This is a genomic window from Streptomyces sp. NPDC091292, assembly GCF_044757265.1.
Taxonomy (GTDB): domain Bacteria; phylum Actinomycetota; class Actinomycetes; order Streptomycetales; family Streptomycetaceae; genus Streptomyces.
The window spans coordinates 1-111,433 of sequence record NZ_JBIVUQ010000005.1; the positions used below are offsets into that span (position 1 = coordinate 1).

Annotated in this window: 106 protein-coding genes and 3 pseudogenes (1 of these 109 cut by a window edge); 56 read left to right on the forward strand and 53 right to left on the reverse strand. The window is 71.7% G+C overall.

Annotated features, from left to right (window positions below):
• The first annotated feature begins 81 nt into the window (after window positions 1–81).
• Window positions 82–744, forward strand: a complete 663-nt coding sequence (locus ACIQNU_RS16390; RefSeq protein ID WP_401366430.1) for an SDR family NAD(P)-dependent oxidoreductase — start codon at window positions 82–84, stop codon at window positions 742–744.
• 27 nt (window positions 745–771) lie between these two features.
• Window positions 772–1,884, forward strand: coding sequence for a DNA glycosylase AlkZ-like family protein (locus ACIQNU_RS16395; RefSeq protein ID WP_401366432.1), 1,113 nt, complete (start codon window positions 772–774; stop codon window positions 1,882–1,884).
• A gap of 16 nt (window positions 1,885–1,900) precedes the next feature.
• Here ACIQNU_RS16395 and ACIQNU_RS16400 read toward each other — a convergent pair whose 3' ends face one another.
• On the reverse strand, window positions 1,901–2,257 hold the full coding sequence (locus ACIQNU_RS16400) for a hypothetical protein (protein ID WP_401366434.1): 357 nt from the start codon (window positions 2,255–2,257) through the stop codon (window positions 1,901–1,903).
• Window positions 2,258–2,388: 131 nt separating this feature from the next.
• Between ACIQNU_RS16400 and ACIQNU_RS16405 the strand changes: the two genes are divergently transcribed.
• Window positions 2,389–2,871 carry a nucleoside deaminase gene (locus ACIQNU_RS16405; RefSeq protein WP_401367102.1) on the forward strand — a complete coding sequence of 161 codons (483 nt, stop codon included), beginning with the start codon at window positions 2,389–2,391 and terminating at the stop codon, window positions 2,869–2,871.
• 52 nt (window positions 2,872–2,923) lie between these two features.
• On the opposite strand, the gene ACIQNU_RS16410 is transcribed toward ACIQNU_RS16405, so the two are convergent.
• From ACIQNU_RS16410 to ACIQNU_RS16420, 3 genes are all read right to left on the reverse strand, one after another.
• A complete protein-coding gene (locus tag ACIQNU_RS16410; RefSeq protein WP_401366436.1) occupies window positions 2,924–4,063 on the reverse strand; it encodes a site-2 protease family protein in 1,140 nt (379 codons plus the stop codon).
• Window positions 4,064–4,202: 139 nt separating this feature from the next.
• Complete coding sequence (rpmF, locus tag ACIQNU_RS16415; RefSeq protein ID WP_401367103.1) at window positions 4,203–4,373, reverse strand: 50S ribosomal protein L32; 171 nt, start codon at window positions 4,371–4,373, stop codon at window positions 4,203–4,205.
• Between the two features lie 80 nt (window positions 4,374–4,453).
• The gene (locus ACIQNU_RS16420) at window positions 4,454–5,023 is read right to left on the reverse strand and encodes a class I SAM-dependent methyltransferase (protein ID WP_401366438.1); all 570 of its coding nucleotides are present in this window, start codon (window positions 5,021–5,023) and stop codon (window positions 4,454–4,456) included.
• 132 nt (window positions 5,024–5,155) lie between these two features.
• Here ACIQNU_RS16420 and ACIQNU_RS16425 point away from each other — a divergent pair, with 132 nt between their 5' ends.
• Together ACIQNU_RS16425 and ACIQNU_RS16430 are read left to right on the forward strand one after the other, a co-directional pair.
• Window positions 5,156–6,520 carry a sensor histidine kinase gene (locus ACIQNU_RS16425; protein WP_401366439.1) on the forward strand — a complete coding sequence of 455 codons (1,365 nt, stop codon included), beginning with the start codon at window positions 5,156–5,158 and terminating at the stop codon, window positions 6,518–6,520.
• Window positions 6,517–7,239, forward strand: coding sequence for a response regulator (locus ACIQNU_RS16430; protein WP_401366441.1), 723 nt, complete (start codon window positions 6,517–6,519; stop codon window positions 7,237–7,239). Before ACIQNU_RS16425 ends, ACIQNU_RS16430 begins: the two co-directional genes overlap by 4 nt.
• Window positions 7,240–7,249: 10 nt before the next feature.
• On the opposite strand, the gene ACIQNU_RS16435 is transcribed toward ACIQNU_RS16430, so the two are convergent.
• The 3 genes from ACIQNU_RS16435 to ACIQNU_RS16445 form a co-directional block, all read right to left on the reverse strand.
• Entirely contained in the window at window positions 7,250–9,574 is a 2,325-nt protein-coding gene (locus ACIQNU_RS16435) for an MMPL family transporter (protein ID WP_401366442.1), read from the reverse strand.
• 185 nt (window positions 9,575–9,759) lie between these two features.
• Window positions 9,760–10,353, reverse strand: coding sequence for a hypothetical protein (locus ACIQNU_RS16440; protein ID WP_401366444.1), 594 nt, complete (start codon window positions 10,351–10,353; stop codon window positions 9,760–9,762).
• Window positions 10,354–10,408: 55 nt separating this feature from the next.
• Entirely contained in the window at window positions 10,409–11,224 is an 816-nt protein-coding gene (locus ACIQNU_RS16445) for an SAM-dependent methyltransferase (protein WP_401366446.1), read from the reverse strand.
• A 333-nt stretch (window positions 11,225–11,557) separates the two neighbouring features.
• Between ACIQNU_RS16445 and ACIQNU_RS16450 the strand changes: the two genes are divergently transcribed.
• Window positions 11,558–12,838 (forward strand): MFS transporter, encoded by a 1,281-nt coding sequence (locus ACIQNU_RS16450; protein WP_401366447.1) that lies wholly within the window; start codon window positions 11,558–11,560, stop codon window positions 12,836–12,838.
• Between the two features lie 106 nt (window positions 12,839–12,944).
• Window positions 12,945–13,289: a hypothetical protein gene (locus tag ACIQNU_RS16455; RefSeq protein ID WP_401366449.1), complete on the forward strand. Its 345-nt coding sequence runs from the start codon at window positions 12,945–12,947 to the stop codon at window positions 13,287–13,289.
• Between the two features lie 102 nt (window positions 13,290–13,391).
• Here ACIQNU_RS16455 and ACIQNU_RS16460 read toward each other — a convergent pair whose 3' ends face one another.
• Both ACIQNU_RS16460 and ACIQNU_RS16465 read right to left on the reverse strand, forming a co-directional pair.
• Window positions 13,392–14,327 (reverse strand): M56 family metallopeptidase, encoded by a 936-nt coding sequence (locus ACIQNU_RS16460; RefSeq protein WP_401366451.1) that lies wholly within the window; start codon window positions 14,325–14,327, stop codon window positions 13,392–13,394.
• 3 nt (window positions 14,328–14,330) lie between these two features.
• The gene (locus tag ACIQNU_RS16465) at window positions 14,331–14,711 is read right to left on the reverse strand and encodes a BlaI/MecI/CopY family transcriptional regulator (RefSeq protein WP_401367105.1); all 381 of its coding nucleotides are present in this window, start codon (window positions 14,709–14,711) and stop codon (window positions 14,331–14,333) included.
• 291 nt (window positions 14,712–15,002) lie between these two features.
• Here ACIQNU_RS16465 and ACIQNU_RS16470 point away from each other — a divergent pair, with 291 nt between their 5' ends.
• From ACIQNU_RS16470 to ACIQNU_RS16485, 4 genes are all read left to right on the forward strand, one after another.
• Complete coding sequence (locus ACIQNU_RS16470; protein ID WP_401366453.1) at window positions 15,003–15,578, forward strand: TerD family protein; 576 nt, start codon at window positions 15,003–15,005, stop codon at window positions 15,576–15,578.
• 144 nt (window positions 15,579–15,722) lie between these two features.
• Entirely contained in the window at window positions 15,723–16,307 is a 585-nt protein-coding gene (locus ACIQNU_RS16475; protein WP_401366455.1) for a TerD family protein, read from the forward strand.
• Window positions 16,308–16,441: 134 nt separating this feature from the next.
• Entirely contained in the window at window positions 16,442–17,809 is a 1,368-nt protein-coding gene (locus ACIQNU_RS16480) for a hemolysin family protein (RefSeq protein WP_401366457.1), read from the forward strand.
• Window positions 17,806–18,843, forward strand: a complete 1,038-nt coding sequence (locus ACIQNU_RS16485; RefSeq protein WP_401366459.1) for a hemolysin family protein — start codon at window positions 17,806–17,808, stop codon at window positions 18,841–18,843. The genes ACIQNU_RS16480 and ACIQNU_RS16485 overlap by 4 nt, the downstream gene beginning before the upstream one ends.
• Window positions 18,844–18,912: 69 nt before the next feature.
• Here ACIQNU_RS16485 and ACIQNU_RS16490 read toward each other — a convergent pair whose 3' ends face one another.
• Together ACIQNU_RS16490 and ACIQNU_RS16495 are read right to left on the reverse strand one after the other, a co-directional pair.
• Entirely contained in the window at window positions 18,913–19,155 is a 243-nt protein-coding gene (locus tag ACIQNU_RS16490) for a twin-arginine translocase TatA/TatE family subunit (protein ID WP_401366461.1), read from the reverse strand.
• 143 nt (window positions 19,156–19,298) lie between these two features.
• Entirely contained in the window at window positions 19,299–19,775 is a 477-nt protein-coding gene (locus tag ACIQNU_RS16495) for an SRPBCC domain-containing protein (RefSeq protein WP_401366463.1), read from the reverse strand.
• A gap of 57 nt (window positions 19,776–19,832) precedes the next feature.
• On the opposite strand from ACIQNU_RS16495, the gene ACIQNU_RS16500 reads away from it, so the two are divergent.
• Window positions 19,833–20,351, forward strand: a complete 519-nt coding sequence (locus ACIQNU_RS16500) for an HAD domain-containing protein (RefSeq protein ID WP_401366465.1) — start codon at window positions 19,833–19,835, stop codon at window positions 20,349–20,351.
• A gap of 25 nt (window positions 20,352–20,376) precedes the next feature.
• On the opposite strand, the gene ACIQNU_RS16505 is transcribed toward ACIQNU_RS16500, so the two are convergent.
• The gene (locus ACIQNU_RS16505; protein WP_401366467.1) at window positions 20,377–21,402 is read right to left on the reverse strand and encodes a LacI family DNA-binding transcriptional regulator; all 1,026 of its coding nucleotides are present in this window, start codon (window positions 21,400–21,402) and stop codon (window positions 20,377–20,379) included.
• 181 nt (window positions 21,403–21,583) lie between these two features.
• Here ACIQNU_RS16505 and ACIQNU_RS16510 point away from each other — a divergent pair, with 181 nt between their 5' ends.
• Both ACIQNU_RS16510 and ACIQNU_RS16515 read left to right on the forward strand, forming a co-directional pair.
• Complete coding sequence (locus tag ACIQNU_RS16510; RefSeq protein ID WP_401366469.1) at window positions 21,584–22,366, forward strand: TIM barrel protein; 783 nt, start codon at window positions 21,584–21,586, stop codon at window positions 22,364–22,366.
• A gap of 83 nt (window positions 22,367–22,449) precedes the next feature.
• Window positions 22,450–23,508, forward strand: a complete 1,059-nt coding sequence (locus tag ACIQNU_RS16515; protein ID WP_401366471.1) for a Gfo/Idh/MocA family oxidoreductase — start codon at window positions 22,450–22,452, stop codon at window positions 23,506–23,508.
• On the opposite strand, the gene ACIQNU_RS16520 is transcribed toward ACIQNU_RS16515, so the two are convergent.
• From ACIQNU_RS16520 to iolC, 5 genes are all read right to left on the reverse strand, one after another.
• Window positions 23,505–24,308 (reverse strand): GntR family transcriptional regulator, encoded by an 804-nt coding sequence (locus ACIQNU_RS16520; protein WP_401366473.1) that lies wholly within the window; start codon window positions 24,306–24,308, stop codon window positions 23,505–23,507. The genes ACIQNU_RS16515 and ACIQNU_RS16520 overlap by 4 nt on opposite strands.
• A gap of 78 nt (window positions 24,309–24,386) precedes the next feature.
• Window positions 24,387–26,261, reverse strand: a complete 1,875-nt coding sequence (gene iolD, locus ACIQNU_RS16525; RefSeq protein WP_401366475.1) for a 3D-(3,5/4)-trihydroxycyclohexane-1,2-dione acylhydrolase (decyclizing) — start codon at window positions 26,259–26,261, stop codon at window positions 24,387–24,389.
• A gap of 7 nt (window positions 26,262–26,268) precedes the next feature.
• Entirely contained in the window at window positions 26,269–27,153 is an 885-nt protein-coding gene (gene iolB / locus ACIQNU_RS16530; protein WP_401366477.1) for a 5-deoxy-glucuronate isomerase, read from the reverse strand.
• 97 nt (window positions 27,154–27,250) lie between these two features.
• Window positions 27,251–28,129, reverse strand: a complete 879-nt coding sequence (locus tag ACIQNU_RS16535) for a deoxyribose-phosphate aldolase (RefSeq protein ID WP_401366479.1) — start codon at window positions 28,127–28,129, stop codon at window positions 27,251–27,253.
• An 81-nt stretch (window positions 28,130–28,210) separates the two neighbouring features.
• Window positions 28,211–29,167 carry a 5-dehydro-2-deoxygluconokinase gene (gene iolC / locus ACIQNU_RS16540; RefSeq protein ID WP_401366481.1) on the reverse strand — a complete coding sequence of 319 codons (957 nt, stop codon included), beginning with the start codon at window positions 29,165–29,167 and terminating at the stop codon, window positions 28,211–28,213.
• Window positions 29,168–29,470: 303 nt separating this feature from the next.
• Between iolC and ACIQNU_RS16545 the strand changes: the two genes are divergently transcribed.
• Genes ACIQNU_RS16545 through ACIQNU_RS16565 form a run of 5 tightly spaced genes read left to right on the forward strand, consistent with a single transcriptional unit; the run spans window position 29,471 to window position 34,465 of the window.
• Window positions 29,471–30,493, forward strand: a complete 1,023-nt coding sequence (locus ACIQNU_RS16545; RefSeq protein WP_401366483.1) for a sugar ABC transporter substrate-binding protein — start codon at window positions 29,471–29,473, stop codon at window positions 30,491–30,493.
• A 5-nt stretch (window positions 30,494–30,498) separates the two neighbouring features.
• Window positions 30,499–31,572 (forward strand): ABC transporter permease, encoded by a 1,074-nt coding sequence (locus ACIQNU_RS16550; RefSeq protein WP_401366484.1) that lies wholly within the window; start codon window positions 30,499–30,501, stop codon window positions 31,570–31,572.
• A gap of 9 nt (window positions 31,573–31,581) precedes the next feature.
• Window positions 31,582–32,517 (forward strand): ATP-binding cassette domain-containing protein, encoded by a 936-nt coding sequence (locus ACIQNU_RS16555; protein WP_401366486.1) that lies wholly within the window; start codon window positions 31,582–31,584, stop codon window positions 32,515–32,517.
• Window positions 32,517–33,419, forward strand: coding sequence for a sugar phosphate isomerase/epimerase family protein (locus ACIQNU_RS16560; RefSeq protein ID WP_401366488.1), 903 nt, complete (start codon window positions 32,517–32,519; stop codon window positions 33,417–33,419). Before ACIQNU_RS16555 ends, ACIQNU_RS16560 begins: the two co-directional genes overlap by 1 nt.
• Before the next feature lie 26 nt (window positions 33,420–33,445).
• Complete coding sequence (locus ACIQNU_RS16565; protein WP_401366490.1) at window positions 33,446–34,465, forward strand: Gfo/Idh/MocA family protein; 1,020 nt, start codon at window positions 33,446–33,448, stop codon at window positions 34,463–34,465.
• 88 nt (window positions 34,466–34,553) lie between these two features.
• On the opposite strand, the gene ACIQNU_RS16570 is transcribed toward ACIQNU_RS16565, so the two are convergent.
• The 3 genes from ACIQNU_RS16570 to ACIQNU_RS16580 form a co-directional block, all read right to left on the reverse strand.
• Window positions 34,554–35,558, reverse strand: a complete 1,005-nt coding sequence (locus ACIQNU_RS16570) for a Gfo/Idh/MocA family oxidoreductase (protein WP_401366491.1) — start codon at window positions 35,556–35,558, stop codon at window positions 34,554–34,556.
• Window positions 35,559–35,637: 79 nt separating this feature from the next.
• Window positions 35,638–36,414 (reverse strand): SDR family oxidoreductase, encoded by a 777-nt coding sequence (locus ACIQNU_RS16575; RefSeq protein ID WP_401367106.1) that lies wholly within the window; start codon window positions 36,412–36,414, stop codon window positions 35,638–35,640.
• A 71-nt stretch (window positions 36,415–36,485) separates the two neighbouring features.
• A complete protein-coding gene (locus tag ACIQNU_RS16580) occupies window positions 36,486–37,664 on the reverse strand; it encodes a phytanoyl-CoA dioxygenase family protein (protein WP_401366493.1) in 1,179 nt (392 codons plus the stop codon).
• 109 nt (window positions 37,665–37,773) lie between these two features.
• Here ACIQNU_RS16580 and ACIQNU_RS16585 point away from each other — a divergent pair, with 109 nt between their 5' ends.
• On the forward strand, window positions 37,774–38,808 hold the full coding sequence (locus ACIQNU_RS16585) for a LacI family DNA-binding transcriptional regulator (RefSeq protein WP_401366495.1): 1,035 nt from the start codon (window positions 37,774–37,776) through the stop codon (window positions 38,806–38,808).
• 34 nt (window positions 38,809–38,842) lie between these two features.
• On the opposite strand, the gene ACIQNU_RS16590 is transcribed toward ACIQNU_RS16585, so the two are convergent.
• Window positions 38,843–40,057, reverse strand: coding sequence for a Gfo/Idh/MocA family protein (locus ACIQNU_RS16590; RefSeq protein WP_401366497.1), 1,215 nt, complete (start codon window positions 40,055–40,057; stop codon window positions 38,843–38,845).
• A gap of 167 nt (window positions 40,058–40,224) precedes the next feature.
• Here ACIQNU_RS16590 and ACIQNU_RS16595 point away from each other — a divergent pair, with 167 nt between their 5' ends.
• Complete coding sequence (locus ACIQNU_RS16595; RefSeq protein WP_401366499.1) at window positions 40,225–41,256, forward strand: LacI family DNA-binding transcriptional regulator; 1,032 nt, start codon at window positions 40,225–40,227, stop codon at window positions 41,254–41,256.
• Between the two features lie 48 nt (window positions 41,257–41,304).
• On the opposite strand, the gene ACIQNU_RS16600 is transcribed toward ACIQNU_RS16595, so the two are convergent.
• From ACIQNU_RS16600 to ACIQNU_RS16610, 3 genes are all read right to left on the reverse strand, one after another.
• Entirely contained in the window at window positions 41,305–42,162 is an 858-nt protein-coding gene (locus ACIQNU_RS16600) for a sugar phosphate isomerase/epimerase family protein (protein WP_401366501.1), read from the reverse strand.
• A 121-nt stretch (window positions 42,163–42,283) separates the two neighbouring features.
• Window positions 42,284–42,625 (reverse strand): hypothetical protein, encoded by a 342-nt coding sequence (locus ACIQNU_RS16605; protein WP_401366503.1) that lies wholly within the window; start codon window positions 42,623–42,625, stop codon window positions 42,284–42,286.
• Window positions 42,589–43,470, reverse strand: coding sequence for a Gfo/Idh/MocA family protein (locus ACIQNU_RS16610; RefSeq protein WP_401366505.1), 882 nt, complete (start codon window positions 43,468–43,470; stop codon window positions 42,589–42,591). Before ACIQNU_RS16610 ends, ACIQNU_RS16605 begins: the two co-directional genes overlap by 37 nt.
• A 242-nt stretch (window positions 43,471–43,712) precedes the next feature.
• Between ACIQNU_RS16610 and ACIQNU_RS16615 the strand changes: the two genes are divergently transcribed.
• Window positions 43,713–44,714 carry a LacI family DNA-binding transcriptional regulator gene (locus ACIQNU_RS16615; protein ID WP_401367107.1) on the forward strand — a complete coding sequence of 334 codons (1,002 nt, stop codon included), beginning with the start codon at window positions 43,713–43,715 and terminating at the stop codon, window positions 44,712–44,714.
• Between the two features lie 42 nt (window positions 44,715–44,756).
• On the opposite strand, the gene ACIQNU_RS16620 is transcribed toward ACIQNU_RS16615, so the two are convergent.
• The 3 genes from ACIQNU_RS16620 to ACIQNU_RS16630 all read right to left on the reverse strand — a co-directional run bounded on the left by ACIQNU_RS16620 (window position 44,757) and on the right by ACIQNU_RS16630 (window position 48,615).
• Window positions 44,757–46,025: an FAD-binding protein gene (locus ACIQNU_RS16620; protein ID WP_401366507.1), complete on the reverse strand. Its 1,269-nt coding sequence runs from the start codon at window positions 46,023–46,025 to the stop codon at window positions 44,757–44,759.
• Window positions 46,026–46,103: 78 nt separating this feature from the next.
• Window positions 46,104–47,540, reverse strand: a complete 1,437-nt coding sequence (locus tag ACIQNU_RS16625; protein ID WP_401366509.1) for a sulfatase-like hydrolase/transferase — start codon at window positions 47,538–47,540, stop codon at window positions 46,104–46,106.
• Window positions 47,541–47,730: 190 nt separating this feature from the next.
• A complete protein-coding gene (locus ACIQNU_RS16630; RefSeq protein WP_401366511.1) occupies window positions 47,731–48,615 on the reverse strand; it encodes an amidohydrolase family protein in 885 nt (294 codons plus the stop codon).
• Between the two features lie 323 nt (window positions 48,616–48,938).
• Here ACIQNU_RS16630 and ACIQNU_RS16635 point away from each other — a divergent pair, with 323 nt between their 5' ends.
• The 5 genes and pseudogenes from ACIQNU_RS16635 (at window position 48,939) to ACIQNU_RS16655 (ending at window position 52,272) form a co-directional block, all read left to right on the forward strand.
• Window positions 48,939–49,871 (forward strand): PaaX family transcriptional regulator C-terminal domain-containing protein, encoded by a 933-nt coding sequence (locus tag ACIQNU_RS16635; protein WP_401366512.1) that lies wholly within the window; start codon window positions 48,939–48,941, stop codon window positions 49,869–49,871.
• Between the two features lie 89 nt (window positions 49,872–49,960).
• On the forward strand, window positions 49,961–51,322 hold the full coding sequence (locus tag ACIQNU_RS16640; protein ID WP_401366514.1) for a hypothetical protein: 1,362 nt from the start codon (window positions 49,961–49,963) through the stop codon (window positions 51,320–51,322).
• 74 nt (window positions 51,323–51,396) lie between these two features.
• A pseudogene (locus ACIQNU_RS16645) lies at window positions 51,397–51,576 on the forward strand (oxidoreductase); the annotation flags it as partial.
• 20 nt (window positions 51,577–51,596) lie between these two features.
• Window positions 51,597–51,761 (forward strand): oxidoreductase, encoded by a 165-nt coding sequence (locus tag ACIQNU_RS16650; protein ID WP_401367133.1) that lies wholly within the window; start codon window positions 51,597–51,599, stop codon window positions 51,759–51,761.
• A gap of 184 nt (window positions 51,762–51,945) precedes the next feature.
• Complete coding sequence (locus ACIQNU_RS16655) at window positions 51,946–52,272, forward strand: plasmid stabilization protein (protein WP_401366516.1); 327 nt, start codon at window positions 51,946–51,948, stop codon at window positions 52,270–52,272.
• A gap of 46 nt (window positions 52,273–52,318) precedes the next feature.
• Here the strand turns inward: ACIQNU_RS16655 and ACIQNU_RS16660 are convergent, their stop codons facing one another.
• On the reverse strand, window positions 52,319–53,218 hold the full coding sequence (locus ACIQNU_RS16660) for a hypothetical protein (protein WP_401366518.1): 900 nt from the start codon (window positions 53,216–53,218) through the stop codon (window positions 52,319–52,321).
• A 155-nt stretch (window positions 53,219–53,373) separates the two neighbouring features.
• On the opposite strand from ACIQNU_RS16660, the gene ACIQNU_RS16665 reads away from it, so the two are divergent.
• Window positions 53,374–53,589 carry a hypothetical protein gene (locus ACIQNU_RS16665; RefSeq protein WP_401366520.1) on the forward strand — a complete coding sequence of 72 codons (216 nt, stop codon included), beginning with the start codon at window positions 53,374–53,376 and terminating at the stop codon, window positions 53,587–53,589.
• Window positions 53,590–53,651: 62 nt separating this feature from the next.
• On the opposite strand, the gene ACIQNU_RS16670 is transcribed toward ACIQNU_RS16665, so the two are convergent.
• The 5 genes from ACIQNU_RS16670 to ACIQNU_RS16690 form a co-directional block, all read right to left on the reverse strand.
• The gene (locus ACIQNU_RS16670; protein ID WP_401366521.1) at window positions 53,652–54,113 is read right to left on the reverse strand and encodes a pyridoxamine 5'-phosphate oxidase family protein; all 462 of its coding nucleotides are present in this window, start codon (window positions 54,111–54,113) and stop codon (window positions 53,652–53,654) included.
• 116 nt (window positions 54,114–54,229) lie between these two features.
• A complete protein-coding gene (locus ACIQNU_RS16675) occupies window positions 54,230–55,306 on the reverse strand; it encodes a TRM11 family SAM-dependent methyltransferase (RefSeq protein WP_401366523.1) in 1,077 nt (358 codons plus the stop codon).
• Between the two features lie 215 nt (window positions 55,307–55,521).
• Entirely contained in the window at window positions 55,522–55,716 is a 195-nt protein-coding gene (locus ACIQNU_RS16680) for a ferredoxin (protein WP_401367109.1), read from the reverse strand.
• A gap of 28 nt (window positions 55,717–55,744) precedes the next feature.
• Window positions 55,745–56,932, reverse strand: coding sequence for a cytochrome P450 (locus tag ACIQNU_RS16685; RefSeq protein ID WP_401366524.1), 1,188 nt, complete (start codon window positions 56,930–56,932; stop codon window positions 55,745–55,747).
• Window positions 56,933–57,185: 253 nt separating this feature from the next.
• The gene (locus ACIQNU_RS16690) at window positions 57,186–57,665 is read right to left on the reverse strand and encodes a hypothetical protein (protein WP_401366526.1); all 480 of its coding nucleotides are present in this window, start codon (window positions 57,663–57,665) and stop codon (window positions 57,186–57,188) included.
• Window positions 57,666–57,949: 284 nt separating this feature from the next.
• Between ACIQNU_RS16690 and ACIQNU_RS16695 the strand changes: the two genes are divergently transcribed.
• The 4 genes from ACIQNU_RS16695 (at window position 57,950) to ACIQNU_RS16710 (ending at window position 65,443) form a co-directional block, all read left to right on the forward strand.
• Entirely contained in the window at window positions 57,950–58,645 is a 696-nt protein-coding gene (locus tag ACIQNU_RS16695; RefSeq protein WP_401366527.1) for an alpha/beta fold hydrolase, read from the forward strand.
• 117 nt (window positions 58,646–58,762) lie between these two features.
• Window positions 58,763–59,611 (forward strand): alpha/beta fold hydrolase, encoded by an 849-nt coding sequence (locus tag ACIQNU_RS16700; protein ID WP_401366529.1) that lies wholly within the window; start codon window positions 58,763–58,765, stop codon window positions 59,609–59,611.
• Between the two features lie 128 nt (window positions 59,612–59,739).
• Window positions 59,740–62,556: an AAA family ATPase gene (locus ACIQNU_RS16705; protein ID WP_401366531.1), complete on the forward strand. Its 2,817-nt coding sequence runs from the start codon at window positions 59,740–59,742 to the stop codon at window positions 62,554–62,556.
• A gap of 112 nt (window positions 62,557–62,668) precedes the next feature.
• Window positions 62,669–65,443, forward strand: a complete 2,775-nt coding sequence (locus tag ACIQNU_RS16710) for an AAA family ATPase (protein ID WP_401366533.1) — start codon at window positions 62,669–62,671, stop codon at window positions 65,441–65,443.
• Between the two features lie 28 nt (window positions 65,444–65,471).
• Here ACIQNU_RS16710 and ACIQNU_RS16715 read toward each other — a convergent pair whose 3' ends face one another.
• The 4 genes and pseudogenes from ACIQNU_RS16715 to ACIQNU_RS16730 form a co-directional block, all read right to left on the reverse strand.
• Window positions 65,472–65,996: an SMI1/KNR4 family protein gene (locus ACIQNU_RS16715; RefSeq protein WP_401366535.1), complete on the reverse strand. Its 525-nt coding sequence runs from the start codon at window positions 65,994–65,996 to the stop codon at window positions 65,472–65,474.
• 519 nt (window positions 65,997–66,515) lie between these two features.
• Complete coding sequence (locus ACIQNU_RS16720; protein ID WP_401366536.1) at window positions 66,516–67,808, reverse strand: alpha-L-rhamnosidase C-terminal domain-containing protein; 1,293 nt, start codon at window positions 67,806–67,808, stop codon at window positions 66,516–66,518.
• Window positions 67,777–69,414: pseudogene (locus tag ACIQNU_RS16725) on the reverse strand (alpha-L-rhamnosidase N-terminal domain-containing protein); the annotation flags it as partial. The pseudogene ACIQNU_RS16725 and the gene ACIQNU_RS16720, both read right to left, overlap by 32 nt.
• Before the next feature lie 308 nt (window positions 69,415–69,722).
• Entirely contained in the window at window positions 69,723–70,283 is a 561-nt protein-coding gene (locus ACIQNU_RS16730; protein ID WP_401366538.1) for an NAD(P)H-dependent oxidoreductase, read from the reverse strand.
• Window positions 70,284–70,399: 116 nt separating this feature from the next.
• Here ACIQNU_RS16730 and ACIQNU_RS16735 point away from each other — a divergent pair, with 116 nt between their 5' ends.
• Window positions 70,400–71,083 (forward strand): TetR/AcrR family transcriptional regulator, encoded by a 684-nt coding sequence (locus tag ACIQNU_RS16735; RefSeq protein ID WP_401366540.1) that lies wholly within the window; start codon window positions 70,400–70,402, stop codon window positions 71,081–71,083.
• Between the two features lie 26 nt (window positions 71,084–71,109).
• On the opposite strand, the gene ACIQNU_RS16740 is transcribed toward ACIQNU_RS16735, so the two are convergent.
• From ACIQNU_RS16740 to ACIQNU_RS16755, 4 genes are all read right to left on the reverse strand, one after another.
• A complete protein-coding gene (locus tag ACIQNU_RS16740; RefSeq protein WP_401366541.1) occupies window positions 71,110–72,648 on the reverse strand; it encodes an alpha/beta hydrolase in 1,539 nt (512 codons plus the stop codon).
• 172 nt (window positions 72,649–72,820) lie between these two features.
• A complete protein-coding gene (locus ACIQNU_RS16745; RefSeq protein ID WP_401366543.1) occupies window positions 72,821–73,645 on the reverse strand; it encodes an SAM-dependent methyltransferase in 825 nt (274 codons plus the stop codon).
• 82 nt (window positions 73,646–73,727) lie between these two features.
• Window positions 73,728–73,982, reverse strand: a complete 255-nt coding sequence (locus ACIQNU_RS16750; RefSeq protein ID WP_401366544.1) for a DUF397 domain-containing protein — start codon at window positions 73,980–73,982, stop codon at window positions 73,728–73,730.
• Window positions 73,979–74,851 (reverse strand): helix-turn-helix domain-containing protein, encoded by an 873-nt coding sequence (locus tag ACIQNU_RS16755; protein ID WP_401366546.1) that lies wholly within the window; start codon window positions 74,849–74,851, stop codon window positions 73,979–73,981. Before ACIQNU_RS16755 ends, ACIQNU_RS16750 begins: the two co-directional genes overlap by 4 nt.
• A 434-nt stretch (window positions 74,852–75,285) precedes the next feature.
• Between ACIQNU_RS16755 and ACIQNU_RS16760 the strand changes: the two genes are divergently transcribed.
• Together ACIQNU_RS16760 and ACIQNU_RS16765 are read left to right on the forward strand one after the other, a co-directional pair.
• On the forward strand, window positions 75,286–75,741 hold the full coding sequence (locus ACIQNU_RS16760) for an ATP-binding protein (protein ID WP_401366548.1): 456 nt from the start codon (window positions 75,286–75,288) through the stop codon (window positions 75,739–75,741).
• Window positions 75,738–76,202 (forward strand): hypothetical protein, encoded by a 465-nt coding sequence (locus ACIQNU_RS16765; protein ID WP_401366550.1) that lies wholly within the window; start codon window positions 75,738–75,740, stop codon window positions 76,200–76,202. Before ACIQNU_RS16760 ends, ACIQNU_RS16765 begins: the two co-directional genes overlap by 4 nt.
• A gap of 3 nt (window positions 76,203–76,205) precedes the next feature.
• Here the strand turns inward: ACIQNU_RS16765 and ACIQNU_RS16770 are convergent, their stop codons facing one another.
• Window positions 76,206–77,546, reverse strand: coding sequence for a hypothetical protein (locus ACIQNU_RS16770; RefSeq protein ID WP_401366551.1), 1,341 nt, complete (start codon window positions 77,544–77,546; stop codon window positions 76,206–76,208).
• Between the two features lie 93 nt (window positions 77,547–77,639).
• Here ACIQNU_RS16770 and ACIQNU_RS16775 point away from each other — a divergent pair, with 93 nt between their 5' ends.
• The 11 genes and pseudogenes from ACIQNU_RS16775 (at window position 77,640) to ACIQNU_RS16825 (ending at window position 90,416) form a co-directional block, all read left to right on the forward strand.
• Window positions 77,640–78,617: an ABC transporter substrate-binding protein gene (locus tag ACIQNU_RS16775; protein ID WP_401366553.1), complete on the forward strand. Its 978-nt coding sequence runs from the start codon at window positions 77,640–77,642 to the stop codon at window positions 78,615–78,617.
• Window positions 78,614–79,606, forward strand: coding sequence for a FecCD family ABC transporter permease (locus tag ACIQNU_RS16780; RefSeq protein WP_401366555.1), 993 nt, complete (start codon window positions 78,614–78,616; stop codon window positions 79,604–79,606). Before ACIQNU_RS16775 ends, ACIQNU_RS16780 begins: the two co-directional genes overlap by 4 nt.
• On the forward strand, window positions 79,603–80,691 hold the full coding sequence (locus ACIQNU_RS16785) for a FecCD family ABC transporter permease (RefSeq protein ID WP_401366557.1): 1,089 nt from the start codon (window positions 79,603–79,605) through the stop codon (window positions 80,689–80,691). The genes ACIQNU_RS16780 and ACIQNU_RS16785 overlap by 4 nt, the downstream gene beginning before the upstream one ends.
• A 25-nt stretch (window positions 80,692–80,716) precedes the next feature.
• A pseudogene (locus ACIQNU_RS16790) lies at window positions 80,717–81,533 on the forward strand (ABC transporter ATP-binding protein).
• Window positions 81,534–81,597: 64 nt separating this feature from the next.
• Complete coding sequence (amiA, locus tag ACIQNU_RS16795) at window positions 81,598–81,735, forward strand: streptamidine family RiPP (RefSeq protein WP_401366559.1); 138 nt, start codon at window positions 81,598–81,600, stop codon at window positions 81,733–81,735.
• 93 nt (window positions 81,736–81,828) lie between these two features.
• On the forward strand, window positions 81,829–82,716 hold the full coding sequence (locus ACIQNU_RS16800) for a hypothetical protein (protein ID WP_401366561.1): 888 nt from the start codon (window positions 81,829–81,831) through the stop codon (window positions 82,714–82,716).
• Entirely contained in the window at window positions 82,713–84,296 is a 1,584-nt protein-coding gene (locus ACIQNU_RS16805; protein WP_401366563.1) for a CocE/NonD family hydrolase, read from the forward strand. The genes ACIQNU_RS16800 and ACIQNU_RS16805 overlap by 4 nt, the downstream gene beginning before the upstream one ends.
• On the forward strand, window positions 84,293–85,663 hold the full coding sequence (locus ACIQNU_RS16810) for a YcaO-like family protein (protein WP_401366565.1): 1,371 nt from the start codon (window positions 84,293–84,295) through the stop codon (window positions 85,661–85,663). Before ACIQNU_RS16805 ends, ACIQNU_RS16810 begins: the two co-directional genes overlap by 4 nt.
• 12 nt (window positions 85,664–85,675) lie before the next feature.
• Window positions 85,676–86,944, forward strand: coding sequence for a hypothetical protein (locus tag ACIQNU_RS16815; protein WP_401366567.1), 1,269 nt, complete (start codon window positions 85,676–85,678; stop codon window positions 86,942–86,944).
• Window positions 86,941–88,662 carry an ABC transporter ATP-binding protein/permease gene (locus ACIQNU_RS16820; protein WP_401366569.1) on the forward strand — a complete coding sequence of 574 codons (1,722 nt, stop codon included), beginning with the start codon at window positions 86,941–86,943 and terminating at the stop codon, window positions 88,660–88,662. The genes ACIQNU_RS16815 and ACIQNU_RS16820 overlap by 4 nt, the downstream gene beginning before the upstream one ends.
• Entirely contained in the window at window positions 88,659–90,416 is a 1,758-nt protein-coding gene (locus ACIQNU_RS16825) for an ABC transporter ATP-binding protein (RefSeq protein ID WP_401366571.1), read from the forward strand. The genes ACIQNU_RS16820 and ACIQNU_RS16825 overlap by 4 nt, the downstream gene beginning before the upstream one ends.
• 13 nt (window positions 90,417–90,429) lie before the next feature.
• Here the strand turns inward: ACIQNU_RS16825 and ACIQNU_RS16830 are convergent, their stop codons facing one another.
• Window positions 90,430–91,770, reverse strand: a complete 1,341-nt coding sequence (locus ACIQNU_RS16830) for a M64 family metallopeptidase (RefSeq protein ID WP_401366573.1) — start codon at window positions 91,768–91,770, stop codon at window positions 90,430–90,432.
• A 312-nt stretch (window positions 91,771–92,082) separates the two neighbouring features.
• Between ACIQNU_RS16830 and ACIQNU_RS16835 the strand changes: the two genes are divergently transcribed.
• The 3 genes from ACIQNU_RS16835 to ACIQNU_RS16845 all read left to right on the forward strand — a co-directional run bounded on the left by ACIQNU_RS16835 (window position 92,083) and on the right by ACIQNU_RS16845 (window position 94,974).
• A complete protein-coding gene (locus tag ACIQNU_RS16835; RefSeq protein WP_401366575.1) occupies window positions 92,083–93,555 on the forward strand; it encodes a helix-turn-helix domain-containing protein in 1,473 nt (490 codons plus the stop codon).
• Window positions 93,556–93,683: 128 nt separating this feature from the next.
• On the forward strand, window positions 93,684–94,643 hold the full coding sequence (locus ACIQNU_RS16840) for an ion transporter (RefSeq protein WP_401366577.1): 960 nt from the start codon (window positions 93,684–93,686) through the stop codon (window positions 94,641–94,643).
• Window positions 94,644–94,749: 106 nt separating this feature from the next.
• Window positions 94,750–94,974 carry a hypothetical protein gene (locus ACIQNU_RS16845; RefSeq protein WP_401366579.1) on the forward strand — a complete coding sequence of 75 codons (225 nt, stop codon included), beginning with the start codon at window positions 94,750–94,752 and terminating at the stop codon, window positions 94,972–94,974.
• Here the strand turns inward: ACIQNU_RS16845 and ACIQNU_RS16850 are convergent.
• The gene (locus ACIQNU_RS16850; RefSeq protein WP_401366581.1) at window positions 94,964–96,196 is read right to left on the reverse strand and encodes an MFS transporter; all 1,233 of its coding nucleotides are present in this window, start codon (window positions 96,194–96,196) and stop codon (window positions 94,964–94,966) included. The genes ACIQNU_RS16845 and ACIQNU_RS16850 overlap by 11 nt on opposite strands.
• A 179-nt stretch (window positions 96,197–96,375) precedes the next feature.
• Between ACIQNU_RS16850 and ACIQNU_RS16855 the strand changes: the two genes are divergently transcribed.
• Both ACIQNU_RS16855 and ACIQNU_RS16860 read left to right on the forward strand, forming a co-directional pair.
• Window positions 96,376–97,308 carry a LysR family transcriptional regulator gene (locus ACIQNU_RS16855; RefSeq protein ID WP_401366583.1) on the forward strand — a complete coding sequence of 311 codons (933 nt, stop codon included), beginning with the start codon at window positions 96,376–96,378 and terminating at the stop codon, window positions 97,306–97,308.
• Between the two features lie 101 nt (window positions 97,309–97,409).
• Window positions 97,410–97,766, forward strand: a complete 357-nt coding sequence (locus ACIQNU_RS16860) for a hypothetical protein (protein WP_401366585.1) — start codon at window positions 97,410–97,412, stop codon at window positions 97,764–97,766.
• 52 nt (window positions 97,767–97,818) lie between these two features.
• Here ACIQNU_RS16860 and ACIQNU_RS16865 read toward each other — a convergent pair whose 3' ends face one another.
• From ACIQNU_RS16865 to ACIQNU_RS16885, 5 genes are all read right to left on the reverse strand, one after another.
• Entirely contained in the window at window positions 97,819–99,093 is a 1,275-nt protein-coding gene (locus ACIQNU_RS16865; protein WP_401366587.1) for a sulfite oxidase, read from the reverse strand.
• 321 nt (window positions 99,094–99,414) lie between these two features.
• Window positions 99,415–101,865: a tetratricopeptide repeat protein gene (locus ACIQNU_RS16870; protein ID WP_401366588.1), complete on the reverse strand. Its 2,451-nt coding sequence runs from the start codon at window positions 101,863–101,865 to the stop codon at window positions 99,415–99,417.
• Window positions 101,866–101,945: 80 nt separating this feature from the next.
• Window positions 101,946–102,386 (reverse strand): hypothetical protein, encoded by a 441-nt coding sequence (locus ACIQNU_RS16875; RefSeq protein WP_401366590.1) that lies wholly within the window; start codon window positions 102,384–102,386, stop codon window positions 101,946–101,948.
• A gap of 191 nt (window positions 102,387–102,577) precedes the next feature.
• Window positions 102,578–104,842, reverse strand: a complete 2,265-nt coding sequence (locus tag ACIQNU_RS16880) for a heavy metal translocating P-type ATPase (RefSeq protein WP_401366591.1) — start codon at window positions 104,840–104,842, stop codon at window positions 102,578–102,580.
• 108 nt (window positions 104,843–104,950) lie between these two features.
• Window positions 104,951–105,235 carry a heavy-metal-associated domain-containing protein gene (locus ACIQNU_RS16885; protein WP_401366593.1) on the reverse strand — a complete coding sequence of 95 codons (285 nt, stop codon included), beginning with the start codon at window positions 105,233–105,235 and terminating at the stop codon, window positions 104,951–104,953.
• 208 nt (window positions 105,236–105,443) lie between these two features.
• Between ACIQNU_RS16885 and ACIQNU_RS16890 the strand changes: the two genes are divergently transcribed.
• The 3 genes from ACIQNU_RS16890 to ACIQNU_RS16900 are packed head-to-tail and all read left to right on the forward strand — an operon-like array spanning window position 105,444 to window position 107,401.
• Window positions 105,444–106,427 (forward strand): hypothetical protein, encoded by a 984-nt coding sequence (locus ACIQNU_RS16890; RefSeq protein WP_401366595.1) that lies wholly within the window; start codon window positions 105,444–105,446, stop codon window positions 106,425–106,427.
• Window positions 106,428–106,468: 41 nt separating this feature from the next.
• The gene (locus ACIQNU_RS16895; protein WP_401366597.1) at window positions 106,469–106,906 is read left to right on the forward strand and encodes a GNAT family N-acetyltransferase; all 438 of its coding nucleotides are present in this window, start codon (window positions 106,469–106,471) and stop codon (window positions 106,904–106,906) included.
• Window positions 106,907–106,915: 9 nt separating this feature from the next.
• A complete protein-coding gene (locus ACIQNU_RS16900) occupies window positions 106,916–107,401 on the forward strand; it encodes a hypothetical protein (RefSeq protein ID WP_401366599.1) in 486 nt (161 codons plus the stop codon).
• 14 nt (window positions 107,402–107,415) lie between these two features.
• Here ACIQNU_RS16900 and ACIQNU_RS16905 read toward each other — a convergent pair whose 3' ends face one another.
• From ACIQNU_RS16905 to ACIQNU_RS16915, 3 genes are all read right to left on the reverse strand, one after another.
• Window positions 107,416–108,441, reverse strand: coding sequence for an NlpC/P60 family protein (locus ACIQNU_RS16905; RefSeq protein WP_401366601.1), 1,026 nt, complete (start codon window positions 108,439–108,441; stop codon window positions 107,416–107,418).
• Window positions 108,442–108,593: 152 nt separating this feature from the next.
• Window positions 108,594–109,502, reverse strand: a complete 909-nt coding sequence (locus tag ACIQNU_RS16910) for a M56 family metallopeptidase (RefSeq protein WP_401366602.1) — start codon at window positions 109,500–109,502, stop codon at window positions 108,594–108,596.
• On the reverse strand, window positions 109,499–109,867 hold the full coding sequence (locus tag ACIQNU_RS16915; RefSeq protein WP_401366604.1) for a BlaI/MecI/CopY family transcriptional regulator: 369 nt from the start codon (window positions 109,865–109,867) through the stop codon (window positions 109,499–109,501). Before ACIQNU_RS16915 ends, ACIQNU_RS16910 begins: the two co-directional genes overlap by 4 nt.
• 144 nt (window positions 109,868–110,011) lie before the next feature.
• On the opposite strand from ACIQNU_RS16915, the gene ACIQNU_RS16920 reads away from it, so the two are divergent.
• Both ACIQNU_RS16920 and ACIQNU_RS16925 read left to right on the forward strand, forming a co-directional pair.
• Entirely contained in the window at window positions 110,012–110,482 is a 471-nt protein-coding gene (locus ACIQNU_RS16920) for a DUF6153 family protein (RefSeq protein ID WP_401366606.1), read from the forward strand.
• A 114-nt stretch (window positions 110,483–110,596) separates the two neighbouring features.
• Window positions 110,597–111,238 carry a DUF305 domain-containing protein gene (locus ACIQNU_RS16925; RefSeq protein ID WP_401366608.1) on the forward strand — a complete coding sequence of 214 codons (642 nt, stop codon included), beginning with the start codon at window positions 110,597–110,599 and terminating at the stop codon, window positions 111,236–111,238.
• Window positions 111,239–111,357: 119 nt separating this feature from the next.
• Here the strand turns inward: ACIQNU_RS16925 and ACIQNU_RS16930 are convergent, their stop codons facing one another.
• A protein-coding gene (locus ACIQNU_RS16930) for an SAM-dependent methyltransferase (protein ID WP_401366610.1) crosses the window boundary here: on the reverse strand, window positions 111,358–111,433 show its end. 737 nt of this gene lie beyond the right edge of the window; 76 of the gene's 813 nt are visible here — the last part of the coding sequence; its start codon lies beyond the right edge, outside the window; it ends in the stop codon at window positions 111,358–111,360.

The following is a 111,433-nucleotide window of genomic DNA, read 5'->3' on the forward strand; positions in this document are numbered from 1 at the left end:
CCGCCGCGATCTGGCACAACCACAAGACCGGCCAGCCGGTCACACGATCCTTGATCGCCTACGACCACTGATCACATAGGAATGACTCGTCTAGTGCAGGACCTCACCGCACCGGACGCGGCCCGCCGCATCGCCGACGCGCTCATCGAACGCCGCATATCCGTGGGTGTGTTGGTGAACAACGCCGGATTCGGCACCTGCGGCCGGTTCGAGGAGATCGACGCACGGCGCGAACACGACCAGCTGATGGTCAATGTCGTCGCCTTGGTCGACCTCACCCACGCCCTGCTGCCCGGCATGCTCGCCCAGGGCTCCGGAGCCGTCCTCAACGTCGGTTCCACGGCGGGCTATCAGCCCGGCCCGTACTTCGCCGCCTACAGCGCGGCGAAGACGTTCGTCCTGAACTTCTCGCTCGCCCTCCACCAGGAGTACCGGGGCCGGGGCATCCGCGTCACGGCCGTCTGCCCGGGGCCGGTCGAGACCGCGTTCTTCGAAACCCTGGGCACCCGCAGGGCGGCCATCGGCTCCTTCACCACCCCCGAGCGGGTGGTACGCGCCGCCCTGCGCGCCCTCGCCGCCGGCCGCGCGTACGTCACCCCGGGCCTCGGCAACGCACTGAGCGCCCAGCTGACACCGCGCCGCCCCCGCACCCTGGTCGCCGCCATTGCCAAGCGCGTGACACGCGGCGTCCTCGTACCGGACACCGACCACGCCGCCCCGGCACCGGAGCGCACCGCCGCCTGACACACCCCGATCACCTAACCTCCTGCCATGACCCCGCACGAACTGTCCCGTACCGACGCGCGCCGCATCGCCATACGCGCGCAGCTCCTGGACGGCGCGCGGCCGGCCGGACTGGCCGACGCGGTACGCCGGCTCACGCTGCTCCAGATCGACCCGACCGCCGCCGTCGCCCCCAACGCCGACCTGGTGGCATGGAGCCGGCTCGGCTCGTCGTACGCGCCGTCCGATCTGACGGCCGCGCTGGAGAACCGGACGCTGCTTGAGCTGCGGGCGATGATCCGGCCCGGCGAGGACATCGGGCTGTACCGCGCCGAGATGGCCCAGTGGGCCGGGGACGGGCCGCTGGGCGCGTGGCGGGAGCAGCGCCGCGCCTGGGTGCGGGCCAACGACGCGTGCCGCCTGGACATCCTCGACCGTCTCGGCACCTCGGGCCCGCTGCCGTCCCGCGAGCTTCCCGACACCTGCGAGGTGCCGTGGAAGTCGACCGGCTGGACCAACAACCGCAACGTCACGCAGCTCCTCGAAATGATGGTGCTGCGAGGCGAGGTGGCCGTCGCGGGGCGCCGTGGCGGCGACCGGATGTGGGACCTGGCGGAGCGCGTCTACCCCGAGGTGCCGGTGGTCCCGCTCGACGAGGCGCCGCGCCTGCGCGACGAGCGACGGCTACGGGCCCTCGGTATCGCCCGCGCACGGGGTACGGAACTGCCCGTCGAACCCGCCGACGTCGGCGAAGCCGGTGAGCCGGCCGTGGTCGAGGGCGTCAAGGGCACTTGGCGCGTGGACCCCGCCCAACTGGCACGGCTGGCAGAGCCGTTCACCGGGCGGGCGGCACTGCTCTCCCCCTTCGACCGGCTCGTCCACGACCGTAAACGCACCAGCGAGCTGTTCGCGTTCGACTACCAACTGGAGATGTACAAGCCCGCCGCCAAACGCCGGTGGGGATACTTCGCGCTGCCGATCCTGTACGGCGACCGGCTGGTGGGGAAGCTCGACGCGCTCGCCGACCGGAAGGCCGGGGTGCTGCGGGTCCACGCGATCCACGAGGACGAACCGTGCGACAAGTCCGTGACCGAGGCGGTCCACCGGGAGGTCGAGGATCTGGCCCGCTGGCTCCGACTGGACCTCGCCCTGCCCCGGTGACAGCCGTACGAGCGCTCTAGAGCAGGCCGACGATGCGCGGCGGAGCGAACACATGCCGCGCACGGTGCTCCAGAATGAACGGCTCGGGCGTCTGCGCGGCCACATCGGTCATGCACTTACCGCAGGACGGATCGGCCTCCGGCAGATCCTCCGTGTGGTCCGACGCGATGTGCCGACCGAGCCGGATCTGCGTGCCCACCACACTGTCGAAGGGGTCGTAGTCCACCCCCTTCCTCCCCGCGGCGCGCGCCGCGTCCACGTCTTCCGAGGCCCGCTTCATGTGCTTGTACAGCTCGGTGCACGCGAGGCAGTTCCACATCCAGGGAGGAGGCAGCGGCCACTCCTCGTCCGGGTGAGCGTCCCTGGCATCCATGCGACTTACCGTAGCGATCCGCTGACAGGCCGACAGCGGCTCGGGGGAATCCCCCGCGGCGGGGGTGGTTTACCGGCCACTTCGTGAGCGGACCGGGGCTTACCATCCCCTGAAGATCAAGGACAGGGGACATCGTGGTGAACGACACCGAGCTGCCGTACCTGCGCCGCTGCGTGGAGCTGGCGGCGGAGAGCCTTCAGGCGGGTGACGAACCCTTCGGCTCGCTGCTCGTCGCGGCCGACGGCACCGTACTCGCCGAGGACCACAACCGCGTGGCCTCGGGCGACCGCACCCGCCACCCGGAGTTCGCACTGGCCCGCTGGGCCGCCGAACACCTCGCCCCCGGCGAGCGGGCGGCGGCGACCGTCTACACCTCCAACGAGCACTGCCCGATGTGCGCGGCCGCCCACGGCTGGGTCGGCCTGGGCCGCATCGTCTACGTGGCGTCCTCCGAGCAACTGTCCGGCTGGCTCGGCGAATTGGGCGTCCCCGCACCTCCCGTACGCACCCTCCCCATCCGGGACATCGTCCCCGGCGTCGCGGTGGAAGGTCCGATTCCCACCCTCGTGGAGGAGGTGCACGCACTGCATCGCCGGTTCTACGGAGCGGCCTGAGCCGCAGCGAATCGGCGGGTACGGGGTCGCGGTCCTCGCCGCCCGCCGCCGCTCACCCCTTCCTCACCCGGGGATCCGTCAGCCAGGCCACCGTTCTGCGGACGTCCGACAGGGACACGATGCCGACGAGCCGCCGGTCCTGGTCGAGGACCAGCGCCCGGTGTTCCGCACCCGACCGCATGACGGACGCCAGATCGACCAGCGGGGCATCGGCGTCCACGACCGTCACACGCGACAGCGGCAGCATCACGTCACCCACCGTCACCGTGGACCGGTGCTCCTCCGGCACCCGCCGGGCGAGCGCCAGCGTCACCAGGCCGGCAGGCGCGCCGTCGAGATCGGTCACCGGGAAGGCGGAGTGGCGGAACCGGTACCGGGGGTCGCCGAGGAAGTCCGCGACGGACAGCCAGCGGTGTGCCGTGACCGGATCGGGCGTCATCGCCCGCCCCACCGGCACCCCCGTGAGCGCCTCGCGGAGCCCCGCCTGCCGCCCCTCCGCGGTCGCCGCCGCGACGAGGAACCAGCCGATCAGCGTCAGCCACAGGTTCCCGATGTTCCCGCTGCGCAGGAACAGGACGAACCCCACGACCACGAGGAACCAGCCGAACACCCGCCCGACCGCGGTCGCCCACACCGTGGCCCGGCGTCGGTCTCCTGTACGCCACCACAGGAACGCCCGCAGCAGCCGGCCGCCGTCCAGCGGGGCGGCCGGCACGGAGTTGAACACGGCGAGCAGCACATTGATCCCCGCCAGCCAGGCCAGGGCCTCCGCCGGCAGTCCGATACCGGTCACCGTCACGGTCAGCCAGGTGAGGAGCGCGAACACCCCGCCGAGTACGAGGCTGACCAGCGGGCCGACCCCGGCAATACGCACCTCCGCCGCCGGGGCGGACGCCTCCGTCGTCATCCGCGTCACTCCGCCGAGCAGCCACAGCACGATGTCCTGTACGTCGACGCCGTTGCGGCGGGCGACGACGGCGTGGGCGAGTTCGTGCGCGAGCAGAGAGGCGAGGAAGACGACGGCGGTCACGATCCCCGTCAGCCAGTAGAGCGCCGGGCTGTGGCCGGGGTACGCGCTCGGCAGGCGCTCCTGGGCGAGCCCGAACGCGATGATGGCGATGATGGCCAGAACGCTCCAGTGCACCCCCACGCGGACCCCGGCGATCCGTCCCAGCGGGAAGGTCGCGCGCATGCGATCACCTCGACGAGAGGCTTGAACCCCCACCTCCAGCGTCCACCCGGCAGGCTCCGAAGGGAAGGCTCGGCGAGCGGCGTTGAAGCGGCTGTCCGCCGGGCCGTGGAGGCGGCTGTCCGTGGGGCGGGAGAAGCGGCTAGCCGTCGGGCCGCAGGAGCCCCCGTTCGTACGCCTTGGCCAGGCGCTGCGGCACCAGGTAAACCGCGCCGTCCACGGTCACCGGCACCAACTGCGGTGTGGTGGCCTTCCACTGGGCGCGGCGGTGGCGGGTGTTGCTGCGGGACATCTTCCGCTTGGGAACGGCCATGGCGAACTCCTTGAGCGACGGGACCGGCAGGGCGGTCCGGTGGGCCTGCGGCATCCGACGCTACATGAAAATGGATCCCATTATGAAATGGGGTCGCGTGCCCGGTGGACGAAGGCCGGCGGAAGGTTCGGCCACACCACGGCGGACCGCTCAAGGGCGCCGAAGCGGCGGTCGAGCGCGGCGGTGAAACGGCGCGCCGGCGGTGTCCACGCCGCGTGCACATAGGCGAAGGTCGTGAACCGTCCGACGGGCGTCAGTACCTCGGTCACCGCGTCGAGGACGGCGCACTGCCGGTCCTGCGGCATCACCGTCCAGGGCAGCCCGGACACCACCGCGTCCACCCGGTCCGGGACCAGCGCCGGCAGGTCGGCGGCCGACGCGTGCACCACGTCCAGCCGGTCGTCGCGGAGTTCGTCGGCCAGCCGCGCCGCGAGCACCGCGTTGAGTTCGACGGCGACCAGCCGGGCGCCCGGCGCGAGGCGCGACAGGATCGCCCCGGTGAACGCGCCCGTCCCCGGGCCGAGTTCCACCACCAGCCGGGCGTCCTCCAGACCGATCCCGTGCGTCATCGCCCCCGCCAGCCGCCGCGAACTGGCGGCCACCGCCCCGGTCGTCAGCGGCCGTCTGAGGAATTCCCTGGTGATCGACATGGCGGCCATGCTCGGAACCCGCCGTGTGGCCGCGCGTCCGATCCCCGGTCCGTACCGGGTCCTCCCGCAGGAGGACCCGGTACGGCCCACAGGACGACGCGACCGGAGCGGGCGCCGTCCTAGCGTGGGGCGGTGCATCACCCGAGCGAGTCCCTGTCCCGCTGGCGGCTGAGGCATCCGCGCCTGACGGATGTCCTCCTCGTCCTGTTCGTGGCCTGCCCGCCCGCGATGGGGGAGCGCCCCGAGTGGCGGCCCCTGTGGGTGCAGGCCGTGGTGTACGCCGCTCTGGCTCTGCCCCTGCTGTGGCGCCGCCGGTACCCGGTCGCGGTCGCCGCGCTCGTCACGGCGGCGTTCTGGGCGCAGTGTCTGGGCCAGGTCTGGGGCCCGGAGCTGGGCCGCGGCGCCACCGCGCTGGCCGCCGTCCTCTACTCCCTGGTCGTACGCGGCCGTCGGCGTTCCGCCGCCGTGACCGCCGCGCTCGCCGGTATGTGCATGCTGGTGTGGCTCCCGGCCTGGCTGGACCGTCACGAGAACTTCAGCGGACCGGCCACCCGCGAGGCGTGGGTGACCCCGCTGGCCATGGTGCTGATGTTCACCGGGGCCTGGCTGCTCGGGGAGTTTCTGCGGGCACGGCGCGCCTATCTCGCCGAGTTCGAGCGGCGGACCGCGCTCGCCGAGTCGGAGCGGCTGGCGCTCGCGCGGGCCGCCGTGGCCGAGGAGCGCGGCCGTATCGCCCGCGAGATCCACGACATCCTCGCCCACAGCGTCAGCGTCATGGTCGTGAACGCCGAGGGCGCCCGGCTGATGCGGCACACCGACCCCGAAGCGGTCGACCGGACCCTCGGGATCATCAGCGGCACCGGACGGGACGCGCTGGGGGAGTTGCGGCGGCTGCTGGACGTGCTGGAGAGCGGGTCGTCCGGACACGGTGACGCCGACGGCATCCGAAGCGGCACGGCCCCTGCTCCCGGCGGCGGCTCCGCTCCCGTCGACGACTCCGCCTTGGGCGACGGGTACGGCCCTCAACCCGGCCTCACCGACCTCCACCGTCTGGTCGCCCGCTTCGGTGCCGGCCGCACGCCCGCCACCCTGGACCTCACCGGAGACACCGCCGGGCTGCCCGCGGGCGCCGCGCTCCAGACGTACCGGATCGTGCAGGAAGCCCTCACCAACGTCGTCAAGCACGCCTCACCGGACGCCCTCACCCACGTACACGTCGCCCTCACCCCCTTGGACTCCGGCCGTCTCATCCGCATCCGGGTCGACAACACGGCGGCGGCTGCCGGAAGCGACGGCGCGTCGGCGTCGCCCGTCGCCTTCCCCTCGTCGGGCCGTGGCCTCGCCGGTATGCGGGAGCGTGCCGCGCTGTTCGGCGGCACCGTGCAGGCGGGGCCCACCCCCGGCGGCGGCTACCGGGTGGCCGCGACCCTCGCCGTCGTCGAACAACCCCCACAACCCCCACAACCCCGACAGCCCCGGACGGCGGCACTCCCATGACGGCCACCGGCACCGCGCCGTCGCGCGTCCTGGTCTGCGACGACCAGGAGTTGATCCGGATGGGGCTGCGCATGGTCATCGACAGCCAGCCCGATCTGACCGTCGTCGGCGAGGTCGCGGACGGCGCGGCGGCCGTCGCACGCTCCGCCGAACTGGCACCGGACCTGGTCCTCATGGACGTCCGCATGCCCGGCATGGACGGCCTCGCGGCCACCGAACACATCTGCGCGGGAGCAGCGGGAGCGGCGGGCGCTTCGGGCGCGCCGGGTGTTCCGGGCGGGAGCAGGCCCCGCGTCCTGGTCGTCACCACCTTCGACCTCGACGAGTACGCGTACGCCGCACTCCGCGCCGGAGCCAGCGGCTTCCTCGTCAAGGACGCGCCCGCCGAGGAGATCCTGGTGACCGTGCGGGCCGTCCTGCGTGGCGAGGTGATGGTCGCGCCCTCCGTCACCCGCAGGCTCGTCGAGCGGTACGTGATCCCGGCCGCCGTGCCCCGGTGGGACCAGCGCCTGGCCGCCCTGACCGAGCGGGAGCGCGAGGTCGTGACACTCGTCGCGCGGGGCCTCGCCAACGGCGAGATCGCGGCGCGGCTGTTCGTCGGCGAGACCACCGTCAAGACCCACCTGGGCCGCGCCCTCACGAAACTGGGGCTCCGCGACCGGATCCACGCGGTGATCTTCGCCTACGAGAGCGGGCTCGTCCGCGTCAGCGACCCGTGACCCCGGCGCGTCAGCGTGCCGTCTCGCCGGTGCCCTCGGTGTCGAGCCTCGGCAGGATCCGGTCGAGCCATCGCGGAGTCCACCAGGCCGCCGTCCCGAGCAGCGTCATCACCGCCGGCACCAGGAGCAGCCGTACGACCGTGGCGTCGATGAGGACACTCACGGCCAGGCCGAGGCCGAGCATCTTCACCACGATGTTGTCGCTGACGATGAACGCCGCGAACACGCTCACCATGATCAGCGCCGCACAGGTGATGACCCGGGCCGTGATCCCCAGGGCGTGCGCCACGCTGTCCTTCGCCCGGCCGGTCTTGAGCCACGCCTCGTGCACCCGGGACAGCAGGAAGATCTCGTAGTCCATGCTGAGCCCGAAGACGATCGCGAACATCATCATGGGGACATAGCTCTCGATGGGCACCTTGCCCGAGACCCCGAGCGCGGGGCCGCCCCAGCCCCACTGGAACACGGCGACGACCACGCCGTACGAGGCGGCGATCGACAGGACGTTCAGGACGGCCGCCTTGACGGCGATGAGCACCCCTCGGAAGACGAGGAGGATCAGGAGGAACGCGAGCGCGACGACCACCGCGATGATCAGTGGCAGACGGCTGGAGACGACGTCGAGGAAGTCGACCTGCGCGGCGGTCGTCCCGGTGACATACGTCTTCGCGGCGGTCCCGGAGACCGCCTGCGGCAGGACGTCGTCGGCGAGCCGGTTCGTGAGGTCCGTGGTGGACGCGTCCTGCGGTGACGCGTCCGAATAGGCGGTCGCGATCAGTACGTCGCCGTCGGACGTGGGTGTGAGCGGGGTGACGAGGACGGTCCCCGGCACACCGGTGAGCGTCTTCTGCGCCTGCGTCGCCAGCGCGGACCGGTCCGCCTGCGGCACCTGCGTCTGGTCGACGACGAGGGTCAGCGGCCCGTTGGAACCCGGGCCGAACGCCGAGGACATCAGGTCGTACGCGCGCCGGTCGGTGAACGACGTCGGATCGGCGCCGTCCCCGATGTGCCCGAGCTGGATCGAGAAGAGGGGGATCGCGAGAATCCCGATGATGACCACGCCACCGCCGAGGAACCACCAGGGGCGCCGCTCGACCCGGCGCGCGTACCGGTGCCAGGTCCCGCCCTGGACCTCCGCACCACCGTCCGCCGTACCGGAGGTCGCCGGGGGGGCCTTCGCGGTGGTCTCCGCCTCGGCGACCGGCCTGCGCACCCGGTACTTGTCGATGTGCCGGCCGAGCAGCCCCAGCACCGCCGGCACCAGCGTGAGGGCGCCCAGCACCGCCGACACGACGGTGACCGCCGCGGCGAGACCGAGCTTGCTGATGAAGGACACACCGGACACGGAGAGACCGGCCAGCGCGACGATCACCGTGCAGCCCGACACGAGGACGGCCCGGCCGCTGGTGGCGACGGCCAGCCCCGCACCGGTCACCGGGTCCTGACCGTCCATGAGGTGCTGCCGGTGCCGGGTGATGAGGAACAGGGCGTAGTCGATGCCCACACCGATACCGATCATCGTGGCCAGGGTGGGCGAGACGGTGGCGAAGGTCAGCAGCGCCGCGAGCAGCCCGAGCCCCGCGAGACCGACGACGACACCCGCCAGCGCGGTCACCAGGGGCACGCACGCCGCGAGGATGCTGCCGAACCCGACGAGCAGGACGACGATGGCGACCCCGAAGCCGATCAGCTCGCTGGAGCGGTCGTTGGCGTGCGGACGGGCCAGTTCGCCGAGAGTGCCGCCGTACTCGACCTCGACGCCCGCCGCGCGCAGCGGCTGGACGGCCTGGTCGACACCCGGCAGATAGGACGGGCCGAGGACCGAGGGCTGGGTGTCGAACCGGACGGTGATGTACGCGGTCTTCCCGTCCGTGGACAGCGGCCCCACGTTCGGCGCCCCGGAACCCTGCGAGGACGTGCCCGTGGCCAAGGGGTTCTGCGCGGATAGTACGTGCGGCAGCTTCTGGAGGTTGCCGACGACCGTCGCGACCTGGTCCTTGACGTCGGCCAGCGGTTTCGCGGAGTCATGGAGGACGATCTGCGCGCCGTACCCGCCGGCCGCCGGGTCGTGCTGCTTGAGGACGTCCACGCCCTCCTGGGCCTGGGTGCCGGGCAGCGAGAAATTGTCGGAGTATTCACCGCCGTACGCGTGAACGAGGGCCTGGCCGCCGCCCAGCGCAGCCAGCCACAGCATGATCACGACGACGAAGTGATGCGCGCACCACTCGCCGAGCCGTCGCAGCGCACCCGGCCGCCGGGAGGGTTCCGCACGCCCGGCACCGCCCGCTGGGGACGGATCGGGAGGGGACGGCTCCGGCTGCTTCGGGAAGGGCATACGGGCTCTCCGGGCGGGAATCGGGCCGTCCGGAGACCGGCCGTGCGGGGGCCGCCACCGACCTCGGGAAGCCGCGACGGGGGAAGGGGGTCGTCCCCATTGAAGGACGGTTCGCCGCCACCGGCATCTCCCGCCACCGGATCCTCGTCACCGGCATCTCCCGCCCAAGGCATCGGGCGCCGGTCTCAGTCCCGGGCGCCGTCCTCCCGCGTCCGGGTGACCGTCTCGCCCCGGGGCGAGAGCCGGTAGCCGGTCGACAGGCTCTCGGTGAGGCCCAGCTCCTTCAGCCTGCGGATGTCCCGCTTGAGGGAAAGGGTCTCGCGGCCGAGCCGCTCGGCCAGCGCGGCGGCGGGTGCGCCGGGGCGTTCGCCGATGAGCCTCAGCACCACGCCGGTCCAGGGGCCCCGGCGGGACGCCGCGTCGATCCGCGCGAGCCGGCGGTGCACATCGGCGAGTTCACGGGCGTCGGCCGGGGCCCGTTCCCGTAGCTCCACCCTCGGGTCGGCCCCGGCGAACCGCACACCGATCCGGTACAGCGTCCCGTCCGGATGCCGTGCCAGCTCGCGACGGAACGGCTCGGGGGACGCGTACCCGGCGGCCCGCATCTCCGCCTCCGTCACCCGGTCGTCCTCGACCGCCTCGACGGCGGTGATCTCGACGACGCCGACGGCGGTACGCAGCCGGGTCCCCGGCCGCACCCCGAGCCGCTTCCACCGTCGGAACGCCAGCGTCACGCTGCCGTCGGCGATGCCCCGCAGCGCGTCCTGCCTGAACAGCATGGGTGAACCTCCTGGCGACCAGGATGGGGTGCTTCAGGGCTTGTTCAGGGCTTGTTCAGGGCTTGCGGGCCAGCCCGCCGTGCTCCGCGATGACCACGGGCGCGGGGGAGTCCGTCTCAGGGCGCCAGAGCGGGACCGAGACGACACCGGGTTCGAGCAGTTCCAGGCCGTCGAAGAAGGACGTGATGTCCTCGACCGTACGCAGGTTGTAGGGGATGGCACCGGACTTGTTGTAACCGGCCTGTGCCTCCTCGAACGCGGTGTCGAAGCCCAGCGAACCGTCGTTGATGGAGAGGTAGCTGCCGGACGGCAGCGCGTCCATCAGCCCGGTGACGATCGAGCGGGCCTCGTCGTAGGACGCGACATGGCCGAGGATGTTGCTCAGGATCAGCGCGGTGGGCCGGGAGAGGTCGAGCGTCTCCGCGGCGTCCCGGAGGATGCGCTCGGTGTCCAGCACGTTCGCGTCGATGTACGCGGTCTTGCCCTCCGGCGTCGAGGTCAGCAGGGCGCGGGCGTGTGCGAGGACCAACGGGTCGTTGTCGACGTAGACGATCCGGGACTCGGGGGCGATCCGCTGGGCGACCTCGTGGGTGTTGTTGGCGGTCGGCAGACCGGTGCCCACGTCCAGGAACTGGCGGATGCCGGCGTCGGCCACCAGGTATGTGATGTTGCGGGCCAGGAACGCCCGGCTGCTGCGGGAGATGGTGACGATGCCGGGGAAGACGTCCGTGTACGCGTCGCCCGCGGCCTCGTCGACGGGGTAGTTGTCCTTCCCGCCCAGCCAGTAGTTCCAGATGCGTGCCGAGTGCGGCACCGACGTGTCGATCTTCGGCTGTTCGGCCGGGGCGGGCGTGGAAGCGTTCTCGCTCATGAGCAGTGTTCCGTCTTTCGGCAGGTCACGGTCAGGGCAAAGGTGGTTCACCGCACAACATAAGCCCCTAACGGCCCAAGCGCGTACACCAGTTCACCCATCGATTGCCGGGTATGCCGACGCCGGGTTCCCTCTGCGCGATGCCTCCGGACAACTCGCGTACGGCTCCAGTCCGATAGGCGCCTTCGGGGAGCGGTTGCCGGAAGGGTGGCGTTTCGAGGGCGGCGAGTTGGTCTGGCGCCGACACCGACCCCCGGCGCACCCGGCATGCGAACCAGCGTGTTCCGGGTGCGTCGCCGCCGCGCGACCGCCCGGCGGTACGAGACTGCGGCAGTGGACACCGAGCAGCAGCCGGGTGAAGACCCGAAGGACCCGAAGGGCCCGAAGGAGCAGGGCGGCTGGTTCAGCGCCGGAGTGGGCAGCGTCAGCGCGGCGAGCTTCTTCAGCGACTCCGGGCACGAGATCGCGACCGCCGTGATGCCGAGCTTCCTGACCTCGACCCTGCACGCGTCACCCGGCGCCCTCGGCCTGGTCGAAGGGGTGAGCGACGCGCTGACCGGGGTCGCGAAACTCGCGGGCGGCCCACTGGCCAATGAACCCCGGCGCCGCTCCCGTATCGCCACCGGCGGCTACCTGGGCACCGCCGTCGCCACCGGCGCCATCGGCCTGGCCGTGACCGTCTGGCAGGTCGGCGTGTTGCGGGCGCTCGCCTGGGCATCACGCGGAATCCGCTCCCCGGCCCGGGACTCCCTGCTGGCCTCACTCGTCCCACCGCACGCCTACGGACGCGCCTTCGGCCTGGAACGTATGGGCGACAATCTCGGCGCCGTCGTCGGCCCGCTGCTCGCCGCCCTCCTCGTGACCCACGTAGGCATCCGCGAAACCCTCTACTTCGCCGCCCTGCCCGGCATGCTGGCGGCCGTCGCGATCACCGTCGCGGGCCGCGAAGCGCGCCGCACCCTCACCGAACCGGCCGCCCGGCGCCGTATCCGCCTCAACATCAAGGAGCTGCGGCGGGCCGGGATGGCGCGCGTCCTGGTGCCGATCGCGATGTTCGAACTCGGGAATGTCGCCGTGACGCTGCTCATCCTGCGCGCCACCCAACTCCTCCACCACGGCACCCGCGACCTCGCCGCGGCGACCTCACTCGCCGTCCTGATCTACGCCGCGCACAACGCCTTCGCCGCCGTGATGGCCTACGTCGGCGGCCACTGGATCGACCGGGCGGGCCCGCGCGTCGCGTTCGCGACCGGCGGGGTGCTGTACGTGGCCGCCTACGGCATGTTCGCCGTGTCCTGGCACGGCTGGCTGCCCCTGTTGGCCGCGTTCGTGCTCGCGGGCTCCGGCATCGGGTTCGTGGAGACCGCCGAGTCGACGCTCGTCGCCCGCATGCTCCCCGACGCACTGCGCGGCAGCGGCTTCGGGGTGCTCGGCCTGGTGCAGGCGGGCGGCGCCTTCGCCTCCTCGACCGTCGTCGGCCTGCTGTGGACCGTGCTCACCCCCACCGTCGGCTTCACCTACGCCGCCGCGTGGGCCGGTGCGTCGGCCGTCACGGTCCTGGTGCTGCGCGGCGCCGCCGGGTCGTCGCGCCTACTCCGTTCGGGTGTCGAGTGATCGTTTCCGCAGAGCGGAGCGGGCGTCGGCGTGATCACCTCGACGGCGGGTCCGGGGAGTCGTACTCCGGTCCGCTCATGTCCCGACCGACGATCGGATGTGCTTGATGCGCCTGCGCGCCCTCGCCACCACCGCCGCCTGCGGCCTCGCCCTGCTCTTCGCCGCCGCGCCCTCGGCCTCCGCCGCCGAAGGCCGGTTCACCTACGTCTACAACGACCCGAGCGGCGCCCCGCACCTGGGCGGCCTCGTCGATCCGCCGAGCGGCGTCTGTATCACGCTGCGCGAGGTCGAGCACCCGTGGACGACCCCCGCCCACAGCCCCCGCAACGACACCGACGCGACCGCCGTGGTCTTCTCCGAGGCCAACTGCGAGGGCGATCACTTCAGCCTCCGCCCGCACGGCGGCCACGCCTCCGAGCGCCTGAAGGTCCGGTCGGTCGTCTTCAGCTGACCCGGGACGAACGGGGGACACGGCAGCCCGGTACACCGTCGCATCGCGCGGGTACCGGGCTGCCGTCGTGTGTCAGCGCGTCGCAGCCTGTGTCAGCGTGCGCTAAAGGGGGGTGGCGGCGTGCAGGATCAGGATCATCGAGACGGCGGAGTTCGCCGACGACATCGCGGACAGCACCGCACCGCCCACCGCCGCCCAGACCGCGAGCCCCACGGCGGTGAACGTCGGGGGCCAGGTCCGCACGGCGGGCGCCGGACCGAGCAGCGCCGCGACCCGGCGGGGCACGGGACCCGGCGCCGCGAACGCGGGCAGTGTGGAGACCGGCGTCTTGGGCGCGAGCAGCGCCGCCTTCGCGACCGCGTGTGCCGTCACCCTCCGATCGCCGACCACCCGGGCCGCCTCCTCGTCCGCCCAGCGTTCCACCGTGTACGCCACGACCGACCGCAGCGGTCGCAGGAACGGATTGGCCCGCGCCGCGAGCCCCGCCACCAGGAGGTAACGGTGGTGGCAGCGGTCGAGATGGGCGCGCTCATGCGCGAACAGTGCCCGGCGCTCCCCCGAGTCGAGCCCTTCCAGCATGCCCGTCGAGACCACGATCCGGCCCCGGTCCCGGCCGCCCGGCACCGTATGGGCGTAGGGCAGCACGTCGGGCAGTACGGCGATCCGGGTGGCGGGCAGCCCTTCCAGGGTCCGCCGGACCTGCCGCCGTATCCGGCGATGGCGCAGCAGCAGAAGGGCGCAGCTGACATGGACGGCGGCCAGGACGGCGACCGACGCCTCGCCCACCACCTCGTGCCGGGGCACGGCCTCCCGTACCTCCGGGTCGGACCAGCTGTCCGGCAGCGGGTTGCCCGGGAGCTGGGCCGTGCCGACGATCGCGAGCAGGCCGAGCGAGAGGGTGCTGCACAGGCCGAGGACGGCGCCGGCCACCGTGAGGATCTTGGTGGCGGCGCGGGGATGCAGATGGTGCCCGGCCAGCCGGGCGACCGGCCAGGCCGTCAGGGGCAGGACGAGGGGCAGGAAGACGAAGACGCCCACGGCTCAGATCTCCCGGCCTTCCTGGAGCAGCGCCCGCAGCAGTTCCTCGTCCCGTGCCGGCAGTCCCGACACGAAGCTGACGAGGACGGCCTCCCGGTCGGCCTCGCTGTCGAGTACGCGTCTCATGCGGTGCGCGGCGAGACCCGCCTCGTCGGACGCGGCCTTCCACAGGAACGAGCGGCCCGCACGCTCCCGCGTGACCGCGCTCTTGGCCTGCAGCCGCGTCAGGGTCGTCATCACCGTGGTGTACGCGAGGGTGCCGCCGAGACGTTCGCGCACCCAGGCCGCCGTCGCGGGACCGGCGGCGCCTCGCAGGGCTGACAGCACCTGGATCTCCAACTCGCCCTGGGCCCGGCGCCGGACACCGGCACCGATCTCGTGCAGGGCGTTCCCGTGGGCGCCGCCCAGCGTCCCGCCGCTCACGCCCCGGCCGCGCTCGTCCTGCCTCACCACGCCGTCTCCCGACTGGGCATCGTCCCGTCCCGTCCCGACTGTCCGACCGACTCATCGACCGCCCGGCCGCGCCTCCTGAGGAGATCGCACCCTGGCCCCTCATTATTTCTACAGGGCTGTAGTTTCCTAACTTCTACAGTGATGTAGATTTCAGTTGGATTCACACCGTCGGGATCCCATCCGGGCCCGGCGGTCACCGTGGCGGTCAATGAGGAGTACAGCGTGGGAGTTTCCCTGTCCAAAGGCGGCAATGTCTCGCTCAGCAAGGAGGCGCCGGGTCTGACGGCGGTCCTCGTCGGTCTGGGCTGGGACGTGCGCACCACGACGGGCACCGACTACGACCTGGACGCCAGCGCGCTGCTGGTCGGCGAGTCCGGGAAGGTCGCGTCGGACCGGCACTTCGTCTTCTACAACAACCTCACCAGCCCGGACGGCTCGGTCGAGCACACCGGTGACAACCTCACGGGTGAGGGAGAGGGCGACGACGAGGTGGTCAAGGTCAACCTCGCCGGGGTGCCCGCCGACATCACCAAGATCGTCTTCCCGGTGTCGATCCATGACGCCGCGAACCGCGGCCAGAGCTTCGGCCAGGTCCGCAACGCGTACATCCGCGTCGTCAACCAGGCCGGCGGCGCCGAACTCGCCCGCTACGACCTGTCCGAGGACGCCGCCACGGAGACCGCGATGGTCTTCGGCGAGCTGTACCGCAACGGCGCCGAGTGGAAGTTCCGCGCCGTCGGCCAGGGCTACGCGTCCGGCCTGTCGGGCATCGCCGCCGACTTCGGCGTCAGCGTCTGACACCCGGCCGTGCCTCGCCCGCTGCCCGCCGCCGGATCCGTCCGGCGCGGTCGGCGGGCGCTCTTCCCCTCCGTGCACACACCCGCACCCCGTACACACACCCGCACCCCGTACACACCCCACACCGAGCGAGGCACTTGTCGTATGTCCGTCAATCTGTCCAAGGGTCAGCAGATCAGCCTCAGCAAGTCCGACGGTGGCGCCCTCACCGTCGTCCGTATGGGCCTCGGCTGGCAGGCCGCCCCGCGCAAGGGCTTCTTCGGGAAGCTGGCCGGCAACCGTGAGATCGACCTCGACGCGTCGGCCGTCCTCTTCGCGGGTCAGCAGTTCGTGGACGTGGTCTTCTTCCAGCACCTCGTGAGCAATGACGGCTCCGTACGCCACACCGGGGACAACCTCGTGGGCGGCGCGGGGCAGGGCGGCGACGACGAGTCGATCGTCGTGGACCTGGCGCGGCTGCCCGTCCACGTGGACGGCGTCGTGTTCACCGTGAACTCCTTCACCGGACAGACCTTCGAAGAGGTCCAGAACGCGTTCTGCCGTCTGGTCGACGAGACCAACGGCCAGGAACTCGCCCGCTACACCCTCACCGGCGGCGGCCCCCACACCGCGCAGATCATGGCCAAGGTCCACCGTGCCGGCACCGGCTGGCAGATGTCAGCCATCGGCGAACCGACCTCCGGCCGTACCTTCCAGGACCTGCTGCCCGCCGTCGCGCGCCACCTCTGACCCCGTCGGATCCCTTCCGACCCATCTCTAAGGAGTACGAGCTTGTCCGCCAGTTCGACGGACCCTCCGGGACACAGTCCCGGACCATCCCGCCTCTCCCCGCATGACCACGGCACCCGGCGGGATGGTGTCCGATGAATGCCGTACTGGGCCTGCTGGCCGTCTTCGTCCTGACCGCCGGCACCGGCTACTTCGTCGCCCAGGAATTCGCCTACGTATCCGCCGACCGGTTCACACTGGCCCGCGAGGCCGAGGCCGGTGACCGCAACGCGGCCCGCGCCCTCAAGGTCCTGGGCCGCCTGTCCTTCATGCTCTCCGGCGCACAACTCGGCATCACCGTCACCGGCCTGATCGTCGGCTTCCTCGCCGAACCGTCGGTGTCCGCCCTGCTGCGCCCCGTCCTGTCCGGCACCGGCATCCCCGACGGTGCGGTCACCGGGATCTCCGTAGTCCTCGCCTTCGTCCTGGCCACCGTCGTCCAGATGGTCCTGGGCGAACTCGCGCCCAAGAACCTCGCCCTGGCCATCCCCGAACGCCTCGCCAAGAGCCTGGCGCCGTCCACCCTGGCGTATCTGAAAGTGGTCGGACCGGTGGTGAAGGTCTTCGACGGCGCCGCGAACCGGCTGCTGCGCCGGATCGGGATCGAACCGGTCGAGGAACTTCACCACGGCGCGACACTGGAAGAACTCGGCCACCTCATCGGCGAGTCCCACCAGCAGGGCGCGCTGCCCGGTGACACCGCCGTACTCCTCGATCACGCCCTGGACTTCTCCGACCGCACCCTGGACGAGGTGATGGTGCCCCGCGCCGACACGGTGTTCGTACGCCGGGACGCGACGGCCGCGGAGGCGATCGACGTGATCGGCAAGCACGGTCACTCCACCTATCCCGTCCTGGGGGACCACCCTGACGACATCGCGGGTGTGCTGGGGGTGCGGGAGCTGATGCGGCTGCCCGCCGACCGGCTCACCACCACCACCGCCGGGGCCCTGGCCCGACGGCCGCTGCTGCTCCCCGACACCCTCGAACTGCCGCGTGCGGTGACTCGGATGCGCGAGGGCGACGACGAGTTCGGGGTCGTCCTGGACGAACACGGCGGCATCGCCGGGATCGTCACCTACGAGGACATCGCGGAGGAACTTGTCGGCGACATCGCCGACGAGAGCGACACCGTGACGGAGATGGCGCGGGCCGACGGCGACGGCTGGCTCGTCGACGCCGGGCGCCGCCTGGACGAGATCGCGGAAGCCACCGGCATCGACCTCCCGCCCGACGACGACTACGACACCGTCTCGGGACTCGTCGTGGACCGCCTGGGCCGCTTCCCCGCCATCGGCGACCGCCTCACCCTTGAACTGGCGGACGGTGACCGGGTCATGATCGAGGTCCGCACGCTGGAACGGCACGTCGCCGACCGGGTACGCCTGGAGCGCCTGCCCGCCGCCGACGACGCACCGCACACGTCGGGTTCGGCCGGTGCGGACGGGAAGGAGGAAGCATGAGTTTCCCGATGGCGCTGTTCGTCACCGTCCTGCTGCTGATCGGCAGCGGATTCTTCGTCGCCGCCGAATTCGCCCTGGTCGCCGCCAAACGGCACCGCATGGAACAGGCAGCCGCCGCAGGACAGCGCGGCGCCAAGGCCGCACTCGCCGGCATGCGCGAACTCTCCCTCATGCTCGCCGGAGCCCAACTCGGCATCACCATCTGCACCCTGGGACTCGGCTCCATCTCCAAGCCGGCCGTCTCCCACGAACTGGACCCGCTGCTGAAGGCGATCGGTCTGCCCAGCGGAGTCAGCTACGGCGTCTCCTTCGCCATCGCCATGATCGTGGTGGTGTTCCTGCACATGGTCGTCGGCGAGATGGCACCCAAGTCCTGGGCCATCGCCCACCCGGAACGGTCGGCGATGCTGCTGTCGCCGCCCTTCCGAGCCGTCGTGAAGGTCGTACGCCCGATCATCTGGCTGCTGAACAGGGTGAGCAACGCGCTGGTACGGCTCTGCCGGGTGACCCCGCGCGACGAGCTGACGGCGGTCCACGACCGGGAGCAACTCGCCCATCTCGTGGCGGAGTCGGAGCGTCTGGGGCTCATCACGAAGGGGGACTCCGAGCTGATCACGCGGTCCCTCACCGAGGCCCGTACGCCGGTGGGGGACCTCCAGATCCCCGCCGCCGAGATCACGTCGGTCACCGGTTCAGCCGGGATCGAGGACATCCTGCGCACCGCGTCGGCCAGCGACCGGACACGGCTGCTCGTCCGTGACGGCGCCGTCCTCCTCGGCTCGGTCCATGCCCGCGACGCCATGGTCGCGCGGGCGCGGGACCGTACCGTACGCGCCCGTGATCTGGCCCGTCCGGTGCCCGAGCTGACCGCGGACACCACCGTCCCGGACGCGGTCGAACTGCTGCGGGCGCGCCGGGCGTCACTGGCCGCCGTCCGCGACGGTGCCGGACGGCTCACCGGCATGGTCAGCCTGGACGACCTGCTGGCCCGCTACCTCCAGCCACGGGAGCCGGGGGAGCCGCGAGCGGTATGACAGCGGTCCCCGTACGGGCCGGCCGTCCTGAGGGACGCGACGCCCGTGCGGGGACCGGCCGTTCGCCGGTCAGGCCCTTTCCGTGGGCCCTTCGCGGTTGACCACTGTGCCCGACAGGGGAGCGGACGCCGCCCCCGTCCCGGTGGCGGCGCCGTCGCCCGGGGTCTTGCCCTCTTCCTTGAGCGCCTTGGTCTCGCTCTTGAGAATGCGCGCCGCCTTGCCCGCCGAACGGGTCAGCTCGGGCAGCTTCTTCACCGCCAGGATCACGGCGACGACGATGAGGATCAGGGCCAGTTCACTCAGGCCGAACATCTGGTCTGCTCTCTGCCGGGCGGTCGGCGACCGGAGCCACCGCCATGAGGTTCTACACGTCTGTAGAAGTTTCCCCTGAGTGCGCCCTGACAACAAGTCCGCCTTCGAGCCCGGCCGGCTGGAGACCGACGGCGCCGGATTTGTTACCGCTCACCGGCCGGCCGGTCCCGCTCCACGAGCCGGGCGAGGCTTTCCAGCGCCATGCGGGTGCCCAACTCGTTGTCGGACGTGGGCACACTGTCAGGGAGCCCGTCGTGCACGATGATGACATCGGTGCCACCGTCCGCGTCGGTGAGCGTGGTCGTCATCGTCATGGCGCCCCGCAGCGCCGGATCGTCCGTCTCGAACTCGAACTCCTCGACCACCTGCTCATCCGGCACGAGCTTCACGAAGCGTCCGTGGTACGTGTCGGTGTGCGCGCCCGACTTGCCGGTGCCGGTCGGTGCGTCGTACGTGAGGGAGACCCGGAACCGACCACCTTCGCGCGCGTCGAACTCGTGCACATGGCTGCTCATGTCGTCGGGCACGCGCCACTGTGCGACGGCGTCCGCGTCGAGAAGGGCCCGGTAGACGACAGGGCGCGGCGCGTTCACGTGCTGGGAAACCTGTGTCGAATACATGCCGGTCAACCTACCGCCGCCCTCTGCGCCCCGGCCGGGAGCGGATAACGTGCCGCCATGGCCGGTCACGAGGAGCGCCCCCTGCTGTTTCTGGACGTCGACGGAACCTTGCTGCCCTTCGGCCCAGGAGCGCGGCCCCCGGCGAGCGGCGACGACCGGGGCGCCTGGCAGGACGCGCCGAACCCACAACTGGCCAAGCTCGACCCCGCGCACGGTCCGCGACTTCTGGCACTGCCCTGCGCCCTGATCTGGGCCACCGCCTGGATGCAGGACGCCAACGAGGTCATCGCACCCCTGCTCGGCCTCCCCGAACTGCCCGTGGCAGACCTGCCGGACGGTCCGGGCGGGCCGGGCGGTGACACGGAAGGTGCGCTGCACTGGAAGACCCGTGCCCTGGTGGACACGGCGGCCGGACGCCCCTTCGTCTGGGTCGACGACGAGATCACCGAAACCGACCGCACCTGGGTCTCGGCCCACCACCCCGCACCGGCACTTCTCCACCGGGTCGACTCCTACGCCGGCCTGACCGAAACGGACTTCGCCGTACTCGACGCCTGGCTGCGCGACCTCCCCTGACGCCCTGACGGCGACCCGCACCGGGTCAACGCGCCGTCGCCGTGGTCGTGCGGATCACCAGTTGGGGAGCGATGACGATCTCGCCCTCGGGGGCCGGTCCGTCCTCCAGGCGGGCGATGGCGCGCGTGACGGCCGACTCGGCCAGGCGCGGGGCGTTCTGGGCCACCGTGGTGAGGTCGATGTGGGCGAGGCGCGCCAGACGGCTGTCGTCGAAGCCGATGACGGAGATCTCGGCGGGAACCCGGACACCGGAGCGCAGGAAGACGTCGAGGGCACCGATGGCGCAGCGGTCGTTGAAGGCGACGACGGCCGTGGGGCGGCTCCGCGCGCCGAGCAGGGTACGGGCGGCCCCGGCGCCGTCGTCCTCGGACAGCCCGCCGGGCAGGACACGGATGTGAGCGGCCAGGCCGTGCCGGGTCATGGCGGTGCGGTAGCCACGGCGCCGGTCGGCGGCGCCCGGCGCCCTGCCGCCGTCGATGTGGGCGATGTCGCGGTGGCCGAGGGTCACCAGATGGTCGACGGCCTGGCGGGCGCCCTCGTCGTCGGCGGTACGGACCACGTCCACCGGTCCGGCGGGCGGTCGCAGACGCCGGGCGACCGAGACGACCGGCAACTGACCCGCCAGCTCCACCAGTCGCGCCACGGGGATCTGCGGGCCGAGCAGGATCAGCGCCTCACAGCGGTCGGCGAGCAAGGTGTCCACGGCCTGCTGCTCGCTGCGGCTGGGCGCCACGGCACTCAACGCGATCTGGTAGCCCGCCGGTTCGGCCGCCGCGTACAGACTCTCCACCAGATCGGCGTGGAACGCGTGCTGGAGGCCGAACTGCACACCGAGCAGGCGTGAGCGGTGGCTGCGCAGCAGACGGGCCCGGGTGTCGGGCCGGTAGCCGATCTCCCGCGCGGCCTCAAGGACCCGTTCACGGGTCGCGGCCCCCGCGCCCTTGGCGCCGCGCATCACGATGGAGACCAGCGCCGTGGACACCCCCGCACGCGCGGCCACGTCGGCGAGGGTGGGCCGCTTCCCTTCCGGGACCACCGGGGTCGGTGCCACCACTGCCCTCCTTGCTGAGATGTGCCGGAGGTGGAGGCCCCACCGTACTGCAACGTTCTAGTAGCGCACCACCAGGGCTCTTGACAGGCGGTCGAGGCGATGGCGTACTACTGATCCGAAGCTACTAGAACGTTCTAGTACCGGTCTGGTGCCGGCTGTGGTCCGGAGAGTGGGTGTGGCGATGTACACGTTGGCGGTCTGCGCCGAGATGGTCTTCCGTGACCTGCCGATCGAGGAGCGGGCCCGCCGTCTCCACGACGCCGGCTTCCAGGTCGAGATCTGGGACTGGACCCGGCACGACCTGGCCGCGCTGGAGCGCACCGGGGCGGTCTTCTCGTCCATGACCGGCTACATACGCGGCAGCCTCACCGACGAGGACGACGCGGCGGAACTGCTGCGTACGGCCGAGGAGTCGGTCAAGGCCGCCGCGCTGCTGGGCTGTCCCCGGCTGAATCTGCACGGCACCGGTCTGGACGGTCGGGGACTGCCGGTCGACCCGGTGGCGGGCGAGGCCACAGGTCCGATGTGGATCGCCGCCCACCGCACTCTCGGCCGCGTCGCGGAGCTGGGCGAGAGCGCCGGCGTCGTCTTCACGCTGGAGAACCTCAACACGGCCGTCGACCACCCGGGCGTGCCGTTCGCGAAGGCCGCCGACACCCTCGCCCTGGTCGCGGCCGTCAACCGGCCGGGTCTGAAGATGAACCTGGACCTTTACCACGCGCAGATCGGCGAGGGGAATCTGATCGAGTTGGTGCGCCGGGCGCACGGCCTGGGCCTGATCGGTGAGATCCAGGTCGCGGACGTGCCGGGCCGCTGCGAGCCCGGCACCGGCGAGATCGCCTATCCGGCAGTCGCCCGCGCTCTCGCCGACCTCGGCTACGACGGCACGGTGGCGATGGAGGCGTGGGCCTCCGGCGACGACGACCTGGCGCTCGACCGCTTCCGTACCGCCTTCACGGTCTGATGCCCCCGCGGCCACCATTCCGCACCCTCACCACCCCGCGCCCCGAACACCCCCGCCCCGAACATCACGTACGGAGAACGCTCATGACCCCTCAGCAGCCCCTCGCCGTCGGTCTCGTCGGCGCCGGACGGATGGGCTCCTTCCACGCCGAGTCCCTTGCCCACCGCATCCCCGGAACCCGGCTCGCCGCCGTCGCCGACCCCGTCCCCGGCGCCGCCCGGCGCCTCGCGGACCGGCTGGGCTGTCCGAAGGTGTACACCGGTATCGACGCGTTCCTCGCCGACCCGGAGATCGACGCCGTGGTCGTCGTCACCCCGGCCCGTACGCACGCCGACCTCGTCGAGGCGGCTGCGCGGGCGGGCAAGGCGGTCTACTGCGAGAAGCCCATGGCCGTCACCCTCGGCGAGGCCGACCGCGCCATAGCCGCCGCCCGGGAGGCGGGCGTGGCGCTTCAGGTGGGCTTCAACCGGCGGTACGACGCGGGATTCCGCGCCGCCCACGACAAGGTCGCTTCCGGAGCCATCGGCACCCCGCAGCTGCTGCGGTCGCTCACCCGGGACCCCAAGCTGGTCGACCCGGCGCCCATTCCGCCGTGGACGATCTTCCTGGAGACCTTGATCCACGACTTCGACGCGCTGCGCTACCTCAACCCCGGCGCCGCCCCGGTCGAGGTCTTCGCGATGGCCGACGCCCTGATCCGCCCCGACTTCAAGGACCGGGGGCTGCTCGACACCGCCGTGGTCACCATCCGTTTCGACAACGGCGCCATGGCGACTGCCGAGGCCAACTTCCAGGCGGTGTACGGATATGACGTACGCGGCGAGGTCTTCGGCTCGGCCGGCATGCTCACCGTGGGCGAACTGCGCCGCACCCACCTCACGTCGTACGGCCCGGACGGTGCGACCGCCGAGTGCGTCACCTACGACCAGGACCTGTTCCGCGACGCGTACGTGGCCGAACTCGCCGACTTCGCGGACTGCGTCCGTACCGGCAGGACCCCCGAGGTCACGGGCGATGACGCCCGCGCCGCGCTGTCCATCGCCCTGGCGGCCGTGCGCTCGGTGACCACGGGCGGCCCGGTCCGGATCGACGCGGTCGAGAGTGCCGACGCAGTCGCCGGCCCCCAGGGTCCGTCCTCTTAGGCGCGCATGAGGAGCTGGAACTCGAAGGCGTACCGGGACGCGCGGTAGATGTGAGTGCCGTACTCGATCGCGCGACCGGTGTCGTCGTAGGCCGTGCGCTGCATGGTGAGCAGGGCGGCGCCCTCGGGCTCGCCCAGGCGCTCGGCCTCCTCGGCCGTGGCGGAGCGGGCGCCGATGGACTGCCGTGCGCTGTGCAGGGTGACACCGGCGCTCCGCAGCATGCGGTACAGCCCGGTCGACTCCAGCGCCGCGTCGTCCAGTTCCAGCAGACCGGCCGGGACGTAGTTGCACAGGAACGCCACCGGCTGGCCGTGCGTGAGCCGGAGCCGTTCGATGCGGTGCACGTCGCCGCCCTCGGTGATGCCCAGGGCCGCGGCGACCTCGGCGGAAGCGGGCCGGAGTTCATTGCGCAGCACCTGGGTCGTGGGGCTCTGCCCCGCGGCCTCCAGGTCGTCGTAGAGACTGCTCAGCTCCAGTGGGCGCTTGACCTGGCTGTGCACCACCTGGGTGCCGATGCCCCGGCGGCGCACCAGCAGACCCTTGTCGACCAGGGTCTGCATGGCCTGGCGCACGGTCGGCCGGGACAGCCCGAGCCGCGCCGCCATGTCGATCTCGTTGCCGAGCAGGTCGCCGGGGGCCAGGGCGCCCCGCTCGATCGCGGACTCCAACTGCTGGGCGAGCTGGTAGTAGAGCGGAACAGGGCTGTTCCGGTCGAGCACGAAGTCGAGGCCGGCGGGGGTGGAGGCGGTCACGGACCGAGCGTATCCGTCCGACCGCTTGACAGGAACCCTTGTCGTCATATTGTCCTGACAATTCATGGGGGGTGGTGGCCCAGCGGCGAGGGAGTGGCTGCTGAGCCGGTGAGTCGGACCGGTGAGTCAGAGGTGTCGGCGGCGGTCGGTGACCTGGCGGTCGTACGCCGTGCGGGCGTCCACGGCGGCTTCGCGGGACGCCACTTCGGCGACCGGCACGTCCCACCACGCCTCCGCGGCGGGGGCGGTCGGCGCCGGGTCGGTCTCGACGTACACACACGTCGGCCGGTCCGACGCGCGTGCCGTGGTGAGCGCGTCACGCAGGTCGCGCACGGTCTTGGCGCGGATGACGTCCATGCCGAGGCTGGCGGCGTTGGCGGCGAGGTCCACCGGCAGCGGTGCTCCGGTGAAGGTGCCGTCCGGCGCGCGGTAGCGGTAGGCGGTGCCGAAGCGCTCGGCGCCGACCGACTCGGAGAGACCGCCGATGGAGGCGTATCCGTGGTTCTGGATCAGGACCAGATTGACGGGCAGCCCTTCCTGGACGGCGGTGACGATCTCGGTCGGCATCATCAGATACGTGCCGTCGCCGACGAGCGACCAGACGGGTGTGCCGGGGGCGGCCTGCTGGACTCCGATGCCCGCCGGGATCTCGTAGCCCATGCAGGAGTAGCCGTACTCCAGGTGGTACTGGCGCGGTGAGCGGGCCCGCCACAGTTTGTGCAGGTCGCCGGGGAGCGAACCGGCCGCGTTGATGACGACGTCGGTGTCGCCCACGACGGCGTCCAGGGCGCCGAGCAGCTGGGTCTGGGTGGGCGTCGCGCTGTCGTCGTCCGCGCGGTAGGCGGCGTCCACGATCCGCTCCCAGCGCTCTTTGCCCGCGCGGTACTCGGCCTCGTACGCCGCGTCCACCCGGTGCCCGGCCAGCGCGCCGGTCAGGGCCTCCAGGCCCGTCCGGGCGTCGGCCAGCAGCGGGTGCGCGGCGAGCTTGTGCGCGTCGACAGCGGCGATGTTGAGATTCACGAACCGCACCTCTGGGCGCTGGAACAGCGTGCCGGACGCGGTGGTGAAGTCGGTGTAGCGGGTGCCGATCCCGATGACGAGGTCGGCGGTGCGGGCGAGGTCGTCGCTGACGGCGGTGCCGGTGTGGCCGATGCCGCCGAGGTCGGCAGGGTGGTCGTGGCGCAGCGAACCCTTGCCCGCCTGCGTCGAGGCCACGGGGATGCCGGTGGCGTCCACCAGCGCCTTGAGCGCGTCCTCGGCCTCGCTGTGATGGACCCCGCCGCCCGCGACGATCAGCGGGCGCCGGGCGGCCCGGATCGCCGCCGCCGCGTCGGCGAGTTCACGCGGATCGGGGGCGGCCCGCCGCACCCGCCAGACGCGCTCGGCGAAGAACTCCTCCGGCCAGTCGTACGCCTCCGCCTGGACGTCCTGCGGCAGCGCGAGCGTGACGGCGCCGGTCTCGGCCGGGTCGGTGAGGACCCGCATCGCGTGCAGCGCGGACGGGATGAGCGTCTCCGGGCGGGTGATCCGGTCGAAGTAGCGGGAGACCGGGCGCAGCGAGTCGTTGACCGACACGTCTGCCTCGACCGGGTGCTCCAGCTGCTGGAGCAGCGGGTCGGCGGCGCGGGTCGCGAAGTAGTCGCCGGGCAGGAGTAGTACGGGGAGCCGGTTGACGGTGGCCAGTGCGGCGCCGGTGACCAGATTGGTGGCGCCGGGCCCGATGGAGGTGGTGACGGCCTGTGCGGAGAGGCGGTTGAGTTGCCGGGCGTAGCCGACGGCCGCGTGCACCATCGCCTGCTCGTTGCGGCCCTGGTGGAACGGCATGGCCTCCTCGCCGGCCTCAAGCAGCGCCTGCCCGATGCCGGCGACATTTCCGTGGCCGAAGATGCCCCAGGTGCCGGCGATCAGCCGGTGCCGTACGCCGTCGCGCTCGCTGTACTGCGCGGACAGGAAGCGCACCAGCGCCTGGGCGACGGTCAGACGGTGCGTTGACTGGCTCATCGGGACCTCACTGGGACGACGGGGCGGTGTAGCGCGGGAGTCGGGGGTCGACCGGCTGGTCCGGCCAGGTGTCGCGGATCCAGGCGTGTCCGGGGTGGTCGCAGATCAGCCAGGAGCGCTCGGCACCGGGACCCGCCATCACATTCAGGTAGTACATGTCGTGGCCGGGTACCGCCATCGAAGGGCCGTGCCAGCCGTCCGGGATGAGCACCGCGTCGCCGCCCCGCACCTCGGCCAGGACGTCCGTGCCCCGGCCGTGGCCGGAGGGGGAGACCCGCTGGTAGCCCAGGCCGGGAGTGCCCTCGTGGTCGGCGAACTCGAAGTAGTAGATCTCCTCCAGCTCGGACTCCTCACCGGGCCGGTGCTCGTCGTGCTTGTGCGGCGGGAACGAGGACCAGTTGCCGCCCGGTGTGATCACCTCGACGGCGATGAGCTTGTCGCACGCGAAGACCCCGGCGGCGCCGAAGTTGTTCACCTGACGCGAGCAGTTGCCGGTGCCGCGCAGCTCCACGGGGACGCCCGAGGCGGGTCCGTAGCGGGCGGGCAGCCGTTCGGTGCAGCGGGCGCCGGTGAGCGCGAAGCGTCCGCCGCCGGGCGAGGAGAGGGAGACGTGGGCGTCCCGGGGTACGTACGCGAAGTCGCTGACCCCGCTGAAGACGCTCTCGCGCCCGGCGAGGTGGAAGGTCTCTCCGTCGGCGGCGACCGTGCAGGAACCCGACAGCGGCAGCACGATCCACTCGCTGTCGCCCGTGTCGAAGGGGTGCAGGCCCCCGGCGGGCAGTTCGAGGACGCGCAGGCTGGAGTAGCCCCAGCCGGCCGACTCGGGGGAGACGTCCAGGGCGTAGGGGCCGGCTGCCGCCTTTCCCGCGGGCAGGTGGTGAGTGGTCGTCATGATGCCCTTCTCCAGATGCTCTACATGCTCTACATGCTCTACATGCTCTACGTGTTCGACATGTTCGACGTGCGGGGTCGGTGCATGCCTACCCGGCTCAGAGCAGACCGACCGCCGTGTCCACGGCGGCCTCCACGGTGCCTTCGGCGGGGTACAGCAGCGAGCGGCCCACGACCAGACCCTGCACGGTGGGCAGCCGTAGTGCCTTGCGCCACCGCTCGTAGGCGCCGTCCTGGTCCCGGCCGACCTCGCCGCCGAGCAGCACGGTGGGCAGGGTCGAGGTCTCCAGGACCTCGGCCATGTCGTCGGGGTCCTCCGTGACCGGCAGCTTCAGCCAGGTGTACGCGGAGGTGCCCGCGAGGCCGGAGGCTATGGCGATGGAACGGGTGACGCCGTCGGCGCTCAGATCGTTGCGGACGGCGCCGTCGACGCGGCGCGACAGGAACGGCTCGACGAACAGCGGCAGTTTCCGCGCGGCCATGGCGTCGATCGCGCGGGCCGCGGACTGGAGGGTGTCCAGGGAGCCCCGGTCCTCGTAGTCGATGCGCAGCAGCAGCTTGCCCGCGTCGAAGCGGAGCCGTTCGATGTCCTCGGCGCGGTGCCCGGTGAAGCGGTCGTCCATCTCGAAGGACGCGCCCGCGAGGCCACCGCGGTTCATCGACCCCATCACGACCTTGTGCTCCAGCACCCCGAGGAGCAGCAGGTCCTCCAGGATGTCGGCGGTGGCCAGCACGCCGTCCACACCGGGCCGCGACAGCGCCGTGCAGAGGCGTTCGAGGAGGTCGGCGCGGTTGGCCATGGCGAGCCGCTGATCGCCCACGCCGAGGGCACCGCGCGCCGGATGGTCGGCCGCCACGATCATGAGACGCCCGCTGTCGCCGATCAGCGGGCGGCGGGCGCGGCGGTGGGCCGCTTCGGCGATGGCCTCCGGGTGCCGGGCGCGCACCGAGACGAGGTCGGGGATGCTGATGGTCAAGGGAAGCTCCGTTCGGGGTGTGGCGTCGGTCGGCCGCGTCGGTCAGCCATGTCGGTCGGCCGTTTCGGTCGGCCGTGTCGGTCAGCCGCGGGCGACGAGGTCCTCGACCTCGGAGACGGTGGGCATCGCGGCGGAGCAGGCGAGACGCGACGCGACCAGGGCGCCGGCCGCGTTCGCGTGGCGCATGGTCCGCTCAAGACCCCAGCCGGAGAGCAGCCCGTGGCAGAGCGTGCCGCCGAACGCGTCGCCCGCGCCGAGGCCGTTGACGACCTCCACCGGCACCGGCGGCACCTCCGCGCGCGTGCCGTCGCGGTGCACGGCCAGCACTCCCTTGGGGCCCTGCTTGACGACGGCCAGTTCCACGCCCGCTTCCAGCAGGGCCTCGGCGCAGGCGTGGGGTTCCCGTACGCCGGTGGCGATCTCGCACTCGTCGAGATTGCCTACGGCCACGGTGCTGTGCCGCAGCGCCTCGGCGTAGAACGGGCGCGCGGTGTCGGGGTCCTGCCAGAACATCGGGCGCCAGTCCAGGTCGAAGACGGTGGTGCCCGACTTGGCGCGCGCCTTGAGCGCCGCGAGCGTGGCGGAGCGGCTGGGCTCCTCGCTCAGCCCGGTGCCGGTGATCCAGAAGACGCGTGCGGCGCGGATGGCGAAGAAGTCCAGCTCGGCGGTGTGGATTTCCAGGTCGGGTGCCTTGGGGCGCCGGTAGAAGTACAGCGGGAAGTCGTCCGGCGGGAAGATCTCGCAGAACGTGACCGGCGTGGGGTAGGCGGCGACAGGGGTGACGAAGCGGTCGTCGACGCCGAACTCCTTGAGCGCCTGGTGCAGATAGCTGCCGAACGGGTCGTCGCCGGTCCGGGAGATCAGCGCCGTGGAGCGGCCCAGCCGGGCGGCGGCCACCGCGACGTTCGCCGCGGATCCGCCGAGGAACTTCCCGAACGACTCGACCTGGGCCAGCGGAACTCCCGTTTGCAGCGGGTAGAGGTCGACACCGAGGCGTCCCATGGTGATCAGGTCGAAGGTGTCAGGGGTCTCAGGCATGCGCGTCGCTCCTCGTACGGGGATACGGGCACCCCGGGGCCAATGGGGCCTGATGCGGTGTCTCAGGTGTAGGGCCCTTGCCCACCTCATGTCAATAGTTTGTACTGACATTCGTACCTGCTTGTGAAATGATGTCTTAACAAACTATTGACAGGCGGGTGCAACGGGGACTTGTATCCCGTCCCAACACAACAGCCGCGTCACCGGCACATGACCTGGGCTCCGGTCCGGGCTTTTTCCGGGCCCGGTGCCCGGACTCAACTTGCTCCCTTTCCCTCCGTCCCACAGTGAGGTGCTGGAAAGATGGACCGCACGCTTCACCCCCGCTCCCGCAGACTCGTCCCGCTCGTCGCGGTGGCCGCAGCGTCGATGCTGCTCGTCGCCGGCTGCTCCAGCAGCTCCGGCGGCAAGAAGGCGCAGGAGGAGGACGGGTCCGGCGCATCCGCCGGGAAGGCCGGTACGCCCCGTATGACCATCGCGATGGTCACCCACGCGGCTCCCGGTGACACCTTCTGGGACACCATCCGCAAGGGCGCCGAGGCCGCCGCGGCCAAGGACAACGCCAAGCTGGTCTACTCCTCCGACCCCAACGCGGCCAACCAGGCCAACCTGGTCCAGAACGCGATCGACCAGAAGGTCGACGGCATCGCGGTCACCCTCGCCAAGCCGGACGCGATGAAGGACGTCGTCGCCAAGGCGAAGCAGGCGGGCATACCCATCGTCGCCTTCAACGGCGGCGTCGACGACTGGAAGAAGCAGGGGATACTCGAATACTTCGGCCAGGACGAGAGCGTCGCCGGTGAGGCGTTGGGCGACAAGCTCAACGAACTGGGCGCCAAGCACAACATCTGCGTGATCCAGGAGCAGGGCCATGTCGCCCTGGAGGCCCGCTGTGCCGGTGTGAAGAAGACCTTCAAGGGCACCACCGACAACCTCTACGTCACCGGCGCCGACATGCCGTCCGTGAAGTCGACGATCACCGCCAAGCTCAAGCAGGACAGCTCCATCGACTACGTCGTCACCCTCGGCGCCCCCTTCGCGCTGACCTCCGTGCAGTCGGTCGCCGACGCGGGCAGCAAGGCCAAGGTCGCCACCTTCGACCTCAACAAGGACCTCGTCAACGCCGTCAAGGACGGCAGCATCCAGTTCGCCGTCGACCAGCAGCCCTACCTCCAGGGCTATCTCTCGGTCGACTCCCTGTGGCTCTACAAGACCAACGGCAACTTCAGCGGCGGCGGTGTGGCTCCGGTGCTGACCGGACCGGCGTTCGTCGACAAGTCCAATGTCGACACCATCGCCAAGTTCGCCGCGAAGGGCACCAGGTGACCCGGATGACCCAAGCAACGGCACCGGCGGCGAGTACCTCGCCGCCGGCCTCGCCGGCCTCCCCGAAGGACGGCCGGACCGCCGACCGGTCCCTGGCGCGCCGGCTGCTCGCCCGCCCGGAGATCGGCGCCCTCATCGCCGCCGTCGGCGTCTACGCGTTCTTCTTCGCCGTGGCCCCCGCCTTCCGCGACGCCGGCTCCCTGGCCACCGTGCTCTACCAGGCGTCGGTCATGGGCATCATGGCGATACCCGTGGCCCTGCTGATGATCGGCGGGGAGTTCGACCTGTCCGCCGGTGTCGCCGTCACCACATCGGCGCTCACCGCCGGCATCCTCAGCTTCCAGCTCTCGACCAATGTGTGGACCGGCGTCCTCGTCGCACTGGTCGCCTCGCTCGCCGTCGGCGCGTTCAACGGCTGGCTGCTCGTCTGGACGGGACTGCCCAGCTTCCTCATCACACTCGGCTCCTTCCTGGTCCTCCAGGGCGCCAACCTGGCCGTCACCAAGATCTTCACCGGCAATGTGGCCAGCGACTCGATCAGCGACATGGACGGCTTCGACCAGGCCAAGAAGGTCTTCGCCTCCGAGATCGGCATCGGCGGCGTCAACTTCAAGATCACCATCTTCTACTGGCTGATCTTCGCGGCGGCGGCCACCTGGCTGCTGCTGCGCACCAAGATCGGCAACTGGATCTTCGCGGTCGGCGGCAACAAGGAGAGCGCCCGCGCCGTCGGCGTGCCCGTCGACTTCACCAAGATCGCCCTGTTCATGGGCGTCGGCGCCGGCGCCTGGTTCGTCGGTATGCACCTGCTGTTCTCGTTCAACACCGTGCAGTCCGGCGAAGGCGTGGGCAACGAGTTCCTGTACATCATCGCCGCGGTCATCGGCGGCTGCCTGCTCACCGGCGGCTACGGCTCCGCGATCGGACCCGTCATCGGCGCCTTCATCTTCGGCATGGTCTCGCAGGGCATCGTCTACGCCAACTGGAACCCCGACTGGTTCAAGGCGTTCCTCGGCGTGATGCTGCTCCTTGCCGCCCTCGTCAATCTGTGGGTCCGCCGCCAGGCGACCCGGAGGTGATCTGATCCCATGACAACCAACGGATCCTCGCCCAGCGCGGTGCCCGTCGAGGAGACCGCCCCCGAGGACGGCACACCCGTCGTCGAACTCCGCGGGGTCGGCAAGTCGTACGGCAACGTCCGCGCCCTGCACGGGGTCGACCTGACCGTCCGGCCCGGCCGGGTGACCTGCGTACTCGGCGACAACGGTGCCGGCAAGTCCACCCTCATCAAAATCGTCTCCGGGCTGCACCGGCACACCGAGGGCGACTTCCTCGTCGACGGCGAGCCGACGCACTTCGCCACCCCGCGCGAAGCTCTCGACCGGGGTATCGCCACCGTCTACCAGGACCTCGCCACCGTGCCCCTGATGCCGGTGTGGCGGAACTTCTTCCTCGGCTCCGAGATGACCCGCGGCCCCTGGCCGCTGCGGCGCCTCGACATCGCACGGATGAAACGGACTGCCGACGAGGAACTGAGCGCCATGGGCATCGTCCTGGACGACCTCGACCAGCCCATCGGCACCCTCTCCGGCGGCCAGCGCCAGTCCGTGGCCATCGCCCGCGCCGTCTACTTCGGCGCCCGCGTCCTCATCCTGGACGAGCCGACCGCGGCGCTCGGCGTCAAGCAGTCCGGAGTGGTGCTGAAGTACATCGCCGCCGCCCGCGACCGTGGCCTGGGAGTCATCTTCATCACCCACAATCCCCACCACGCCTTCATGGTCGGCGACCACTTCGGCGTGCTGCGCCTCGGCACCCTGGACCTGAGTGCCGACCGCAGCGAGGTGAGCCTCGAAGAGCTGACCAACCACATGGCGGGCGGCGCCGAACTCGCCGCGCTCAAGCACGAGTTGGCGCAGGTCCGCGGCGTCGACGTCGACAGGCTGCCCGAGGCGTCCGACCTCCTCACCTCCGCCGCGGCGACCGACACCCGTACCTCTGCCACGGCAACCGAAGGGAACCCCTGATGACCACCGCCCTGCACCGTATCCGCGTCGGCTCCGCGCCCGACTCCTGGGGCGTGTGGTTCCCGGACGATCCCCAGCAGGTGCCGTGGGAGAGGTTCCTCGACGAGGTCTCCGGCGCGGGCTACGAGTGGATCGAGCTGGGCCCGTACGGCTATCTCCCGTCCGACCCGGCCCGCCTCACCGACGAGGTCGACAAGCGGAGCCTCAAGGTCTCGGCCGGTACGGTCTTCACCTCGCTGCACCGCGGCCCCGCCGTCTGGGACGCCACCTGGGAGCACGTCGGCCAGGTCGCCTCCCTCACGCAGGCGATGGGTGCGAAGCATCTTGTGGTGATCCCCTCCTTCTGGCGCGACGACAAGACCGCGGAGATCATCGAACCGCCGGAGCTGACCGGCGAACAGTGGGCCCACCTCACCAAGGGCATGGAACGCCTCGGCCACGAGGTCAAGGAGGTCTACGGCCTCGACATCGTCGTCCACCCGCACGCCGACACCCACATCGACACCGAGGCACACGTCGAGCGCTTCCTCGACTCGACCGACTCCGACCTGGTCAACCTGTGCCTCGACACCGGGCACTACGCCTACTGCGGTGGCGACAGCGTCAAGCTCATCGAGACCTACGGCGAACGCATCGGCTATCTGCACCTCAAGCAGGTCGACCCGGACATCCTCGCCGACGTCCGGGCCAACGAAGTGCCCTTCGGACCCGCCGTGCAGCGCGGCGTGATGTGCGAACCCCCCACCGGCGTGCCCGATTTGGGACCCGTCCTGACCGCCGCGCAGCGCCTCGGCGTCGACCTGTTCGCCATCGTCGAGCAGGACATGTACCCCTGCCCGCCGGACAAGCCGCTGCCGATCGCCGTACGCACCCGCCAGTTCCTCCGCTCCTGCGGCGCCTGAACCACTCGAAGGGACCACCCACCACCATGACTCAGCGTGGAACGCTCGGCGTAGCCGTCGTCGGTACCGGGCGCATGGGCGCCGACCACGTCCGCCGCATCACCGAGGTGATCAGCGGAGCGCGCGTGACGGCCGTCGTGGACATCGACGCCGAGCGCGCCAAGGGGCTCGCCGACGGCATCGACGGCTGCACCGCCTACACCGACGCCGCCGCGGCCATGGCAGCCGACGACGTCGACGCCGTCCTCATCGCCTCACCCGGACCCGCCCACGAGGCGGCCCTGCTCACGGCCTTCACCCACGACCTGCCGGTGCTGTGCGAGAAGCCGCTCACGCCCGACGCGGCCTCCGCCCTGCGGGTCCTCGAAGCCGAACAGCGGCTCGGCCACCGGCGGGTCCAGGTCGGATTCATGCGGCGCTACGACAGCGAGTACGCGCGGCTCAAGGCGCTCCTCGACAGCGGACGGCTGGGCCGCCCGCTGATGCTCCACAACCGGCACCGCAACGCGGCATCCCCCTCCTTCTTCACCGGCTCCATGCTCATCAGCGACTCCGTCGTCCACGAGATGGACGTGACCCGCTGGCTCCTCGACCAGGAGATCACCGCCATCACCGTGCTGCGGCCACGGCCCTCGGGGAACGCCCCCGACGGCCTCCAGGACCCTCAGTTCGTCGTCATGGAGACCGACGGCGGCGCCCTGGTCGACGTCGAGATCTTCGTGAACTGCGGCTTCGGCTACCAGGTCAAGGCGGAGGCAGTCTGCGAACGCGGCACCGCCCGCATCGGCGACGAACACGCCCTGGTCACCGAGGCGGACGGGCGCTGGGGCGGCACCGTCGCGCCGGACTTCGTGGAGCGCTTCGAGGACGCCTACGACCGCGAGATCCAGGCGTGGGTGGACGCCACCCGGCGCGGCGAGGTCACCGGGCCGAGCTGCTGGGACGGCTACGCGGCGACCGCCGTGAGCGAGGCGGGCGTCCGCTCCCTCACGGAGGGCCGCCGCGTCGAGGTCGACATGATCGACCGGCCGGCCCTCTACCGCTGACGAACGGGCGGCAGCCGGAACGAACGGGGCGGGAGCGAGGAACGACCTCGGCTCCCGCCCCGTGGGCATTCGATGGCGGCAACCCGGCTCAGGCGGCCCGCACTTCGTCGATCCGTACCGGACGGTGCTCCCGCAGGGACAGCGCGCACGCCTCCGCGATCCAGCCCGCCTCCAGCGCGTCGGCGACCGTGCACGGAGAGGTCCGCCGACCGGCGACGACCTCGGTGAACGCGGTCAGTTCGGCGCGATAGGCGGCGGCGAACCGGTCCATGAAGAAGTCGTACGGGGTGCCTCCGGGGAAGGACACGCCCGGCTCGACCGAGCGCATCGGCAGCCGGTCCTCCCAGCCGACGGCGACACTGTCCAGGAAGCCGTGCAACTCCAGCCGTACGTCGTGACCGCGCGCGTTGTGGCGGCTGTTGGAGACCACGGCCAGCGTGCCGTCGTCCAGCGTGAGGACCGAGGAGACCGTGTCCGCGTCGCCCGCAGCCGCGATGAAGTCGGCGCCCCGGTTGCCGCCCGCCGCGTACACCTCCACGACCTCACGGCCCGTCACCCAGCGGACGATGTCGAAGTCGTGGACCGCGCAGTCGCGGAAGATGCCGCCGGAGGCCGCGATGTACGCGGGCGGGGGAGGGGCCGGGTCGAGCGTGGTCGACCGTACGGTGTGCAGCGCGCCGAGTTCGCCGGCGAGCACGGCGGCGCGAGCGGCGACGAACCCGGCGTCGAAGCGCCGGTTGTAGCCGATCTGGATCTCGACGCCGCTGCCTGCGACGGCTTCGAGCACCGCGACGCCCTCGCTCATGGTCCGGGCGACCGGTTTCTCGCAGAAGACCGGGACCCCCGCCGCCACGGCGGCCAGGACGAGCCGAGGGTGCGCGTCGGTCGCGGCGGCGATCACCACGCCGTCCACACCGGACCTCAGCACGGCCTCCGGCGAGTCGGCCACCTCCGCGCCGAACCGCTCGCCGGCGGCCTTCGCCGCGTCCGCGAACGGGTCGGCGACGACAAGGGAATCAACCGCGTCGAGCCCGGAAAGGGTCTCCGCGTGGAACGCGCCGATACGGCCGAGGCCCATGATGCCGATACGCATGATGCAGTGGCTCCCATTTCTGCTGGATCTGTTGTTGCCGGGACATCGGTTGCCGACCGGTGCTCAGTCGAGCCGGCGTTCAGTCGAGTGCCCCGAGGACGTTCTGGTCCCAGTCGATGACCGAACCGGTGACCACACCGCTGCGGTCCGACAGGAGGAGGACCACGAAGTCGGCGATCTCGTCGGGCTGTCCGAGCCTGCCCATCGGCACCCGCCGGGCGGCCTGTTCACGCCAGTCGTCGCCCGCGCCGTGGAACGCGCGCTGCGTGGCGTCCTCGCCCTCCGTCGCGGTCCAGCCGATGTTCAGCCCGTTGATCCGGACCCGGTCCCAGCGGTGCGCGTGCGCGGCATTGCGCGTCAGACCCACCAACCCCGCCTTGGCGGCCACGTACGGCGCGAGGAAGGGCTGTCCGCCGTGCGCCGACGAGGTGATGACGTTGACGATCGTGCCGGGCGCGCCGCGCGCGACCATGTCCGCGACGGCGGCCTGCATGGCGAAGAACGGGCCCTTGAGATTGACCGCGACATGCGCGTCGAACAGCTCGGGTGTCGTGTCGAGGAGGGTGCCCCGCGAGGTGAGCCCGGCCGCGTTGACCAGGCAGTCGATCCGGCCGTGCGCCGCGACCACCCGCGCCACGGCGCCCTTCGCCTCCTCGGCGTCCGCCAGGTCCGCCCGTATGTACATGGCCTTGGCGCCGGCGGCGGCCAGCTCGGCCACCAGGGCCTCGCCGGGTTCCGGGCGGCGCCCGGTGACGGCCACGGCGGCGCCCTCGCGGACGGCGGCGCGGGCGACGGCCGCGCCGATGCCCTGGCTGCCGCCGTTGACCAGGACGACCTTGTCCTCAAGAAGTCCCACCAGTTGTCCCCTCAGAAGTCCCATGGATCCAGGTCCCTTTCAGCGTCTCCGCCGGCTCGTGTCAGCTCGGTTCAGCTCGTACGGCGTTCGGCACCGGCCCGCAGCGCCTCACGCAGCGCATCGGGCGTCCACTCCTCACGCACCGCGCGCCGCACGACATCCGCCTGAGACGGCGGCGCCAGGCCGTCGACCGGGGGATCGAGGTCGAGGTTGGTCGGGAACGGATAGCCCTCGGCGCAGGCCGCGACCACGGTCTCCAGCCACTCCTGGCCCGCGCCTTGGGCCTTGCGCCGGAGGAGTACGGGGAACACGGCGTTCACCACGGCCTCGCGGTCCACCGTCTCCATCGCCCGGCCGAACGCGGAGGAGACCTGGAGCAGATTGGCCATGCGCCGGATGTCGGCGGAGCGATTGCTTCCGGCGGCGTGGAAGAGAGCGGGGTTGAAGAACGCCGCGTCCCCCTTCGCCAGCGGCAGTTGCACGTGGTGGGCCTCGAAGTACGACCGGAACTCCGGGAGCCGCCAGGCCAGATAGCCGGGCTCGTACTTCTGCGAGTGCGGCAGATACAGCGTCGGCCCCGACTCGACCGGCATGTCGCAGTGCGCCACAGCGCCCTGGAGCGTCAGCACCGGCGAGAGGCGGTGGACGTGCGCGGGGTAGGCGGCGGCGACGTCGTTCGGGAGGAAGCCGAGATGGTAGTCGCGGTGCGCCGTCTGCGCGGCACCGCCCGGGTTGACCACATTGATCTGCGAGGTGATCTGGTACGCCGGGCCGAGCCAAGCCGTCGAGACGAGGGCGACGATGTCGTTGGCGTAGTAGTCGGCGAACGCCTCGGGCGCGCGCCGGGCCATCTTCTCCAGCGCGTTCCACACCCGGTCGTTCGTGCCCGGCGCGGCGAAGTGGTCACCGGCGTCCACGCCCGACGCCCGCTGCTCGGCGATCAGCGCGTCGAACGCGTCGCCCGCCCGGTCGACCACACCCGCGTCCCCGTACGCGCGCCGGAACACCACGATGCCGGGACCTTCAGCGAACGCGCGTACCAGCTCGGCACGGACCGCGCGCCGCCCCTCGCCGGTGGCCACGGCCGCCCGCAGCCGTTCGCTGTCGTAGACGAGGACGTTCCGCTCCACGCCGTCGGCGTACGGGAAGTCACCGGGGTCGGTCGTCTGCTCGACCAGCGCGCGGAAGGCGTCCAGATCGCAGTCGTCCTCGGACAGCCAGGCACGGGGGCGTACGGGAGTGAGGGACATCGTCGTCTCTTTCGCTGACGGAGCGGCCGGTGGGATGGTGTCATTCTTGTCAGGACAAACCCTTCGTACAACCAGCAAGAACCCATCAAAAACCCCTCAAGGAGATCCCGTGGGCCACCCTTATCCCCTCCGGGAGATCGCACGTCAGGCGGGCCTCAGCGAGGCCACCGTCGACCGGGTCCTGAACGGCCGGGGCGGGGTGCGTGAGAGCACCGCGCGGGAGGTGCGCCAGGCCATCGAGGACCTGGATCGCCAGCGCACCCAGGTCCGGCTCGTCGGCCGCACCTTCATGGTCGACATCGTGATGCAGGCGCCCGAGCGGTTCTCCACCGCCGTACGGGCCGCCCTGGAGGCCGAACTGCCGTCCCTGCACCCCGCGGTGGTGCGCTCACGGTTCCACTTCCGTGAGACCGGCCCGGTGGACCGGCTGATCGCGACCCTCGACCGGATCGCCCGGCGCGGCTCGCAGGGCGTCATCCTCAAGGCACCCGACGTCCCCGACGTCACGGCGGCCGTCGGCCGGCTGACCGCCGCGGGCGTACCCGTCGTGACACTGGTGACCGATCTGCCCGCCAGTACGCGCCTCGCCTACGTCGGTTTCGACAACCGTGCCGCCGGGGCGACCGCCGCGTACCTGACGGGCCAGTGGCTCGGGGACCGGCCCGGCCATGTGCTCACGAGCCTCAGCAGCGGCTTCTTCCGGGGTGAGGAGGAGCGCGAGATGGGTTTCCGGAGCGCCATGCGGGCCGCGCACCCGGACCGTGCCCTGGTCGAGATCGCCGGGGGCGACGGGCTGGACACCACCCAGTACGACCTTGTCCGGGCGACGCTGGAACGCGACCCGGACATCAGGGCGGTGTATTCGATCGGCGGCGGCAACGACGCCACGCTGCGGGCGTTCGAGGACGCGGGCCGTGCGTGCGCCGTCTTCGTCGCCCATGACCTCGACCACGACAACACCCGGCTGCTGCGCGCCGGCCGGCTGTCCGCCGTGCTCCATCACGATCTGCGGCAGGACATGCGCGAGGCGTGCCGCATCGTCATGCGCGCCCATGGCGCCCTGCCGCCCGCCGGGCCCACCCTGCCGTCCGCGATCCAGGTGGTCACCCCGTACAACATGCCGCCGCAGGCAACAGCCTTGTGACGGTCGGCCGTTGGGGCCGACCGCCCCTTCCCCCTCACGTCGCCGTCGACTCCGGCTCCGGCGTGACCCAGGCGCCCGTCTCGGCCGAGCGGGACATGGCGTCGAGCGCGGCGGCGCTGTGCACGGCGTCGGAGAGCGTGGTCCCGTACGGAGTGCCGTCCGCGATCGAGCGCAGGAAGCGGTACGCCTCGATGACCTTGAGGTCGTCGTAGCCCATGCTGACCGCGGCGCCCGGCTGGAAGGCGGCGTACTCGCCGTGGCCGGGGCCGACGTAGAGGGTGCTGACCGGCTGGTCCTGGTAGGAACCGCCACGGCTGACGCCGAGTTCGTTCATACGGCGGAAGTCCCACAGGACCGCGCCCTTGGTGCCGTGCACCTCGAAGCCGTAGTTGTTCTGCTCGCCGACCGAGACCCGGCACGCCTCCAGGACACCGCGGGCGCCGGAGGTGAAACGCAGCAGACAGGAGACGTAGTCCTCGTTCTCCACCGGGCCCGGCGCGCCGCCCGTGGCCATCGCGTGCCCGGCCGTCGCCCCGCTGGGACGGGCCCGCTCGGGCAGGAAGATCGCGGTGTCGGCGGTCAGCGACGCGATGTCGCCGAGCAGGAAACGGGCCAGGTCCACGCCGTGCGACGCGAGGTCGCCCAGCACCCCGCTGCCGCCGCGCCCACGCTCGTACCGCCAGGTCAGCGCGGAGTCGGGATGGGCCGCGTAGTCGCTGAAGAGGCGGACGCGGACATGCGTCACCGTGCCGATCTCGCCGGACGTGATCAGCTCGCGGGCGGCCTCGACGGCGGGCGCGTTGCGGTAGTTGAAGCCGACCGTGCCCTGTACCCCGGCAGCGGCGACCGCCCCGGCGACCGCGCGGGCGTCCCCGGCGGTGAGGCCGACCGGCTTCTCGATCCAGATGTGCTTGCCGGCCTCGGCCATCGCGACACCGATTTCGCGGTGCAGGAAGTTCGGCGCGGTGATGCTCACCGCCCGGACCCGGGGGTCCGCGGCGACCTCGCGCCAGTCACGGGCGGTACCGGCGAACCCGAACCGCGCGGCGGCCTCGTCGGCCCGGCCCGGCACGTCGTCGGCGACCGTCACCAGCTCGGGACGTACGGCAAGCCCGGGGAAGTGGTGCAGCACGCGGGCGTACGCCTGGGTGTGCACGCGGCCCATCCAGCCGAAGCCGACGACCGCCACACCGATCGGCCCGCGGTCGGACCCCTTGCGCTCGCTGCCCTTGATGCCCTCGATCTCCATGAGCCACCACCTTCTTGGACCGGTCCAAATGAGTCGGCCCACCATGAGTGGCGCGCCGGACGGGTGTCAACACCCTCGACAACCTTTGACGCCGGTGAGTCGACACCTTTGACACCGGCAAAACGTCTCTGCGACAGTGCGAGACACCATGTGGAACGGTCCAAGCGATGACTGAGACGAACGGGCGCACGCAGCCCGACGGCCGGCCGACGATCCGTACGGTCGCCGAGCGCGCCGGTGTGTCCAAATCGCTGGTGTCGCTGGTGCTGCGCGGCTCCGACCAGGTACGGCCCGAGAAGCGCGAGGCCGTGCTCAGGGCCATGGACGAACTCGGCTACCGGCCGAACGCCGCCGCGCGCAGCCTCAGCGAGCAGCGCACCCGCACGGTCGGCGTCATCCTCCACGACCTGCGCAACCCCTGGTTCGTGGACCTGCTCGACGGCCTGAACTCCCTGCTGCACGACAACGGCCTGCACATGCTGCTCGCCGACGCCCGCCTCAACCGCCGCATCGGCCAGGACCTCACCCGCCCCTTCCTCGACCTCCAGGTCGACGGGCTGATCGCCGTCGGCACCCTGCCCGACCCGGCCGCGCTCGGCACGGCCGCCGCCCGGATCCCCGTGGTCGTCGCGGGCACCCGCGAACCCGCGCTGCACGGGGTCGACATCGTCGCGGGCGACGACGAGCACGGCGCGCGCCTGGCCACCGAGCACCTGATCGGACTCGGCCACCGCACCATCGCGCACATCGCGGGCCACGGAGCGGTCGGCGCGCTGCGCCGCGCGAGCTTCGAGGCCACGATGCGCGCCCACGGACTCTCCGACGGCGCGCTCGTGGAGCCCAGCGACATGACCGAGGAGGACGGCTACCGCGCCACCGTCCGGCTGCTCAGCGGAGCCCGCCGCCCCACCGCCGTCTTCGCCGTCAACGACATGGCATCCGTCGGTGTCCTGTCGGCCGCCGACGAACTCGGCCTGCGGGTGCCACGCGACCTGTCGGTGATCGGCTACGACAACACCAGCATCTCCCGGCTGCGGCACCTGTGGCTGACCACCGTCGACAACACGGGCCACGAGGTCGGCAGGCGCGCCGCCCGCTGCCTCCTGGACCGCTTCACCGACCCGGACCGCCCGGCCGAGGTGCGGCTGACGACACCCACCCTGGAAGTCCGCCGCACCACGGCCCCGCCCCCGCGGTAGGAACCAGCCGCCTCGGGGCTGCTACGTCCAGGCCACCCGCCTCGGGCACTACGTCCAGGCCGCGAGATACGCACCGATCCTGTCCCGCATGAACACGGACGACTCCCTGGCCCGCTCCTCCCAGGCGAAGACACACGCCGTGAGCGTGCCGTCGAAGTTGTTCGCCCTCAGCTCGCGGAACAGTTCGTCGAAGTCGACCTCGCCCTGCCCGATGTCCAGATGCTGATGGATACGCGCGGGCGTTCCGGGCGGGTTGAGGATGTAGCGGTTGCCGGACGACGCCGTGTGGTCGAAGGCGTCCGCGAGATGCACATGCGTCAGCAGGTCACCCGCGGACGAGATGATCCCCGGTGCGTCGTCGCCGATGTGGAAGGTGTGCGGGGCGCAGTAGAGGAACGACACCCGGGGGTGGTTGATGCCACGGATCAAGTGCAGCGCGTCGTGGCCGTTCTCGATGAAGTCGTCCGGGTGCGGTTCGAGGACGAGTTGGATGCCTTCCCGGTCGAAGAGAGGCAGCAGTTCGTCCAGCGACTTCCAGAACTGGGCCTCGCTGCGCTCGGCTGCCTCCGGCCGGCCGTTGAACTCCGAGATCATGCTGGTGACGCCGAGGTCTGCGGCGATTTGGATGGAGCGCTTCCAGTACCTCATGGCGGCCTGCCGGTCGTCCTCGTCGGGCCCCGACCAGCGGAACAGCGGCAGCAGAGAGGAGATGCCGACGCCCGCCGAATCCAGCGCCTTGCGGAACCGCCGGACCGTGCCGTCGTCCACGCGCGGGTGCCGGAAGAAGGGGATGAAGTCCTCGCGGGGGGACAGCTCGATCCACTCATAGCCCAACTCGGCCACCGCAGAGGGCAGTTCGAGCAGCGGTACATCGCGGATCATGTAGGGGTCGAGTGCGATTCTCATGGACCGTGTCACATGCCCTCGGTCGGGCGGGGGCCATCGCTGACCGGTGAGCCCCCGCAGTTGGGTGGTCCTGATGCTTCGAGGCCGAGGCGGGCCTCAGTCCTTGGCGGTACGGGTGGTGTCACTGGACGGTGACGGACTTTCCGCCGGCGTCGGCGGAGGCGACGACCGCTTCGAGGACGCGCAGGTTGCGCAGTCCGTCCGCGAGTGAGGGGCAGTGCGGCAGCCGGCTGAGCCCCGCGATCTGTTCGAGGAAGGCGCGTGCCTGCCAGACGAAGAACTCGTGCTGGCCGTGGCCCACGCTCGGGAAGTTCATCGGCAGACCCCCGGCGACGTAGGGGTGGCCGGGGCCGACGAGGACCTGACGGTAGCCGTTGACCGAAGGGGACACCGCGGAGTCGGCGAGGGTGAACTCGCCGGGGCGGGTCAGATCGAAGGCCGCGGCCCCGCCCTCCGCGAACACCTCGAAGCCCAGGGCGTTCGCCAGGCCGAAGGCGACGCGCGAGACGAGAAGGTGCCGACCGTGCCGGAGTCGAAGGTGGCGGTGAAGGTGGCGATGTCCTCGTTCTCGACGGGCCGCCGCTCCGCACCGACCGCCACGTCCGCCGAGTGCCCGACGGCGACGCCCAGCGGGACCGGACGGTCCGGCACCTGGGTCGACAGGACCGCGCCCTGCACACTGCGCACCGGACCGCAGAAGTACTCACCGAGGTCGACCAGATGGCTGCCGATGTCGGACAGGGCGCCGGAACCGGGGCCGCCGAGGTAGCGCCAACTGAGGGGCGCGTCCGGGTGGTGTCCGTAGTCGCACCAGTAGTGGCCGTTGAAGTGCCGTACGCGTCCGAGCGAGCCTTCCCGTACCTGCCGGTGGATGGCGCTGACGGCCGGTGAGCGGCGGAAGGTGAACCCGGTGGCCGCGACCAGGCCGCTGCCCTCCGCCGCCCGCACCATGGCCCGTGCGTCGGCCACGCTCGGCGCCAGCGGCTTCTCGCACAGCACGTGTTTGCCGGCGGCGAGCAGGGCCTCCACGATCTCGCGGTGCAGGGAGTTGGCGACGACCACGCTGACCGCGTCGATGTCGGGGGCGTCGGCGATCGCCCGCCAGTCCGTCTCGGCGCGCGCGTAGCCGTAGCGGCGGGCCGCGTCGACGGCGAACGGTTCGTGGGCGTCGGCGACGGCGACGGCGACCAGGCGTACCTCGGGCAGACCGGCGTCGTAGAGGGTCGACGCCGCCCGGTAGCCGTTGAGATGGGCGCGGCCGGCCATACCGGCTCCGATGACCGCCACTCCGATCGGTCTCGTGCTCATCGCGGATCCTCTCCAGCGCTGGCGGACTTTGTCCGGGCAACAGGTCTTTTTAAAGCGCTTTAAACACTGGTACTATGAGGCGCGTTTCGCGGGTGTGTCAAGGGTGTGGCGCGGTGCGCGAACCGGACGGCCGGACCGCCGGCCGGACAGGAGAACAGGTGGACGAGGCAGGGTCTGTCGCACGGCGCCCCGACGGCGCGGGTGCGGGTGCCGCAGGTCCGAGCGCGGTGGGTGCGAGTGCGGTGGGTGCGAGCGCCCGCCCCCGGCTGGAGGACGTCGCCGCGCGCGTGGGCCTGTCCACGGCCTCGGTGTCGCTCGTCCTGCGCAATGTGCCGGGCCCCAGCGAGCGCACCCGGCAGCGCGTCCTGAAGGCCGCGGCCGAACTCGGCTACCGCGCCGACCGCAACGCCAGCCTGCTGGCCCGCAGGCGCAGCCGGCTGCTCGGCGTCATGGTCGACATCCACAGCTCCTTCCACGCCGAACTGGTCGAGAGCCTGCACGAAGCCGCCGAGCAGAGCGGGTACGACCTGGTCCTCAGCACCCAGACCCGCACCCGCGACGAGCACACCGCCGTCGAAACCCTGCTCGCCTTCCGCTGCGAGGCGCTGATCCTGCTCGGCCCGGCCGCTCCCGCCGCGACCCTCAAGGCCCTCGACCAGAAGCTCCCCGTCGTCGCCGTCGGCCGCCGGATCGCCGACGCGGCCCTGGACGTTGTACGCACCGCCGACGAGGACGGCGTCGGTCAGGCCGTCGACCACCTCGTGGCGCTGGGACACCGGTCGATCGCCCACGTCGACGGCGGCAAGGGCGTCATCGCCACGGACCGGCGCCGCGGCTACCGCAACGCCATGCGCCGCCACGGCCTGGACGCACACATCCGCATCCTCCACGGCGACCGCACCGAAGCGGCCGGTGAACGGGCCGCCCGCCGACTCCTCGACGAAGGCGAACTGCCCACCGCCGTGCTCGCGTACAACGACCGGTGCGCCCTCGGCATCCTGTCCACCCTCGGCGAAGCCGGCGTCCCCGTCCCCGGCCGTGTGTCCCTCGTCGGCTACGACGACGACGCCATGTCCCGGCTGACCTGCTTCAACCTGACCACGGTCAGCCAGAGCGCCGACGACCAGGCCCGGCACGCCGTGACGGCCGCCGTGGAACGCCTCGAACACGGCCGCACGGCCCCCCGCGAAGTGGTTCTCGCACCACGCCTCGTGGTACGCGGCACCACCACCGTCGTCGGCTGACTTTCTTCGCCGGGAGGGTCCGCGGGACCGGTCCCGAACCGCTCAGAGACCCAAGGCTTCCCTCAGGAACGGCGTACGGAAGCGGCCCGTCGGATCGACCCGCTCCGCGAGGGACGCGAACTCGGCCAGCCTCGGATACACCTGGCGCAGCCGCTCCCCGCTCATCGCCGAGACCTTGCCCCAGTGCGGCCGGGCGGCGAAGCCCGACAGCGCGCCGTCGAGCACGGGCAGGATCTCCGCCACCCGGGCGGCATCGCGGTGGAAGGTGAAGTGGAAGGCGACGGAGTCCCGTTCGTGGTTGGGCGCCAGCCATGCCGTCTCACCGGCGACCCGGCGGATCTCCGCCGTGTACAGGACCGGCGCGAGACGGTCCCCGACGGACCGCAGCGCCTCGATCGCCTCGACCGCGCGCCCGGCGGGCAGCAGATACTCGCACTGGATCTCCGCCCCGGCACTCGGCGTGAAGCTCGACCGGAAGTGCGGCAGCCGCTCGTACCACGGCCCCGGCACCCCGCCCTGCTCGGTGACCGCGAGCGGATCGCCCCCGGGAACGGGATGCACCGGACCGTCCGCCGCGCGCGCCCCGAGCCGTTCCAGCGATGCGAGCGGTACGAGTGCGCCGTCCTCGTCGGTACGGCGCTTCGTGCACACCTGGAGCACACCCTCCGGGAGAAACCGGGTGAACATGCTGACGCTGTACGCGGCACCCATGATCGCGTCGAAGTGCTCCTCAGCGGCGTCCCAGGGAAGCCCGACATGCACCCACTGCGCGACCTCGTACCGTGGCTGTACCGCCAGATCGACGGACGTCACGACGCCGAGCGCGCCGAGTGCGACACGGTGGGCATCGAGGCGGCCGGATGCGGTGACCGTCTCGGTCTCGCCGTCGGCCCGTACGATCTCCATCCCCGTCACGGCGGCGGCGAGCGAGGAGTTGCGGACACCGGAACCGTGCGTACCGGTCTGTACGGCGCCGCCCACCGAGATGTGCGGCAGCGACGCGAGGTTGGCCAGCGCGAACCCGGCACCGTCGAGCGCGACAGAGACCTGCGCGTAGGTCAGCCCGGCCGGGACGCGGGCGACGCTCCGGGCGGAATCGATCTCCACGCGCGCGGGCATCGCGTCGAGGCTGATATGCGTACCGCCGGTGTCCGCGACGGCGCTGAAGGAGTGACGCGTGCCGAGCGCCGCGACCTGCGCGTGGGACGTGACCGCGCGGCGCAACGCGTCGAGCGACGCGGGCCGTTCCAGCCCCGACGCCCGGTAGGTGAGATTCCCGCCCCAGTTGGTGAAGGCTCGTGTGCTCGTCATGCGGCCCGCCTCGCAAGTGCTGTGGTCCAGGCACAGAGGATACGTTCGGCGCCTCGCGCGCCGTGACGGCGGTGGCGGTTACGGCAGGGGGCCCGGCGGGGGTTCGAAGGCCGTCGGGAGGGTGCCCGGGGTGATCGGGGTGCGTTGGCCCGAGCCGCCGACCGGGAGGCGGGAGCCGTCCATGGCCGGGTCGACGTAGCGTGCGAACCAGGCGTCCAGGCGGGCGGCGAGATCGACGCGGACGGCGTCAAGGGCGGGATCCGCCACGAGGTTGTGCTCCTCGCCGGGGTCCGCCGTGAGGTCGTACAGCTCGTGCGGGCCGTGCGGGTACCGGTGGACGTACTTGTGGTCGCGGCTGCGGATCATCCGGACCGGTCCGTACTCGTCGTAGACGACGATCCGTTCCCGGTCCGTCCCCTCGGGCGGCTCCGCCCCGGCGAGGATGTCGGCGAACGACCGGCCGGGCAGGCGTGGGTCGTCCGGGACGTCGAGGCCGAGGTGGTCGACGAGTGTGGGCAGCACGTCGTACTGCGACAACAGGGTGTCGCAGTGCGTGCCTTGGGGGATGCGGCCCGGCTGCGACATGAGGCACGGTACGAGGACGGAACTGTCGTACATGTTCTGCGGGAACGTGCCGTTGCCCTTGCCCCAGACGCCGTGGTGTCCCGCGTTGAAGCCGTTGTCGCTCGTGAAGATCACGAGTGTGGACCCGGTCAGGCCGAGCGCGTCGAGCCGGTCGAGGACCCGGCCGACGGCCGCGTCCATCGCGGTCGTGGCGGCGAAGTAGCCGATCAGCGCCGCACGCAAGTCCCCTTCGCCGCCCACCGGCACGCCGTCCTCGTCGAGCGGCTGCCAGGGGTGCGGCGGACCCTGCGGGCAGGTGGTGAACGCGCAGTCCTCGTACAGATCCGTGTACTGCTCGGGGTGCTGGCCCTTCCACGGCTTGTGCGGTGCGGTGAAGTGCACCGACAGATGGAAGGGCTCCGGGCGTTCGGACTCGGCCGTGAGGAAGTCGACGGCGTCGTCGGCGAGGGCGTCCGTGAGATAGCGGGGCTCCTCGGTGCGGGTGGCGTCGCGGTACATCGGGGCGCCGTAGTACGGGCCGCCGCCGCTCTCGTGCGCATACCAGTGGACGAACCCTTTGCGCGGACGGTCGTTGGCCCCGAGGTGCCACTTACCGCTGAGGCCGAGCCGGTAGCCCGCGTCCGCGAACAGATCCGTGAACAGGGTCCGTCCGGCCAGGAAGTCGATGCCGGTCCGGCCCGCGTGATGGTACGAGAGCCAGTCGTGCACGCCGTGCTGGGACGGCAGTTCGCCGGTGAACAGCGAGGCGCGGGCCGGTGAGCAGACCGGCGAGGTGCAGAAGAAGTGACTGAAGCGGATCCCGCGGGCCGCGAGCGCGTCGAGGTGCGGGGTGCGTATCTCGTCGTTGCCGGCACACCCCATCGCCCATGCTCCCTGGTCGTCGGAGAGGATCAACAGGACGTTGGGACGACCGGGATCGCGGCTGGCCATACGGGCTCCAAGGGGTGGCAGGGGTCATATGGGCGGTACGGGCGGTGAGGGCGGGGCGGGCGGGGCGGGTCATACGGGTGGTACAGGTGGCACGTGTAGCCGACCTCTGATGATCCTGCCCCGAGCCGCATCTGGAGCTGTGCATGGGTGTACGAGGTGTCCTGGTGGACGATCGGTGCGCTGCCGCGGCTCAGTGCTCGGTGAATCCCAGCAGGCGGGCCGCGTTCTCCTTGAGGATCAGCGGTCTGACCTCGTCCTTGACGGGCAGTGCGGCGAAGTCCTTGAGCCACCGGTCGGGCGTGAGCAGCGGATAGTCGGTGCCGAACAGCACCTTGTCCTTGAGCAGCGTGTTCGCGTACTGGACGAGCTGCGGCGGGAAGTACTTCGGGGACCAGCCCGACAGATCGATGTGTACCCGAGGTTTGTGCGTGGCGACGGACAGGGCCTCGTCCTGCCAGGGGAAGGACGGATGGGCCAGCACGATCGACAGGTCGGGGAAGTCGGCGGCCACGTCGTCCACGTACAGCGGGTTAGAGTACTTGAGACGGATGCCGCCGCCACCGGGCGCGCCCGCGCCGATGCCGGTCTGGCCGGTGTGGAAGACGGCGATGGCACCGGCCTCCTGGAGCGCCTCGCAGAGGACGTACGCGGCACGGTCGTTCGGGTAGAACGCCTGCACATTGGGGTGGAACTTGAATCCCTTGACCCCGAAGTCCCTTACGAGTCGGTGGACTTCCTTCGCGCCCGCCTTCCCTTTGGCCGGGTCGATCGAGGCGAACGGGATAATCACGTCCGGGTTCTCGGCCGCTGCCTCGGCGATCTCCTCGTTCGGCACGGGTGGTGTCCCGGTCGCGGCCTCCGCGTCCACGGTGAACACCACGCAGGCCATGCGCCGTTCGCGGTAGTGCGCCGCGATCTCCGGGAGCGTGGGCCTGCGGTGGCGGCCGTCCACCTTGAAGTACGTGCTCGACGCCTCCTCCAACTCGGCGGAGAGTGAGCCCCGCCCCCGTGAGGACACCTCGGCATGGGTGTGCATGTCGATCGCGGTGAGCGCACCGACGTCCAGGCCGGTCATGGGATTCCCTCCAGAGTTCGGTCGTACGGGGGTCCTACAGCGCCGGCGCGGGGATGCCGGACCGCGCTGACCTCCAGCGGAGGGCCTGCGCCGTCTCGCCCGTACCGACGGCGGCCTTGCCGGTGAGGTCCATGGTGTGTCTCCTCTGCGACGGAAGGAGGGCGGGGGCTCGCAACGCCGGACGTGCGGCGGGAACCCTCGATCTGCCGCGACGTTATGCACATCCCTTGCGTTGGTCAAGAGAGTGCGCAACATTGATCCGGCTACAGTGCAGCGGTCGAGGGCTGGGGTAGGGGCTGTGACCGGGGGTCGTGAGGGGAGTCATGGGCGACGTGAGGGCGCATCAGGAACAGGCGAGTCAGGAGCAGGCGAGTCAGGAGCAGGCGAGTCAGGAGCAGGCGCGTCAGGAACAGCGGGGGAGCGGTGGGGACGAGGTGGCGCCGCGACCGCAGTCGCTGATGCTCACCTTCCTCGGCAACTTCGTCCTCGGCGGCGATGTCTGTGTGTACTCCGGCAGCGTCATCGAGGTCTTCGGACGTACCGGCATCGGCGAACACGCGACCCGCTCCACCCTGACGCGGATGGTCAACCGCGGTCTGCTCCAGCGCCGCCGCGAAGGCCGCCGTATGTACTTCGGCCTCACCGCACGTGCCTCCGCGATCCTGCGCGACGGCGAGTGCCGGGTCTGGCGGCGGGGCGCCGTCAACGATCACTGGGACGGCACCTGGACCCTGCTCGCCTTCTCCCTGCCCGAGTCCTCGCAGCGCCAGCGCCACGACCTGCGCTCCCAACTCGCCTGGGCCGGCTTCGGACCGCTGATCGGCGGACTCTGGATCGCACCCGGCACTGCCGACACCACGGCGATCACCGGCGACCCCGAACTCGGCCCCTACGTAAGGGTGTTCCGGTCCACCGCCGATCCCGCGACCGACATCGACCGCATGGTCCACGAGACGTGGGACCTGGAGACCACGAGCGCCGGATACGCGGCCTTCCTCGACCGGTGGACACCCTTCGCCGAAGGGCGCCAGGCACCCGGCCCGTACGCGGCACCCGACGCCCTCTCCGTCAAGCTGCGGCTGCTGACCGAATGGCTCCAGATCGTCCGTGCCGACCCCTACCTCCCGGTGCGGCACCTGCCCGCCGACTGGCCCGCCGCCCTGGCCGAAGACGTGTTCCGACGGGCCGACGTCCGGGTCGACGCACCCGCCCGCGCACTCGCCGCCGAACTACTGGAGACCGTGCCGAATCTCTAGTCGCCCGGTGCGCCGCCTGCCCGCTCACCCTTTTCCGTACCAAGGACCGATGGAAGTCTGCCACGCAGCGGCCCGACTAGGTTGAGCGCATGACAAGCCTCGACCACCCCCAACTGTCCGGCCTGGGGCGGAACCTAACAGCCCTTCAGGACGTCCTGATTCGCCTGGCCGCACACAAGGCCGGCCGACACGGGATATCGCTGCGTCGCGGGCGGCTGGAGGACTCAGTTGTCGAGGCTCTGCTGGCCCACGGAGACGACAACACCGCGGTGAGCCTTCACGGAGACCGGATCTCCCCGGCGATGCGCCGCAGGATCGCCGAGCATCCGGATCCGGCGATCCGTGACGCGTACACAAACTCTGTCCGCGACATGGTGGATCGCAAGGTGCGGATCGGCATCGATGACCTGGAGGAAGCCTACGGCCGGCCTCGGGCGGTACTCGTCAGGGCGACGAGTCCGAGCCTGCGCGCCGCGGTCGCGCGAGCCTGGCACGACCGGCCTCCCACCGTGCAAGTGGAACTACTCGCCGACCCGGATCCGCAGGTCCGTGCAGCCGCCACCGAGCACAGGCAACAGGGTGTCCCGCCTGAGTGGAGGGAGCGTTGCCTTGCCGATCCTGCCGTGCGCGTCAACGTGGCACGCTACGTCCCGCTCACGTCGGAGCAGTTTGCGCAGCTCATGCGGAGCGGGGATGAGGAGGTCCATCAGGCTGTCGCCGGGAACCCCCACCTGTCGGCAGAGATGGTTGCCCGGCTACTGGACATCGACGACCCGCTCGTGCGGGTCGCGGCTGCGCAGAGTCGCCATGTGGACGCCGAAGCCCGGGACCGACTGTATGCGCTCGTAGAAGCCGAACGCGCGGACGGAAGCATCGAGGCGAAGGTGGCTCTGAGTTGGAACTTCGCTGAACCGGACTGGCTGCGCGAAGCGCCTCTCGACGAGCGGATGACCTACCTGGACTGCAAGTACACAATATTCCGGCGTGTACTGGCCTCCTGCCACGACCTGCCTGAAGAAGCATGGCGCCGACTGGACAACGACCCGGAACTCGCAGTGCGCCGTGCCGCCGCCCGCCGGCCGGACACACCACCGGAGGTCCTGGAAGGGCTGGTACGCGCAGACGGCGACGTGTTCCACATCCGACCGCTGCTCGTCGACCACCCCAACTTCCCCCGCCACATGCTGCGCACGTTCGTCGACGAACCAAGCCCGAACGTGCGCTACGTCGCCCTGCAAGACCCAGAACTACCTGTGCCAGACCTTCAGCAACTCGCCGCCGCTGCCGAGTCCTTCCTGCGCCGCGGGGTCGCCCGTCACCCCAACATCACGGACGCGTTGCTGGAGCATCTGCTGTCCGACCCGGACCCCCAGGTAGCCGATGATGCCGCTGCCAACTCCGCGCTGCGGCCGACCCAGATGTATCGAATCCTCACTGCTGCTGGCTTGTGACTCCACGAGAGCCTCAGGCACGGGCCCGTGTTCTCCCTGTTCTCTGGGACTGGCTGCTCGACGGTTCCGAGGCGCTGATCCGCCCGTACTCCCTGTGCTCGCCGCCGTACGACCGCGGGACCTGGCGTATCGCGGTGCTGCGGGAACCGGCCGGGCGCGGCGGCTCCGCGCATGTCCACGACCGGCTCGCCGAAGGCGACACCGTGCGCGTGCGTCGCCCCCGCAACCACTTCGCCCTGGCGATGTCGTCGAGGCGGCCGGGGTCCAGGTCCTCATGTCCTGCCGCGAGGGCACCAGCGGCACCTGCGAGCCGGAGGATCTGGCCCGAGAGGTCGACCACGGCGGCTCCCTCCTCACCCTCGCCGAACGGGCCGCGCACGACACCATGATGATCTGCGTGTCCCCGGCCGTCTGCCCGAAATTGGTCCTCGATCTGTGAGACACGTGCGGCGCGCGGCACCTCCGAACGGCCCTCTCCTGTCGCGCCCCGACCGAAACGGCTCTCCAGTAGGAGCAGGGGGCCGTTCCAGCGTGGCGACGCATGACGCCGTCGCGCCGGGTGCGCGCCCCCTCATCACCTCGCCCGGCCCCGGTGGGCCGGGCCCCTGACGAAGGAGAGTTTCATGCCGCGTGGTGCGAGCCCCAAGCGGGAGCGACAGTTCGAGCACATCAAGGAGAGCGCCGAAAGGCGGGGCGCCTCCACGGGACGGGCCAAGGAGATGGCGGCCCGTACCGTCACCAAGGAGCGGGCGCGGGTCGGCGAGTCGAGCGCGGCGAGCCGGACGTCGATGCGGGATCCGAAGGCGGCGCCGCAGCGCGCCGGTCAGCGCTCCCACACCGCCGCCCAGGGGCCCACGAAGGACCAGCTCTACGCCGAGGCGAAGAAGCGGAACGTCGAGGGCAGGTCCACGATGACCAAGCAGCAGCTGGCCAGGGCCCTGGGCCGCTGACCCCACTTCCCGCGGCGGGGCCGAGACATGGGCCGTTCCGGTCCGCTCAGCGCGGCCGTGGGTCGAAGCGCGCGGCGACCGCCTGCTCCAGCGTGAGACCGCTCGCGTCGTCGTCGGGTTCCAGGAACGCATGGATCACGGCGAGCGCGACGGTTCCCATGAGGGAGCGGCGGTTGTCGTGGTCGACGACACCGGCGTCCGGATCACCGATGGCCCGCAGGGTCATCCCGTCGGTGGTCGCCGAGAGCGCGTTGGCGAGGTCGTCGAGAGTCAGACCCGGACGCAGCCGCAGACCGCGCTCCCGCAGGACGGCGGCGTACAGCTCCTTCCACGAGCCGAGATAGTCCTCGTACATCTCGGACACGGCTCGTGTGATCTCCTCGTCCCCCTCGGCCGCGGTCATCAGGGCCAGACCGAGCCGGACGGACGGCATGGCGGCCCCTTCGGCGGTGTGCCGGTAGGCCATGTCGTGCACGGCCCCCACGAAGTCGGGACCGTTCACCAGCTTGCGGATGTTCGCGCCGCGCCCCTCCCGGTACTCGGGCCGGTAGTTCTCGCGCCACACCGCGAAGTTGATCAGGTCGGCGACGAACTCCGACTGCGCGCTCCAGCGGTCCCGCAGCGAGGCGACGCTCCCCTGGCGGGGGAAGGGCCGGGGGTTGCGGGCGACCTCGGCGGCGACGGCGCGCTGCGAGAGAAAGCTGAGCAGAGGACGCTCACCGTGCACTCCGCGCTGCGCACCGGGCCCGAGATGGCGCCCGAGCAGCCGCATTCCGGCGGCCAGATAGGCGGCCGTGACGGGATCGTTCGCGAGTCGCGTACGGAAGGGGCGGGTACGGCGGTTGAGGTGGTGCAGTACGCCGGACAGGTCCCGGTCGTAGGGGTACGGCAGGTCGCGCTTCGGTGACCTGCGGCGCGGGGCCGGCGGCTCGTTCACGGAGGGCATGCGGGCATACTTCCCTGGCCCGCGCCCGTCCGACAGGGGCGCACCCGCGCGGAACCCGCGCCGCGCCGGACGGTACCGCGCGGCTGCGGGGCAGCGGGCCGCCGATACAGCGCGTTACACCTGGGGCCTTCCGACTGGCGAAGGTGTGATCGACGATGCTCAGCACTCATATCGGCGGTGCGGCGTGGGCCCTGGCCTCCGTAGCCGTCAGCAGCGCCCTGATCCGGCTGGCCCTGTGCGCGCTCGCCGTCCACGCGGCCCGCAAGGCGCTCGACCCGACGACGGACGCAAAAACCGCCGACCGCGTCCGCGCCCACCGGCTCGCGGTACTGCGCGCCCTCCTCAACGTCCTGAAGCCACCGTGGCGTTGAGGGATCGTCCTGGTCGGACCAAGCGGGTTCCTGGTTGGACAAAGGCGGGTCCGGGACGGCCGCTACTCCAGCCACATCCCGTCGCGCATGACGACCCGTCCGCGCAGCTCCGGCTCACCCCGCCAGGCGTGCACGGTCTTCGGCACCACGCGCACGTACAGAAAGGGGCCTTCCTCCGTGCGCGGGTCCCACCCGAACTTGGCCGCGAACGCGTCCGCCGGGCCACCGGGCACCTCCTCGTCGGCGAAGCACTCCGCCTCACCCTGGAGGAGTACGACGTCGAAGGTGTCCGGCAGCGCCAGGCGCACGCGCGGCTCCCTGCGGACGTTCCGTGCGGTCGCGGACCCCGCACCCGTGCACATCCACAGCGCTTGTCCGTCCCACAGGAACCAGAGTGGTACCTGATGCGGCCCGTGATCGGGATGCGCTGTCGACACCCAGACATCCCGTTCCCCGGCAAGCCGTTCCAGCGTGTCGTCCCTGCGTTCCCGCACCTGACGACGGACCGTCCCCATGTTCTGCATGAGCGCCGACCCTAGCCAGCGATCTCGTAGCGCACATGGGGCGCGGGACCTACTCCGAGCGACCGATCACCCTCTCCGCCTGTACGTCGGGCGGCCGATCGGCCCGCTCGTCGCCGTCAACCGGTGCGCTCGGCCACGACGATGCGGGGGTGTTGGCCGGCGACACTCACCTCGTACACATCGACGGTTCTCCATCCGGGGGCCTCGATCAGGGCATGCGCCTGATGATGGTTCAGGATCGCCACCACCAGCCCGCCCCGGCGCACCACCCGCCGCCACTGGTCCACGTGGACCGCGAGGTCGCCGATGCCGAGCCGTACGTCCCACGGCGGGTTGGTGACGATCCGGTCCACCGGGGTGTGTGTCGGATCGAGACGTGCGGCGTCGCCGACACACCATGCGACGCGTGTGCCACCGGGTGTGTTCGTCCGGGCCGCATCGATCGCGCGGGGGTCCCGGTCACTTCCCAGGTAGACGGCGTCGGGCGCGATCTGCGCGGCTTCGAGCAGAATCGTCCCGGCCCCGCAGAAGGGGTCGAGCACCCGGTGCCCGGCGTCGATGCGGGCCAGCCGTGCGAGCGCGGCGGCCACCGGTGGGTGCAGGCTCCCCGTCACGGTGGTGTGCCGCCAGTCCCTGCGATGCAGCGGCGCGTCGAACGGCCGTACCGCCACATGCGCCGTGGTGCCGTCGAGGACGACACGCCAATCGAGCCGCTGCCGTGGTGGTGGCGCGCCGTGGCGGCGGGAGTGGTACGCCGTGCCGGTGCGCTCGGCGACGACCGCACCGATGAGGTCCTCGATGTCGAACCGGCTGTACGTGCGTCTGCCGACGAACGACGCACTCACGGCGAACCCTTCGCCGGGGTGATGGCTGAGCGGGACGGTGAGCCGGCGGCGGACGGCTCTGGCCAGGGTCGCCAGGTCGGCCTTGGTCCGGCCGGGATCGGGGAACGTGGCACCGATGAGGAAGAGATCGTCGGCCGGCGGAGGCGGTTCGGTGATGATGCTCGCGGAGGTGGGTGCGACGACGAGTTGACGTTTGGACATGTCGATCACATGGTGACCGGCCGCTGCCAGATGGGCGGCGGCCAGGCGCTCAAGGCCGGTGACGGTGCGCAGCAGTACGCGCGGCTGGGCACCGGTGGTGAGCGCGTGGGTGATCGACTCTGCCGCGCCGGGGCGCGCAGAGGGCATGAAGATGTCTCCCGGTAGCGGTCGGGAGCGGCCAAGTGGCCGGCTCCCGCATCGCCGACGGCGGGGCGGGGCCTCGAACCGACAGGCGGATCGTCAGCCGAGACGGAAGAACGTGAACGTCATGCCGGTGATGCTCTCACGGCGAGGTGCGGGTTGGGTGCCCGCCTTGGTGGCGGCTCAGTGCGGCGGGCCCCGGGCCGGTGGGGAAGGCTGTCTCAGTCGGCCGTCACCGTGATGGCCTGCACCGGGCAGACCCGCGCCGCCTCATGCACCATCGGGTCGCCCCCGCCGTCCTCCTTGCCGGGCAGCAGCTCGCTGAACCCGTCGTCGTCCTGGGTGAAGACACCCGGCACCGTCAGGGCGCACTGTCCCGCGCCGATGCACTTTTCCTTGTCGATCTCGATGTGCACGGTCCCGCCTCTCGTCTCGCTCACCAGGTCACCAGCTCACCGGCAGTTCGAGCATGCCCTGGATCGTGTTGCCCGGCTTGAAGGGGATCTCGTCGGGGGGCGCCGCGAGCCGCAGCCCCGGCAGGCGCCTGAAGAGTGTCCGCAGGGCGATGTCCATCTCGGCACGGGCCAGGTTCTGGCCGAGGCACTGGTGGACGCCGAAGCCGAAGGCGACATGGTGGCGGTTCGGGCGGTGCCAGTCCAGGGCGTCCGGCTCCGGGAACACATCGGTGTCACGGTTGATGACGGACGTGGAGAAGACGACCCCCTCACCGGCCCGGATCGTCGCCCCGTCCACCTCGATGTCCTCGGTGGCCAGCCGCAGCATCCCCTCGGCGATCGACAGGTACCGCAGCAACTCCTCCACGGCGGCGGACATCAGCGAATCCTCGGCACGGAGTTCGGCCAGCTGCTCCGGGTGGCGCAGCAGCGTGAAGGTGCCCAGCGAGATCATGTTCGACGTCGTCTCGTGCCCGGCGATCAGCAGGATCGTGGAGAGCCCGATCAGCTCCTCACGGTCGAGTTCCCCGTCCGTGAGTCGCCGCTGGATCAGCTCGTCGAGCAGCCCGTCGCCCGGATCCCGCTGCTTGCGGTCGATCAGGTCGCCCAGATAGGCGTCCAGCCGGTCCCGGGCCTTCTCCACGTCGGCCAGATCGGGGCCGCGCAGCAGCAACCGTGCCTGCTCCTCGAAGAAGGCGTGGTCGGCGTACGGCACGCCGAGCAGCGCGGAGATCACCATGGACGGTACGGGCAGCGCGAACGCGCTCACGAGGTCGGCCGGCGGCCCCTGCGTCTCCATGGCGTCGAGCAGCCGGTCCACGATCTCCTGGATACGTGAACGCAGCGCCTCGATCCGTTTGACGGTGAAGCTCGGGATGAGCATGCGCCGCTGCGTGTTGTGTACGGGGTCGTCGACGCCGAGCAGTGCGGGACGGCGGTTGCTCAGGGCGGCGAAACGCGGGTTCGGCATCGGGAAGCCGTCGCGTTCACGATCACTGGACAGCCGGGGGTCGGCCAGCAGCTCACGCGCGGCGGTGAGCCCGGTCACGACCCACACTTCCCGGCCGTCATAGAGAGACACCCTGGTCAGGGGCCGGTTCGCACGCAGCGGCCCATAGCCGTCGGGCGGCTGGTAAGGGCACGTACGGTCCTGGGGGAACGTCACGGGTTCTGTCATCGAGCACCTCGCGGATGAGGAGGTCGGCACACCGACCGATTTAGGTGCCTCGGGCACCTAAAGGGTCACGCCGAGCCGGGCCAGATCGGTCAAACGGGGCATCTGGCCGATATGTACCGCTATTAATCTCTTACCCCTATAGTGCTCCTCGCCAACAGAGTGCACCCGGACGCCGGACCTGCGCGGCGGGGGTGGTGCCGGGGGGTGGCGGCGCCGGGGGGTGGCGCCGCATCGACCTGAGATGCGGATCAGGTCAGCTTGACCTCTCCACCTGCCGCAGCCGAAGGCCCGCCGCGACACGGATCCGGCGCGTTCGCCCGCGCTCGGCGAGTAGTTCCAGCGCATCGGGCGCGGTCGGGATCGCGGTACTCGGGACCATGCGCTGGCACCAGTCGGTGGCCCCGAGCAGATCCTCGACGGCCCACGGCTCGCCCAGGGTGATCGCTCGGAGCAGACTCCATTCGCCGAGCCGCCGAGCGGGGAAGTGCCGCTCGGCGATCACGTCGGCAAGGGTCCGCGCCCAGGTGGTGAACCGAGGGTCGGTCAACATCTCAGCGGCCCGTCGGTCCAGGTGCCGGCCCACGGCGCTCTCCGCCATGTTGGCGTCCGGGTCACGCAGCACGGCGGCCACCAGATCGGCTTCGTCCGCCTCCGCCACGGTCTCCAGGGCGCTCAGCCAACGGGCGAATCGCAGATGCTCGGCGGGCTCTTCGTCGTGGTGGGGCCCGGTCATGTCGCCGTCCTTCTCTTCCGCACGACTTCTTCCGCACGACTTCTTCCGTACGACCTCTTCGGTACGGCCGGCCTGCCGCCGCGTCCACGCGATCATCCCGCGGCACCCGCCCGGATCGCCACAGGCCCGATCCAGATCGCCATCGGTCAGATGACGTAGCCGCAGCCACCCCCGTACGAACTACGTCATTTGCCTCAATCGGCGGCCGGGGCCGTCCTCCTAGCGTTCAGCACGTCCCCCCCATCGAGCCCCGGGCCGGGCGTCCGGGCGAAGGAGGCAGTGTCGTGAGTGAAGTGAAGAACATCGTCCTGGTCCACGGTGGTTTCGTCGACGGCTCCGGCTGGCAGGGCGTCTACGACCACCTGACGGCCGACGGCTACCGGGTCACCGCCGTGCAGAACCCCACCCTGTCACTGGCCGGCGATGTCGCCGCGACCCAGCAGATCCTCGACGGACTCGACGGCCCCGCCGTACTGGTCGGCCACTCCTACGGCGGCGTGGTCATCACCGAGGCGGGCAACCACCCGAACGTCGCCGGGCTCGCCTACATCGCGGCGTTCGCGCCCGACAAGGGCGAGTCCGTCAGCACCCTGATCGCCGACCCGCCGCCCGGCGCGCCGGTCCCGCCGATCCTGCCGCCCAAGGACGGGTTCCTGTTCCTGGACCGGGACAAGTTCGCCGCGTCGTTCGCCGCCGACGTACCCGCCGCGCTGGCGGCCTTCATGGCCGACTCGCAGGTGCCGTGGGGCGTGGACGCGCTCGGCGGGGCGGTGTCGGAACCCGCCTGGCGGACCAAGCCGTCGTGGTACCTGGTCGCCACCGACGACCACATGATCCCGCCGCCCGCCCAGCGCGTGATGTCCGTACGGGCGGGGTCGACCGTCACGGAGACCCCGGGCAGCCACGCCGTCTACGTGTCCAACCCCGCGGCCGTGGCGGCCGTCATCAACCAGGCGGCCCACTCGCTCTCCGCCCGCTAGCGGAACCGGTACCTCCCGAGCCGCCGCTGCCGCTTGCCGCCGTCCCGTCCCGCCCCGTGCCGCTTCGTCCCGGCGGGCGGGACTCCACTCCCCGCCCACTCTCCCCAGGAGTTCGCCATGCAGGTCCGCCGTACAGTCACCCGCCGCCGGGCTCTCGTCAGCGGAGTCGCCGCCGCCGCGACGGCCGCGCTGCTCGCCCCGACCGGGTCCACCGCCTCGGCCGCCGACCACACCGGGGACCGGTCGAAGAAGCCCAAACCGACCGTCGTTCTCGTGCACGGCGGATTCGCCGACGCCTCCGGCTGGAACGGCGTCGTCAAGCGGCTCCAGCACGACGGCTACGAGACCATCGCCCCCGCCAACCCGCTCCGCGGCATCCCCACCGACGCCACGTACATCGCGAGCGTCCTCAGATCGATCGAGGGCCCGATCGTCCTGGTCGGCCACTCCTACGGCGGCGCCGTCATCACCAACGCCGCCGCGGGCAACCCCAACGTCAAGGCACTCGTCTACGTAGCGGCGTTCGCACCCGACAAGGGCGAGCAACTCGGCCCTCTGCTCAACAAGTTCCCCGGCAGCCTGATAGGCGAGTCCGTGCAGGAGGTGCCCTACCCCAACCCGGACGGCACCACCGGCATCGACCTCTATCTGCGGGCCGACAAGTTCCGGGCCGCGTTCGCGGCCGACCTGCCCGTCTCCACCACCCGGGTCATGCAGGCGACGCAGCGGCCCTTCGCCGCGTCGTCACTCAGCGACGTCACCCAGGACGCGGCTTGGCGCACCATCCCCTCCTGGGCGGTCGTCGCAGGCAACGACAAGGCCATCCCGCCCGCCTTGGAGCGCTGGTTCTACCAGCGCGCCGGTTCCCACGTGATCGAGATCAAGGGCGCCTCGCACGTCCCCATGATGAGCCACCCGAACACGACCGCCCAGCAGATCGAGGCCGCCGCCAAGGCCACGAGCTGACCGGCACCACCGCACGGAGCAGACCGTTGAGCGCGGACCGTTCCCGCGCTCAACGGCTCTCCGCACCCCACTCGTCGGCCGGTGCCGCACCCCGCCCGTCGGCCGGTGGCGCGAGTACCGTGTGGGCCGTGACACCTGACGACGGGGCTGACGGCCCGAGACGGAAGCCGCACGACAGCCTCTCGCCGGCACCGGGTGGCATGTTGGTCGGCCGGGAGCACGAGCTGAAGGTCGTCGAGGAGTTCCTGCGGCGTGCGGCGGCCGACGGGGACGCTCTGGTGCTCCAGGGGGAAGCCGGCGTCGGGAAGACAGCCCTGCTCGACGCCGCCGAAGAGGCAGCCGAAGCCGACGGGGTGCCCGTCATCCGCACGGTCGGCGTCGAGGGCGAAACGGATCTGGCGTACGCCGGTCTGCGTCGCCTGCTGACACCGCTACTCGCGCACCTCGACGGGTTGAGCCGGCCACAACAGCGCACGCTGGCCACGGCGCTCGGGCTCGACAAGGGGCCGCCGCCCGACCGGCTGGCCGTGGCGAACACGGTGCTTTCGCTGCTCGGACTGGCCGGAGGAAACGGTTCGCTCCTGGTGATCGTGGACGACCTGCCGTGGCTGGACCGCATGAGCGCGGCGGTACTCGCGTTCGTCGCACGGCGCCTCGCCGGCACCCGCATCGGCTTTCTCGGCGCCTTCCGCACCGGTGAGTCGAGCTTCTTCGACGGCGGTGGGCTGGCGGCGATCGAGGTGATGCCACTCGGCCGGACCGCCGCCGCAGGGCTGGTCGACCGGCGCTACCCGGCCCTCGCGCCCCGCGTGCGCCAACAGGTCCTCGACGAGGCCGCAGGCAATCCGCTGGCGCTCCTCGAACTCCCCGCGCGAGCCGCCGACGGGCGTCATGAACAGCCGGAACACACGGCTCCAGCACTCCCGTTGAGCCAGCGCCTTGAGCATCTGTTCGCCGCCCGGGTCGATCCCCTTCCGCCCGCGACCCGGCGCGCCCTCCTGCTCGCCGCACTCGACGCCACCGGCGACCTCGGCATCCTCGTCGCGGCCTTCGGCGCGCCCGCCATCGACGACCTCGCACCGGCCGAGCGCGCCCAGTTGATACGGGTCGACGGTGAGCGCCGTCTCCTCGCGTTCCGACACCCGCTGATGCGGTCCGCGGTCATCGCGATGTCCACGCCTCAGCAGCGGCGCGACCTCCATGCGGCCATCGCCGCGCAGATGACGGACGAGCCGGACCGCCGCGCCTGGCATCTGGCCGAGGCGGCCGACGCCCCGGACGAGTCCATCGCGGTACTCCTGGAGCGGACGGCGGACCGGATCCTCCGCAGGGGCGACGTGGTCGGCGCGCTCACCGCCCTCCTGCGCGCCGCCGACCTCACCCCCGACGGCCGGGACCGCAGCCGCAGGCTGGCACGCGCCGCGTACGTCGGAGCGGAGGTCACGGGAGACATCGGCAGCGTGCCGCGGCTGCTGGCCGACGCGCATCACATCGACCCGGACGGCCCCGCCGCGCTGGCCGCAGCGGTCGCGACATCCGCGTATCTGCTGAACCACGAGGGCGATGTCAACGGCGCGTACCGCATGCTCTTCGGCGCCATCGCGGTGCGCGAGGAGCTGGACGGCGAGGACGACGGACTGATCGAAGCCCTGTGGTTCCTCATCGCGATCTGTGTGTTCGGCCGGCCGGAACTGTGGCAGCCCATGGAGGGCCTGACCGGACGGTTCAGACCGGCGCCACCGCGCTATCTGACCGTACTCGCCAAGGCGTTCGGCGACCCCGCGCATCAGGCCCTGCCGGTACTCGGCGAACTCGACGGCCTGATCGGCGGGCTGAGCCGGGAACCCGATCCGGCGTATGTGACGCGCGTCGCCCTCGCCGGCGCCTACATCGACCGGCAGCGCGCGTGCCGGGGCCCCGTGCAGGCGGTCGTCGACCACGGCAGGGAGGGCGGCGCCGTCACCTCCCAGATCCAGACCGAGGTCATCCTGGCCAACGACGACTTCTTCGCCGGCCAGTGGGACGAGTCGCTGGAGCTGTGCGACGAAGGGATACGCCTGTGCGAACGGCACGGCTATCCGCTGCTGAGATGGCTGTACGTCCATCAGGACGCCGTGATCGCGGCAGCACGCGGACAGACCGAACGCGCGCGGGCCGCGGCCGACGCGATGACCCGCTGGGCGGCCCCGCGCGGAGTCGGCCTTCTCCTCGCCTACGGGCACGGCATCGAAGCCCTCGTCTCGCTCGGACGCGGGAAGTACCAGGAGGCATTCGTCCACGCGTCCTCGATCACACCGGCCGGGGAGCTGCGGCCCTACACCCCGTACGCCCTGTGGACCGCCCTGGATCTGGTCGAGGCGGCGGTACGCTCCGGCCTGCGCACCGAGGCCGCCCGGCACGTCGCCGCACTGAGGGACCTGGACATCCCCGCGCTCTCCCCGCGCCTGGCCCTCGTCACTGCGGGAGCCGCCGGCATGGTGTCTCCCGACGGGCGGTTCGCGGACCACTTCGAAGCGGCGCTCGCCGTCGCCGGAGCGGAACGGTGGCCCTTCGACCGGGCCCGGATCCAGTTGTCGTACGGGCAACGCCTCCGCCAGAGCCGGGCCCTGGCCGACGCGCGCAGACATCTCAGCGACGCCTTCGACACCTTCCAGCGGCTCGACGCCGCACCGTGGTCCGCCTTCGCCGGCAAGGAACTGCGGGCGGCCGGGGGAGTACGGGGAAAGCTCCAGGCAGGTGGCATCGCCTCACTGACGCCACAACAGCGGGAGACAGCGATGCTGGCGGCGGCGGGCCTGACGAACAAACAGATCGCCGAGCGCCTCTTCCTCTCGCCGCGCACCGTCAGCACGCACCTCTACCAGATCTACCCCAAGCTCGGCGTGACCACGAGGGCCGGACTACGTGACGCCCTCAACGACGAAGAGCGCCGCACGGAGGACTGAAGCGACGATCCACGTCATTTGACTCAATCGGCGGGGCCGCGGACGGACCTAGCGTGGCGGCAGTACTCGTGAGGAGGACGCGTATGTGCAGCCGGGGTTTGCGAGGCGCGCCATGACGACCGGCGTCGTCCCACCGGCCGAACCGCGGCGGACGCTCTACGGCCGCGATCGTGACCTCGCCGTCGTCGGCGCCTTCATCGACAGTGCCGCCACCCGAGGCGGCGGGGCCCTGCTGATCACCGGGGACGCGGGTGTCGGCAAGAGCGCGCTGCTGCGTGCCGCGGCGGAGCGGGCCGGCGGCGGAGGCGTCCGGGTACTGCGGGCGGCCGGTGCGGAGTTCGAGGGCGACCTGCGCTTCGCCGGGCTGCACCAGATACTGCATCCGCTCCTCGACGGGCTGGCCGACCTGCCCGACCACCACAGGAAAGCACTCACGGTCGCCCTCGGTTTCGCATCGGGACAGACCCCTCCGCAACCCTCCGTCACTGACGCCACCATGGCCCTGCTCCGCCGCGCCTCGCAGGCCCGCCCCCTCCTGCTCGCGATCGACGATCTGCCGTGGCTGGATCAGGGGAGCGCCCTGGTCCTGCGCTCACTCGATCTCGCGGAGACCCGGATCGGGCTGCTCGCCGTCACGCGCGACGATCACCGTGCGCCGCGCGGATCCGGTGACCCGCGCGTCCATGAACTCGCCCCGCTGGACGACGAGTCGGCGGGGCAGTTGCTGACGGACCGGTTCCCCGCCCTCTGTCCCTCGGTACGCCGGCGCCTCCTCGCCGAGGCGCTGGGCAACCCGCTGACTCTCCAGGAACTGCCGGCCGCACTCGACGCCGCCCAACGGTCGGGATCCGTGCCCCTGCCTCACGTACTGCCGCTCAGCAGGCGCCTTCAGGCGATCTTCACCTCCCGCGTGGCCGACCTCCCACCGGCCGGGCAGCATCTGTTGCTGTTGGCGGTGCTGGACGGCACGGGCGAGCTGTCCGCCCTCCGGTCGCTGCTGCCGGACCAGGTGCTGGCGGAGGCATTGCAGCGCGCACAAGGAACCGGACTGATCGACCTGGACCGCACGAAGACCCGCCTGACGTTCCGCCATCCGCTCATCCGCTCCGCCGTGATGGAACTGTCCACCGCCGGTGAGCAGCGCAGAGCCCATGAAGCGCTGGCGCGGCGGCCCGACGTGGGCGAGGAGCGCCGCACCTGGCACCTCGCGCACGCGGCGGTCGAGCCGGACGAGCGTGTCGCCGGGCTGCTGGAGCAACTGGCCCGCCGGTCGCGTGGACGGGGCGACATCGCGGGTGCGGTCGCCGCCCTCACGCGAGCAGCCGCTCTCAGCCCGGACCGACGTGACCGGAGCCGCAGGGCCGCCGCAGCCGCCTACTTCGGCACGGACGCGACCGGGAACCTGCTCGACGTACCGCGCCTCCTGGAAGCCGCATGGACGACCCACGACGCCGACGCGACCCCGCTGACGACGGCGCTCGCGGTCGCCCACCACCTCCTGTTCAGCGGCAACGGGGACATCGACTCCGCGTACGGTCTGCTGATCAAGGCCGTGGACACCGGGCTGAGTCAGGCGGATACTCCGAGCGACACCATCGAAGAGGGCCTGTACACGCTGCTCTGGATCACCTACTTCGGCGCCCGAGCCGACCTCCGGGAACCCCTCGAACGAGCCGTCACACGCCTGACCCCCCGCGTCCCGGAACCGCTGGCGCTTTTGATGAGCTGCCTCGGCGATCCGGTCCACACCGCGCTCCCCGATCTGCGCCGCCTCGATGACGCGGTCGGCGGACTCGCCGCGGCCGATCCCGTCGAGGTGATCCGGACCGCCATGGCGGGCCAGTACGTCGGCCGCCTGAAGAACTGCCGTCCGGCGCTGCGGAGGCTGTTGCGGGAGGGCCGCGAAAGTGAACACGTCACCCTCACGATCCACGCGGCGAATCTGCTGAGCCGGCACTGCTACGAGACCGGGGAGTGGGACGAGCACGCCCGCCTCAGTGAGGAGGGCCTGCGGCTCAGCCGGCGGCACGGCTACCACCTTCTCGCCCAGACGTTCCTCCACCACCAGGCGCTGCTGGCGGCAACACGCGGAGACTTCGGCCGGGCGGAGGCCCTGGCCGACGAGATCACGCGCTTCGCGGCGCCCCGGCGCATCCAACTCCTCCACACCCTGGCCGCCGAGATCAGAACAAGAGCGGCTCTCGGCCGCGGCGACTACGAGGCGGCATTCCTCCAGGCGACCTCGGTCAGCCCCGCCGGCGTCCTCCCGCACTTCCAGGCACCGGCCCTGTGGCTGATCCCGGACCTGGTGGAATCGGCCGTACTCTCCGGTCGGCAAGCGGAAGCCGAGGCGCACATCGCGGCACTGCACCGCGCCCAGGTGCCCGCTCTGTCGGGCAGGCTGGCGCTCCTGACGCACGGCGCGGCAGCCATGACGGCGGCCGACGACCGGTCCGTGGCGGAGTTCGATCACGCACTGTCCCTGCCCGACGCCGACGCCTGGCCGTTCGACCTCGCCCGCATCCAGCTCTTCCACGGCGAACGCCTCCGCCGGGCCAAAGCCACCCAGGCAGCGCGCGAACAGCTCAACTCCGCCCACGCGACCTTCACACGGCTCGGGGCATCGCCCTGGGCGGAACGCGCGCGGAGCGAACTACGGGCATCGGGCCTCGCGGCCGTCCAGGCGGGCGCCTCGCCGGACGCCCGCCTGTCACCTCAGCAGTACGAGATCGCGCGTCTCGCCGCGGCAGGCATGACGAACAAACAGATAGGCCAACGCCTGCACCTCTCCCCACGCACCGTGGGAAGCCACCTCTACCAGGTCTTCCCGAAGCTGGGCATCACCTCAAGAGCAGCACTCCGAGACGCCCTGCGAAAGACCGGCTGACGTCGCTGTTGGTGCCTTCGCCCGCCGGTTACAGCGGTTCGAAGTAGGGCGGGTCGACGGTGTCGGCGACCGTGAAGTCCTCGAAGCCGACATCGGTGAGTACCCGGTGGACGAATTCGCACATCGTCATCGGGTACGTCTGCCGGCCCGGCTCGTCGTGCGACCTCGCCGCGACGTGCCAGGTGTCGGGGTCGCCCCCGTCGACCAGCCAGCAGAACTCGTCCGCCTGCACGGACCCGCCCCAGGGGAGCAGGCCCGTGCCACCTGGGCTGAACAGCCCGTGGGGAGCGTAGGCGTCCCGGGCGTACGGAATGGTCTCCGCCGCAGTGCGCATCGAGCGCAGCCAGCCCGCGATGCTCGCCGTGTCGCTCTCCACGGGAGGATAGAGATCCAGATAGCCACTGAACTCTCCCTCGCCGAAGCGAGCGAACAACTCCTTGTAGTCGGCGGGCAGCGGGGTGCCGATCACCGCCTCGGCAGCAGCCCAGTCGACCTCTCCCGGCGCCCTCTCGGGCGGAGCCACGCTCTCCACGATGCGCGTTACCCAGGACATCCCTGCCTCCTTTCTCTTGTCGCTCTCTTGCTACTTCTTACCGAGCGTGCCCGGTGCTACGGAACGTTCTCCCAGCTGGTTGCCGAGAGGATGTCCCCGGTCGAGTCCCTTGCGAGCAGCCCTGCGGCTGGTGCTTCCAGCTCGTGTTGTCCCGATCGAGCGGAAACTCCGTCCCCGTACCGACGCAACCCGAGCGTTGAATCTCATGAGGGGGTAGTGCATGGGGCGATGAAACCGGAGAATTCACTTTGTCCCGGATGGATTCCGGCGGGCAGAAGGCGGAACTGGGCGCTTCCGAGCCGGCGGGACACCGGCCGTGGACATCCCACTCGGCCAAGGCCCGATCGTCGGCATTGTCCCCGGCGAACAGGGCGGCGACGCCCGCTGTGCATGGGCGGCACGTCCAAAGCGCAACCGCCACCGGCGCGTTCGGCCGTGCCACCTGCTCCGGCGTCCTGCCGCCTCCGGACGTGACACAGGGCTGACGCTCCCCGCCGCCGTCAGGGGTGAACCGGCTCCCTACTTGCCCTGCCGGTTGAACCGGTGGACGCCCGCCGTCGCCGTGTACACCTTGTACGGGCGTTCCCCCGCCGTGTCGTCACGGATGAAGGTGGCGTCCGGGGGAGCGGTGACCGGGCTGCCCTGGGTGGGGACCCAGATTTCGGCCCGTGTGTTGGGCGGGATCTCGACCCGCAGATCGATCCGGCCGTCCGCGCGGCGGCGCCACTCCGACGCGACCGTGCCGCGGACCGTGTCGATGGAGGCGGCGACATGGTCCAGGGGCGCCGGGGCGAGATCCGTGTCGGTGACCGACGCGGGGATCCGGCTGTTCACGGCGGCGGACGGAATGAACGGTCGGACACGGACGGTCTCGTACGCGATCGACGTCGGCATGATGCCCGCGAGGCCCTGGTAGAACCAGGTCGCGACCAGGCTGCGGTAGTGGTGGTTCAGCGAGCCGCCGTTCCAGTTCTCCCACAGCGACGTGGCGCCCTGTGCGATCTGGTGGACGTACCCGGGCGCGCCGGTCTGTGTGACGGCCTTCAGCGCGATGTCGGTGTAGCCGTACGCGTCGAGGATGTGGAACTCGTAACGGGAGCCGTACATGTCGCTCTGGAGGTGGTGGCCCGCGGCGACGATGCGGTCGGCGAGGAGCTTGGCGAGGGCCCGCTCGTTCTCCGCGCGGGTCCGGCTCCCCGCGAGATGGCAGGGGTCGTCGGCGGGCAGGTCGGAGCCGGGGACCAGACCGTAGGCGATGGCCATGGCGTTCTCGCTGGAGATGCTGCCCTGGGTGAAGTACCCGAGGGCCGCGTCCCAGTAGTGGGCGATGAAGGCGCGCCGGAGTGTCGCCGCGAGCTTCCGGTAGTGCGCCACCTTGGCTGTCCGGCCGAGGAGTTCACGGACATCGACCATGTAGTCGCAGAAGCGGATGTAGAACGCGAGGCTGATCACGGAGTTGTCGCCGCCGCTCTCCGCGCCCGAGTAGGCGCCGAGCGCCGCACGGAACCGGTAGCCGTTGGCCTCCGTGAACAGCACCTCGTAACTCTTCAGGAGCGCGTCCTGATGGTCGTACAGCTCGGCGAACAGGGTGTCGTTGCCGTAGTACGTGTACAGCTCCCACGGGATGACGAAGTACGCGGAGTCCCAGGCCGGTACGGCCTTCCAGGGGCACACCGTGGTACTCGGGCCGCGGCGCCTGGCAGCTGCCGGGTGCGATGAGCCGGGTCGCCGCCTGCCAGTCCCCGCCCGCGCGGTAGCCCCGGTCACGCCACGACCCCAGGGCGAGCGCGCGCCGGGCGTCGTACTTCTCACCGGAGTAGACCGAGTCGAACGTCGTCGGCCCGTCGGTGGTCCGCCAGCTCTCGTCGGTGACCAGTGTCGTGGTGGAGCCGTCGGAGTAGGTGACCGACAGCTTGGCGCGCAGACGGGGTGCACCCGAGTACGGCGCCAGGTTCCAGTACCACTCCTGAGGTGTCGTGACGCCGTACCAGCCCCGGCCCAGCTCGGCGGCAAGCACGTTCTCCGCTCCGTCGTCCAGCAGCCCGGTGACGTCGAAGGTGTCGTACAGGACGGCCCGGTCGTAGACGCTCTGGTCCGTCAGCAGCCGCGGCACATTCGTCCCGTCCTTTCGGGCCGGCCGGCCGTCGACGGTGAGCGGGGAGCCGTTGACGGTGAAGGTGACGCTGCCCGCCGCGCTCAGATACAGGCGGGCGCGGGCGATCCTGCCGCGCCGCAGCACCGCCGACCTGCGCAGGAGCGGTGCCGGGTTGGCGATCGGCAGCATGGCGTTCTTGCCGACGAAGGTCAGCCCGCCGACGGTCCCGATGCCGCTCTCGAACGGGTTGGCCCCTTCCGTGAGGTCCGCCGTGAAGTCCGGCGCCCCGGTCCCGGTCACCTTCACGCTCCGTACGACGGCCGAACTGCCGCCGCCGAACCCGACGCTGCCGTGCCGCCGGATCTGATCGCCTTCCAGGGTGCGGGAGTCCACGCGCACGCCGTTGACGGTCGTGGTGACCGTGGTGCCCTCGGCGGCGACCGTCACCGTGTGGTCCCGGTCGGCCCAAGTGGCGGCGGTGAGACCGGTGTTCTCGGGGACCGGGACCGTGGCGACGGGTACCGAACGTACTCCGGTCGCCGTCGGATTGGTCTCGCTCTGCGGGTCGAAGTGGTTCACTCCCCAGTCCGGGGCCGAAGTGCCGTCGTCGACCCAGGTGTTCCCGGCGTAATGGGTCGTCCGCATCACCAGTTCCATCCGGTCGCCGTTCAGCCGGAGGGTCCAGACAAGGGCCTCGCCCCAGGTCTTGCCGATGGGCTCGGCACGCAGCAGCAGGGCAAGGCCGGTGGCGGGCGCGGGACCGCCGCGGAAGACGACCGTCGTCCGCAGGTCCCGCCAGTCGTGGTCCTGCGGATGCCGTCCGCCGATCCACCGGGCGCCCGACCAGTCGGACTCACCCCGCAGCAACCCCGTCTCCCACCGCGCCGGTTCACTCCACCGGGAGACACGGCCCCGCTCGTCCCAGGAGCGCACCCGCCAGTGGTAGGGCCGCGCCGAGGACAGGGACCTGCCGCCGTACGGAACACCGTGGCTGGTGGAGCCGGTCACCTTGCCCGTGCTCCACAGGTCCGCCGTGCCCGGTGCGGTACCGACCTGGATCTCGTACGCGGTCTGGTGGGCGACGGCCGGGATCCAGCTGAAGACGGCGCGGGTCTCGGTACCGATGGGCTGCGTCACGGAGTTGACCTGGAGCCCGGTCACCCGGCCGTCGGACGCACCGACACAACCGACCCCACCGGCCGAAGCGGTCGTGGCGTCGGCGGCGGGCATGCCGACGAGCGGCAGTGCGAGCCCCGCGGTCCCGGCACCGATGATGCCGATCATCTGTCTCCGGTTGAAAGCGCTGTCGCCGGGTCCGGGCATGCCGAATCTCGCTCTCTGATCGGTGGGTGCGGGGCTCCGAAAGGGAGTTGAGACGTTTCAAGTCGTGGCGCACGCTAGCCGCGCGGTCCGTGTGGCGCAATAGTTCCGACGAGAAGTGCGCTTGTATGGAGGGGCCGGTGGCGGGAACCCCTCCCGCGGTACACGACGGTTGAACGATTCAATCGGGGCGCGCGAAAACGGCCGCCGGTCGGGGCGCGCGAAAACGGCCCGGCGGTCGGGCCGGGCCGTTTCGGTGAGAGCGATGCGGGGCGGGCGGGGGAGAGTCGCCCCCGGGAACGGACCGTCCGTCAGGCCGCCGCGGCCGTGGTGCGGTCGGTGAGGCGGTCGATGACCTCCGTGAGGCCGGAGACGACCTCGGCGTCGTCGCCGGGGTGGGTCTCGGCGAACCGGGTGAGGGAGCCGGGGAAGGACAGCTTGACGTCGTCCAGGACCGTGCCGCCGGCGATGCCGACGGCCTTGCGCGCCTCATCCTGCGCCCACACACCGCCGTACTGGCCGAACGCGGTGCCGACCACGGCGACGGGCTTGCCCGAGATGGCGCCCGCGCCGTGCGGACGCGACAGCCAGTCGATGGCGTTCTTCAGGACGGCCGGGATGGTGCCGTTGTACTCGGGCGAGAAGAGCAGGAAGGCATCGGCCTGCCCCGCGACCTCGCGCAGCCGCGCGGCCCCGGCGGGGACGCCCGACTCGACGTCGATGTCCTCGTTGTAGAACGGCACGTCGGCAAGGCCTTCGTACACCTCGATGTCGACGCCCGAGGGGGCGAGCTTCGCGGCGGTCTCGGCGAGCTGGCGGTTGTGGGACCCGGCGCGGAGGCTGCCGACGAGCGCGAGGATGCGTACAGACATGGGTGGATCTCCTGGGGGGAGTGATCATGAATATATCCGGACCGGGGTCCGGTTCAATGTTGTACCACCTATCCGGACCAGGGTCCACTTCGCCTCGTGGCCCGTATGATGGCGCCATGACCGGCTCCGACCCGCTCCTCATCGCCCCGTACGGCGCTCCCGACGGGACGAACGACCTCACACCGACCTGCGACGGAGGGTCTCCCGCGCTGCGGGCCGACGCCGCGCGCAACCGTGTCCGCCTCCTCGAAGCCGCGTCGCGCCTGGTGGCAGAGTCCGGGGCGGCGAATCTGACCATGGAAGCCGTCGCCACCGCCGCCCAGGTCGGCAAGGGAACCGTCTTCCGGCGGTTCGGCGACCGCACCGGTCTGATCCTGGCTCTCCTCGACCACAACGAGCAGCGCTTCCAGGCCGCGTTCCTCTCCGGCCCGGCCCCCGTGGGCCCCGGCGCCCCCGCCCTGGACCGGCTGCACGCCTTCGGCCCCGCCGCGCTGCGCCACGAGTGGACCCACAGCGACCTCTACCTCGCGGCCTGGACCGAACCCGGCCGCAACAACGCTGTCCCCGCGACCCGGCTGCGGCTGCGGCATCTCGCCCTTCTCCTGCGCGAGGCCGGCGCGGACGGCGACATCGAGCTGCTGGCGCAGACGCTGATGAACTACCTCGACGTCGCCCTCGTCCACCACCTCGTCACCGTGCGTGGCATGACCTTGGAGCGCCTGGAGTCCGGCTGGCGCGACCTGGTCGACCGCCTGGCGGCCCCCGCACCGGCCGGACGGCCCGGAGGAGAAGCCGCCTGAAGTCCGCCGGGACGGCTACGGGACGGCTACGGGAGGGGGCAGGTGAAGTCCGCGTCGGGCAGGTTCCCGTCGCGGAGATAGCCGTTCACCGTCCGGTCGACGCACGGGACCGGGCGCAGGCCGTCGACAGCGCGGCCGTACACGCCGTGCGAGCGGATCTCCGCCGTCACCAGCCGGGAGCCGGTGAGCCTGCGGTGCAGGGCGAGAGCCCCCTCGTACGGGACGTTGTTGTCGCGGCGGGCCTGCACCATCAGGACCGGCACGCTGTTGCCGATCCGTGTGCCCGGTTCGCGCGGAGTGCCGTTCCAGAACGCGCACGGCGCGATCATGCCGTTGACCAGCGGCCCGAACACCGGCTGCGTGGCGCGGCTGCGCTCGCTGTTGCGCCAGTACGTCTCCGGATCCTCCGGCCAGCCCCCGGCGGGCCATCCCCCGTCTCCGCACATGAACAGGGCGCCGCCGATCAGTCCGTCCGCCAGGTCCGGAGAGGACAACAGCTCAAGGAGCGAGGCGAGTTCGGGACCCGGCTCGACCGGCCGCCCGGCCGCCGCGTCGACCAGGTCCCGCACAGCCGCCGCCAGCATCGCGTCGTACTCCTGATGCTGGATCAACTGGCGCAACAGAAGGCGCAGCACGGGCGCGTCGAGGCGGGTGCCGGCCACGGCGACAGGGCGCCGTTCGGCCTGCTTCAGCAGGCCCTCCACGGCGGCTCGCACGGCGGGGCCGGTGCGGCCGAGCCGGTACCGGTCGTGGTGCCGGGACGCCCAACGGGCCCACTCGTCGAGACCCGCCTCCAGGGCTCCGCCGGCGCCCTGGAACAGCTCGTACTGCGTCAGGGCCGGGTCCGTCGACGAATCGATGACGACGCGGTCGGCGCGGCGCGGGAACATCTGGGTGTACACGGCCCCCAGGTCGGCGCCGTACGAGACGCCGTAGTACGACAGCTTCCGCTCGCCCAGCGCCGCCCGGACGGCGTCCATGTCGCGCGCCACATTGCGGGTCGAGGCGTGCGGCAGCACCGTCGCGTTGTCACCGTGGCCCTGGCAGCGGGCGGCCAGGTCGCGAGCCGAGCGCACCGACGCCTCGAAGTCGGCGCGCGGGGACGTCGTTTCACCGGGTGGCGATGGTGGCTGCGCCGGCGCGCAGCCGACCGGGGTGCTCTCGCCGAGGAAGCGCGGGTCGAATCCGATGAGGTCGTAGCGGTCGGCCGCGTCCTTCAACGCGGGCCGCAGCGCGAGGGTGTTGGCGAGCCCGGTGCCGCCGGGGCCGCCCGGGTTGGACAGCAGAATGCCGCGCCGATGGGACGGGGACGCGGCCTTGACACGGGAGATCGCGATCTGGAGCGTGCGGCCCCCGGGGTCCGCGTAGTCGAGGGGTACGGTCACCTCGGCGCACTCGGCGCCCGCCTCGTTCAACTCCTTCTGCTCCGGCGAACAGGCGCCCCACACAAGGCGATTGCTCTCCGTCGGCGGTATCGCCGAGGTGCCGGTGGCGCCCGCGGGCACTCCTGTGGACAGCAGGGCGGTCAGGCCGAGACCGATCGTGACGGTGGATGCGACGCGCATCGTGCTCCTTGGTGCGGGGTCGGCGACATCGGGCGGTGAACCTCACCGCCGACGCTAGAAACCGGCGCCGCCCGCGACCATCCGGCCACCCGGCCCACCCCGCGTAGGGCTAACCCCCGGTCGGCGGGCGCCACCCCGCACCCACGCCACTCCGCGCCCGCCGCCCGCGCGCTCACGGCTTGATGCCGACCCCCGTCCACAGACTGACCTCGGCGTCCGTCGGCTCGGGCCGGCCGGCGGAGCCCGGTGTGGCGTCGGGCCGCCAGCGGTGGCCCAGGGACAGGCCGGGGTCGAGCAGGTCGAGCCCGTCGAAGAAGCGGGCCACGGCCGCCTTCGGACGGAACTGCACCGGCGTCCCTGACCGTGTGTAGATGTCCGTGACCTTCTCCCAGGTCTCCGGCGCGAAGTCGGGCGTGCAGTGCGTCAGGGCGAGCGCACTGCCCGACGGCAGCACGTCGAGCAGCCGCCCCACGATGCCGTACGGGTCCTGCGCGTCCGGGACGAAGTGCATCAGGGCGTTGAGGGACAGCGCGACCGGTCGGCCCAGGTCCAGGACCTCCTCCAGCGCGGGCGCGTCGAGCAGCGAGTCGGGATCGTTGACGTCCGCCTCGATGTACGTCGTGCGGCCCTCGGCCGTACTGCGCATCAGGGTCTCGGCGTACTTGAGCACCAGCGGGTCGTTGTCCGCGTAGACCACCCTGGCCTCCGGGACGACGGACTGCGCCACCTGGTGCAGATTCGGCTCGGTCGGGATGCCCGTACCGATGTCCAGCCACTGACGTATTCCGTGCTCCCTGGCGAGGACCCGCGTCGCCCGGTGCATGAAGGCCCGGTTCTCCCGCGCACACACGAAGATGCCCGGGTAGACCGACGCGACCGTCTCGGCGGCCTCCTTGTCGACGTCGAAATGGTCCTTGCCGCCCAGGTAGTAGTCGTACATGCGGGCGGAGTGGGGCCTGCTGGTGTCTAGGTCCCGTGCGGCAGAGGAGTTGGTCATCGTGTGCCCTTCGTGGTGTGCGTCGCGAGCGGGGTGGATCACGGCCGGGACCCACCCCTGACAGTTCGCGAGGTGACCTGGTTCAGGAAGAGGCCGTCAGGTGGTCCGCGAGGCCGTTCTTGACCCCCGTGACGAAGGCCGTGATCTCCTCCGGCGTGTAGATCAGCGCCGGTCCTGTCGGATCGGTCGACTGGCGGATCGCCACCCGCCCGTCGGCGAGCCGCTTCGTCTCCACGCACTGACCTCCGCTGGTGCCGCTCCACGGGCGCTCCCAGCCCAGCTCACCGAGGTCCGTCGCGGGCATACCGTTGTAGATGTCACTTCCGCTGATGGTCATGTGTACTCCTTGCGCAGGTGGTTCAAGAGCGCCCTGCTCTCCGCACGCGAGGTGAGCAGGGACATCCGGTTGTGCGCCTCAAGGTGCGTGCTCACGTCGGCGCGCTGGTCGAGGTACATGGAGCCGGAGCAGATCTCGGTGTAGACGATGTCCGGCAACTCCGGTTCCGCGAACCGGAAATGGGTGAACGGTGCGAACGCGCCGACGTGGGCGCCCGCACTGAACGGCAGGACGTCCAGCGTGACGTGGGGCAGCTCCGACGCCTCCAGGAGCCGGTCTATCTGCTCCCGCATCACCTCGGGCCCGCCGACGACCCGGTGCAGCACGGCCTCCTCCATCACCACCCACAGCGTGGGCGGATCCGGCTTCGTCAGCAGGCTCTGACGGCGCAGCCGCAGATCCACGCGCCGTTCGAGACCGTCCTCCGTGTCGTTCGGAAACCCCGCCCGCAGCACCTCGCGCGCATACGCGTGGGTCTGCAGCTGGCCCGTGACGTAGTGCGGTTCATACGTCCGCAGGGTGTTGGCGCCGCTCTCCAGACTCACATAGGCGGTGAACCAGTTGGGCAGGACGTCCCGGTACCGGTGCCACCAGCCCGGGGTGTTGGCCTGCTCGGCCATCTCGATGAACTCGTCGATCTCCTTGCGGTCCGACCCGTAGGTCTCCAGGAGCTTCTCGACGTAGAGGATCTTGAGGCCGACCTCCGCCTTCTCCAACCGCCTGATGGTCAGCGGCTGTACGCGCAGCGCCTTGGCCGCGCCCTCCAGTGACACCCCCGCGCTCAGCCGAAGCTCCTGGAGCCGTCGGCCGAGGATCATACGGAGAACGGTGGGAGCGTTGGTCATGGAGCCCGGACGGGCGTCGCTCACGGCCTACCTCCTGAGTGGCTGTCACCACCCCGAGTCTGTCAGGTACTCGCTGAAGAGACCAGACTGATGCGTGCTTTCTGAAATTATCAGGGAGTCGGTTGCGACGTGATCGATGCAACAAGCATGATGTCAATGTGAGCGACCCGACCCAGCGCGCGCGGAGAACACCAACGCCTCTACTGAGGGCCATGGTTGGTGTGCGTGGCGAAAAGGCCGGGGGGCGCGGCGAAGGGGCTGGGCCCGGTGATCCCGTTCCGCCCCAGGCCGCGCCCCGGTTCGGGCGCTCACCCGGAGAAGCGTTTCACCGACCCTTCCGGACACGCTCCGCCTCCGCTCTCACGGGGGTGCGGCGGGCCGACCCCTGCTGGACGAAGAGCAGTAGCCCGGCGTTCTCCCTCCCCGCACCGCCCGTCCCCTGACGGAAGGCGACGACTGTGTCCCCCCACACCCGCCCCCCAGCCCCTCAGCTCCTCGACGGCACCAGCACGCGACGCGTCCACTGGCTCGAACTGCCCGCCGTCGGCACGAGCGTGGGCGCGGCACGCCGCTCGGTCGGCCAGAGACTCGACCTGTGGCGGATGTCGGACGATGTGCGCGCGGACGCCGTCCTCATCGTGTCCGAGCTGACGACCAACGCGATACGGCACACCTCCAGCGAGCGGATCCTCTGCTGCGCGGGCCTCACATCGGACGGCCTGGTCCACATCGAGGTGCACGACCACGACGTGGCGACCCGCAGCCTCCCGCCGCGCTGTGCGGGCCCCGACGACGAGAATGGACGCGGCCTGCTCCTCGTGCAGGAGATCGCCGACAAGTGGGGCGTCGAACGCTCCTTACTCACCGGAGGGAACGCGGTCTGGGCCGCGCTCGGCGCGGAGCCTTCGGCGTGACGCACGACGTGGTGGAGGGCCCGGACGCACCCGTGCCCCTCACGGTCCACCTGCCCATCGACCGCTCCCGGTGCACGCTGCTGATCGAGACCGCGCTCGGCTGGAGCGCTGACGAGGAGTCGGTGGACGGGGACTCGGTGGACGGGGACTCGGTGGACGGGGAGTCGGCGGAGGCGGAGTCGGTGGACGCGGAGGAGTGCGGGCGCGTCGCCCGCGAACTGACGTACCAGGCCCGCGCCCTCACCGACGAACTGCGGTGCCGCGCCCCGCACGTCGATCCCGACGACCCCGCCCTCGGGGCGCTGACGCGGACCCTGCTCGCGGAGGCGGACCGGCGCCTGTCCGTTCCGCACCCCGACCGGGCCGACCTCCTGCACACCCAGAACCGGGCCCGCCTCGTCCAGGCCCTCTACCGCGGCCTCGACCGCCTGGACGCCGCGCGCCGCACCCACCCGCACTGACCTTCAGCGGCCGACGGGATCCCGTTCGGCCCCGTCCTCCGGGGACACCAGCGCCAGATGCCCGCCGTCGTCGAGCGGCGTCGGCACCGACAGAGTTACCGCGACCGAGGCCGCGACCGCGTCGACCACATGGATCTCGCCGTGACCACCCCGTGTGACGGCGACCAGATCCCCGCCCGGTGACGCCGCAACCGCCCGCCGCTGCACCCCGTCCCAGGGTGTATTGCCCGCGCGCGGCGCCCCGTCCATCGCGGGCAGCGGTACGCGCGCCGTGACCACGGGGTCCTCGGGCGCCAGCAGGATCAGTTCGTCCCCGTCGGGATGCACGCGCGCGTATGCGACACGGCGCGCCGCGACCGCGAGCCGGAAGACCAGGCCAGGGCCCAGGGACAGCCGCCCGCCGCGGCCGGAGTCGAGCCCGTACCACCAGGCGTCGTTGGTCCACTCCGGCCAGCGCCCCGGATCGGCCGGCCCGCCGCGCACACACGACCACAGCGCCCGGCGTACGGGGTCGAGCCGCAGGTAGAACCCACGGCCCGGACCGCCCCACGACAGCGGCGCGTCGGCCACGAGGGACGTACCCTCGCGCCGCGCGCGGTGGACACCCGAGCCCGCCGCCGCGAACAGCCGCCCGGTGACCGGGTCGTAGGCGTCACCGTGCCCGTCGTCGTCGGGCAGCCGCACCTCGTGCACCGGCTCGACGCGCGGGCAGCCGGACGCGGTGGCCAGCAGGTCGGCGTGGCGGTACGCGGTGAGGGAACCCGGTTCGCGATGCCGCAGGACCACCAGGGCATCGGGTGCGTCGGCTACGTCGGATGTGTCGGCCACGTCGGGTGCGGTCCCCGCGATCGGGTCCCAACCCTCCGACTCTTCCGACCTCTCGCCACCTTCGGCACCTTCGGCACCCAGCACCGTCACCCCGGGCTCGCCCGTCCGCGTACGCACCCGTACCGACCGTGGTCCGCCCGCCACCCCGAGGTCGACGGCGGTGAGGACATCGCTCCACGGCTCCTCGTTGCGGCCGAGGCCGGTGGTGACGGCGAGCAGGCGTCCCGAGGGGTCGGCGGCCAGATGCTCTGCCGGTGTCGCGACCGGAACCGTCGTCCCGACCAGCGGCCGGCCCGCGTCGGGACCGTACGGGTCGAGGACGACGAGTTCCCCGGCGAGGTCGTCGACGAACGCGGTACGGCCCCGGGGCAGCGCCAGGAATCCGGCGTGCTCGGCGAGGTGCCGGCCCTCGATCCGACCGGTCTCGCTGCCGTCGGGCAGGTCCAACACCCGTATGACACCAGCGACTTGATCGGCGACGAGCAGGCGGGGCGAGCGGGGGTGTGCGGGCGGCATGGCGACTCCGGAGGGGTGGGTGAACGAACCGTCTAATGGAAATGATTATCATGAGGCTCGTTGTCTTGTCGTCGAGTCGAGGAGAGAGATTTCATGGCGCGCAGAACGCTGATGACGGTCCGGCGCTGGGCCGCCGCCGCGGTCCTGGGAACCCTGATGGCCGGGTGCGGAACCACATCGGAGAGCGAGGGGCAGGACAAGGCGGCCAAGGAGAAGACCGACATAAGGGTCGAGCCCATCGCGCAGGCCCGGAAGATCACCGACACCCAGGGCGTCACCGTCACGACCGACAGGGCTCCCCGCCGCGTCGTCTGTCTCGTCGCGCTCTGCGACGACATGCTGGCCGAACTCGGCATGACCCCGGTCGCCACCAACTCCCAACTCCTCGCGCACCCCGAGTTCCTGGGCAAGGAGAAGGCCGCCGAGATCCCCGTCGTCCCCGGAGGGTTCCTCAGCCCCGAGGCCGAGGCGATCCTGTCGTACCGGCCGGATCTGGTGATCGGCCTCAAGGACACGCACGGCAAACTCGCCCCCGCACTCAAGGGGGCCACCGTCTTCTGGCCCGTACAGCCGGGCCGCTGGCAGGACAGCGTCGGCTACCTCCGCGACCTCGCCGCGCTCACCGGTCGCACGGACCAGGGGGAGCGGGCCGAGCGGGACTTCCGGGAGAAGCTGGCAGGCGCGGAGCGCGTCAAGAGCGACAGGACCGCGCTGATCATCTTCGGGAGCGACGAGAACTTCGGCGTCGCGACCCCCGGCAACGACGTCGCCGCCGGACTGTTCCCGAAGATCGCCGACTACCCCTGGAAGAGCCGGGGCGTCGAGGGCACGTACAGCATGGAGGAGATCCTGGCCCGCGAGGTCGACGTCCTGTTCGTGGAGACCCTCTCCTTCGGCGGGCCGTCCGACGGGAAGCTCTCGGACCGGCTCGCCGAGAACCCGCTTTGGGCCCGGATTCCGGCCGTGCGGAACGGCGCCGTGCACGAGGTCGACTCCGAGGTCTGGGCGAAGGGACGCGGCACGCGCTCCCTCGGCATCGTCCTCGACGAGGCCACGGCCCGGCTGAAGTGAGCCGCCGACTCGCCCTGGCCTGCGGGCTCCTGGCGCTGACCGTCGTCGGCCTCGGCTTCGGCACCCCGTACGTCCCGCTCACGGACCTCGCGGGCGAGTTCGTGGTGACCGAACTGCGGCTGCCGCGGCTCGTCCTCGCGCTGGTCGCCGGTGCCTGTCTGGGCGCGGCGGGACTGGTGCTCCAGGAGGCCCTGCGCAATCCGCTCGCCGTACCCGAGATGCTGGGCGTCTCGTCGGGCGCCGCCCTCGGCGTCGCGGCGCCGCTCGTCCTCGCCGTCCCGGTGCCGCTCGCCGCGCAGCCGCTGCTCGCCGTCGGCGGCGCGGTCATCGGCGGTGTACTGACGCTGCTCGCCGCGGGGTTCGGCCGCAGCCCGTCCGCCGTGCTGCTCACCGGCGCGGCGGTCGCGGCGGCGCTCCAGGCGACACTCCTCGTCCTGATGGTGCTGGCCGACCAGCTCGACCTCCAGCTCATCTACCGCTATCTGCTGGGCAGTCTCTCCGCCCGGACCTGGGACGACGTGACCGGACTGTGGCCCTGGCTCGCCCTCGCCGTGCCCGCGCTCGTCCTCTGCGCGCCGGTCCTGTCCGTGCTGCGGCTCGGCGACGACGACGCACGGGCACTCGGGGTACGGGTCCGGCACGCGCGCCTCGCCGCACTCGGCATCGCTGTCCTGCTCATCGCGCCGGTCGTCGCCGTGTGCGGGCCGGTCGCGTGGGTGGGGTTCCTCGCCCCGCAACTCGCCCGCCGGCTGCGGCCCGACGGGGACGCCGTGCGCTGGCTCCCCTGGGCGGCCGTCTGGGGCGCCCTGGTCGTGGCCCTCGCCGATCTGCCCGCCCGGCTCGCGCTGCGGCCGATCGAGACACCGGTCGGCGCGTGGACCGCGCTCCTCGGCGTGCCGGCGGGTGTCGTCCTGCTGAAGACGGCGGGGAAGCGTCGCGGGACGCGGACGGTCGCGGCGAAGGAGTACGCGGGGGGTGCGGGCGGATGAGGCGGCGACCTGGATCCGGCCGTTTGAGGCTGCGACCTGGATCCGGCCGCGTGACGCGGCGACCTGGATCCGGGCGTGTGAGGCGGCGGCTGCTCCTGCTCGTGGTGCTCGTCGCCCTGGTGGGGTGCGCGGATCTCGTCGCGGGACGCGCGGTCGGACCGCTCGGCGTCGGTGAGGTGCTGGGCGGCGGCGGGGACTCCCTCGCCCGCCATGTGGTGCTCCAACTCCGCTTGCCCCGGACTCTGGTGGCGCTCGGCGCGGGCGCCTGCCTCGGCGTCGCCGGTGTCGTGCTCCAGGCCGCGCTGCGCAATCCACTGGCCGGTCCCGAGGTCACGGGCGTCACACCGGGCGCCGTGCTCGGAGCGGTCGCCGCCACCGGGCTCGGCCTCGCGGGCTGGGAGTCCCCGGCCGCGGTCGTCGCCGCCGCCCTACTCGGCGGATTCACGGGCGCGGGCCTCCTGTGGCTGCTCACCGGACGCGAGCGGGGCGACCCCGTACAGATGGCGGTGCACGGCGTGCTCGTCTCGGCCGTCCTGTCGGGGCTCACGGCCATGGTCCTGCTCGTCGCACCCGGTGAACTGGGCAGCGTGGTGCAGTGGTTGGTCGGTTCCACGGAGGGACGGGTGTGGGACCACTGGTCCCTGCTCTGGCCCTGGGCCGCCCTCTGGCTCCTGGCCTCATGGGTGCTCGCCGGTCCGCTGACCCTGCTGCGCTGCGGCGACGAACAGGCCGCGGCGGCCGGCCTGCACACCGGCAGGGCGCGGTCGGCCGCCCTGGTCTGCGCGGTCGCCCTGACGGCGGGCGCGGTGTCGGCCGTCGGCGCACTCGGATTCGTGGGGCTGCTGGTCCCGCATCTGGCGTTCGCCCTCCTCGGCGCCGACCTGCGCGCGGCCCTGCCGGGCGCCGCGCTGCTCGGCGCCTCCGTGGTCTGCGGCGCGGACGCCGTCGCGCAGTGGCTCTCACGCGCCGCGGCCGACCTGCTGGAGGCCGACCGGCTGAGCGTGCCGACCGGCGCGGTCACGGCCTGGGTGGGGGCGGCACTGCTGCTGGTCGTGGCGCGCCGTTCGGTGAAGGACGAGACATGACGTGCTGCTCGGCGAAGGAGGAGACATGATCCGTCTGGAAGGGCTGCGCTTCGGCTACCCGGAGCGCCCGGTGGTCGACGGCATCGACCTGACCGTGTCGGCGGGCGAACTCGTCGCTCTCGTCGGCATGAACGGGTGCGGCAAGAGCACCCTGCTCCGGCTCTGCGCCGGGCTGCTCCGCCCCGATGCGGGACGGGTGCTCCTGGACGGCGACGACCTCGCCGCACTGCCCCGCAGAGCGGCGGCCCGCCGCGTCGCCCTGCTCCACCAGTCCGCGCCCGCCGTATCGGGCATGACGGTACGTCAATTGGTGCGGCAGGGGCGGTACGCGGTCCGCGGCCCCCTCGGGATGCTGCGCGGCGGTGACGACGCCGCGTGCACCCGGGCCATGGCCGACGTCGGGGTCACCGCCTGGGCGGACCGGCCCGTCGACTCGCTCTCCGGGGGCGAACGGCAGCGCGTACGGCTGGCGATGGCCCTCGCCCAGGACACCGGGGCGCTGCTCCTCGACGAGCCCACCACCTACCTCGACCTCCGGCACCAGCTGGAGGTGATGCGCACGGTCACCCGGCTGCGGGAACAGCGCGGCCTGACGGTCGTGATGGTCCTTCACGACCTCGGCCACGCCGCCCGGTTCGCGGACCGGATCGTGGCGCTGCGCTCGGGGGCCGTGGCCGCCGACGGTGCCCCGAAGGACGTCGTCACACCCGAGCTGCTGGCCGAGGTGTTCGGCGTCGTCGGCCGGGTCGGCCGGGATCCGGAGGGTGGGTGGCCGGTGTGTTATCCGGATCACCCTGTCGGTGACCGTCAGCCCCTTGCGGAATGAAAATCATATTCATTAGTGTCTACCTGTGCCCACCGGACAACCGCCGGATGGGCTTTCCCTCAACGATGGGAGTTCAACTCATGGACCAGAACAAGGTGTTCACCCCGATCGCCGAGCAGGGCCAGCTCGCCCACCTGTCCGCCACCCACTCCAACGCGCTCGTCGAGAACCCCTTCGACGAGGTCGCCGCCGACGTCGACGCGGACAGCGCCAAGTAGGACACACACCGTCGGGCCCGCCCGGATCGCCTTTCCGGGCGGGCCCGACCCGCACCCCCGGTACCTGCCGTACCCCCTACGTGAGGAGCACTTGTGAGCGCCACGCGACTCGCCCCCGGTGTCACCCTGGTCACCGTCCCCGGCCGGGGACTGGCCGTCCGCACCCCCGACGGGGAGTTCTTCCGCGTCGACACCGGCGACGTGAGCGAGGCGGCGCTGCTCCGCCACCTGGACGGACACGTCGCCACGGGCGAGCCCGAATCCGAACTGGCGCGGCTGGAGGCGGCGTTCGAGGCGGCTGGTTACCTGGTGCCCGCCGACGCCGGGCTGGTGACAGACGCGGAGGTAGACGCAGACGCGCCGCTCGCCGGTCGGCGGGTGCTGCTGGTGGGGGACCCCGTCCTCGTGGAGCCTTTGGCGCGGAGTGCGCGGGGCGAGGGCGCCGACGTACGGCTGATCTCCGGCGACCGGATCGCGGCATCCGTGGCCGGAGCGGAGATGCCGACCGCCGACGCGGAGATACCGACCGCCGTCGTCTGGTGCCTCGACTCACCCGTACCGCCCGGGTGGTGGGACGAGGCCGACCGGCTGCCGCGTGACGGAATCGCCTGGCTGCGCTGTCACCGGGAGGGATTCCAGGCGTGGGTGGAGCCGCCTGCCGTGATCGGGGGTGACGTCACCTCCGAGGACGTCCGGCTGCGCAGGCTCGCCGCGACCGCCGCGCACCGGGAACTCGCCGCCTACTGGGCGGGGCCCCGCACCGAGGACACCGGCCCCGCTCACACCACCGCGTCCGCCGCGCTCACGGCGGCGCTGCTTCTCGGGGACCTCGTCGCCTGGGCGGCGGGGGAGCGGCACACCCGGCGACGGCTGCGGCGGATCGACCTGCGCGCGCTGACCGTGACGGAACATGTGGTGCTGCCGGTGCCTCGGGTGGGCTCGCTTGCTTCAGAGGTAACCCCCGAAAGCGTTCCGCGATGAGCGCCCTGGTCCACCACCTGCCCGTCCCCGGTGCCCGACTCGCCACCGACGTCCACCTCCCGGCGGGCGGAGCACCCGCCCCCGCCATCCTGATCCGCACCCCTTACGACCGCGCGAGCCACCGCGCCGAGGCGCGCGCCTGGGCGGCCCGGGGATTCGCGGCCGTCGTCCAGGACGTACGCGGACGGCACGGGTCGGACGGCGCCTGGCGCCCGTACCGGAGCGAGGCGGCGGACGGAGCCGCGGCGCTGCGGTGGGTACGGGCGCAGGGGTGGTGCGACGGGCGGGTCGTCGCCGCGGGATCGTCGTACGCCGCGTACTGCGCACTCGTCATGGTGGTCGGCGACGACACCACTCCGGCACCCGGCACGTCACCCGGCGAGTTTCCCGGCACCGCGCCGGACGCCGTCATCGCCGCGGTCCCCGCACTCGGCCCCGCCGAAGTCGCCCGCGAACCCTCCGGCGTGGAACGCCTCCACGCCCGCGCGGGCTGGTGGGCGGCCCACGGGGACCGGTCCGACTCCGACGCGACCGCGCTCGACAAGGCGCTCGCCGACGACCCCGGACTCTGGGAACACCTGCCGGTGACGGCGCTCCCGGACCGGCTCGGACGGCCGATGCCCTCCTGGCCCGGCATCTGGGACGGTTGCCGTCGCGACCGGATCACCCTGCGCGGTGCGACCGCCGGCGTACCGCTGCTCGCGGTCGGCGGCACCCGGGACCCCTTCGCTTCGGACACCCTGAACCTGTGGCGCCGCTGGGGCGGCCCGTCGCGGCTGCTCGTCGGCCCCTGGGGGCACGGCCTGACCGCCAGCCCGGCGCCCGAAGCGAGGCCGGGCCACCGGGTCAACCTCGGTGTGCTGTACGTGCGTTGGGCCCGCGCCGCGCTCGACGGGGCGCACGCCGATGGTGCGCGGGGAGCCGTCGCCCTGGGAGGCAGCGAGCACTGGTACCCGCTGGGAACCGTCCCCTCCACGGCCTCCCTCCGGCACTTCGCACCCCCTCACCGCCTCCGCCTCCTCCAGGGCGCCACCTTCCTCGCCGACCCCGAACACCCCGTACGCTCCGACCACTTGGACATCACCCCCAGCGGCACCGCCCACCCCCACCACGCCCCCCACCAAACCCCCGACCGCGCCCTGCTCGTCACCCCGCCGCTGCCCCGCCCCGTGGACCTCTTCGGAACCGCCGAAGCCCGCCTGTGCGCCGCCGCCGACACCTCGGTCGCCGACTGGTTCGTACGGCTCGTCGCCCTCGACCCGCACGGCCGGGCCGCACCGCTCGCCTTCGGAGCCGTACGCCGTAGCGACCCGGCGGGCACCCATGCCCGGTTCACCGTCCCGCTCGGCTTCCTCGCCCGCCGGCTCGACGCGGGCACCAGGCTGCGGGCCGAGATCGCCGGGCACCACTTCCCCGCGCACGCCCGCAATCCGCACACCGGCGAGAACCCGGTGACCGCGACCCGGCTGCGCCCGTCCCGCCGGACCCTGCGGGCCACGGACAGCGCACTGCTCCTGCCCACCGGGCTCGGGCGCCGCACCGACCCCGTGACCGACCTCGCCCAGGAGCTGTGCACATGACCTCGACGCCGCTCGCCGCAGACCTGCTCGTGGACCCGGTCTGCGGACTCATCCGGTCCGTCGCCCCCGTACCCCACCCCTCCGGCGCGCCACCCCGCTACACCGCCATGACCGCCGAAGTGTCCGACGCGCGGCGCTTCGGCGCCTGGCCCGCCGACCGGGTGTCCCTGGGGACCACCTTCGGTGACCCCGAGGGCGCCAGGATCGCCGCCATCGCCGAGGCCGCCGAACGCTACTGCGGAAACCGGCTGCCCCCACCCGGCCACCCCGACGCACCCCGCCGGGCCACCGCCGCCCAACTCGTCGCGGAGGGAAGGACGGTGTACGGGCCGGGCGACCTTCCGGCCTACGCCGACTGGCAGTACGCGCGCCCCGGCTTCGCCTACCGTCCCCTCACCCCCGAAACGCCCGCCCTGTGGGCCCGCGCCCAGGAGAACGGCGAAGACTGTTGGGCCCCCGTCGCGCTCACCCATCTCAACTGGCGCCAGGGCGAGTTGCGAACCCTCCCTCGCACCCACCACCTCAACTACGCGGGCATAGCCACCGGTCAGGGCTTCGCCGACGCGGTGGAGCGCGGGTTGCTCGAAGTGGTCGAGCGCGACGCCCTGGAGGTGTGGTGGCACCTCGGCGGGCCCACACGCGGTATCGACCCCGCGAGCGTGCCGGGACTCGCCCGCGATCTCGAAGGGTGCGGCCTGGAGATCAGCCTGGTCGAGATGGAGTCCGAGCTGGCGCCCTGCGTCGCCGCGCTCGCGTACGACCCGGCACGCGGCCTCCACGCCGCCGGATTCGCCTGCCGGTACGACCCGGCCGAAGCCGCCCGCAAGGCCGTACTCGAAGCCGTGCACACCTGGGTCTTCACCCAGGGCGCGGTCGAGGCCGACGGCTGGGTCTTCCGCGCGGTCGAGGCCGGCATGCTGGCGCGCGGCCTCTACCTCGACCACCGGGCCGACCGGCGGTATCTCGACGACTGCGGGCCCGAGTTCGGCGCGGTACGGGACCTCGGCGCCCATGTGCAGGTATGGCTCGACCCCCGGACGGCGCCACTGGCCCGCCGCTTCACCCACCCGGAACTGGGCGTCGTACCCATCGACGCCCTCTCGCCCACGAGCCGCCCGGAACTCGACGCACGGCTCGCGGCGGGGGGCCACCGGGTGATCACGCTCGACCTGACCACCGAAGACGTCGCCGAGACCTCGCTGCGCGTGGCACGGGTCCTCGTCTCCGGTCTCGTCCCCAACGCCCCCGCAGCCTTCGGCTACTTCGGCTGCCCACGCTTCGGCCAGGCCGCCGTCGCACGCGGATGGCGGTCATCGGCACCCGACGGGCCCGGCGACTTCACCCTCACGCCCGCACCGCACATGTGAGCGCGGGCCACCATGTCGACCTTCGTACGTGAGGCACTGGCGCGGGCCCGCTCGGCGGCGGAGGTCCCCGGCCCCGACCTCCCTCCCACGGACCCGCCTCGGCCGTCCGGCGAACCGGTGCCCGTCCCCGCCGCCCTGGACCGGACGCTCCGGCTGTCCCTCGCCGGCGGGCGGTTGCGGCCCGTGCCGTCGGCGGGTGCTCTGCATCCGGTCGACACCTGGCTGCTGGTGGGGGTCGGCGGGGGAGTACGGCCCGGCCGGTACGCGTACGACCCCGAGCGCCATCGCCTCCACCGGGTGGGACCGGCACCCGATCCGGCGCCGCCCGGTGTGTTCGCGGTGCTCGCCGCGCGCCCCGAGCGGACCGTGGCCCACTACCGGCACCGGGCATGGCCGCTCGTGCTCCTCGACGTGGGGCACGCCGTGGCCGCACTCGCCGTGACCGGGGGACACCCCGCGTGTCTGTCGTCGGCTGTCGCAAGGAGCGGAGGGGTGCCCGCCCCACCCGGTTGCGGCATCCCGCTCGCCGTCGTACAGCTCACCTCCCGGGCGGAGTGGGAACCCTGGTGCACGACCGGGGCGCCGGAGCCGAACACCCCCGCTGACGCGCCTCCCGACGTGGTCGAGGCGTATCGGGTGCTCGGTGAGATCTCCGGCGCGGGAGCCACCGGCCGCCGATGGTTCACGCCGCGTGCCGGAGCCGTGCCCGAACCCCTGCTGCTCGGGCGGCGAAGCGCCGACCCGTCCGTGCTCGCGTCCTCCCGACGGCCGGCGACCGATGTGCTGGCGCGGGTGCTCGCGGTGGCCGAGTCCGCGGTGGTCCAGTCCGCCGTAGCCGAGTCCGCGGTGCCGGACGACGGGCCGCGCTGGTGTCTCGCCATGGGCGCGCCCGAACCGGGGCTGCTGGAGGTGAACGGCGGTGAGCTGACCGTACGCGCCACCGGCGATGTCCTGCCCACCCTCGCCGTGTGGGCCGCGCGCCAGGGCTGGATCGCGGGAGCCGGAGCCGTCCTGCTCGCCCACGGCTGCCCGTCGGACGCGAGCCCCGCCCGCGTCGGACGCCACCACCTGCTCGCCGGATACGGCGTGGGCCACGCCCAACTCGCCGCGTCCGCCCTCGGCCTCGCATCCCGGCCCATCGGCTCCTGGCAGGGCGCCGACCTCGGCGCCGCGCTCGGCGGACCCCCGGGCCGCGACTGGATCGTGCACGCACTCGCACTCGGCACGCCGAAGCCACAGACCCCCGGTACGCCCGTCCCACAAGGAGAACCCCCCTCATGATGCTCCACCCCGAGCTGCTGCGCGCCGCCCGGACCGCCCGGCGCCCCCTGCTCGGGGCGACCGCCCTGCTCGCCGCCGTCGCCGCGACCCATCTCGCGCAGGCCGTCCTCCTCGCCGTGGCCCTCGCCCGGATCGCGTCCGGCGACACGGCGGGGCTGCCCACCCTGCTGGCCGCAGTCGTCGCGGCCGTCCTGGTCCGGGCCCTGCTCGGGCGGTGGCAGCGGCGCCTCGCGGTGGGGGCGGGATCGGCGGTCCGGGTCGCGTTGCGCGACGAACTGCTGATCCGGCTCGGCCGGAGCGGACCCGCCCGGCGGGCGGACACCCGGGCCGGAGCCGTGCGCGCCACGCTGGTGGACGGCGTCGAGGGCGTGGACGCCTATGTGTCGCGCTATCTGCCCCAGTTCCTGATCACCTGCACCGTGCCCGTGGTGCCGCTGGTCGCCGTCGGGTGGATCGAGCCGTGGGCGCTCGCCGCCCTCGTCCCCGCCCTTGTCGTCGCCCTCTGCGCACCCCGCTGGTGGGACCGGCTGCTCGAACGGCGCGGGCAGCAGCACTGGGGCGCGTACGAGGCGCTGTCGGCCGACTATCTGGAGGCGCTTCAGGGCATGCCCGCGCTCCGGTCCGCCGGGGCCGTCGGCCGGACCCGCGCCCGGCTCGCGGAGCGGTCGGGCGCACTGCACCGGGCGACCGTCGCGAAGCTGCGGGTGTCGCTCGTGGACACCGGGATCACCGATCTCGCCGTCCAGGGCGGCACGGTGGCGGCCGTCCTCGTCGCGTGCGCGTCCGCCGCGTCGGGAGCCACCACCGCGACCGGCACCTACCTCGTCCTGATGCTGGCGTCCGAGTGCTTCCGGCCCGTACGTGACCTCTCACGCGAGTGGCACTCCGGCTATCTGGGCGTCTCGGCCGCCGACGGCATCGCGGAGCTGCGGACCGCCGAGGACGGAGTCAGCGACGAGGGAGAGGTGACCGCGGACTGGCGGGGCGCGCCCGAAGTGCGGTTCCAGGACGTCGACTTCAGCTATCCGGATGCCGGAAGAGCCGCGCTCGACAAGGTCACCTTCACCGCCCCGGCCGGGCGGATCACGGCCGTCGTCGGACCGTCGGGCGCGGGCAAGTCGACCCTGCTCCGCCTGCTCCTGCGCTACGCCGACCCCGACGCGGGACGCGTCCTCCTGGACGGCGTCGACACCACCGCGTACACCCTCGCATCACTCCGCGGAGGGATCGCCGCGGTCTCCCAGGAGACGTACCTCTTCCACGCGTCCGTCGCCGACAATCTGCGGCTCGCCCGCCCGGACGCCAGCGACGACGCGCTGTGCGCGGCGACCCGTGCCGCCGGAATCCACGACGAGATCCTGCGGCTGCCCGACGGCTACGCGACCGTGATCGGGGAGCGCGGCTCCACCCTCTCCGGTGGCCAGCGTCAACGCCTCGCCCTGGCAAGGGCGTTGCTCGCCGACACACCCGTACTGATCCTCGACGAGGCGACCAACGCGGTCGACGAGCGCCGGGAGGCCGGGATCGTACGGGAGCTGCTGCGGGCGGCCCACGGCAGGACCTGTCTGGTCGTCGCCCACCGGTTGGCGTCCGTACGGCACGCGGACCGGATCGTCGTCCTGGACGGCGGCCGGGTCGAGGCCGTAGGAGACCACGCCGGGCTGCTGGCCGGCGGCGGCGTGTACGCGCGACTGGTGAAGGCGGGACAGGCGGCATGAACACGACGACGTACACCGGCGCGACGACGGCCCGGAAGGCTGGTGCGGGATCGCCCGAGCGAGGCGCGCTGCGCGCCCTCTTGCCGGTCCTCGGTGCGCACAAGGCCATGACCCTGCGGACCTTCGTCGCCGCACTCGCCGGACACACCGCGCTGGTCGCTCTCGTGACGCTGGCCGCGTACGCCGTCGGCGACTCCGTACGCCACCGGACACCCCCGGACCCCGGCACGCTCACCGCACTCGTCGCCCTCGTGCTCCTCCGCGCTGTCGCCACCTGGTGGGAGATGGACCTCTCGCACGACCTCGCCTACCGGGTACTCGCCGAGCTGCGCGTCCGCGTCTTCGACGGCCTGGCACGCTCGGCGCCGGCCCGGGTCGCGGGGCGGCGCAGCGGCGACCTCGCTTCGACGGCGCTCGGCGATGTGGAGGCCCTGGAGTTCTTCTACGCCCATGCCGTCGCCCAACTCCTCGCATCCGGCGCGGTGTTCGGCGGCGGAGCGGTCGTTCTCGCGGCGGTCGAACCGTGGCTGCTCGTCGCCGTACTCCCCGTGGCTGTGCTCCTGGTTGTCGCGCCGCTGCTCGACGGGCGGGGGCGGGCGGCGCGCGGGGCCCGGACGCGGCAGGCCGCGGCGGACCTGTCGGCGCAGGCGGTCGAGAGCGTGGACGGGCTGCCCGAACTGCTCGCGTTCGGCGGCCTGGAGGAGCGGCGGGAGCGACTGCGCGCCGACGGTCGCGCGCTCGGCGACGCCCAGCGTGCCGAGCAGTCCTGGGAGGCCGACACCACCGCCGCCCGCGACCTCCTCGTGGTCGCGGCCGTCGTCGCAGTAGTGGCCGTGGCCGCGCACACCGTGCACGGAGCCTGGGCCCCCGCGACGATGGCCCTCGCCCTGGGCGTCCTCGCCCCGGTCGCCGAATCGGCTGCCGCACTGGGACAGGCGGGCGGCCTGCGCGCGGCGGCGTCCCGGGTCGGCGCGGCGGTACGGGCCCCGGCAGGCGCCCCCGAGCCCACCACGCCCCGGCCCGTACCGGAAGGGCCCCTCGGGGTACGGCTGCGCGGGGTGCGGTTCGACTACGGCGGGGCACCCGTGCTCAACGGGATCGACCTCTGGGTACGCCCCGGCGAGACCGTCGCCCTGGTGGGAGCGTCGGGCGCGGGCAAGTCCACCTGCGCGCATCTGCTCGCCCGCTTCTGGGACCCGCGCGCCGGACACGTCGAACTCGTCGCGGAGCACGGCGGGACGGTGGACCTGCGGGATCTCCCGGAGCCCGTGCTGCGGCGCACCGTCGCCGTGGTCGGCCAGGAGGCACCCCTCTTCCACGGCACCCTCGCGGACAACCTCCGGCTCGCGGCCCCCGACGCCACCGACGCCGAACTGCTCGCGGTGGCGAAGGCGACCGGGGTCGACCGCATCGCGGACGGGCTGCCCGACGGATACGCGCAGGTGGTCGGCGAGCGGGGCGCCACCCTCTCCGGCGGCCAGCGCGCCCGTGTCGCCCTGGCCAGGGCCCTGCTGACCGACCCGCGCGTCCTGGTCCTCGACGAGACGACCGGCCACCTGGACGGCGTCGGCGACGCGGAGATCCTCGCCGCGCTGCCCGACTGCACGACCGTACTGATCGCCCACCGCGCGGCCACCGTCCGGCGGGCGGACCGGATCGCGGTGCTGGAGTCGGGCCGGGTCGCCGAGGAGGGTACGTGGGCCGAACTCGCCGCCCGGGAAGGGGCGTTCAGGAGGGTGCTGACGGGGGAGTGAGCGTCTCCCTACGTCACCTCGTGCCGACGGTCCAGGTCAGCGAGCTGGTTGCCGCCTTGCGCGCCGCGGGGTCGCGCAGGGCGGACGTGGTGTCCACCGCCTCCGCCGTCACCGTCCGGGAACGGCCCAGGAGCGGCAGGACGCCCAGCTGGAGCGGCGTCACCGACCGCTGCCCGCGCGCCGATCGCACCTCACGCCCGTCCACGTACCAGCGCAGCCGCACCTCCGCCAGGCCCTCGCCCTCGAAGGAGGCGAGCCGGACGCGGAGGGGTGTGTACCAGCGCACGGGGGCGACGGTGGACACCTCGCTGCTCAGGGCGCCGGCGTAGCGGTAGAACCCGGCGATCATGCTCTCCGTGCCCACCAGATTGAACGTGTCGCTGGCGAGGGTGCGCATGATCGAGGTGTCCGTGGGCCGGTACAGACCCAAGGGGTAGTACCCGCTGCCTTCGTACGTGCCGACGGTGCCGCCGGCCGGGTCCTGCTCACCCATCCAGCGCCACCACTTCACCTGGTGCTGCCGCTGGTAGGCCGCGTCACGGATCGAGGTGTTGGCCTCGGTGGCCTCGGGACCGGTGTAGCGACCGTAGGAGTCGTACGTGTACTCGTCGGCGAGGTGGCCGATGGAGTGGCCGAGTTCATGGGCGCCGATCAGGGTGGACTGCGGGTTGTCGGCGGACATGGTGGCGATGCCGTCGTACCCGACCGTGTTGGGGACGTCGCTGTATCCGGCGCCGCCGTACTTCGTGGTGTTGGCGAGCACGAAGACGATGTCGGCGGCCGGTGCCTGGGCGGCGTAGGTGCTGACCTTGTCGGTGTCGACACACAGCAGGCGCTCGGTGTCGGCGCACCAGAAGTAGGAGGACAGCGCGGTGTCCCGCACCGTGTTCCGTGTGGGATCGCCGGAGACGCCCGACTCGCGGGAGACCACGTCCACGGTCCAGATGTTGAACAGCCCCCGGTAGCTCTTGTAGGGCTCGATCTGGAACACGGACTCGATCTTGGCCTTGGCGTCCGCCTGGAAGTCGCCCTGCTGGGCCGCGGTGTAGCCGTCGCCCATCACCACCAGGTCGAGACGGTCGGCGGTGGGTCCGGAGTCCTGGAGCGCGGTCACCGAGGTGAGTTCCGGGCTCAGCGGTGCGGACCTGCCGGACTTCCCGAGCCGTTCGGGCGCGGTCGCCGGGACCTCGGTGTAGCGTCCTTCGGAGTGCGGGCCGGGGAAGTACTCGACGGACAGCGATCGGGTGTCGGGTGCCGGTCCGGTTCCCGCCGCGCCGGCCGGAGTGCTGAGGGCGGTGGCGCCGACGCACAGCAGGGCGCAGATGACGCCTGCGGCGCGGGGACGTATTCGCACGGATTCCTCCTGGGGGTGAGGTGGTTCCTGGGGGTGCGTTACTGGGGGTGTGTTACTGGGGTGAGGCGGGTGGTGCGGAGTGTCTGCGGGTTTGTCCGGGGGTGCTGCGGCGCGGCGGGCTCGGGCGGGGCCACGGGCCTTGTTAAATCCCCCGTTAATCCCACTTGGATTGGCGCTTAAGTTAGGATCGGCCGAGCCGCCCGCGCAAGGACTTGACCGGGCTGGAGTGGTTACCATCGCGTAACGCGTCCTGCACGTAAGGGAGTTCACGGGAGACTCGATGAATTCTCCGCGCGGGACAGACTCCGGGCGATGACGCAGGGGAGTACGACGGTGAGCGACGAGAGCGCGGACGCGCGGGAGACCACCGGGGCGCGGGAGACGACCGGGGCGCCGGACACCGCCGACACCCGGGAGGCGATCGGTCAGCGCGTCCACCAACTGCGCACCAACGCCGGACTGACCCAACGTCAGCTTGCCGAACCCGCCTACACGGCCGCGTACATCTCCACCCTCGAAGCCGGGAAAGTGCACCCCTCCGACAAGGCCCTGCGCCATATCGCCGAGCGCCTGGGCAGCAGCTACGAGGAGCTGGTCACGGGGCGGCCCGCCCACCTCGCCACCGACCTGCGGCTACGGCTCACCGAAGCCCAGCGCACCCTCGCCACCCACGACCCCGACGACGCGGCCGACCGCTACACCGGCATCCTCCGCGACGCCGAACACCACGGCCTCGACACCGAACGCGCCGCCGCACTCGTCGGCCTCGGCCACTGCGCCCTGGAGACCGGGGACCTCGACCGGGCCCGGGACCACTTCGAAGCGGCCGAATCCGTCCTCGTCGCCTCCGGCGCACCCCTTCCGCAGCGCGTGGCGGCCATCCGCGGCCGATCGGTCACCCATCTCCTCGCGGGTGAACTCCGTTACGCCTGCTACCTGGTGGAGAAAACCCTCGACGAACTCAACTCGTCCGGACTGCACGACCCCGAAGCCCTCGTCCTCCTGTACACCGCCGCCATCGCCCCCTATATGGACCTCGGCGCGCACGCCCGTGCCGCGCAGGCCGCCGAACTCGCCCTCGCACTCGCCCCGCAGGTCTCCGACCCCGAGCTGATCGCCCGGATGCACCGGGGTGTCGCGCGGACGCTGATCGCCGAGGGCAAGGTCGCTGAGGCCGAGGAGTCCCTGGCCAAGGCCGCCGCCTACTACCAGCAGCTCCAGCTCCGTACCGAACTCGCCCAGTGCCACTGGATGCGCGGCTATGTCCACGCCCAGGACGGCGACCTCGAACGCGCCGAGTCCGAGCTGCGCACCGCCCACACCGGGCTCGTTTCGCAGCGCGCCGCCCTCTACGCCAGCCAGGTCGGCGTGGAGCTGGCCGACGTGCTCCGCCGCCGCGGCAAGACCGCCGAAGCCGCTTCCCTGCTACGGGAGTTGGTGGACCAGCTCCATTCGGAGCGGGGCGCCGTGCACGCGGCCGGGGCCCACCGGCTGCTCGGGATGATCGCCGAGCAGGGCGACGGCGACGACCTCGAATCGGCGGAGGAGCACTACACCATCGCGCTCGCCCTGCTGGAGACCGCAGGCGCCACCGGCGACCTCGCCGACATCTGCCGGCTCCTCGGCGACCTGCTCCGCCGCACCGGCCGCGTCGAAGCCGCACTCGACGCCTACCGCACGGGCCTCGGCCACCGTGCCGCCCCCGGCACCACCACTCTCGGCCCCGCCCCGGCCCGTCCTCCCCACTGGCACCGGGGAGCCTCGCCAGAATCTACACTTCTGTAGAAGTCTCTTCCGTGGCGCAAGACGGCTCAACAGGGCTGCCCCGCACCCCTGTTGAGCTTTCTTGTGCGCGCCGGAAAGCCTTCGTGGCGCGTCACACCGCCGTCGAGTGTGGAGTTACGAGGAGCAGGATGACGGACTGTACGGCCCCGGCCCCGGCCCCGGCGCCGACCGCGCGGCAGGCCCTGGCGCGGCGCTGCCGAGCCCTGACCGAGACGCGCTGGTTCGCCGTCACCGTGTTCGCCCTGATCGTCGCCAACGCGGTGCTGCTCGGCGTCGAGACGTACACGGGCGTCGTCGCCGACTGGCACGGGTGGCTGCGCTTCGCCGAGCACGCCTGCCTCGCCGCGTTCACCGTCGAGTTACTTCTCCGGCTCGCCGCGCACGCCGACCGGCCACGCGACTTCTTCCGCGACCCGTGGAACCTGTTCGACCTCGCGGTCGTCCTGTCCGCGTTCCTGCCCGTGATCCGCGAGAACGGCACCGTCCTGCGCCTGCTGCGTCTCGCCCGGGTACTGCGCGCGGCCCGGTTCCTGCCCCAACTCCGCGTCGTCATGGTGGCGGTGGGCCGCAGCCTGCCCGGCACGGTCAGCTTCCTGCTCGTCGGCGCACTGCTCCTCTATCTGTACGCCATGGTCGGCTGGGTCTTCTTCGCCGCCCACGACCCCGAGCACTTCGGCTCCATCGGCCGCGCGGTCCTGACCCTCTTCCTCCTCATGACCCTCGACGGTCTCGGCGACGCGGTCCGCGCCGGCCTGGAGATCTCCCGCTGGAGCATCGTCTACTACGCCTCGTACGTCCTCCTCGCCTCCTTCGTCCTCGTCAACGTCCTCATCGGCGTCGTCATCACCTCCCTCGACGAGGCACGGGAAATGGAGCGCGACGAGGAGGCACGGGTGAGGGAGCGAGACGAGACCGCACTCCGCCCCGCCGCAAGCGAATCCGCCCCCGGCGACCCCCAGGCCCTGAGGGAACGCATCGCCGTCGCCCGCCGCGCCCTGGACGACCTGGAGAGCAGCCTCGCGTACGCCTCCGTACCGCCTCCGACGCCCGCGTCCCGCACCGGTCCACTGCCCTCGGGAAGTCCCTGACCTCGATCCTCCCGTTTCAAGATCATTGCTATGGTGCTCAGTCCACGGCCCTCCATCCGAGGGCCGGGTTGAGGGACACGGAGTGTTCGGGGGAGGGGACAACGCGATGGCCAAGCCGGTGCGTGCGTCGCTGGGGGACAAGTGGATCACCTGCCAGATCTGTGAGAGCGACCTTTTCCGCGAGCGGGAAGTCCTGCTCAACAGCTTCGGCAAGGAGTTCCTGAAGCTGGCGTGGGCCGACGAGTCCGCGCGGGGCCTGATCTGCTGGGAGTGCGGTTACGTACACCTCTTCGTGAACCGGGACATAGCGCTGCACCGGGTCAAGAGGTAGCGCCCACGTCGGACGGCCGTCTTCTGAAGGGCAGCAGAAGAGGTGTCGCCAGGATGAGGACGCCGGCCGTCGCGAGCGCCGTGCGGGGGCTCGTGAGGCCGGCCAGCAGACCCCAGAGGGCGGTCATGGCCGCGATGCTGAGCTTGGTGGTGACCGACCACGCGGACAGGGTGCGCGTGACGCGGTCCGTCGCGGTCCGGGTGAGCCGCACGGTGGCGAGCACCGGGCTGAACACACCGGAGCAGAAGATCAATCCGAACTCGACCACCATGATGACCGCGAGACCGACCGGACCGGGACGGACGAACGGCAGCCCCAGCAGCCAGCACGCCCGCAGGGTCCCGGCCGTCAGCAGGACCGTGTGCTGTCCGAACCGTGCGACGAGCGGGCGCGCCAGACGGGCGCCGATGAGGCCGCCGATGCAGGGCAGGGCGAACGCGAGGGTGTATTCGAGAGGCGAGTAGCCGAGGTCGCCGAGCATGAGTACGGCGAGCGGGGGAGCGGTCGCCATGATCAGCCCGTTGGCCAGGATCGTGTGGAAGAACAGCGGGCGCAGCGTCGGGTCGGCCAGGATGTACCGCCACCCGTCGAGCAGGTCGGCGGCGCGCAGCCGTGCCGGGTCGCCGGTCCGGACGGGACGCGACTCCTCGCCTCCGATCGCGCGGATGCCCAGGGCCGACAGCAGAAAGCTCACCGCGTTGGCCACCACGGTCAGCACAGGACCGAACAGCCCGATCGCGGCCCCGCCCAGCGGCGGACCGAGCACGCTCGCCGTCCACATCGTCGACTCGAAGCGCCCGTTCGCGACGATCAGGCCTTCCGACGGCACCAGCCCCTTGAGATACGCGCCGCTCGCCGCGTTGAAGGTGATGTCCGCCGCGGCGACGACGACCGACACGACCAGGAGCTGACCGAAGGAGAGCCACCCCGGTGCATAGGCGGCGGGGACACTCAGCAGCGCCGCGCACCGGATCAGATCCATCGCCACCATCACCGGCCGCTTCCGGCGGAACTCCACCCACGGGCCGAGCGGCACCGCCACCGCGGCCCCCACCGCGGCGCCCGACGCGGCGAGGATCGCCACCTCCGTCGGCCCGGCGTGCAGCACCAGGATCGCGACCAGAGGGAACGCGTCGAAGGCGAGCCAGGTACCGAACACACTCACCCCGTACGCCGCCCACAACCACGCGAACCCCCGCCCCAGCGACTGCCTGGCCCCCATGCCCGGCCCGCCACCCCCCGTTTCCACCACGTGAGAACCCCTCGACCCCTCGAACCCGTTGCTGGCGCGCCCTATCCAAGCCAGCGAAGGACTCCCCGATCAAACAACCACCCCACCTCACCCGCCACAACCATCGGTTGTACGACGGAGATCCATCAGAAGCGCCCTAGGGTGTGCGGATGGATCTCGATGCCGTGCGCACCTTCGTCGCCGTCGCCGACGCGGGGCAGTTCCAGGAGGCAGCCGCCCACCTGACGATCACGCAGCAGGCCGTCTCCAAGCGCGTCGCGGCGCTGGAGAAGAGCCTCGGTGTACGGCTGTTCACCCGCACGGCACGCGGCGCCCGACTCACCATCGACGGACAGGCGTTCCTGCCCCACGCCCGCGATCTCCTCCGCGCCGAGGAGCGGGCAGCCGCCTCCGTACGGCCCGGGAGCCGCGCACTGCGCGTCGACGTGATCGGCCGGCGGCTGGCGCCCGCGGGTCTGCTGCGCGACTTCCACCGCGCCCATCCCGGCACCGAACTCGACGTCGTGACCCTGTTCGACGCCGACGCGGCCATCGCCGCCGTCCGCTCGGGCGCGATCGACGCGACGATCCGCGCCGTCACCGTGACAGCGCGCCAGCTCCCCGACGGCATCGAGGCCGTCCGGGTCTTCGACGAGCGCATCCAGCTCCTCACCGGACCGGCCCACGCGTTCGCAGGCGCCCGCGCGGTCACCCCGGCGCAACTCGCCGGGCACCGGATCTGGATGCCCGGCATCGTCGCCGGTACCGAATGGGCCACGTACTACGACGACCTCGCCGCCGAGTTCGGCCTCACCATCGAGGTGACAGGCCCCGACTTCGGGGCCGAACCGCTCCTCGACACCATCGCCGAGTCCGCGGCCCTGGCGACCTTCGTCGGCGAACAGACTCGCTTCATCTGGCCGGTGGAGCAGGACCTCCGGCGCGTCGCCCTGCACGACCCGACACCGGTCTACCCGCACTCCCTGATCTGGCGCACCGACAACCCCCACCCCACGCTGACCGCACTGCGCGACCACCTCGCGACCACACGACCGGCCGACCGCGGCGACGCGCAGGAGTGGACTCCCCGGTGGGCGCGGTGATCGCCGTCGTCCGGCGAGTGAAACCCTTTGCCCGCACACCTGTCCGGGAGACGAACCCGCCGTGGGGAACCGTCCCAGGTCGCGGCGCGTCCAGAGGGATCATGGGAGAGAGCGGAAGAGCCGGCGGCGCCGTCGGCTGTCTGGTGGGGGTGGCCGCGGCCGGCGTCGGAGTCACCGTCTGGTACCACGGGGCCCGTCCGGGGCTGTACGGCAGTTTCGAAGGGGAGCGGGACTGGAGCCTGCTGTACGGAGGACTGCCCTTGATGCTCATCGGCGTCCCGGCGCTCACGCTGGCGGCCTGGGCGCTGGTCTCGGCGGCACTGCGCGGCAGGGCCGCCCCCGGCACCCGGATCGCCGTGGCGGTGGGGACCGCCGTCGCCACCCTGATCGTGCTGGCGTGGGGCGGCCATGAGTGGCTGGCGGTGTGGGGGGACGGCGACATGGACGAGCCGATCTGAGCCGATCCGACCGTAGAACCGCCGTCCCCCACCCGATGTGTCCCGCCGCCGACTACGCCACCACCGTCACCGGATGACGCACCACAGCGTCGAAGAGGTATCCCTGCGTGTTCGGTGCGGTGTGCGAGGGCTGGGTCCGGCCGCCCATGTCCGTGGCGCGGGCCAGGAGCGTGGTCGGGCCGGGTGTCGTGGGGTGCCAGTCCGTGGACCAGCGGGACCAGGCGGAGGCGCGGGGCCGGTCATGCAGTTCGGCACGGCGCCATGTCGCGCCGCCGTCGGTACTCACCTCGACCCGGCGGATCCCCCCGCCGCCCGACCAGGAACGCCCGGTGAGCCGGTGCCGCCCACCCACCGCGAAATCGGCTCCGGCGGCCACCTCGAACGCGCTCTTGACGGTCTGCCCGGTGAGCGGGGCGCCGCCGCCCTCGGGATGACCGGGCCCGAACAGCCGGTACAGGTCCGTGTTCCACGGTGAGTAGAGCGGTTCCGTGGAGACCTCGATGTCGCCGACCCACTTGATGTTCGCGATCCCGACCCAGGACGGCACGAGCACGCGTACGGGATACCCGTGGTCGTAGGGCAGCGGCTCGCCGTTCATCTCGTACGCGAGGACCACGTCGTCCAGCGCCTTGGTGAGCGGCAGGGGGCGGCGTACGTGGCCGAGGTCGGTGCCGTTGGACACCCAGGTGTCGTCCAGGCCGCGCGGTTGCAGGTCGACGGCGTGCCGGACCAGTCCTGCCAGGCGCAGGACATGGGACAGCGGGACGCCGCGCCAGCGGGCGCTGCCGATCGCGCCGAGGGTCCACGCCGTGCCGGTGGCGGGGTCGCCCTGCTGGGTGGTGAAGTAACTGCGGCCGTTGCCCGCGCACTCGATGAACGCGTCGAGTGTCACGGACGGCATCCGCCGCAGATCGCGGTGCCCGAACTCGACGGCCCGGTCGATGCCCGGCGCGCCGCGCAGCCCGCTGCCCCACACCTTCAGGCTCCAGTCGTCCGCGTCCAGTACGGGCGTGGAGGTGTGGTTGCGGACGAAGAACCGGTCGACCGGTGTGTGGTAGCCGGTGCCGTGCAGCGCGGGCCAGTTGGTCTCCGCGTTGGTGCCCCGGATCGTGAACAGCTCCGGGGGCAGCGGCTTGACGATGCCCGGTGCGGAGGCCCGGGGCGCGGGGGTGTCGGCGGCGGCTCGCGCGGCGGTGACCGTCGTGAGGACACCGGCCGCGGCGGCCAGCCGTAACAGGTCGCGGCGCGACACCCCTTCGGCCCTGGCCTCACCGGCCAGCCACTGACGCAGCCGTCGCCGGTCGTACGCGGACTCGTTGATACGCATCAGGATCTGCTCCTTTGACGGCGACAGGGCGTGCGGACGGGAGACGCGCGACGAGGGCGGGCGGTCGTCGGGGTGCGCCCGGGTGGCACAGGGGGATCGAACCGCGCTACCGGCCGAGCTGGCGCCAAGGCACCGGGCCGAGGCCGGGGCCGGAATCAGCGATCAACAACAACAGCCGCGCGGCAGCGGGCGGCACACGGCGAGGCAACGGCTGTCGGCGATCACGGAACGAGCGTAGGACCCGATGAGGGTTCCCGTCACGGGTACGCGCAATGCGCCGGGGCTCCGGGATCGGGCAGAGACCGTCTCGTACAGCGGCCGTCAACGAGGCATCCGCCCCTCGTCGACAGCCACGGCATCGTCGGCACGGCCTGCCTGCCGGTAGGAGGCCGCTAGGTGGGTACGCACCCGGTGCGTGTCGGGATGGTCCGCCCCGAGCACGCGTAGCCGCCCCGCGAGTACGGTCTCCTCAAGGCGGACGGCGTCGTCGGGGCGCCCGCCCTTCCGGTAGGAGTCGGCGAGGTTGGCCTGTGCGGTGAGCGTGTCCGGATGGTCAGGGCCGAGCGAGCGCTGCCGGTCGGCGAGCACATCCTCGTGCAGCGCGATGGCGTCCCCGCTCCGCCCGGCCTCCTGGTAGTACACGGCGAGATTGGCACGAATCGTGTGCGTGTCCGGGTGGTCGGGGCCGAGGACCCGCTCGCTCTCGACGCGATTGCTCTCGCCCTGGACGACCGCTTCCGCGGTGCGCCCCGCGTTCCAGTATGACGAGGCGAGATGGACCCGGGCCCGGAGCGTGTCCGGGTGATCGGAACCGAGGACGCGCTCGCGGTCGTCCAGGAGCCTTTCGCTGAACACGACGGCCTCCTCCATGCGTCCCGCCAGCCGGTAGGAGAAGACGAGGTTGGCCCGTGCGGTGAAGGTGTCGGGGTGGTCGGGGCCGAGGAGTCGTTCGCGGTCGGCGAGTACGGCTTCTTCGAGGGGGATGGCTTCTGTTGTGCGTCCTGCGTTCCGGTACGACGAGGCGAGATGTGCGCGCGCTCTGATCGTGTCCAGGTGGTCGGGGCCGAGGAGCCGCCGCCGATCCGCGAGCACGCTCTCCTCCAGCGGGACGGCCTCGTCCGTGCGCCCCGCCTGCCAGTAGGAGTGCGCGAGGTTGGCCCGCGCGGCGAGGGTGTCGGGGTGGTCGGGGCCGAGGAGTCGTTCGCGGTCGGCGAGTACGGCTTCTTCGAGGGGGATGGCTTCTGTTGTGCGTCCTGCGTTCCGGTACGACGAGGCGAGATGTGCGCGCGCTCTGATCGTGTCCAGGTGGTCGGGCCCGAGCGCATCCGCGCACGCATCGGCGAAGGCGCGCCAGTAGTCGACGGCAGCCGTGTACAGACCCACGTCGCTGAGGCTGTTCCCCGTGGTGAACAACACCTCGTGGGGCTCGGGGCGCCAGAGGTGGGCCTCCGCCAGGTCGCGCAGGGTGCTCGCGTTGGCGCGCAGGACGGCCGCGAGGCCGGACTCGGGGGCATCGAGCCGTGGCCAGACCGCGAGGAGTGCGTCGGCCGCCGTATACGCCGCGTCCGTCCCGACCTGCGGCGGTGTGTGCTCGCGCGCCGCACGCGCGGTGAGGGCGTGCACCTGGACGGCGTCAGGGCTGCCGTCCTTCTGCCAGGTGAGCAGTCCGTACCGGTTGAGCAGGCTGAGCACATCACGCGCCTGCGCGGTGGTGACCGGCTCGTCGCCCTTCGCGGGGTCGCGGTCCCGGCCGAAGTACGCGACGACAGGCGTAGTTGCCCAGAAGGACTCGGGGTGCCCCGCCGGGGCGAGGAGTCCGGCGAGATACATGCCGGGGCTGGCGAGACCGACGGGGGGATGGGAGTCGGCGGCTGCCAGGTTCAGCAGCAGGGTCACATCGACCGCGCGTCCGTAGCCGTCGCCGTCCGCGTGGGCGGGGAAGAGCCTGGCCAGGCCGGTACTGCGGTCACGGAACAACCGGAGATAGCCCTCACAGCTCTCTCCCATGTCGACCATGTAGGCGGCGGCATGACTGAGCGCCAGCGGCAGATGCCCCAGCGCCTCCGCCAGCGCACCGGACTCCGCGTCGAAGAGCTGGGGGCAGTCGGCCTCGGTGAGCCGCGTGGAGAGATACGCGTCCGACTCCCGCGGTGTGAAGACCCCGACTTCCACCATGCGTCTCCCGCCGCCGGTGACAGCGGCGTCGCGGCGGCGTGTGGTGGCCAGCACCCAGCCCTCGTCGGACCCGCCAGACGGCCACCAACCGGACATGGCGGTCAGGTCGCCGACATCGTCCAGGACCACGAGCCAGCTCCGGTTCGTGGCGGCCAGCCAGTCGAGGAAGCACCGCGCGTCCTGCTCCGGCTCCTCACCCGTGGCACCGGGAGCGCGCACCCGGGCGGCGGCCCGCGCGTACGCGAGGATCACGTCCCGCACCTCCGCCGCCGGCACCCACACCACCAGGTCCGTCCCGGTGACCATGGCCTCCCTGGCGTAGGCGGCGGCCAGTTGCGACTTGCCCACGCCGCCACCGCCGGACAGCACCTGCGTCAGCACCACCGTCCGGCCCAGCCGTCGCGCCGCGTCGATCCGCTGCCGTACGGCCTGGCGCGGCTGGGCCGCCGAGGGCGGCACGGGCGGGGTCCCGATCCGCATCGGCCAGGAGATCACCTCGGGCGCGTGATGATGATGGTGCACCTCGTACCGGTTGACGACGCTGGCGCCGTCTCCGATCGCGGACGCCACGACATCACCGCCGGCCGCGACGTTCACTCCCTCACCCTCGGCGGTGACCTCCGGCGGCGGGGGCGGCGGTCCGCCCCCGGGCTTTCCGCGCCTCCCCGGCCACCTGCTCACCGTTCGCTGTCCTCACCGAGCGCGCTGTCCACGACATCGCCACGTACCGCCAGGCCGTCGTCCCCCGCCGCCACATCGGCATCGCTCCCCGACCGGGTCGTGCTCGCGGGCGGCCGACCCGAAGCAGGACCGGTGACCCTGCTACGGGCCCCGACCGCCGTGCCGACCACGCTCCCGCCGACGGCAAGCCCGCCCCGGCCCGCCCTGACCCGGGACCGACGACCGTCTCGGTCCCTCCCGCTCCCGCCGCCCAGCAGCGGCCACAGCGCCAGCGCACAGCCGACCACACCCGTCAACGCCCCGATCAGCCCCGCGACTTGTCCACCCGCGTCCAGCCCTCCGAGGACGGACAGAAGCACCAGCCCGACCGCCGTGACACCGCACACCAGCGCGAGCACCCATAACGCGCCCCGTCGCCCTGGGGGATTCCCCGTCATAGCCGTCCCTCCGCGCACCCCGCCCGGTGCTACCCGGTCACTGCCCGACGACAACCGCTCACCGTCCAACGTACTGCGCCGCCCTCGGAAACCACCGACGGCAGCGGCTCACGGGCTCCTTCACCACGGCACGATGGCCGAACAGCCCCTCCAAGGGGCCGTATCGGCCATCGTGCGTGTGGGCGGGAGGGTCAGCTCGTCGCCCGGAACGACCTCAGCCGCAGGGAGTTGCCGACCACGAAGACCGACGAGAAGGCCATCGCTGCGCCCGCGATCATCGGGTTGAGCAGTCCGGCCGCCGCCAGGGGGAGGGCGGCGACGTTGTAGCCGAAGGCCCAGAACAGGTTGGACTTGATGGTGCCGAGGGTCCTGCGGGAGAGCCGGATGGCGTCGGCCGCGACCCTCAGGTCCCCGCGGACCAGGGTGAGGTCGCCCGCCTCGATGGCCGCGTCGGTACCGGTCCCCATCGCGAGCCCCAGGTCGGCCTGGGCGAGCGCGGCGGCGTCGTTGACACCGTCACCCACCATGGCCACCGAACGGCCTTCGCCCTGAAGACGCTTGACGACGTCGACCTTGTCCTGCGGCATCACCTCGGCGATGACATGGTCGGCGTCGATGCCGACCTCGCGCGCGACGGAATCGGCGACGGCCTTGTTGTCACCGGTCAGCAGGATCGGCGTCAGCCCCAGCGCCTTCAGGCGCCTGATCGCTTCCGCGCTGGTGTCCTTGACGGCGTCCGCGACCTCCAGGACGGCACGGGCCTCACCGTCCCAGGCGACCGCGACGGCCGTCCGCCCGGCCTCCTCGGCGCGGGACTTGGCCTCCTCCAGCTCGGCGGGCAGAGCCATCGCCCACTCCGACAGCAGGCGGGTCCGGCCGACGAGCACGGCGTGCCCCTCGACGATGCCCTGCACACCGAGCCCCGGCACATTGGCGAAGTCCTCGGGCGTCGGCAGCGATCCCACGGCGGCCACCGCTCCGTCCGCCACGGCCCGCGCGATCGGGTGCTCGGAGGAGTGCTCCAGCGCACCGGCGAGCCGCAGGACGTCGGCCTCCTCGGCGTTGCCCGCCGTGTGCACCTTCAGGAGGGTCATCCGGCCGGTGGTGACGGTGCCCGTCTTGTCCAGGACGATCGTGTCGGCCTTGCGCGTCGACTCCAGTACCTCGGGGCCCTTGATCAGGATGCCGAGCTGCGCGCCACGGCCCGTACCGACCATGAGGGCGGTCGGTGTCGCCAGGCCGAGGGCGCACGGGCAGGCGATGATCAGGACGGCGACGGCGGCGGTGAACGCGGCCGTCATGCCCGCACCGTTGCCGAGCCAGAACCCGAGCGTGCCCAGGGCGAGCGCGATGACGACGGGGACGAACACCGCCGAGATCCGGTCGGCGAGACGCTGTGCGGCGGCCTTCCCGTTCTGGGCGTCCTCCACCAGCTTCGCCATCAGGGCGAGCTGCGTGTCGGCGCCGACCCGGGTGGCCTCGACCACGAGCCGGCCGCCCGCGTTGAGCGTGGCACCTGTGACGGAGTCGCCGACCGACACCTCCACCGGCACGGACTCGCCCGTCAGCATGGAGGCATCCACGGCCGACGAGCCCTCGACCACGGTGCCGTCGGTGGCGATCTTCTCGCCGGGCCGGACCACGAAGTGGTCGCCGACCTTCAGGTCCTCGGTACGGATCAGCTCCTCGCGGCCACCCCGGACCACGGTGACCTCCTTGGCGCCCAGGCTGAGCAGCGCCTTCAACGCGGCTCCGGCCTTCCTCTTGGAACGGGCCTCGAAGTACCGCCCGGCGAGGATGAACGCGGTGACGCCGGCCGCGGCTTCGAGATAGATGTTCCCGGCACCGTCACCGCGCGCGATCGTCAGCTCGAACGGGTGCGTCATCCCGGGCGTGCCCGCGGTACCGAGGAACAGGGCCCACACGGACCACAGGAACGCGGCCGACGTACCGACCGAGATCAGCGTGTCCATGGTCGCGGCGCCGTGCCGGGCGTTGGTGAACGCGGCCTTGTGGAAGGGCCACGCGGCGTACGTGACCACGGGCGCGGCCAGCGTGAGCGAGAGCCACTGCCAGTACTCGAACTGGAGGGCGGGGACCATGGCCATCGCGATGACGGGCACCGCGAGTGCGACGGCGGTCAACAGCCGCTGCCGCAGAGGCCGCAACTCGTCGTCCGCGGCCCGGCTCCCGTCGCCGTCACCCTCGCCGGACGGCGCGTCCCGTGGCGCCGGTTCCTCGGCGGTGTACCCCGTCGCCTCGACGGTGGAGATCAGATCGCCCACGGACACACCGTCGGCGAACGACACCTTGGCCTTCTCGGTGGCGTAGTTGACGGTCGCGGTGACGCCGTCCATCCGGTTGAGCTTCTTCTCGATACGGGCCGCGCAGGAGGCGCAGGTCATGCCGCCGATGGCGAGTTCTACCTCGGCCGGTGCGGATGTGTGGGTGGTCATGGCTGCTCCTCGTAACGAAGGGCTCGTAGAAGGACTCGTAGGGATGTACGGGTAGGGGGGCGCCGGGCCCGCCGGTGGGTACGGGCGGGCTCGGCGCGGGTGGGTCTGTCAGGCCCGGCCGGTGACCGCGTACCCGGCGTCGTCCACGACGTCCGCGATCAGGGTGTCGTCGAGCGCGGAGGCGCTGAGGACGGTGACGGTGCCGGCCGTGAGGTCGACGTCGACCGTGCGGACGCCGTCCACGTCGCCGATCGCCTTGGTGAGCGTCGAACGGCAGTGGTCGCAGGTCATGCCGGACACGGCGTAGACACTCGTCACGCCCACGGCCTCGACGGTCTGCTCCGTGGGGCCGGAGGAGCAGCTGTGGTCGGGGGTGCAGCAGGACGAGGACATGGTTCCTCCAGGTTGAGTCGGTGACGTGATCGGCCGGATACCCGATGGGAGTATCCCAGCCCGCTTTCAGGTATACCTACTGGGGGTATCGAAAGCAAGGGGAGTCTGCGATTGACTTTATACCCCCTGGGGGTAATCTGAACTGCGTGAAGGGCTCTCAGCGAGCCGTAGTCGTAGCTGTAGCCGAAGCTGTCCGAGAGGGACGACCATGAACACAGCCGTGAAGATCACCGCATTCGCCGCGGCGGTCGCAGCGACCTTCGGAACCGCCTTCGCCGTGGGCAAGGGCGTCGACCCCGTGGTCGCGGACCCACCCACCGGCCATGGCGACCACGCAGCGGCGCCCGGTGCCTCGGCCGGCGCGGGGGCGGGGCGCGGCGGCCACGGGGCGATGCCGCCGGGCGGACTCCAGGTGTCACAGGGCGGCTACACCCTCGACCTCAAGACGCCACGGATCGAGGCCGGGCGGCCCGACGACCTGAGGTTCGTCATCACGGGCGATGACGGCCGTGCCGTGACGGCGTTCCAGCGCTCCCACGACAAGGAGCTGCACCTGATCATCGCGTCACGCGACCTGAACACCTTCCGCCACGTGCACCCCACGCGCGCCGCCGACGGCACCTGGTCGACGCCGATCACCCTGCCAGAGGCCGGCGGCTACCGCGTCTTCGCCGACTTCACCCCCGACAAGAAGAACGCGGAGAGCCTCACTCTCGGTGCCGACCTCGCCGCCGCCGGTGACTTCCGGCCCCAGCCGCTCCCGCCCGCGAGCGCCACGTCCAAGGTCGACGGATACACGGTGAGCCTCGACGGCACCCTGAAGCCGGGCGCCGCGAGCGAACTCAAGCTGAACGTCAGCAAGGGCGGCGAACCCGTCACCAACCTCGACCCCTACCTCGGCGCCTACGGCCACCTGGTCGCCCTGCGCTCCGGCGACCTCGCCTACCTCCACGTCCACCCCAACGGCGAACCCGGCGACGGCACCACACGCCCCGGCCCGGCCGTCTCCTTCACGGCCACCGCCCCCAGCGCGGGCACCTACCGGCTCTTCCTCGACTTCCAGCACGAAGGAAAGGTGCACACGGCGGCCTTCACGGTCCACACAGGCCGACCGACCACGCCGCCCACACCCACCCACGACGAGTCCCCGACGGAGAGGCCCGGGGGCGACGACGACGGACACCAGCACTGATCCACTGATGCGAACAGGTGGGTGCTGCGATGATCGTGGCCATGCCCCGATCACCCCTGCCGGCCCCCTGGCCGACGCGACTGACCACGCCCCGGCTGCTCCTGCGCCCCGTGGAGGCGGCGGACGTGAAAGACAAGAACACGGACGCCGCCGTGATCGGTCTCGTGTCCGTCGAACCCGACACCCGCCGGGGCAACCGCGCCGAGGTCTCGTATCAACTGCTGCCGGAGTACTGGGGGTTGGGGTACGCGGGTGAGGCCGTTGGCCGGGTGGTGGCCTGGGTACTCGATCACGTGGACGTGGGGCCGCCGGCCGTCGTGGCCGTGACGCAGGAGGCGAATACCCGGTCGCGGCGGCTTCTGGAGCGGATGGGGATGGGTGTCGTCGACAGGTTCGTGGAGTTCGACGCGCCGCAGGTCATGTACTCCATCTCGATCGCCCCAGCCTCCTCTTGGAGTGCTGCAGCGGTGCATCCGTAGGATGGCGTCATGACCGCCGATGCCCCGCTCACCCGAGAGTCGTTCCGCCGCCTCCAGCCGATCAACGTGCCCAGCCCGGTCTCGCAGTTGCCGGATCGTGTCTGGACTGACGAGGACTGGGACCGGATCCGGCAGGGATATCGAGCCCGGGACATGGATGAGAAGTGGAACGTCTTCGCTGAAGGCGATGTCCTGTTCATGCACCGGAGTTGGAAGGGGCAAGGCGTCTATGAAGCGACCTTCGCGCCCGTGGCCGGCGGCGGGCGGAGGATCACATCCGCTGTGGTGGAGGCCGATGGTGAGCGCTATCGGGGCATGGGCGACGCATATGACTGCCTGATGATGGAGCTGATCATCAGCGCCATCGTCCTTGGAGAGCCCGCCGCCGACCTCCGGGCCGGTCTCGTGGAGTTGACTGCCCGGTCTTCGGGAAGGAGCGATCTTCCCTCGGGCGTGGTGGAACACAGCGTCCTCGGGTTGCGCTCGGGTTCGTAGGCTCCAGCCGGCTCTCAGGGCCGGGACGCCGCGAAGTACGGCATTGAGTCCAGGTTGGTGATCTCGACGTTCTTGCCGGTGCGCGGGGCGTGGATGGCCTTGCCGTCGCCGACGTACATGCCGTTGTGCTGGGTGCTGTTGTACCAGTAGATGATGTCGCCGGGCTGGAGATCCGCGCGGGACACCTTGCGGCCCGCGTCGTACTGCTGCTGGACCGTGCGGGGCAGGGAGACATCGGCCGCGCGCCAGGCGGCGCCGGTGAGACCCGAGCAGTCGAAGGAGTCGGGCCCGGTGGAACCCCACTCGTAGGGTTTGCCGAGCTGCGCGTACGCGAAGTCCAGTGCCGCCTTGGCGCGTCCGCTCGCGGGGCCGTTGTACGTGGCGGCCGAGTCACTGCTGCCCGTCGCGGCGTCCTCGCGCTCCTGGGCGGCGTCCATCCTGGCACGCTGCTCGGCGGTGAGACTGTTGAGGAGCTTGCGGGCCTTGGCGAGCTTGCCCTGCACCTCGTCCTTCTTCTCGCCCGCCTTGTCGCGCGTCTTCTGAAGGGCTTCGATCTTCTTGGCGACGCTCGCGCGCTCCTGGGCCAACTCCCGCTGTGTGCGCTGGAGTTCACCCAGAGCCTGCGCCTGGCGGTCGCCCGTGCGCTCCAGGGTCTGGGCCTTGTCGAGGTAGTCGTCCGGATCGCCGGAGAGGAAGAGCTGCACGCTGGGGTCGAGTCCGCCCGTGCGGTACTGCTCCGCCGCCAACGGGCCGGTGAGCGCACGGAGTTCGTTGATCTCCTGCTGCTTGCGGGCCAGCCGGTCACGCGCGAGGTCGGCCTCCTTGAGGAGCTTCTTCTCCTTCTCGCGGATGCTGTTGTACTCCTCGGTGGGGGCCTCCGCCTCCTCGTACAGCTTCTCCACCTGCTTGCGCACCTCGTTCACCGAGGGGTTGGGCGCGGCCTGGCCCTGGGTCGGCAGCAGGCTGACCGTGCCGGCGGCTATCCCAAGGGTCGTGAGCCGCGCGCGGCCGGGCGGCTTGGGCCGACGGTGCGTTCCCATGGTGGAGGACTCCTCTGTGCGGTGGCGGACCGGTCGGCGTCGGCCGAAGACGTGCGAAGCCTGAACCGCTAGTGAACTTAGTAGATTCGTATTTGGCGGCGCAAGGCGGGTCCGCGATCACGGTGGTGCCGGGCCGTCCCGGCCCGGGAAAGTCAGAGGCCGGGCGGGCAGACCAGCAGCAGCGGCAGCAGCAGGACACCGGTCGCCGTGGAGGCCACGGTCACGCCGAACGCCGGGTGCGGGGTGCGGCGGGGGCCGAGGATACGGCGGAGCCGGATCAGCACCGTCCCGCCTCCCGCGGCGAAGGCGCCCTTCGGCGCGCGGGCCGCCGCCATCTCGTACATCGCGGTGACCAGCGACTCGTGGGAGTGGGTCCGCAGGGCGCGGTCGTCGGCGATCATCTCCAGCAGCAGCGCGGTCTGTTCGCGCGCGTGCCGCGCCAGCGGAATCCGCCGGAACACCGAGTGGAACGCCTCCACCGCCGCCAGTACCAGATGGTGCCGCCCGGCGATGTGCGCCGCCTCGTGTTCAAGGACCGCGTCGAGCTGCCGCGCGGTCAGCCGCCGTACCGCCGCGTCACTGACCACGATCCGGGGCCGTCGGCCGGGCAGACAGTAGGCGGCCGGAACGTCGTACGGGACGACGGTCGCGCTCAGCCCGGGGGAGTGCCGGCCGACGAGGTCAAGGGCCTCCCGCTGCCGTGCGCGCGCCCGGTGCGCGCGGACGACATGGAAGGCGAATCCGACGAGCAGTGCCGCTCCGACCGACGCGGGAAGCCCGACGGCGAGGCGGTGGGCGGTGCCCGGGTCGGGGTGGGTCGTGCCCACGTCCAGGCCGCAGGAGTGCAGCACACCCATCAGCCCCGCGTGCAGATGCTCCGTCGGCATCGCCAGATTGGACAGGGCGAGCGCGACCCCGAGGGAGAACGCGACGGCGAGCGTGTGCCACACCGCGAGGGCCAGGGCCGGGGCGCGGTACGGCCATGAGCTGCGGAGCATCAGGTAGGGGGCGACACCTCCGACGGCCACGGTGTAGCCGATCAGGATCGGGGCCGCGTTCACGGCTCGTCCCGCCGGCCCACGTTCCGCAGGGCCTGCCGCAGCGCGGCCACCTCGTCGTCGGACATGTTCTCCACGAAGTGGAACAGTGCGGCAGGCCGGTCCTGGCTGGCGCCGAGACCGTCCTCCATCAGCGCGGCGGCGTATGCCTCGCGGCTGCGGACCGGTGTGTACAGCCAGGCACGCCCCTGCTTGCTCCGTACCAGCCACCCCTTGGAATGCAGGATGGTGGTGACGGTCATGACGGTGGTGTACGCGACCGGCCGGGTCTCATTGATGTCGTCGACGACCTCACGAACCGTCGCGGGGCGGTTCCATGTCCACAGGCGGTCCATGATCTCCGCCTCCAGATCCCCCAGCCGCCGCATGCCCCGATGTCCTTCCGCTCGCCGATCCCGCAGACCTCGCAGATACGCGGCCCTCGCCGACGCAGGCCCATGCTAGGTGCCCCCGGCGCGCGGACGGACCGGCCGGGTCGGGAAGTCATACCCCGGGCAGGTACCATCCGTCGCGTGTACTCCGGAACCACCCGAGACGGCGGGGCGGCATTCGCCCCGCCCGGCGCCCATGCCGTGACGCGGCGAGCGGTGCGTGCCGCGCGCCGGTCGCCGGTGTGTCTGCTCGGGCTCCTTGTGTGCACCGTCCTGCTGGGCCTGGTCGGCATGCACGGGCTCGGCCCGGTCCCCGCGCCGGCCGCCACCGGCCACGACGTGACGGTCACCGTCACGCACACCGGACTCAAGGCGTCCACGCCGGACGTGTGCGACCACGAGTCCGGGGGCTGCGGGGGCCACGGCACCCACGCGGACCCGACCTGCGCCTCGGCATCCGTCGCGGGGTCCCCGATGGTCGCCCCCGCGCTGCTGCCCGACGTCATCCACGGCCTCGGCACCCCGCAGGCCCGCCCCACCGCACGCGCGGACGGCCCTGACGGTGGCCGGGCACCTCCCTCACTCGCCGAACTCCAACTCCTGCGGATCTAGAGCGGCCCACGCGACGCCACACCGCCTCGACGGTGCGGTGGCGCGCAGCGGCATGCCCTTTCACAGGTCCGACAGACGGATCCGACAGACAGATCCGAGAGCAGGAGTTCCACCGTGACATCACAGCGCACCCTCGTCCGCCGTACGTCCCTCGCCGTGGCCGCCGGAGTTGCCACCGTCGTGCTCGCCGCCTGTAGCGGGGGCGGCGGGCACGACATGGGGTCCATGGGATCCGATGCCACCCCGTCCGGGAAGGCATCCGCCACAGCGTCCGCCACGGCCGGCGGGCACAACGCCGCCGACGTGACCTTCGCGCAGGACATGATCCAGCACCACCGTCAGGCCGTGGAGATGGCCGACCTGGCCGACGGCCGCGCCGGGTCGAAGGAGGTCAAGGACCTCGCCGTGAAGATCAAGGGAGCGCAGGACCCGGAGATCAGGACCATGTCCGGCTGGCTCACGTCGTGGGGCGAGCAGGTCCCCGAGGAGATGTCCGGCATGGGTCACGACATGTCGTCGTCCATGCCCGGCATGATGAGCGCCGCCGACATGGACGCGCTGAAGAAGGCGTCCGGCACCGAGTTCGACAAGCAGTTCCTCACTCTGATGGTCAAGCACCACGAGGGCGCCGTCGAGATGGCGAAGACCGAGCAGAGCAAGGGCGAGTACGGCCCGGCGACCCGGCTCGCGGACGACGTCATCAAGGCCCAGACGGCGGAGATCGAGCAGATGAACAAGCTGCTCGGCGCCCGGTGAGTCGACCGAAGCCGACTCTGAACGACGACAGTTGAAAAGTGAGCGGCGTGGCCGTGGGGTCGCCCCCGGCCACGCCCCTCACCGACCGCTCAACGACTCACCGACAGTTCACGCCCGGCTCACGGCTTGCGGCCCACCGCCGCGTACATCGCCACATGGTTGTCGTCGAGGGACGCCTGTTCCTCCGTCGGCCGC

Bases quoted from the DNA above. Each gene is read 5' to 3' on its own strand.
- ACIQNU_RS16390 (WP_401366430.1), top strand. From the start codon at position 82: ATGACTCGTCTAGTGCAGGACCTCACCGCACCGGACGCGGCCCGCCGC.
- ACIQNU_RS16395 (WP_401366432.1), top strand. From the start codon at position 772: ATGACCCCGCACGAACTGTCCCGTACCGACGCGCGCCGCATCGCCATA.
- ACIQNU_RS16400 (WP_401366434.1), bottom strand. From the start codon at position 2,257: ATGGATGCCAGGGACGCTCACCCGGACGAGGAGTGGCCGCTGCCTCCT.
- ACIQNU_RS16410 (WP_401366436.1), bottom strand. From the start codon at position 4,063: ATGCGCGCGACCTTCCCGCTGGGACGGATCGCCGGGGTCCGCGTGGGG.
- rpmF (WP_401367103.1), bottom strand. From the start codon at position 4,373: ATGGCCGTTCCCAAGCGGAAGATGTCCCGCAGCAACACCCGCCACCGC.
- ACIQNU_RS16420 (WP_401366438.1), bottom strand. From the start codon at position 5,023: ATGTCGATCACCAGGGAATTCCTCAGACGGCCGCTGACGACCGGGGCG.
- ACIQNU_RS16430 (WP_401366441.1), top strand. From the start codon at position 6,517: ATGACGGCCACCGGCACCGCGCCGTCGCGCGTCCTGGTCTGCGACGAC.
- ACIQNU_RS16435 (WP_401366442.1), bottom strand. From the start codon at position 9,574: ATGCCCTTCCCGAAGCAGCCGGAGCCGTCCCCTCCCGATCCGTCCCCA.
- ACIQNU_RS16440 (WP_401366444.1), bottom strand. From the start codon at position 10,353: ATGCTGTTCAGGCAGGACGCGCTGCGGGGCATCGCCGACGGCAGCGTG.
- ACIQNU_RS16445 (WP_401366446.1), bottom strand. From the start codon at position 11,224: ATGAGCGAGAACGCTTCCACGCCCGCCCCGGCCGAACAGCCGAAGATC.
- ACIQNU_RS16455 (WP_401366449.1), top strand. From the start codon at position 12,945: ATGCGCCTGCGCGCCCTCGCCACCACCGCCGCCTGCGGCCTCGCCCTG.
- ACIQNU_RS16475 (WP_401366455.1), top strand. From the start codon at position 15,723: ATGTCCGTCAATCTGTCCAAGGGTCAGCAGATCAGCCTCAGCAAGTCC.
- ACIQNU_RS16480 (WP_401366457.1), top strand. From the start codon at position 16,442: ATGAATGCCGTACTGGGCCTGCTGGCCGTCTTCGTCCTGACCGCCGGC.
- ACIQNU_RS16485 (WP_401366459.1), top strand. From the start codon at position 17,806: ATGAGTTTCCCGATGGCGCTGTTCGTCACCGTCCTGCTGCTGATCGGC.
- ACIQNU_RS16490 (WP_401366461.1), bottom strand. From the start codon at position 19,155: ATGTTCGGCCTGAGTGAACTGGCCCTGATCCTCATCGTCGTCGCCGTG.
- ACIQNU_RS16495 (WP_401366463.1), bottom strand. From the start codon at position 19,775: ATGTATTCGACACAGGTTTCCCAGCACGTGAACGCGCCGCGCCCTGTC.
- ACIQNU_RS16500 (WP_401366465.1), top strand. From the start codon at position 19,833: ATGGCCGGTCACGAGGAGCGCCCCCTGCTGTTTCTGGACGTCGACGGA.
- ACIQNU_RS16510 (WP_401366469.1), top strand. From the start codon at position 21,584: ATGTACACGTTGGCGGTCTGCGCCGAGATGGTCTTCCGTGACCTGCCG.
- ACIQNU_RS16515 (WP_401366471.1), top strand. From the start codon at position 22,450: ATGACCCCTCAGCAGCCCCTCGCCGTCGGTCTCGTCGGCGCCGGACGG.
- ACIQNU_RS16520 (WP_401366473.1), bottom strand. From the start codon at position 24,308: ATGACGACAAGGGTTCCTGTCAAGCGGTCGGACGGATACGCTCGGTCC.
- iolD (WP_401366475.1), bottom strand. From the start codon at position 26,261: ATGAGCCAGTCAACGCACCGTCTGACCGTCGCCCAGGCGCTGGTGCGC.
- iolB (WP_401366477.1), bottom strand. From the start codon at position 27,153: ATGACGACCACTCACCACCTGCCCGCGGGAAAGGCGGCAGCCGGCCCC.
- iolC (WP_401366481.1), bottom strand. From the start codon at position 29,167: ATGCCTGAGACCCCTGACACCTTCGACCTGATCACCATGGGACGCCTC.
- ACIQNU_RS16545 (WP_401366483.1), top strand. From the start codon at position 29,471: ATGGACCGCACGCTTCACCCCCGCTCCCGCAGACTCGTCCCGCTCGTC.
- ACIQNU_RS16550 (WP_401366484.1), top strand. From the start codon at position 30,499: ATGACCCAAGCAACGGCACCGGCGGCGAGTACCTCGCCGCCGGCCTCG.
- ACIQNU_RS16555 (WP_401366486.1), top strand. From the start codon at position 31,582: ATGACAACCAACGGATCCTCGCCCAGCGCGGTGCCCGTCGAGGAGACC.
- ACIQNU_RS16560 (WP_401366488.1), top strand. From the start codon at position 32,517: ATGACCACCGCCCTGCACCGTATCCGCGTCGGCTCCGCGCCCGACTCC.
- ACIQNU_RS16565 (WP_401366490.1), top strand. From the start codon at position 33,446: ATGACTCAGCGTGGAACGCTCGGCGTAGCCGTCGTCGGTACCGGGCGC.
- ACIQNU_RS16570 (WP_401366491.1), bottom strand. From the start codon at position 35,558: ATGCGTATCGGCATCATGGGCCTCGGCCGTATCGGCGCGTTCCACGCG.
- ACIQNU_RS16580 (WP_401366493.1), bottom strand. From the start codon at position 37,664: ATGTCCCTCACTCCCGTACGCCCCCGTGCCTGGCTGTCCGAGGACGAC.
- ACIQNU_RS16590 (WP_401366497.1), bottom strand. From the start codon at position 40,057: ATGGAGATCGAGGGCATCAAGGGCAGCGAGCGCAAGGGGTCCGACCGC.
- ACIQNU_RS16595 (WP_401366499.1), top strand. From the start codon at position 40,225: ATGACTGAGACGAACGGGCGCACGCAGCCCGACGGCCGGCCGACGATC.
- ACIQNU_RS16600 (WP_401366501.1), bottom strand. From the start codon at position 42,162: ATGAGAATCGCACTCGACCCCTACATGATCCGCGATGTACCGCTGCTC.
- ACIQNU_RS16610 (WP_401366505.1), bottom strand. From the start codon at position 43,470: ATGAGCACGAGACCGATCGGAGTGGCGGTCATCGGAGCCGGTATGGCC.
- ACIQNU_RS16620 (WP_401366507.1), bottom strand. From the start codon at position 46,025: ATGACGAGCACACGAGCCTTCACCAACTGGGGCGGGAATCTCACCTAC.
- ACIQNU_RS16625 (WP_401366509.1), bottom strand. From the start codon at position 47,540: ATGGCCAGCCGCGATCCCGGTCGTCCCAACGTCCTGTTGATCCTCTCC.
- ACIQNU_RS16630 (WP_401366511.1), bottom strand. From the start codon at position 48,615: ATGACCGGCCTGGACGTCGGTGCGCTCACCGCGATCGACATGCACACC.
- ACIQNU_RS16635 (WP_401366512.1), top strand. From the start codon at position 48,939: ATGGGCGACGTGAGGGCGCATCAGGAACAGGCGAGTCAGGAGCAGGCG.
- ACIQNU_RS16640 (WP_401366514.1), top strand. From the start codon at position 49,961: ATGACAAGCCTCGACCACCCCCAACTGTCCGGCCTGGGGCGGAACCTA.
- ACIQNU_RS16650 (WP_401367133.1), top strand. From the start codon at position 51,597: ATGTCCTGCCGCGAGGGCACCAGCGGCACCTGCGAGCCGGAGGATCTG.
- ACIQNU_RS16655 (WP_401366516.1), top strand. From the start codon at position 51,946: ATGCCGCGTGGTGCGAGCCCCAAGCGGGAGCGACAGTTCGAGCACATC.
- ACIQNU_RS16660 (WP_401366518.1), bottom strand. From the start codon at position 53,218: ATGCCCTCCGTGAACGAGCCGCCGGCCCCGCGCCGCAGGTCACCGAAG.
- ACIQNU_RS16665 (WP_401366520.1), top strand. From the start codon at position 53,374: ATGCTCAGCACTCATATCGGCGGTGCGGCGTGGGCCCTGGCCTCCGTA.
- ACIQNU_RS16670 (WP_401366521.1), bottom strand. From the start codon at position 54,113: ATGCAGAACATGGGGACGGTCCGTCGTCAGGTGCGGGAACGCAGGGAC.
- ACIQNU_RS16675 (WP_401366523.1), bottom strand. From the start codon at position 55,306: ATGCCCTCTGCGCGCCCCGGCGCGGCAGAGTCGATCACCCACGCGCTC.
- ACIQNU_RS16685 (WP_401366524.1), bottom strand. From the start codon at position 56,932: ATGACAGAACCCGTGACGTTCCCCCAGGACCGTACGTGCCCTTACCAG.
- ACIQNU_RS16690 (WP_401366526.1), bottom strand. From the start codon at position 57,665: ATGACCGGGCCCCACCACGACGAAGAGCCCGCCGAGCATCTGCGATTC.
- ACIQNU_RS16700 (WP_401366529.1), top strand. From the start codon at position 58,763: ATGCAGGTCCGCCGTACAGTCACCCGCCGCCGGGCTCTCGTCAGCGGA.
- ACIQNU_RS16710 (WP_401366533.1), top strand. From the start codon at position 62,669: ATGACGACCGGCGTCGTCCCACCGGCCGAACCGCGGCGGACGCTCTAC.
- ACIQNU_RS16715 (WP_401366535.1), bottom strand. From the start codon at position 65,996: ATGTCCTGGGTAACGCGCATCGTGGAGAGCGTGGCTCCGCCCGAGAGG.
- ACIQNU_RS16730 (WP_401366538.1), bottom strand. From the start codon at position 70,283: ATGTCTGTACGCATCCTCGCGCTCGTCGGCAGCCTCCGCGCCGGGTCC.
- ACIQNU_RS16735 (WP_401366540.1), top strand. From the start codon at position 70,400: ATGACCGGCTCCGACCCGCTCCTCATCGCCCCGTACGGCGCTCCCGAC.
- ACIQNU_RS16740 (WP_401366541.1), bottom strand. From the start codon at position 72,648: ATGCGCGTCGCATCCACCGTCACGATCGGTCTCGGCCTGACCGCCCTG.
- ACIQNU_RS16745 (WP_401366543.1), bottom strand. From the start codon at position 73,645: ATGACCAACTCCTCTGCCGCACGGGACCTAGACACCAGCAGGCCCCAC.
- ACIQNU_RS16750 (WP_401366544.1), bottom strand. From the start codon at position 73,982: ATGACCATCAGCGGAAGTGACATCTACAACGGTATGCCCGCGACGGAC.
- ACIQNU_RS16770 (WP_401366551.1), bottom strand. From the start codon at position 77,546: ATGCCGCCCGCACACCCCCGCTCGCCCCGCCTGCTCGTCGCCGATCAA.
- ACIQNU_RS16775 (WP_401366553.1), top strand. From the start codon at position 77,640: ATGGCGCGCAGAACGCTGATGACGGTCCGGCGCTGGGCCGCCGCCGCG.
- ACIQNU_RS16785 (WP_401366557.1), top strand. From the start codon at position 79,603: ATGAGGCGGCGACCTGGATCCGGCCGTTTGAGGCTGCGACCTGGATCC.
- amiA (WP_401366559.1), top strand. From the start codon at position 81,598: ATGGACCAGAACAAGGTGTTCACCCCGATCGCCGAGCAGGGCCAGCTC.
- ACIQNU_RS16805 (WP_401366563.1), top strand. From the start codon at position 82,713: ATGAGCGCCCTGGTCCACCACCTGCCCGTCCCCGGTGCCCGACTCGCC.
- ACIQNU_RS16810 (WP_401366565.1), top strand. From the start codon at position 84,293: ATGACCTCGACGCCGCTCGCCGCAGACCTGCTCGTGGACCCGGTCTGC.
- ACIQNU_RS16815 (WP_401366567.1), top strand. From the start codon at position 85,676: ATGTCGACCTTCGTACGTGAGGCACTGGCGCGGGCCCGCTCGGCGGCG.
- ACIQNU_RS16820 (WP_401366569.1), top strand. From the start codon at position 86,941: ATGATGCTCCACCCCGAGCTGCTGCGCGCCGCCCGGACCGCCCGGCGC.
- ACIQNU_RS16825 (WP_401366571.1), top strand. From the start codon at position 88,659: ATGAACACGACGACGTACACCGGCGCGACGACGGCCCGGAAGGCTGGT.
- ACIQNU_RS16835 (WP_401366575.1), top strand. From the start codon at position 92,083: ATGACGCAGGGGAGTACGACGGTGAGCGACGAGAGCGCGGACGCGCGG.
- ACIQNU_RS16840 (WP_401366577.1), top strand. From the start codon at position 93,684: ATGACGGACTGTACGGCCCCGGCCCCGGCCCCGGCGCCGACCGCGCGG.
- ACIQNU_RS16845 (WP_401366579.1), top strand. From the start codon at position 94,750: ATGGCCAAGCCGGTGCGTGCGTCGCTGGGGGACAAGTGGATCACCTGC.
- ACIQNU_RS16850 (WP_401366581.1), bottom strand. From the start codon at position 96,196: ATGGGGGCCAGGCAGTCGCTGGGGCGGGGGTTCGCGTGGTTGTGGGCG.
- ACIQNU_RS16855 (WP_401366583.1), top strand. From the start codon at position 96,376: ATGGATCTCGATGCCGTGCGCACCTTCGTCGCCGTCGCCGACGCGGGG.
- ACIQNU_RS16860 (WP_401366585.1), top strand. From the start codon at position 97,410: ATGGGAGAGAGCGGAAGAGCCGGCGGCGCCGTCGGCTGTCTGGTGGGG.
- ACIQNU_RS16865 (WP_401366587.1), bottom strand. From the start codon at position 99,093: ATGCGTATCAACGAGTCCGCGTACGACCGGCGACGGCTGCGTCAGTGG.
- ACIQNU_RS16875 (WP_401366590.1), bottom strand. From the start codon at position 102,386: ATGACGGGGAATCCCCCAGGGCGACGGGGCGCGTTATGGGTGCTCGCG.
- ACIQNU_RS16880 (WP_401366591.1), bottom strand. From the start codon at position 104,842: ATGACCACCCACACATCCGCACCGGCCGAGGTAGAACTCGCCATCGGC.
- ACIQNU_RS16885 (WP_401366593.1), bottom strand. From the start codon at position 105,235: ATGTCCTCGTCCTGCTGCACCCCCGACCACAGCTGCTCCTCCGGCCCC.
- ACIQNU_RS16890 (WP_401366595.1), top strand. From the start codon at position 105,444: ATGAACACAGCCGTGAAGATCACCGCATTCGCCGCGGCGGTCGCAGCG.
- ACIQNU_RS16895 (WP_401366597.1), top strand. From the start codon at position 106,469: ATGCCCCGATCACCCCTGCCGGCCCCCTGGCCGACGCGACTGACCACG.
- ACIQNU_RS16900 (WP_401366599.1), top strand. From the start codon at position 106,916: ATGACCGCCGATGCCCCGCTCACCCGAGAGTCGTTCCGCCGCCTCCAG.
- ACIQNU_RS16905 (WP_401366601.1), bottom strand. From the start codon at position 108,441: ATGGGAACGCACCGTCGGCCCAAGCCGCCCGGCCGCGCGCGGCTCACG.
- ACIQNU_RS16915 (WP_401366604.1), bottom strand. From the start codon at position 109,867: ATGCGGCGGCTGGGGGATCTGGAGGCGGAGATCATGGACCGCCTGTGG.